General features: G+C 72.8%; 92 protein-coding genes, 1 rRNA gene, 3 pseudogenes and 1 riboswitch (1 of these 97 only partly in view). Of the genes and pseudogenes, 48 read left to right on the top strand and 48 right to left on the bottom strand.

Features of this window, described 5'->3' with window-relative positions:
* Together ACFZB9_RS09785 and ACFZB9_RS09780 are read right to left on the bottom strand one after the other, a co-directional pair.
* Positions 1-82, bottom strand: the beginning of a protein-coding gene (locus ACFZB9_RS09785) for a hypothetical protein (RefSeq protein WP_391445364.1). Its footprint begins 167 nt before the window's first position; the window shows 82 of its 249 coding nt (coding positions 1-82); its start codon is at positions 80-82; its stop codon lies beyond the left edge, outside the window.
* Between the two features lie 174 nt (positions 83-256).
* A complete protein-coding gene (locus tag ACFZB9_RS09780; RefSeq protein ID WP_391445362.1) occupies positions 257-1,378 on the bottom strand; it encodes a Gfo/Idh/MocA family protein in 1,122 nt (373 codons plus the stop codon).
* 102 nt (positions 1,379-1,480) lie between these two features.
* On the opposite strand from ACFZB9_RS09780, the gene ACFZB9_RS09775 reads away from it, so the two are divergent.
* The gene (locus ACFZB9_RS09775) at positions 1,481-2,116 is read left to right on the top strand and encodes a TetR/AcrR family transcriptional regulator (RefSeq protein ID WP_391445360.1); all 636 of its coding nucleotides are present in this window, start codon (positions 1,481-1,483) and stop codon (positions 2,114-2,116) included.
* 107 nt (positions 2,117-2,223) lie between these two features.
* Here the strand turns inward: ACFZB9_RS09775 and ACFZB9_RS09770 are convergent, their stop codons facing one another.
* From ACFZB9_RS09770 to ACFZB9_RS09755, 4 genes are all read right to left on the bottom strand, one after another.
* Positions 2,224-3,591 (bottom strand): hypothetical protein, encoded by a 1,368-nt coding sequence (locus ACFZB9_RS09770; protein WP_391445358.1) that lies wholly within the window; start codon positions 3,589-3,591, stop codon positions 2,224-2,226.
* Positions 3,592-3,738: 147 nt separating this feature from the next.
* Positions 3,739-4,146 carry a DUF4259 domain-containing protein gene (locus ACFZB9_RS09765; RefSeq protein ID WP_391445356.1) on the bottom strand — a complete coding sequence of 136 codons (408 nt, stop codon included), beginning with the start codon at positions 4,144-4,146 and terminating at the stop codon, positions 3,739-3,741.
* 157 nt (positions 4,147-4,303) lie between these two features.
* Positions 4,304-5,518 (bottom strand): saccharopine dehydrogenase family protein, encoded by a 1,215-nt coding sequence (locus tag ACFZB9_RS09760; RefSeq protein ID WP_391445354.1) that lies wholly within the window; start codon positions 5,516-5,518, stop codon positions 4,304-4,306.
* 92 nt (positions 5,519-5,610) lie between these two features.
* The gene (locus tag ACFZB9_RS09755) at positions 5,611-6,624 is read right to left on the bottom strand and encodes a PHP domain-containing protein (protein WP_391445352.1); all 1,014 of its coding nucleotides are present in this window, start codon (positions 6,622-6,624) and stop codon (positions 5,611-5,613) included.
* Between the two features lie 82 nt (positions 6,625-6,706).
* Here ACFZB9_RS09755 and ligD (ACFZB9_RS09750) point away from each other — a divergent pair, with 82 nt between their 5' ends.
* Complete coding sequence (gene ligD / locus ACFZB9_RS09750; protein ID WP_391445350.1) at positions 6,707-7,609, top strand: non-homologous end-joining DNA ligase; 903 nt, start codon at positions 6,707-6,709, stop codon at positions 7,607-7,609.
* A gap of 24 nt (positions 7,610-7,633) precedes the next feature.
* Here the strand turns inward: ligD (ACFZB9_RS09750) and ACFZB9_RS09745 are convergent, their stop codons facing one another.
* The gene (locus tag ACFZB9_RS09745; protein WP_391445349.1) at positions 7,634-8,668 is read right to left on the bottom strand and encodes a Ku protein; all 1,035 of its coding nucleotides are present in this window, start codon (positions 8,666-8,668) and stop codon (positions 7,634-7,636) included.
* 128 nt (positions 8,669-8,796) lie between these two features.
* On the opposite strand from ACFZB9_RS09745, the gene ACFZB9_RS09740 reads away from it, so the two are divergent.
* Positions 8,797-9,801, top strand: coding sequence for an acyltransferase domain-containing protein (locus ACFZB9_RS09740; RefSeq protein WP_391445347.1), 1,005 nt, complete (start codon positions 8,797-8,799; stop codon positions 9,799-9,801).
* 210 nt (positions 9,802-10,011) lie between these two features.
* Here ACFZB9_RS09740 and ACFZB9_RS09735 read toward each other — a convergent pair whose 3' ends face one another.
* Positions 10,012-10,869, bottom strand: coding sequence for an iron-sulfur protein (locus tag ACFZB9_RS09735; protein WP_391445345.1), 858 nt, complete (start codon positions 10,867-10,869; stop codon positions 10,012-10,014).
* Positions 10,870-11,036: 167 nt separating this feature from the next.
* On the opposite strand from ACFZB9_RS09735, the gene ACFZB9_RS09730 reads away from it, so the two are divergent.
* From ACFZB9_RS09730 to ACFZB9_RS09680, 11 genes and pseudogenes are all read left to right on the top strand, one after another.
* Positions 11,037-12,008, top strand: a complete 972-nt coding sequence (locus ACFZB9_RS09730) for a FecCD family ABC transporter permease (RefSeq protein WP_391445915.1) — start codon at positions 11,037-11,039, stop codon at positions 12,006-12,008.
* Complete coding sequence (locus ACFZB9_RS09725; RefSeq protein ID WP_391445343.1) at positions 12,005-13,060, top strand: FecCD family ABC transporter permease; 1,056 nt, start codon at positions 12,005-12,007, stop codon at positions 13,058-13,060. Before ACFZB9_RS09730 ends, ACFZB9_RS09725 begins: the two co-directional genes overlap by 4 nt.
* The gene (locus tag ACFZB9_RS09720) at positions 13,057-13,884 is read left to right on the top strand and encodes an ABC transporter ATP-binding protein (RefSeq protein ID WP_391445342.1); all 828 of its coding nucleotides are present in this window, start codon (positions 13,057-13,059) and stop codon (positions 13,882-13,884) included. Before ACFZB9_RS09725 ends, ACFZB9_RS09720 begins: the two co-directional genes overlap by 4 nt.
* Before the next feature lie 49 nt (positions 13,885-13,933).
* Positions 13,934-14,944, top strand: coding sequence for an ABC transporter substrate-binding protein (locus ACFZB9_RS09715; RefSeq protein ID WP_391445341.1), 1,011 nt, complete (start codon positions 13,934-13,936; stop codon positions 14,942-14,944).
* 114 nt (positions 14,945-15,058) lie between these two features.
* Positions 15,059-16,270 carry an acetyl-CoA carboxylase biotin carboxylase subunit family protein gene (locus ACFZB9_RS09710; protein WP_391445339.1) on the top strand — a complete coding sequence of 404 codons (1,212 nt, stop codon included), beginning with the start codon at positions 15,059-15,061 and terminating at the stop codon, positions 16,268-16,270.
* Positions 16,267-18,009: an IucA/IucC family protein gene (locus ACFZB9_RS09705; RefSeq protein WP_391445337.1), complete on the top strand. Its 1,743-nt coding sequence runs from the start codon at positions 16,267-16,269 to the stop codon at positions 18,007-18,009. Before ACFZB9_RS09710 ends, ACFZB9_RS09705 begins: the two co-directional genes overlap by 4 nt.
* Positions 18,006-19,232, top strand: a complete 1,227-nt coding sequence (locus ACFZB9_RS09700; protein ID WP_391445335.1) for an MFS transporter — start codon at positions 18,006-18,008, stop codon at positions 19,230-19,232. The genes ACFZB9_RS09705 and ACFZB9_RS09700 overlap by 4 nt, the downstream gene beginning before the upstream one ends.
* Positions 19,232-20,992, top strand: a complete 1,761-nt coding sequence (locus ACFZB9_RS09695) for an IucA/IucC family protein (protein ID WP_391445333.1) — start codon at positions 19,232-19,234, stop codon at positions 20,990-20,992. Before ACFZB9_RS09700 ends, ACFZB9_RS09695 begins: the two co-directional genes overlap by 1 nt.
* Positions 20,989-22,230: an alanine racemase gene (locus tag ACFZB9_RS09690; RefSeq protein ID WP_391445331.1), complete on the top strand. Its 1,242-nt coding sequence runs from the start codon at positions 20,989-20,991 to the stop codon at positions 22,228-22,230. The genes ACFZB9_RS09695 and ACFZB9_RS09690 overlap by 4 nt, the downstream gene beginning before the upstream one ends.
* Before the next feature lie 94 nt (positions 22,231-22,324).
* Positions 22,325-22,846, top strand: coding sequence for a hypothetical protein (locus ACFZB9_RS09685; RefSeq protein ID WP_391445329.1), 522 nt, complete (start codon positions 22,325-22,327; stop codon positions 22,844-22,846).
* 154 nt (positions 22,847-23,000) lie between these two features.
* Positions 23,001-23,096, top strand: a pseudogene (locus ACFZB9_RS09680) (CGNR zinc finger domain-containing protein); the annotation flags it as partial.
* Here ACFZB9_RS09680 and ACFZB9_RS09675 read toward each other — a convergent pair.
* Positions 23,087-23,440 (bottom strand): SHOCT domain-containing protein, encoded by a 354-nt coding sequence (locus ACFZB9_RS09675; RefSeq protein WP_391445327.1) that lies wholly within the window; start codon positions 23,438-23,440, stop codon positions 23,087-23,089. The pseudogene ACFZB9_RS09680 and the gene ACFZB9_RS09675 sit on opposite strands and share 10 nt — an antisense overlap.
* Before the next feature lie 269 nt (positions 23,441-23,709).
* On the opposite strand from ACFZB9_RS09675, the gene ACFZB9_RS09670 reads away from it, so the two are divergent.
* Positions 23,710-26,388 (top strand): TIM-barrel domain-containing protein, encoded by a 2,679-nt coding sequence (locus ACFZB9_RS09670; protein ID WP_391445325.1) that lies wholly within the window; start codon positions 23,710-23,712, stop codon positions 26,386-26,388.
* A 152-nt stretch (positions 26,389-26,540) separates the two neighbouring features.
* A complete protein-coding gene (locus tag ACFZB9_RS09665; protein WP_391445323.1) occupies positions 26,541-28,373 on the top strand; it encodes a SpoIIE family protein phosphatase in 1,833 nt (610 codons plus the stop codon).
* Between the two features lie 54 nt (positions 28,374-28,427).
* Here ACFZB9_RS09665 and ACFZB9_RS09660 read toward each other — a convergent pair whose 3' ends face one another.
* From ACFZB9_RS09660 to ACFZB9_RS09645, 4 genes are all read right to left on the bottom strand, one after another.
* Entirely contained in the window at positions 28,428-28,658 is a 231-nt protein-coding gene (locus ACFZB9_RS09660) for a hypothetical protein (RefSeq protein WP_391445322.1), read from the bottom strand.
* An 81-nt stretch (positions 28,659-28,739) separates the two neighbouring features.
* Entirely contained in the window at positions 28,740-29,717 is a 978-nt protein-coding gene (locus ACFZB9_RS09655) for an ABC transporter substrate-binding protein (protein ID WP_391445320.1), read from the bottom strand.
* A 22-nt stretch (positions 29,718-29,739) separates the two neighbouring features.
* A complete protein-coding gene (locus ACFZB9_RS09650; protein WP_391445318.1) occupies positions 29,740-30,768 on the bottom strand; it encodes an ABC transporter permease in 1,029 nt (342 codons plus the stop codon).
* Positions 30,765-31,535, bottom strand: coding sequence for an ATP-binding cassette domain-containing protein (locus tag ACFZB9_RS09645; RefSeq protein WP_391445316.1), 771 nt, complete (start codon positions 31,533-31,535; stop codon positions 30,765-30,767). Before ACFZB9_RS09645 ends, ACFZB9_RS09650 begins: the two co-directional genes overlap by 4 nt.
* Positions 31,536-31,744: 209 nt before the next feature.
* On the opposite strand from ACFZB9_RS09645, the gene ACFZB9_RS09640 reads away from it, so the two are divergent.
* Complete coding sequence (locus tag ACFZB9_RS09640; protein ID WP_391445314.1) at positions 31,745-32,782, top strand: LacI family DNA-binding transcriptional regulator; 1,038 nt, start codon at positions 31,745-31,747, stop codon at positions 32,780-32,782.
* A 20-nt stretch (positions 32,783-32,802) separates the two neighbouring features.
* On the opposite strand, the gene ACFZB9_RS09635 is transcribed toward ACFZB9_RS09640, so the two are convergent.
* Positions 32,803-33,312, bottom strand: a complete 510-nt coding sequence (locus ACFZB9_RS09635; RefSeq protein WP_391445312.1) for a histidine kinase — start codon at positions 33,310-33,312, stop codon at positions 32,803-32,805.
* Between the two features lie 127 nt (positions 33,313-33,439).
* Between ACFZB9_RS09635 and lnt the strand changes: the two genes are divergently transcribed.
* Complete coding sequence (lnt, locus tag ACFZB9_RS09630; RefSeq protein WP_391445310.1) at positions 33,440-34,996, top strand: apolipoprotein N-acyltransferase; 1,557 nt, start codon at positions 33,440-33,442, stop codon at positions 34,994-34,996.
* Between the two features lie 45 nt (positions 34,997-35,041).
* On the opposite strand, the gene ligD (ACFZB9_RS09625) is transcribed toward lnt, so the two are convergent.
* On the bottom strand, positions 35,042-36,049 hold the full coding sequence (ligD, locus tag ACFZB9_RS09625) for a non-homologous end-joining DNA ligase (RefSeq protein ID WP_391445308.1): 1,008 nt from the start codon (positions 36,047-36,049) through the stop codon (positions 35,042-35,044).
* A 58-nt stretch (positions 36,050-36,107) separates the two neighbouring features.
* Between ligD (ACFZB9_RS09625) and ACFZB9_RS09620 the strand changes: the two genes are divergently transcribed.
* From ACFZB9_RS09620 to ACFZB9_RS09595, 6 genes are all read left to right on the top strand, one after another.
* Positions 36,108-37,196: an ATP-dependent DNA ligase gene (locus ACFZB9_RS09620; RefSeq protein ID WP_391445307.1), complete on the top strand. Its 1,089-nt coding sequence runs from the start codon at positions 36,108-36,110 to the stop codon at positions 37,194-37,196.
* Positions 37,197-37,250: 54 nt separating this feature from the next.
* Entirely contained in the window at positions 37,251-37,484 is a 234-nt protein-coding gene (locus ACFZB9_RS09615) for a DUF3040 domain-containing protein (protein ID WP_391445305.1), read from the top strand.
* A gap of 196 nt (positions 37,485-37,680) precedes the next feature.
* Positions 37,681-38,175 carry a hemerythrin domain-containing protein gene (locus tag ACFZB9_RS09610; protein ID WP_391445303.1) on the top strand — a complete coding sequence of 165 codons (495 nt, stop codon included), beginning with the start codon at positions 37,681-37,683 and terminating at the stop codon, positions 38,173-38,175.
* Positions 38,176-38,243: 68 nt separating this feature from the next.
* Complete coding sequence (locus ACFZB9_RS09605; protein WP_391445301.1) at positions 38,244-38,525, top strand: DUF6158 family protein; 282 nt, start codon at positions 38,244-38,246, stop codon at positions 38,523-38,525.
* Between the two features lie 26 nt (positions 38,526-38,551).
* Positions 38,552-39,208 carry a TIGR03086 family metal-binding protein gene (locus ACFZB9_RS09600; protein WP_391445300.1) on the top strand — a complete coding sequence of 219 codons (657 nt, stop codon included), beginning with the start codon at positions 38,552-38,554 and terminating at the stop codon, positions 39,206-39,208.
* A 330-nt stretch (positions 39,209-39,538) separates the two neighbouring features.
* The gene (locus ACFZB9_RS09595; protein ID WP_391445298.1) at positions 39,539-40,483 is read left to right on the top strand and encodes a hypothetical protein; all 945 of its coding nucleotides are present in this window, start codon (positions 39,539-39,541) and stop codon (positions 40,481-40,483) included.
* A 79-nt stretch (positions 40,484-40,562) separates the two neighbouring features.
* Here ACFZB9_RS09595 and ACFZB9_RS09590 read toward each other — a convergent pair whose 3' ends face one another.
* Positions 40,563-40,790, bottom strand: a complete 228-nt coding sequence (locus ACFZB9_RS09590; protein WP_391445296.1) for a DUF2277 domain-containing protein — start codon at positions 40,788-40,790, stop codon at positions 40,563-40,565.
* A gap of 120 nt (positions 40,791-40,910) precedes the next feature.
* Between ACFZB9_RS09590 and ACFZB9_RS09585 the strand changes: the two genes are divergently transcribed.
* From ACFZB9_RS09585 to ACFZB9_RS09575, 3 genes are all read left to right on the top strand, one after another.
* Entirely contained in the window at positions 40,911-42,455 is a 1,545-nt protein-coding gene (locus ACFZB9_RS09585) for an ATP-dependent DNA ligase (RefSeq protein ID WP_391445294.1), read from the top strand.
* Between the two features lie 88 nt (positions 42,456-42,543).
* Positions 42,544-43,194, top strand: a complete 651-nt coding sequence (locus ACFZB9_RS09580; protein ID WP_391445292.1) for an NAD(P)-dependent oxidoreductase — start codon at positions 42,544-42,546, stop codon at positions 43,192-43,194.
* Between the two features lie 149 nt (positions 43,195-43,343).
* Positions 43,344-43,838 carry a MarR family winged helix-turn-helix transcriptional regulator gene (locus ACFZB9_RS09575; protein ID WP_391445291.1) on the top strand — a complete coding sequence of 165 codons (495 nt, stop codon included), beginning with the start codon at positions 43,344-43,346 and terminating at the stop codon, positions 43,836-43,838.
* Between the two features lie 117 nt (positions 43,839-43,955).
* Here ACFZB9_RS09575 and ACFZB9_RS09570 read toward each other — a convergent pair whose 3' ends face one another.
* The 3 genes from ACFZB9_RS09570 to ACFZB9_RS09560 all read right to left on the bottom strand — a co-directional run bounded on the left by ACFZB9_RS09570 (position 43,956) and on the right by ACFZB9_RS09560 (position 46,591).
* A complete protein-coding gene (locus ACFZB9_RS09570; protein WP_391445290.1) occupies positions 43,956-44,660 on the bottom strand; it encodes a hypothetical protein in 705 nt (234 codons plus the stop codon).
* 103 nt (positions 44,661-44,763) lie between these two features.
* Complete coding sequence (locus tag ACFZB9_RS09565) at positions 44,764-45,528, bottom strand: VOC family protein (RefSeq protein WP_391445289.1); 765 nt, start codon at positions 45,526-45,528, stop codon at positions 44,764-44,766.
* 91 nt (positions 45,529-45,619) lie between these two features.
* Positions 45,620-46,591 carry a helix-turn-helix transcriptional regulator gene (locus ACFZB9_RS09560; protein WP_391445288.1) on the bottom strand — a complete coding sequence of 324 codons (972 nt, stop codon included), beginning with the start codon at positions 46,589-46,591 and terminating at the stop codon, positions 45,620-45,622.
* Positions 46,592-46,710: 119 nt separating this feature from the next.
* On the opposite strand from ACFZB9_RS09560, the gene ACFZB9_RS09555 reads away from it, so the two are divergent.
* A complete protein-coding gene (locus tag ACFZB9_RS09555) occupies positions 46,711-48,228 on the top strand; it encodes an MFS transporter (RefSeq protein WP_391445286.1) in 1,518 nt (505 codons plus the stop codon).
* Between the two features lie 138 nt (positions 48,229-48,366).
* Here ACFZB9_RS09555 and ACFZB9_RS09550 read toward each other — a convergent pair whose 3' ends face one another.
* Both ACFZB9_RS09550 and ACFZB9_RS09545 read right to left on the bottom strand, forming a co-directional pair.
* Positions 48,367-48,852, bottom strand: coding sequence for a universal stress protein (locus ACFZB9_RS09550; RefSeq protein WP_391445284.1), 486 nt, complete (start codon positions 48,850-48,852; stop codon positions 48,367-48,369).
* Between the two features lie 123 nt (positions 48,853-48,975).
* The gene (locus tag ACFZB9_RS09545) at positions 48,976-50,652 is read right to left on the bottom strand and encodes a SpoIIE family protein phosphatase (RefSeq protein WP_391445283.1); all 1,677 of its coding nucleotides are present in this window, start codon (positions 50,650-50,652) and stop codon (positions 48,976-48,978) included.
* Between the two features lie 77 nt (positions 50,653-50,729).
* Here ACFZB9_RS09545 and ACFZB9_RS09540 point away from each other — a divergent pair, with 77 nt between their 5' ends.
* Positions 50,730-52,232 (top strand): MFS transporter, encoded by a 1,503-nt coding sequence (locus ACFZB9_RS09540; protein WP_391445281.1) that lies wholly within the window; start codon positions 50,730-50,732, stop codon positions 52,230-52,232.
* A gap of 7 nt (positions 52,233-52,239) precedes the next feature.
* On the opposite strand, the gene purB is transcribed toward ACFZB9_RS09540, so the two are convergent.
* From purB to ACFZB9_RS09520, 4 genes are all read right to left on the bottom strand, one after another.
* Entirely contained in the window at positions 52,240-53,679 is a 1,440-nt protein-coding gene (gene purB / locus ACFZB9_RS09535) for an adenylosuccinate lyase (RefSeq protein ID WP_391445279.1), read from the bottom strand.
* Positions 53,680-53,776: 97 nt separating this feature from the next.
* Entirely contained in the window at positions 53,777-54,208 is a 432-nt protein-coding gene (locus ACFZB9_RS09530; RefSeq protein WP_391445277.1) for a MarR family winged helix-turn-helix transcriptional regulator, read from the bottom strand.
* Between the two features lie 80 nt (positions 54,209-54,288).
* Positions 54,289-54,684 carry a DUF3037 domain-containing protein gene (locus ACFZB9_RS09525; protein ID WP_391445275.1) on the bottom strand — a complete coding sequence of 132 codons (396 nt, stop codon included), beginning with the start codon at positions 54,682-54,684 and terminating at the stop codon, positions 54,289-54,291.
* Positions 54,684-55,460, bottom strand: coding sequence for a HipA family kinase (locus ACFZB9_RS09520; protein ID WP_391445273.1), 777 nt, complete (start codon positions 55,458-55,460; stop codon positions 54,684-54,686). The genes ACFZB9_RS09525 and ACFZB9_RS09520 overlap by 1 nt, the downstream gene beginning before the upstream one ends.
* A gap of 183 nt (positions 55,461-55,643) precedes the next feature.
* Here ACFZB9_RS09520 and ACFZB9_RS09515 point away from each other — a divergent pair, with 183 nt between their 5' ends.
* The gene (locus ACFZB9_RS09515) at positions 55,644-57,002 is read left to right on the top strand and encodes an NAD(P)/FAD-dependent oxidoreductase (protein ID WP_391445272.1); all 1,359 of its coding nucleotides are present in this window, start codon (positions 55,644-55,646) and stop codon (positions 57,000-57,002) included.
* 69 nt (positions 57,003-57,071) lie between these two features.
* Here ACFZB9_RS09515 and ACFZB9_RS09510 read toward each other — a convergent pair whose 3' ends face one another.
* Together ACFZB9_RS09510 and ACFZB9_RS09505 are read right to left on the bottom strand one after the other, a co-directional pair.
* The gene (locus ACFZB9_RS09510; protein ID WP_391445270.1) at positions 57,072-58,250 is read right to left on the bottom strand and encodes a GDSL-type esterase/lipase family protein; all 1,179 of its coding nucleotides are present in this window, start codon (positions 58,248-58,250) and stop codon (positions 57,072-57,074) included.
* A gap of 185 nt (positions 58,251-58,435) precedes the next feature.
* Positions 58,436-59,788 carry an aminotransferase class I/II-fold pyridoxal phosphate-dependent enzyme gene (locus tag ACFZB9_RS09505; RefSeq protein ID WP_391445268.1) on the bottom strand — a complete coding sequence of 451 codons (1,353 nt, stop codon included), beginning with the start codon at positions 59,786-59,788 and terminating at the stop codon, positions 58,436-58,438.
* A 35-nt stretch (positions 59,789-59,823) separates the two neighbouring features.
* Here ACFZB9_RS09505 and ACFZB9_RS09500 point away from each other — a divergent pair, with 35 nt between their 5' ends.
* The 4 genes from ACFZB9_RS09500 to ACFZB9_RS09485 all read left to right on the top strand — a co-directional run bounded on the left by ACFZB9_RS09500 (position 59,824) and on the right by ACFZB9_RS09485 (position 63,499).
* Positions 59,824-60,534: a pyridoxamine 5'-phosphate oxidase family protein gene (locus tag ACFZB9_RS09500; protein ID WP_391445266.1), complete on the top strand. Its 711-nt coding sequence runs from the start codon at positions 59,824-59,826 to the stop codon at positions 60,532-60,534.
* Complete coding sequence (locus ACFZB9_RS09495) at positions 60,528-61,163, top strand: FMN-binding negative transcriptional regulator (RefSeq protein WP_391445264.1); 636 nt, start codon at positions 60,528-60,530, stop codon at positions 61,161-61,163. Before ACFZB9_RS09500 ends, ACFZB9_RS09495 begins: the two co-directional genes overlap by 7 nt.
* A gap of 52 nt (positions 61,164-61,215) precedes the next feature.
* Complete coding sequence (locus tag ACFZB9_RS09490) at positions 61,216-62,670, top strand: sugar porter family MFS transporter (protein ID WP_391445262.1); 1,455 nt, start codon at positions 61,216-61,218, stop codon at positions 62,668-62,670.
* A 127-nt stretch (positions 62,671-62,797) separates the two neighbouring features.
* Positions 62,798-63,499 carry a dienelactone hydrolase family protein gene (locus ACFZB9_RS09485; RefSeq protein ID WP_391445260.1) on the top strand — a complete coding sequence of 234 codons (702 nt, stop codon included), beginning with the start codon at positions 62,798-62,800 and terminating at the stop codon, positions 63,497-63,499.
* Between the two features lie 25 nt (positions 63,500-63,524).
* On the opposite strand, the gene ACFZB9_RS09480 is transcribed toward ACFZB9_RS09485, so the two are convergent.
* Positions 63,525-64,610: a hypothetical protein gene (locus tag ACFZB9_RS09480; RefSeq protein WP_391445258.1), complete on the bottom strand. Its 1,086-nt coding sequence runs from the start codon at positions 64,608-64,610 to the stop codon at positions 63,525-63,527.
* Positions 64,611-64,764: 154 nt separating this feature from the next.
* On the opposite strand from ACFZB9_RS09480, the gene ACFZB9_RS09475 reads away from it, so the two are divergent.
* Entirely contained in the window at positions 64,765-66,111 is a 1,347-nt protein-coding gene (locus tag ACFZB9_RS09475; RefSeq protein ID WP_391445256.1) for an MFS transporter, read from the top strand.
* 47 nt (positions 66,112-66,158) lie between these two features.
* On the opposite strand, the pseudogene ACFZB9_RS09470 reads toward ACFZB9_RS09475, so the two are convergent.
* Positions 66,159-67,388: pseudogene (locus tag ACFZB9_RS09470) on the bottom strand (MFS transporter); the annotation flags it as partial.
* Positions 67,389-67,432: 44 nt separating this feature from the next.
* On the opposite strand from ACFZB9_RS09470, the gene ACFZB9_RS09465 reads away from it, so the two are divergent.
* Together ACFZB9_RS09465 and ACFZB9_RS09460 are read left to right on the top strand one after the other, a co-directional pair.
* Positions 67,433-68,071, top strand: coding sequence for a TetR/AcrR family transcriptional regulator (locus tag ACFZB9_RS09465; protein ID WP_391445254.1), 639 nt, complete (start codon positions 67,433-67,435; stop codon positions 68,069-68,071).
* Positions 68,072-68,158: 87 nt separating this feature from the next.
* Positions 68,159-68,395 (top strand): hypothetical protein, encoded by a 237-nt coding sequence (locus tag ACFZB9_RS09460; RefSeq protein ID WP_391445252.1) that lies wholly within the window; start codon positions 68,159-68,161, stop codon positions 68,393-68,395.
* A 42-nt stretch (positions 68,396-68,437) separates the two neighbouring features.
* On the opposite strand, the gene opgC is transcribed toward ACFZB9_RS09460, so the two are convergent.
* Both opgC and ACFZB9_RS09450 read right to left on the bottom strand, forming a co-directional pair.
* Complete coding sequence (opgC, locus tag ACFZB9_RS09455) at positions 68,438-69,589, bottom strand: OpgC domain-containing protein (protein WP_391445250.1); 1,152 nt, start codon at positions 69,587-69,589, stop codon at positions 68,438-68,440.
* 187 nt (positions 69,590-69,776) lie between these two features.
* The gene (locus ACFZB9_RS09450; protein WP_391445248.1) at positions 69,777-71,009 is read right to left on the bottom strand and encodes a penicillin-binding transpeptidase domain-containing protein; all 1,233 of its coding nucleotides are present in this window, start codon (positions 71,007-71,009) and stop codon (positions 69,777-69,779) included.
* A 338-nt stretch (positions 71,010-71,347) separates the two neighbouring features.
* On the opposite strand from ACFZB9_RS09450, the gene ACFZB9_RS09445 reads away from it, so the two are divergent.
* From ACFZB9_RS09445 to ACFZB9_RS09435, 3 genes are all read left to right on the top strand, one after another.
* Positions 71,348-79,885, top strand: a complete 8,538-nt coding sequence (locus ACFZB9_RS09445; RefSeq protein ID WP_391445246.1) for a ricin-type beta-trefoil lectin domain protein — start codon at positions 71,348-71,350, stop codon at positions 79,883-79,885.
* Between the two features lie 52 nt (positions 79,886-79,937).
* Positions 79,938-80,231: a DUF2695 domain-containing protein gene (locus ACFZB9_RS09440; protein WP_391445245.1), complete on the top strand. Its 294-nt coding sequence runs from the start codon at positions 79,938-79,940 to the stop codon at positions 80,229-80,231.
* A gap of 724 nt (positions 80,232-80,955) precedes the next feature.
* Positions 80,956-82,461 (top strand): hypothetical protein, encoded by a 1,506-nt coding sequence (locus tag ACFZB9_RS09435; protein ID WP_391445243.1) that lies wholly within the window; start codon positions 80,956-80,958, stop codon positions 82,459-82,461.
* Here ACFZB9_RS09435 and ACFZB9_RS09430 read toward each other — a convergent pair.
* Positions 82,397-84,475: a tetratricopeptide repeat protein gene (locus ACFZB9_RS09430; protein WP_391445241.1), complete on the bottom strand. Its 2,079-nt coding sequence runs from the start codon at positions 84,473-84,475 to the stop codon at positions 82,397-82,399. The genes ACFZB9_RS09435 and ACFZB9_RS09430 overlap by 65 nt on opposite strands.
* Positions 84,476-84,960: 485 nt before the next feature.
* Here ACFZB9_RS09430 and ACFZB9_RS09425 point away from each other — a divergent pair.
* Positions 84,961-85,290, top strand: a pseudogene (locus ACFZB9_RS09425) (TauD/TfdA family dioxygenase); the annotation flags it as partial.
* Between the two features lie 991 nt (positions 85,291-86,281).
* Complete coding sequence (locus ACFZB9_RS09420) at positions 86,282-87,964, top strand: hypothetical protein (RefSeq protein ID WP_391445239.1); 1,683 nt, start codon at positions 86,282-86,284, stop codon at positions 87,962-87,964.
* 7 nt (positions 87,965-87,971) lie between these two features.
* Here the strand turns inward: ACFZB9_RS09420 and ACFZB9_RS09415 are convergent, their stop codons facing one another.
* The gene (locus ACFZB9_RS09415; protein WP_391445237.1) at positions 87,972-90,179 is read right to left on the bottom strand and encodes a hypothetical protein; all 2,208 of its coding nucleotides are present in this window, start codon (positions 90,177-90,179) and stop codon (positions 87,972-87,974) included.
* Positions 90,180-90,629: 450 nt separating this feature from the next.
* Between ACFZB9_RS09415 and ACFZB9_RS09410 the strand changes: the two genes are divergently transcribed.
* Positions 90,630-90,821 (top strand): YegP family protein, encoded by a 192-nt coding sequence (locus ACFZB9_RS09410; protein WP_391445235.1) that lies wholly within the window; start codon positions 90,630-90,632, stop codon positions 90,819-90,821.
* Between the two features lie 245 nt (positions 90,822-91,066).
* Positions 91,067-91,996, top strand: a complete 930-nt coding sequence (locus ACFZB9_RS09405) for a PhzF family phenazine biosynthesis protein (RefSeq protein WP_391445233.1) — start codon at positions 91,067-91,069, stop codon at positions 91,994-91,996.
* Here ACFZB9_RS09405 and ACFZB9_RS09400 read toward each other — a convergent pair.
* Positions 91,974-92,777, bottom strand: coding sequence for a type II CAAX endopeptidase family protein (locus tag ACFZB9_RS09400; RefSeq protein WP_327070287.1), 804 nt, complete (start codon positions 92,775-92,777; stop codon positions 91,974-91,976). The genes ACFZB9_RS09405 and ACFZB9_RS09400 overlap by 23 nt on opposite strands.
* 100 nt (positions 92,778-92,877) lie before the next feature.
* A complete protein-coding gene (locus ACFZB9_RS09395; protein ID WP_391445231.1) occupies positions 92,878-94,380 on the bottom strand; it encodes a glutamate-cysteine ligase family protein in 1,503 nt (500 codons plus the stop codon).
* 362 nt (positions 94,381-94,742) lie between these two features.
* On the opposite strand from ACFZB9_RS09395, the gene ACFZB9_RS09390 reads away from it, so the two are divergent.
* Together ACFZB9_RS09390 and ACFZB9_RS09385 are read left to right on the top strand one after the other, a co-directional pair.
* Positions 94,743-95,354, top strand: a complete 612-nt coding sequence (locus ACFZB9_RS09390; RefSeq protein ID WP_391445229.1) for a hypothetical protein — start codon at positions 94,743-94,745, stop codon at positions 95,352-95,354.
* 360 nt (positions 95,355-95,714) lie between these two features.
* Entirely contained in the window at positions 95,715-95,906 is a 192-nt protein-coding gene (locus ACFZB9_RS09385; RefSeq protein WP_327070284.1) for a DUF5999 family protein, read from the top strand.
* Between the two features lie 213 nt (positions 95,907-96,119).
* Here the strand turns inward: ACFZB9_RS09385 and gcvP are convergent, their stop codons facing one another.
* Positions 96,120-99,020: an aminomethyl-transferring glycine dehydrogenase gene (gcvP, locus tag ACFZB9_RS09380; RefSeq protein WP_391445227.1), complete on the bottom strand. Its 2,901-nt coding sequence runs from the start codon at positions 99,018-99,020 to the stop codon at positions 96,120-96,122.
* Positions 99,021-99,252: 232 nt separating this feature from the next.
* Positions 99,253-99,358, bottom strand: a riboswitch (glycine riboswitch).
* A 173-nt stretch (positions 99,359-99,531) separates the two neighbouring features.
* On the opposite strand from gcvP, the gene ACFZB9_RS09375 reads away from it, so the two are divergent.
* Complete coding sequence (locus ACFZB9_RS09375; protein ID WP_391445226.1) at positions 99,532-100,587, top strand: PRC and DUF2382 domain-containing protein; 1,056 nt, start codon at positions 99,532-99,534, stop codon at positions 100,585-100,587.
* Between the two features lie 211 nt (positions 100,588-100,798).
* Positions 100,799-102,298: an MFS transporter gene (locus ACFZB9_RS09370; protein WP_391445224.1), complete on the top strand. Its 1,500-nt coding sequence runs from the start codon at positions 100,799-100,801 to the stop codon at positions 102,296-102,298.
* A 199-nt stretch (positions 102,299-102,497) separates the two neighbouring features.
* Here ACFZB9_RS09370 and ACFZB9_RS09365 read toward each other — a convergent pair whose 3' ends face one another.
* From ACFZB9_RS09365 to rrf, 12 genes are all read right to left on the bottom strand, one after another.
* Positions 102,498-103,916, bottom strand: a complete 1,419-nt coding sequence (locus ACFZB9_RS09365) for a DNA polymerase IV (protein WP_391445223.1) — start codon at positions 103,914-103,916, stop codon at positions 102,498-102,500.
* A 90-nt stretch (positions 103,917-104,006) separates the two neighbouring features.
* Positions 104,007-104,699 carry a vancomycin high temperature exclusion protein gene (locus ACFZB9_RS09360; protein WP_391445222.1) on the bottom strand — a complete coding sequence of 231 codons (693 nt, stop codon included), beginning with the start codon at positions 104,697-104,699 and terminating at the stop codon, positions 104,007-104,009.
* A gap of 108 nt (positions 104,700-104,807) precedes the next feature.
* Positions 104,808-105,491 carry a MerR family transcriptional regulator gene (locus ACFZB9_RS09355; protein WP_391445220.1) on the bottom strand — a complete coding sequence of 228 codons (684 nt, stop codon included), beginning with the start codon at positions 105,489-105,491 and terminating at the stop codon, positions 104,808-104,810.
* Positions 105,492-105,744: 253 nt separating this feature from the next.
* Positions 105,745-106,218, bottom strand: coding sequence for a bifunctional nuclease family protein (locus ACFZB9_RS09350; protein WP_327070278.1), 474 nt, complete (start codon positions 106,216-106,218; stop codon positions 105,745-105,747).
* Positions 106,219-106,308: 90 nt separating this feature from the next.
* A complete protein-coding gene (locus ACFZB9_RS09345) occupies positions 106,309-107,019 on the bottom strand; it encodes a MerR family transcriptional regulator (protein WP_391445913.1) in 711 nt (236 codons plus the stop codon).
* Between the two features lie 157 nt (positions 107,020-107,176).
* Positions 107,177-108,025, bottom strand: coding sequence for an FHA domain-containing protein (locus tag ACFZB9_RS09340; RefSeq protein ID WP_391445217.1), 849 nt, complete (start codon positions 108,023-108,025; stop codon positions 107,177-107,179).
* A 208-nt stretch (positions 108,026-108,233) separates the two neighbouring features.
* The gene (locus ACFZB9_RS09335; RefSeq protein WP_391445215.1) at positions 108,234-109,217 is read right to left on the bottom strand and encodes a DUF881 domain-containing protein; all 984 of its coding nucleotides are present in this window, start codon (positions 109,215-109,217) and stop codon (positions 108,234-108,236) included.
* A gap of 14 nt (positions 109,218-109,231) precedes the next feature.
* Positions 109,232-109,564 (bottom strand): small basic family protein, encoded by a 333-nt coding sequence (locus ACFZB9_RS09330; RefSeq protein ID WP_327070276.1) that lies wholly within the window; start codon positions 109,562-109,564, stop codon positions 109,232-109,234.
* A complete protein-coding gene (locus ACFZB9_RS09325; protein ID WP_391445212.1) occupies positions 109,561-110,493 on the bottom strand; it encodes a DUF881 domain-containing protein in 933 nt (310 codons plus the stop codon). The genes ACFZB9_RS09330 and ACFZB9_RS09325 overlap by 4 nt, the downstream gene beginning before the upstream one ends.
* 150 nt (positions 110,494-110,643) lie before the next feature.
* Positions 110,644-113,139 carry a sugar phosphate nucleotidyltransferase gene (locus ACFZB9_RS09320; protein ID WP_391445210.1) on the bottom strand — a complete coding sequence of 832 codons (2,496 nt, stop codon included), beginning with the start codon at positions 113,137-113,139 and terminating at the stop codon, positions 110,644-110,646.
* Positions 113,140-113,278: 139 nt separating this feature from the next.
* The gene (locus tag ACFZB9_RS09315; RefSeq protein ID WP_391445208.1) at positions 113,279-113,890 is read right to left on the bottom strand and encodes a CDP-alcohol phosphatidyltransferase family protein; all 612 of its coding nucleotides are present in this window, start codon (positions 113,888-113,890) and stop codon (positions 113,279-113,281) included.
* Between the two features lie 109 nt (positions 113,891-113,999).
* Positions 114,000-114,084, bottom strand: a 5S ribosomal RNA gene (rrf, locus tag ACFZB9_RS09310); the annotation flags it as partial.

Below are 114,084 nucleotides of genomic sequence, written 5' to 3'. Positions count from 1 at the left end.
CGTCCAGCTCCACGCCATCCCAGTCACCCGCCGGTCCGACACCGTCCTCGGGCCCCTCGGACGGCGTGTCCGCGTTGCTCATCGACCCACCACCCGTTCTCGGTCCACCGCCGCGGCGGTCTGTCGCTTACAACGCGCGACCGTCCCCGGCAGTGCCCGGGCGGCGGCACCGAGCGGCGGCACCGAGCGGCGGCACCGAGCACCGAGAGAGGCGGCGCCGAGAGGCAGCCGGACAGGCCCGTCGGCCGGACGGACCTCAGGCCACGTGCTGCCTGGTCCCGGTCTCGTCCGAGCGCCGGATCGCGTCCAGCAGCCGGTGCAGGCCCAGCCCGTCCTCGAAGTCCGGCACCGTGTGCCCACCGCCGCGCAGGTCGGCGGCGAGCTGCGCGTACTGCCGCGCCACATGGAAGCCCTGCTGCCCGACCGTCGCCGGGTCGAGCGTGAAGTAGTCTGCGGGGATGGGCAGTTCGGCGAACTCCTGGCCCGGCTCGGTGGCCCCGAGCAGGCGCAGCTCGCCGATCTGCAGGCCCATCGGACCGGCCGGGCCGGCGGTGACCAGGGCCAGATCGCCCCGGGTGCCGGCGAGTTCGATCCGGGTCCGCGGGGTGGCGATCCTCCCCTCCTGGATGTGCGCGGCGAGCAGCGCACCACCGGCCAGCGTGCCGTGCAGCACCAGCTCGTCTGGACTGGTGACGGCGACCTGGGCGCCGGTCTCCGCGACCCGCAGGGTGGACTGCCGCACCGTCATGGTGGCCGAGACCTGCTCGATCCCGCCGACCAACTGCTGCACCGCGTCCAGCGTGTGACCGCCGGCCACCTCCAGCGTCCCGGCCGCCGTGGCGCGGTCCACCGTGTACAGGGCCCACTCGGGCAGCTCCCCGCCCGCCCCCTTGGGCCTGCTCGCGTGGACGGTCACCGCCTTGAGCTCGCCGAGGTAGCCGTCGGCGATCAGCCGGCGGGCGTGCTCGAAGGCGGGCGCCGACCTGGCCTGGAGCCCGAGGGCGGCGTGCACGCCCGCCGCCGCGGCGGCCTTGGCCAGCTGATCGGCCTCCTCGGTGGTGCGGCCGAGCGGCCACTCGCAGTAGACGTGCTTGCCCGCCGCCAGGGCCGCCGAGACCAGCTCCAGGTGAGCGGGCACCCTGACGGTGACCACGACCAGGTCGACCTCGGGGTGCTCGGCCAGCTCGCGCGGATCGGCGAAGGCGTGCCGGACCGCGAAGTGCTCGGCGGCCGCCCGGGCGCTCTCGATCCGACTCGTGCCCACCGCGGTGATCTCGTAGTCGGGCAACGCGCGCAGCGCGGGGATGTGTGCCCGCATCGCCCAGCCCTGCCGCGGATTCACACCGATGATCCCGACCCGGATCGGCTTCGCAGCCATGCCTGTCACTCCCCTTGAACAGTCAAACGGACAGCTCCTGTCCGCTTCCCTGGACTCTAGCTAACCGGACAGATCTGGTCCAGTTATTGCTAGAATCCGGTCATGCCAAGGTCCAGCAGCGCCGTCGAACGCCTGATCGCCGACCCGACGGGCCGTCAGCCCCGCGCCGACGCGCGGCGGAACGTGGAGCGCCTGGTGGTGGCCGCGCGGACGGCGATCGCCGAGATCGGCGCGGACGCCTCCGCGCACGAGATCGCCGCCCGGGCCGGGGTCGGCATCGGCACCTTCTACCGGCGGATACCCTCCCGCGAGGCACTGCTGCTCGCCGTACTGGAGGAGGTGCTCGACTCCATGGCCGAGGCCGGCGACCGGGCACTGGCCGGCTCCGACCCCTGGCGGAGCCTGGCCGACTTCGCCCTCGCCTACGTGGGACTGCGGGCGGAGAGCCGCGGGCTCTGCGAGGCGCTCGGCGGTGCGCGCGCGGAGGAGCTGACCCGGGCGCTGGCGGCGCTGCGCGAACGGTTCCGCCTGCTGGTGGAGCGCGCCCAGGCGGCCGGCGCGATGCGGACGGACATCGCCTGGCAGGACGTTCCGTTCCTGCTCGCCTCGGTGACCGCCGGCGACCGGACGCTGGGCCTGCAGGCGACCGGCGACCAGTGGCGGCGCACCCTGCGGGTCCTGCTCGACGGGCTCCGCACCGGCACGCCCGGCCCGCTGCCGGGCACCGCGCCGAGCTGACGGGCGCCGAGAGCACCCCGACCACCCCGCCGACAGAACGGCCGGGCCGGGCGGCGGAGACCTCCACCGCCCGGCCCGGCCGGGGTTCACACCGCGCCGACGGCGCGTCAGACCTGGCTCTGGCCGTCCCCCCGGCCCATGGCCAGGATGTCGTCGTAGCCGAGGCCGAGCGAGTTGAGCCCGGTGATCTGCTGCGGCGTCCTGCCGGTCTTCGTGGCCAGCTCGGTGACCTGCGCGGGCGTCAGCTCGGCCGCCGGGCTCTTCGGGAAGCCGGGCGGGGTGAGCTTGCCGCCACCCGCCCGGTCCGCGATGCTGCCCATCAGTCCGGTGAACAGCCGGCCCAGGTCCTGCTGGGTGACCTTGCCGGCCTGCGCCGGGGCCTGGATCGCCGGGGCGTTCGGGTCGATGGCGACCTTGAGCGGCAGGTGGGTGTCGGCGGCGGCCTTGTCGTCCAGCTGCGCGAGGTCGAACCGGACGCCGACCAGGGCGCCGTTCTTGATCGACAGGTCGGCCGTGACGTTCTTGTCCGGCACGCTGTTGGGCACGTGGTCGGGCAGCTTGCCGGCCTCCTTCTGCGGCAGCAGCTTCCCGCTCAGCGGCTTGACCGCCTGGAACAGGTCTTCGAGCAGCTTGCGGAACGGGACGGTGGCCTGCACCTGGTCGGCACCGTCCACCGTGCCCTTGCTCGCGAAGGACAGGTCGCTGGACAGTACGGACTTGAGCGAGTTCAGCAGGTCGCTGCGCGTCTTGGGGTCCAGCGAGGGCTTGGCCGAAGGCGCCGGGGCGCCGGCACCGTCCGCCTCGCCGTCGCCCTCGTCGCCGCCCTTGGCGGCGTCGGCGGCGAAGTCCGTCAGGGTCTGCTGGTCGAGGGAGGCCCAGCCACCGCTCAGCGCGTCGTGCAGCGGCCCCTGCTTGCCGATGACGGCCTCCAACGAGTCCCGCAGCTGCGCCGGGTCCTCCCCTGACAGCTTGGCCAGGCCGTTGATGTCACCGTGCACATAGAGCACGTTGTGGAGCTGGCGGATCTCGACCAGCGCGGCGCCGCTGCGGTCGGTCAGCTTGTAGTCGACGCTGAGCTTCGCCATCTCGGCGGCGACCTGGGGATCCTTCGGGTCGCTGCCGGTCTTGAAGCTCTTCAGGTCCTTCAGCGGCTGGTCGGCGTGGAACTCGGCGGAGATGCCCAGGCCCGCGATGGCGTCGGCATCCTTGCGCTGCATCGTCCCGTCGTGGGACTTGACGTAGGCGAACAGCTGGTCGGGCGTGGTGTCCAGGCTCAGCTTGAGGCTCAGGTCCTTGCTCTGGCCGAGCTTGTCGAAGGCGCTGGAGACCTTCTCGGCGGCGGTCAGCTCCTTGACCGTCCCGCAGGCTGCCAGTCCGGCGGTCAGCAGGGCGGCGCCGGTGGCGACGACGACGGTGGCACGAGCCGCGCGGGCTATGGCGGTGTTGATGGTCCTTCTCCTGTTATGTGGGCACATCTCATGTTCTTTACCTGCCCTTGACGATCGACAACCTACCCCAACGCCCCACCGGCACCCGCACCAGGGCCCGCGATGACTGCGTCAGGATCCGGCGCCACGTCAGCCGGCGCCCCATCGGCCGCCGCCCCGTCAGCCACCACCCCGTCAGCCGCCACCCCCGACGAGCACGCCGCGCAGCCGCGCCAGGCACTCGCGCCAGCGCCCCTCCTCGCCGGAGTCCGCCCACAGTTCGGCGAGCTCGCAATCCGGCAGGCCGACCCGGTCCAGCACCCGGACGGCCAGGTCGGCCACCTCCGCACCGACCAGCGGGATCGGCGACTTCGGCCCGTAGGCGGGATCCACCGGCTCGCCGCCCGGACACTGGGCGGCCACCAGGGCCGCGGCGGCCACGGCCTCCGCCGCCTCGTCGCTCTCCAGGTAGTCCATCGTCAACGCCCGCTCCAGGGCTGCGCGCAGCAGACCGGTGCGCCGCTCGGGGACGGCGGCGTCCAGCCGGCCGGCGAAGTCCGCGGCGGTGTCGTTGTCGAACGGACCGGCGTCCCAGGTACCCATGACTGCGCTCCTTGTTCGAGTGTTCGCTCATCAGCCTGGCAGCGACCACTGACAAATCGCGGAGAGCACCGACCGGATACCGGTCAGCCGGGTCCTTCGAGCCCTTCGGGTCCTTCGGGCCTTTCATGTCGGCCCGAAAGGCCCGGCCGGTCGCGGGTCACACCATCCGGCGCGGCGCCGTGCCCGGCGGCTTGGCGAGCGCGGTGAACCTGATCCCGGCCGTACGCAGCCGCTCGATCAGCGCCGTACCCATCGCCGCCGCCGGCGTCACCTGACCCGCCGTGACCGGCAGTTCGTCGAAGGCCAGGCAGAGCGCGGCCTCGGAGAGGATCTTCGCCGTTTCGGTGTAGCCCGGGTCACCCCCGCTGACCTCGGTGTAGACCCGGGCGCCGCCGCTCTCCGCGACGAACCTGACGGTGAACCAGGACTTCGCCCGCTGCGCGACGCCCGGCCCCTGCCCCGGCCTGTGCAGCGCACCCAACGCCTTGCGGGTGAGCGGGAGCTGAGCTGCCGCCAGCACCAGCGCGATGCCCGCGCTGCCGCCGAGCGCGACCAGCACGTGCTTGACGGCGGCGTAGTGGCGGTAGCGGAAATCCGGGCCGTACTCGGCCAGTGCGGCAGCCGAGCGGCCGACGACCTGCGCGTCGATGGTGGGCAGCGGCCAGGCCCAGGCCCGTGCCTCGGGGGACCAGCGCGGCCGGTCCGGCGTGACCCGGATCCGCCGGCCGACCGGGCGATCCTCCACCGCCTGCCGCTCCCGGGCCGCCCGCGCCATGGCGCGCGGACGGGACATCGCGACGAGCGCGGAGGCGAAGGTGCCGCCCGAGAAGCTGCCGCCGGCCCGGACGAAACCGCTCACCGAGACCGGGGCGTGCTCGGTGGCGGTGGGCAGCCGGCCGAGGGTGAAGAGCACACCGAGGTCGTGGGGGACCGAGTCGAACCCGCAGGAGTGCACCAGCCGGGCGCCGGTCGCCCTGGCCCGCTCGTGGTGCAGCAGGTACATCCGGTCCACGAACTCGGACTCGCCGGTCAGGTCGAGGTAGTCGGTGCCGGCGTCGGCGCAGGCGGCGACCAGCGGCTCGCCGTACCGCAGGTAGGGGCCGACGGTGGAGATCACCACCCTGGCCGAGCCGGCCACCTCGCGCAGCGCCGCGCGGTCGGCGGCATCGGCGGTGAGCAGCGGCAGCTCCGCCAACCGGGGGTCGGCGGCGGCGAGTTGGCTCCGCACCGCGCGCAGCTTGGCCGGATCGCGCCCGGCCAGCGCCCAGCGGCAGCCCTCGGGCACCGCTCGGGCGAGGTACTCGGCGGTCAGCCGGCCGGTGAAGCCGGTGGCACCGAAGAGGACGAGATCATAGGGGCGCTCGGAGTCCATGGCTGATCCCTACTGGCCGGTAGTAGAGCGGCTCACGCTAGGGACCGCACCGCTGGAGTGTCAATGCGGCATGCAGGGCGGCGGCTGCCGGCTCACCGGCCGGAGCGCGTCCAGTCGAGCAGCCGGTCCACCGTCCAGGTGGTGATCACCCGCTCGGCGGGCACCTGGGCCTGCGCGGCGCGCACGCACCCGTAGTCCTGCCAGGTCAGCTGGCCGGGGGCGTGCGCGTCGGTGTCCAGCGAGAAGAGGCAGCCCGCCGCCTCGGCCTGGCGCAGCAGGCGCAGCGGCGGATCCAGCCGCTCGGGACGGGAGTTGATCTCGACGGCGGTGCGGTGCTCGGCGCAGGCCGCGAAGACCCGCGCCGCGTCGAACTCCGACTCCGGGCGCTGCTTGTCACCGATCAGCCGCCCGGTGCAGTGGCCGAGCACGTCGACCAACGGGTTGGCGACCGCGGCCAGCAGCCGCCGGGTCATCGGCTCCGCCGCCATCCGCAGCTTGGAGTGGACCGAGGCGACCACCACGTCCAACTCGGCCAGCAGCTCCTCCTCCTGGTCGAGCGAACCGTCGTCCAGGATGTCGCACTCGATCCCGGTGAGCAGCCGGAACGGCGCCAGCTCGCGGTTGACCTCGGCCACCACGTCGAGCTGCCGGCGCAGCCGCTCGGCGCTCAGGCCGTTGGCCACCGTGAGCCGGGGCGAGTGGTCGGTGAGCACCGCCCACGCGTGGCCCAGATCGCGGGCGGTGCGGGCCATCAGCTCGATCGGGCTGCCGCCGTCCGACCAGTCGGAGTGCAGATGGCAGTCGCCGCGCAGGGCGGCGCGCAGGGCGGCCGCCGCGGGGTCCAGATCCGCCAGCGGGGCGGCGGCCCGCTCCTCCAGTTCGGCCAGGTAGTCGGGGGTGCGGCCGTCGCGCGCCTGGCCGACCACGGCGGCGGTGACCGGCCCGAGCCCGGGCAGCGCGGCCAGCCCGGCGGTGGTGCGGGGCAGCTCGGTCCTCGAACGCAGCGCCTGCGCCGCCCGGCGGAAGGCCTGGACCCGGTAGGTGGAGGCCTGCTCGCGTTCCAGCAGGAAGGCGATCCGCTCCAGGGCCGCGATCGGGTCGGTCATCCGCCCATCATCGGGCGGATCCTCCCGCGCGCCGCCGGCGACGCGCCGGGCCGCGCCGGGGCGGGCTGCCACCATCGGTGCCATGCCCGACCCCACCGCCACCGTGACCGAGGTGGCCGGCCGCCGACTGCGGCTGACCCATCTGGACCGTGTGCTCTATCCGCGCACCGGCTACACCAAGGCCGCCGTGCTGCGCTACTACACCCTGGTCGCCCCCGCGATGCTGCCGCAGCTGGCCGGGCGCCCGGCGAGTTTCCTGCGACTGCCGGAGGGGGTCGAGGGGCAGCGGTTCTGGGCCAAGCGGGTCCCGCCGGGCGCGCCGGAGTGGGTGGCGGCGCTCCTGGTGAACCACGGTCACGAGACCCTGCGGCAGACCGTGGTGGACGACCTGCCCACGCTGCTCTGGGCAGCCAATCTGGGGTGCCTGGAGTTCCACGTCCCGCAGTGGCGCGCCGAGCCGCGCAGCCATGACCGGCTGATCATCGACCTGGATCCCGGCGAGGGGACGAGCGTCGTCGAGTGCTGCCAGGTCGCGCTCGCCGCGCGCGAACTCCTCGCGGCGGACGGGCTGCGCTGCTGGCCCAAGACCACCGGGAGCAAGGGCCTGCACCTGAGCGTCCCGCTGCTGCCCACGCCCGCCGAACGGGTGACGCGCTACGCGCGCGACCTGGCTCGGCGCCTGCGCCGGGCGCTGCCGGAGCTGGTGGTCGACCAGATGGCCAAGCAGCTGCGCACCGGCCGGGTCTTCGTCGACTGGTCGCAGAACAACAGCGCGAAGACCACGGTGGCCGCGTACTCGCTGCGCGCCCGCCCCGAACCGACCGTCTCCGCGCCGCTCGAATGGCGCGAGGTGACCGAGTGCCGGCGGGCCGACCAGCTGGTCCTCACCGCCGACCAGGTGGCGAGGCGACTGCGGGAGACGGGTGACCCGCACGCCGGGCTGGCCGACCCGGCCGAGGCCGGTGAGCTGCCGTCGGACGGGTGACAGGGGCACACGGGCACACGGGCCTCAGGAGACCGCGCGGAGCCTGCGCTTCCTGGCGGGCTTGTCCTGCGCGGGCCGGAGGGCTTCGAGCAGTTGGTCACGGGTCATCGAGGAGCGGCCGGCGATGTCGCGCTCGGCCGCCAGGTGGTACAGCTCCGCCTTGCTCAGGCCGTCCAGGTCGCCGTCCGGCTCGTCCGGCTGCTCCTCGTCCTGCTCCTCGTCCTTCGCCTTGGCCTTGCCCTTGGGGGTGGGCGCGGTGACCGGCTCCGGCTCGTCGCCGCCGGCCTGCTGGAGGCTGCGCTCCAGGACCGCCATCAGGTCGACCACATTGGTGGACTCCGGCGCGGGTGCGGCGGTGACCACCTCCTTGCCCGCCAGCTTCGCCTCGACCAGCTCGCGCACCTGCTCGGTGTAATTGTCGTGGTAGTCGGCCGGATTCCAGTCGGCGCTGAGCATCTCGATCAGCTGGCGGGCCGCCGCAAGCTCCTTCTGCGAGGGCTCGGCCGCCGACTCCGGCAGGTTGTCGATCTCCCGGTGCGGATCGCGCACCTCCTCGGCGTAGTGCATGGTCTGCAGCACCAGCACGTCGCCCTCCACCCGCACGGCCGCCAGGTACTGCTTGCCGCGCATCACGAAGGTGGCCAGCCCCGCCCGGTTGGTGTCCGCCAGCGCCCGGTGCAGCAGCCCGTAGACCCGCGCGTACTCCTTGCCGCGCGGCCCGAGGTAGTACGTCTTGTCGAAGTAGATCGGGTCCACCTCGGCCAGGTCCACGAAGCCGCTGATCTCGATCGACTTGGACCGCCCGGGTGAGATCTGCTCCAGTTCGGCGGGCTCCAGCACCACGTACTCGCCCTCGGCCAGCTCGAAGCCCTTGACCACCTCCCGGTACTCGACCTCCTCGCCGGTCCGCTCGTTGACCCGCTGGTTGCGCACCCGGTCGGAGGTCCCGCGCTGGAGCTGGCGGAAGTGCACGGAGTGGTCCTCGGTCGCCGAGTACAGGCCGACCGGTACGGTGACCAACCCAAAACTCAGCGTGCCCGTCCAGATCGGCCTGGCCATCGCCACCACCTCCTCACCAGGCCTTCAAGTATTTCACCGGACCACCGAGCATGCCGCCGAGCGGCTCCGGCCGACGGCCGCGCGCAGTAGCCTGGCGCGATTGCCGGGCCGAGAGGGGAGAACCGCCGATGGGCGCGTTGAGTCAGCTGCTGCGAGCCGACCGGGCCCTGGCCCGGTGGTGGGCCCGGCAGGGACCGCAGGACGCCCGGCCCACCGGGGTGCGACTGCCCGAGGCGTCCCAACTGCCGGGCCGGTTACTGGATCTGACAGTCCCGCACGAGGACATCAACCCGCTGCTGGCGGTCTGCGCACTGACGGCCGCGGAGCCGATCGCCGGTCACCTGGTGGAGCGCTGCGCCGCGAGGCTCGTCCGGGAGATCGGCACGGTGGGGCACCCCGCGCCCCAGCCGCCGCCGCTGCCCCCGCTGCCGGCCGGGCTCGCGGCGTTCGGCCGCTACTTCCCGGTCCTGGTCTATCTGACCGCGCTCCCCCACACCCGCGCCTACCACCGGCAGCGCGGCATCCCCGTGGAGGTCTCCCGGCACACGCTCACCGATCTCGGCCGCACCATGGCCCTGCACCGCCGGCGGTACGGCAGCGGCGGCCTGCTGCACCCGCACTGGTTCGCCCACCACGTGCGCGGGGAGCTGTACCAGCTCGGGCGGCTGCAGTTCGAGCGCACCCGGCTCGGCGGGCGCTGCGGGCAGTCCGTCGCGGCCACCGGGAGGCCCTACGGGCCGGGGACGCCCAGCCTGGCGATCCACATCCCGGACCACCTGGGCCCGTTGACGCCCGCCGCCTGCGAGGACGCGCTGGCGCGGGCCCGCGCGTTCTTCCCCCGGCACTTCCCCGAGCAGCCGCTGACCGTCGTCACCTGCCACTCCTGGCTGCTCGACCCGCAGTTGCGCGGGTACCTGGCGCCCGGCGCCAACCTGCTCCGCTTCCAGGACCGGTTCCACCCGTGCTACGAGCAGACCGAGCCGGACGACACGGCGCCGCTCGTCTACGTCTTCGGCACCCCTGACCTGCCCCTCGACGCGCTGCCCACCGGCACCACCCTGGAGCGGGCCCTGGTCGAGCACCTGCGCGCCGGCGGCCACTGGTACGGCGGCAACGGGTGGCTCGACCTCTGAGCGGCGCCTGCCGCGTCAGGTCTCCAGCCCGTGAGCTCTTCTCCCCCCGTGCTCCGAGGAACCCTCAGGTCTCCAGCTCGTGAGCTTTTCTCCCCCGTGCTCCGAGGAACCCTCAGGTCTCCAGCCCGTGAGCTCTTCTCTCCTCATGCTCCGAGGAACCCTCAGGTCTCCAGCCCGTGAGCTCTTCTCTCCTCATGCTCCGAGGAACCCTCAGGTCTCCAACCTGCGCACCCGCTCCTCGTCACCCGTGCGCGGGCAGGTGATGCAGGTGTCCTCGGGGCGCACCACGTAGTAGAGGCAGCAGCCCAGGCGGGTGCGCGTCAGGTGCTCGGCGCCGCCGCTGCCCGTCAGGCGCCGGAAGTCGGCCGAGCCGACCATGGGCGCCGTGCCGCCGGGCAGCACCTCCTCGGCCCGCGCCACCGCGTCCTCCTCCCGGCCGAGTTCGCGGCCCAGGTACCAGAGGGCGGAGACCAGGTCGTCCGTGACCATCCCCCACAGCGCGCGGCTGCCGCGCTTGGCGACCGGGCGGAAGGCGGCCAGCACGGGCTCGGCGTGCTCCGCCACCGCCGCACGCAGCTCCGCGCGCAGCTCGGACCCGCCCGGCACCACGCGCACACCCACTGGGACAGGCCCTGGGCCCCGGACCGCCGGGTCGCCCGGCAGGCAGGCGAAACCGCCCGGGCGGAAGGCCAGTTCACCGCTGTGCGGCGCGATCCACACCTGATCGGCGCCGAGCACCGGGACCCGGCGCTCCAGGTACCAGGGCCCGACGGCGAGCAGGCAGACCGACCAGAGGTAGTGGTGCAGCAGGCGGGCGGCCGACACGTGCGGGGGCACCGCGCAGCCGTGGGCGGCGCGGATCCGGCGGGCCTCGCCGGCGATCAGCTCGTCCATCCGGTCCGCGAGGTCCCGGGCCGCGACCCAGCCCGCGGGCTTCGCCTCGCCCTCCTCGCACACCCGCACCCGCAGCGCCGGGCAGTCGGCGTTCAGCCGTCGGCAGTCGACGGCGAGCAGCTCGGAGGCCGAACGGGGCGTCACCCCTGGGGGCACCGCCAGTGTTTCGAACATCGCGAAAACTCCCCGTCAGATCGGATTTCCCAGACTAAGGTAAGGCTCACCTTATAGGCGAACTTGACTTACTTAGGTTTGCCTAACCTAATATCGATCTCGTGTTGAGAATCGACCTGCCGGCCCCCGCCGGCCCGGCCCAGCGCTCTTCGGCGCCCCGGCAGACCCTGCTGTTCGCCCTGAGCCTCTGCGTCCTGCTGCTCTGCCTGGCGGCGAGCCTGGCGCTCGGCTCGCGCTCGGTACCGCTGTCCACCGTCCTCGACGCGCTGACCGGCTCGGCCAAGCCGACCGACACCGGCGCCCAGGTGGTGACGGGCCTTCGGGTGCCGCGCACGGTGCTCGGCCTGGTGGTCGGCGCGGCGCTCGGCGCGGCCGGCGCCATCGCGCAGGGCGCCACCCGCAACCCGCTGGCCTCGCCCACCACCCTGGGCATCAACGCCGGCGCGAGCTTCGCGGTGGTCACCGCCATCTACGCGCTCCACCTCGACCAGCCGGTCCAGTACGTCTGGTTCGCCGTGGCGGGCGCGACGGTGGCCGCCCTCGGCGCGCACGCGATGGCCCGGCAGACCGGCGACCTCGACCCGACCAAACTCGCGCTCGGCGGCACCGTGCTGGCCGCGGTGCTGACCTCCTGGACCTCGGCGCTGATGCTGTTCAGCCGCCGCACGCTGGACGAGGCCCGGTTCTGGCTGGTCGGCTCGCTGGACGGGCGCGGGCTGGAGGTGCTCACGCCGGTGCTGCCACTACTGGTCCTCGGACTGGTGCTGGCGATCGCCGTCGCCCCGGCCCTCAACGCGCTCGCGCTCGGCGACGAGAGCGCCCAGGCACTGGGTGTGCCGGTGGCCCGGATCCGCGGCGCCGCCGGACTGAGCGTGGTGCTGCTGGCGGCCGGCGCGGTGGCGGTGGCGGGGCCGATCGCCTTCGTCGGCCTGGCCGCCCCGCACCTGTGCCGCCAGGTGTTCGGCAACGACCACCGGCTGCTGCTGCCCGGCTGCCTGATCGGCGGTCCGATCCTGCTGCTGGCCGCCGACGTGCTCGGCCGGCTGGTGATCCGCCCCTCCGAGCTGGAGGTCGGCATCGTCACCGCCTTCCTCGGCGCCCCGCTACTCGCCCTGCTGGCCCGGCGGGCCGCCCGATGACCACGACACCGACCTCCCCCGCCCCTCGCGCACCGCGCGGCGCCCGGGTCCGGCAGCGCCGGCGCACCCTGCTGATCTGCCTGCTCGCCCTGGCCCTGCTGGTGACGCTCACCACCGTGGGGCTGAGCACCGGCGAGCTGTCGATCCCGCCGCTGACCGCGCTGCGCGCGCTGTTCGGCTTCGGCGACGCCGGCGACGTCCTGGTGGTTCAGCAGTTCCGGGCGCCCCGGGTGCTGGCCGCGCTGATCGCCGGCGCCGGGCTGGCCGTCTCCGGCGCGCTGCTGCAGCGGCTCTTCCGCAACCCGCTGGCCTCGCCCGACGTGGTCGGGGTCACCGGCGGCGCCTCGTTCGGCGCGGTGCTGCTGCTCGCCCTGGGCGCCTCCCAACTCCTCGTTCCGCTGGCTGCGTTGGGCGGCGGGCTGATCGCCGCCGGGCTGCTCGGCGCCTTCGCCTGGCGCTCGCGTGCCGCGGTGGGCCGGCTGGTGCTGGTCGGGCTCGCGGTGCAGTCCGGGCTGGCGGCGGCGGTGAACCTGATGATCGTCCGTTTCCCGGCCGAACTCGCCTCCTCCGCACTGCAGTGGACCACCGGTTCGCTCTACGGGCGGACCTGGACGGAGATCTGGGTCGGCGGCGGCGCGATCACCGTGGCGCTGACCGCGGTCCTGCTGCTGGACCGCCGGGTGGCGGTGCTGGACCTGGGCGACGACTCGGCCGGCGGTCTCGGCCTGCGCCCCGACCGGGCCCGGCTCCAACTGCTGCTGCTCGCCATCACGCTGGCCTCGCTGGCGGCCTCGCTCACCGGCCCGGTCGGGTTCGTGGCGCTGGCGGTGCCGCACCTGGTGCGGTTCCTGGCCGGCCCGCCCACCCCCGCGACGCTCGCGCTGTGCGGGCTGCTCGGCGCCGTCCTGCTGCTCGGCGCCGACCTGACGGTGCTGCACCTGCTGCCCGTGGCCGGCCTGCCGGTCGGCGCGATGACCGCCACGCTCGGCGCCCCCTGGCTCCTGGTCCTGATGATCCGTCAGGGCCGACCGATGAACCGGAGTACCCGATGAGCCCGCTCGCCCCGCCGTCGACGGAGCACCCCAACCAGCTCGCCGCACAGGGCCTGAGCCTGCGCTACGGAGCGCGCACCATCGTCGACGGCCTGGACCTGACGCTGCCCGGCGGCGCGGTGACGGCCGTGGTCGGCCCCAACGCCTGCGGCAAGTCGACCCTGCTGCGCGGCCTGGCCCGACTGCTCGACCCCGCGGGCGGCACCGTCACGCTGGACGGCTCGGACCTGCACCGGATGCCCGCCCGGGCGCTGGCCAAGCGGATGGGCCTGCTGCCCCAGCAGCCGGTCACCCCCGAGGCCATCACCGTCGAGGCACTGGTGCGGCTCGGGCGCTACCCGCACCAGCGGCTGCTCAGCCCCTGGTCGGCCACCGACCAGGCGGCCGTGGAGGCGGCGCTGGAGCGCACCGGGACCGCCGAACTGCGCGACCAGCCGGTCGACCAGCTCTCCGGCGGGCAGCGCCAGCGCGCCTGGATCGCCCTGACCCTGGCCCAGGACACCGAGTTGCTGCTGCTGGACGAGCCCACCACCTTCCTGGACCTGCGCCACCAGCTCGACGTGCTCGACCTGGTCGCCCGCCTGCACGAGGAACTCGGCCGCACCGTGGTCATGGTGCTGCACGACCTGGGCCAGGCCGCCCGCTACGCCGACCACCTGGTCGTCCTGCACGAAGGCCGGCTCGCCGCCGCCGGACCACCCGGCGAGGTGCTCGACGCCGAGCTGGTGGAGCGCGTCTTCCAGGTGCCGTGCCGGGTCATCCCCGACCCCGAGACCGGGACGCCGCTGGTCATCCCGCGTGCCCGGGTCGCCGCCGCCGACTGATCCCCCCAACAACCGACCGCCCGCTCCCCACCACAGAGAAAGCTCTCCCATGTCCCAGCGCACCACCCGCCTCCGCCGTCTGCCCGTCGCCGTCCTGGCCGTCGCGCTCAGCACCACCCTGCTCGCCGGCTGCGGCAACGACAAGAGCACCGCCGACGCCAAGCCCGCCGCCGCGAGCGCCGGCAGTGACACGGCGGCGAGCTTCCCCCGGAGCATCACGCATGCGATGGGGACCACCGAGATCAAGAGCCGGCCCAAGCGCGTCGTGGTGCTCGACAGCGGCGAGTTGGACGACGTCACGCTGCTCGGCATCACCCCGCTGGGCGCGGTCTCCCCGCACCTGAAGACCGAGGGCGGGTTCCCGACCTACCTCAAGGGCGAGATCCAGGGCACCAAGGACGTCGGCCCGATGGCCGAGCCCAACCTGGAGCTGATCGCCTCGCTCAAGCCCGACCTGATCCTCTCCTCCAAGGTCCGCCACGAGAAGATCTACGACAAGCTCAGCGCGATCGCCCCCACCGTCTTCGCCCAGACCACCGGCGTGACCTGGAAGGACAACATCGCGCTGTACGCCAAGGCGCTGGGCAAGGAGGACGAGGCCAAGAAGGCACTGGCCGACTACCAGGCCCGGGCGGCGAAGCTGGGCACCGAGATCAAGGAGAAGAACAACGGCACCATGCCGACCGCCTCGGTGGTGCGCTTCATCGCCGGCCCGACCCGGCTCTACCAGAAGGCGTCGTTCAGCGGCACGGTGCTCCAGGACATCGGCCTGGGCCGGCCGGCCTCGCAGGACGTCGACGGTTCGATGATGGACGTCAGCCCCGAGCAGGTCGACAAGGCGGACGCCGACCTGGTCTTCGTCACCGTCGCCGACGACCCCAACAAGACCCAGCAGAGCCAGGTCGAGTCCACCCCGGTCTGGCAGAACCTCAAGGCCGTCAAGGCCGGCAAGGTCTTCAACGTGCCGGACGAGACCTGGATGTCGGGCATCGGCGTGCAGGCCGCCGACCAGATGCTGAACGACATCGCCAAGGCGACCGGCGTCACTGCGGTCAACTGACCGACCACCGGGGCGGGTTCGGCCACCGCACCCGCCCCGGTCGGGCCACCCCGCCCCCGGCCCCCGCCCTCCCGGCCCCGCCTACCCGCCCCGCCCCGCCAAGACGAGGACTCCATGCGGCTCTACCTGCTCGCGCACAACCCCACCGACTCGGTCTCCCAGGGTTTCCTGCCCGCCGCGGCCAGACTGGGCCTGGCGGTCACCGTGCTGACCGACCACGCCCAGGCGCACCGCCTGGCCTACGCGGAACGCACCGACCTGCCCGCGGACTTGGTGGTACTGCCGTGCGAGGTGGCGGACTTCCGCGAGGTGGTCGGACTGATCTCCCGTCAGTCACCGGAGCCGGCCGCCGTGTTCAGCAACAGCGACCATCTGCAGACCTCGGCCGCGCTGGCCGCCGACTACTTCGGGCTGCCGGCCAAGGACTGGCGGGCCACGCTGCGGGCCAAGAACAAGGCCGAGCTGCGCCGCCACCTGGCCATGAGCGGCCTCGACACCGTGCACAGCGCCGAACTGATGCCCGGCCAGCTGCTGGACGAGCTCGACCTGCCGCCCTTCCCGTGCGTGGTCAAGCCGCGCGAGGGGGTGGCCAGCGAGGACGTGGTCCTGGTCGCCGACCATGCCGAACTGGCCGCCCGCTGCGCGGAGATCCAGCACCGCCGCCCGGCCGCCACCCTGGTGATCGAGGAGTTCCTGACCGGCGAGCTGTACACCCTGGAGACGCTGGGCGACGGGCAGCGCCGCGAGGTGCTGGGCGGGTTCCACACCCGGCTCTCGCCGCCGCCGCACTTCATCGAGGAGGTGCTGACCTTCCTGCCCGCGCACCCGCGCGAGGTGCTCGACCAGGTGCTCGCCCAGCTCGACGCGCTGGGCGTGGGGCTCGGCGCCTGCCACACCGAGTTCGTCGTCCAGCCGGACGGCCGGGCCCGGATCATCGAGGTCAACTACCGTGCCATCGGCGACCAGTGCGACCTGATGCTGGCCCAGCTGCTGGAGATCCCGTACTTCGAGCACGTGCTGCGGGTCCACCTCGGCCTCCCGCTGCCCGCCGAGCTGGGTGCCCGGGACGACCTGCGGGCCCGCAACGAAGTGGTCTGCGCCGACCGCGCCGGCACCCTGACCGCCGCGCCGGGGCCCCGGGACGAGGCGGCCAACGGCGTGCGGCTGAGCTACCGGCCGCTGCGCGAGCTGGGCGAGCGCCACGAGCACTACCGCACCAACCGCGACTACCTGGGCGTGGTCTGGGCGATCGGCCCGGACCAGCAGGCCGTGGACGACGCCGTCGCCCGGTTCGTCGCCGCGAACCGCTGGGAGATCAGCGCATGACCATCGCCGAGACGACCCCCCTGACCAACCCGCCCGGCGCCGCCGACCAGCCGGCCCAGGCGCTCACCCTGCGGGTGCTCAGCGCCCTGCTCCGCGAGGACGTCCTCGGGCTGCGCACCCGCTCCCGCAAGGAGCGGCGCCCGGACGGCGACTGGCTGGTGCACGGCCGGCTGGCGCTGCCGGTGGCCCCCGACGGCTTCCAGTGCGAACTCGCTGCCCGGCTCCCGCTGTTGGAGCAGGAGGGCCGCGCACTCACCGACCTGACCGAGATCCTGGCGGCCCTGCGGGCGCGGGCCGAGGAGACGGACCGCGCGGGCTTCACCGCCTTCGCCGCCGAGTGCGCCCAGACGCTGACCACCATGCGCCTGCACGAGGCGCAGGCGCCGGCCGTGCTGGCCGCACTGTCCCGGTCCTGCGGCACCGACCCGGCCCACTGGACCGGCCCGCGCGCCAGCCTCGGCTTCGACGTGCTGGCCGCCTACCTCGACCACCCGGTCTACCCCACCGCCCGCGGGCGCTCCGGCCTGGACGTCGAACAGCTGCGCCAGTACGCGCCGGAGTGCCACCCCGCCTTCCTGCTGCGCTGGTTGGTGGTCCCGGCCGACGCACTGACGGTGCACGGCCGGGCCCCGCTGCCGTCCTGGTGGCCGACGCCCGCCGCCCTCGGCCTGCCCGAGCTGAGCGAGGGCCATCTCACCTTCCCGGTGCACCCGTTGTCGCTGGGCGAGCCGCTGAGCGAGGCGCTGCGCGACAGCGGCCTGGCCGGGCGGGCACAGCTGGCCGAGCGCCCGTACCTGGAGGTCACCCCGACCCTGTCGATGCGCACCGTGGCGGTCGCGCTGGACCCCACCCTGCACGTCAAACTGCCGCTGGCCACCGCGACCCTGGGCCTGCGCAACCGGCGCACCATCAAGCCGGGCACGCTGGCGGACGGCGCCGCCGGGCAGCGGCTGCTGACCGAGGTGCTGACCCGCGAACCGCGCCTCGCCGAGCGGATCCTGCTCGCCGACGAGCAGTGCTACGCGCACGCCGAGCACGAGCTGCTCGCCGTCCTGCTGCGGCGGCTGCCGGACACCGGGCAGTCCGTCACCGTCTCGCTGGCCGCCCTGCTGGCCACCGCCCCGGACGGGCGCCCGGTGCTGGACTCGCTCGCCGACCGCTTCTACGGCGGCGACGCGCTCGCGCTCTACGACGAGTTGCTCACCCTGCTGCTGGACTGGCAGTGCACGCTCTTCGGGTACGGGATAGCCCTGGAGTCGCACCAGCAGAACACCTCGCTGGTGCTCGACCGGACGGCCGGGCGCACCCGGCTGCGGCTGCTCTACAAGGACAACGACGGACCGCGGATCAACCGCGCCCGCGCCGAGCTGACGTTCCGTCAGGAGCTGCTGGACGCCTTCGACGACGCCCGGGTGTTCGCCGAGGACGACCGCGCGCTGACCGATCTGTTCACCACCATCACCGGCCACCTGTGCACCGCCTCGCTCGCCTTCGGGCTGGCCGAGCGCGGCCGGGCGGAGCTCTCCGTCACCCTGGGTCTGCTGCGCCGGCGACTGGCGCAGGCCGTCGAGCGGCTCGCTGCCGCCGGCGACCCGCTGCGGGCCGCGCTGCTGGACGCCGACCGGCTGCCGGTCAAGGCGATGGTCAGCGCCGGCACGCTGCTCAGCAAGGAGCGCTCGGGCGCCGCGGACATCAACAAGCACTACACCAGCGGGCCGAACTACCTGGCGGACCGGTGAGGACGCAGGCGCCCCAGCCGGCCCGGGCGGCCCGCCCGCAGGCCGCACCGGCCCCCGCCGGGCTGGCCAGGCGCCAGGTGCACGCGGTGGCCGGCTGCTACTTCGTGGCCTCCTTCGCCGCCCTGGGTCTGCCGCCCTACCTCACCTCGATCCTGCCGGGCCTGGGCGACCCGCACGGCCGCTGGGCCGGCCTGCTCTACATCGTCCCCACCGTGTTCAGCGCGCTCGGCGCCCCGCTCTGGGGACACCTGGCCGACCGCTTCGGCCGCAAGCGCCTGCTGCTGCGGGCCCAACTCGGCCTGAGCGTCTCGTTCCTGCTCGCCGGGCTGGCGAACAGCCTGCCGGCCTTCGCGCTGGCGCTGGTGCTCCAGGGGTTCCTCGGCGGCACCTTCGCGGCCACCAACGGCTATCTGGCCGCCGCCCTGGAGGGCCCGGGCCTGTCCCGTGCGCTGACCCTGATGCAGGGTGCCGCGCGGGCCGCGCTGGTGGCCGCGCCGATCCTGGTGGGAGCGCTGTCACCGTGGCTCTCCCCGCACCGCCAGTACGTGGTGATGGCCGTGCTGCCGCTGGCCGCGGCCGCGCTGCTGGCCCGGCTGCCCGAGCCGCGCCGGGCCGAGCCCCTCGACACCGGCGCGGCAGGGGCCGGGGCCGAGCAGCCGGACGAGCGCCCGCCCACCGGCCTGCGAGCGCTCTACCTCTACGAGTTCGCGTTCGTCTTCGCCACCATCATCTCCTTCCCCTATCTGATCGCCCTGGTCGAACAGCGGGTACCGGGCATGAACGGGACGGTGGCCGGCGCACTCTTCGCACTGCCGCACCTGGTCTACCTGCTGACCGCCGCCCGCGTGCACACCGCCGTCCTGGAACGGCCGCAGGCGGCGCTCGCGCTCGGCTTCACGCTGGTCGCCGCGGGCCTGGCCGGACACGGACCCGCGCACTCCACGCTCACCTTCGCGCTGGCCCGCCTGGTCCTGGGCGCCGGCATGACGCTGGGTCTGGTCAGCCTCTCCGTGCTGGCCGCCGACGCCGCCCGCGGCCGCCGGCCGGGCCGGATGTTCGGCACGCTCGAACTCATCTCCAAGGGCGGCGCGGTGGCCGCCGGCGCGATCGCCGCCCTGGTCAACTCGGCCTTCGGCGCGGGCGCCACCGTGCTGGTCGGCACCGCCGCCGCACTGGTCACCGCCGCCGTCTCCGTCCTCTCCCGCACTCGTTGGAGCCACTGATGTCGCCCATCCACACCTCCTCGCCCTCGCTCGCGCCCACCGCCCTGCCCGCGGCGGACGACGTGGTGGCGCACACCCTGGTCAACTGCCTGCTGCGGGAGGTCTCCGGACCCGAGCATCAGACCGCGGTGGACGAGGGCCGACTACTGCTGCGGCTGCCCAGGCGCGGCGCGCTGCTGCGCGTCGCCCTGCGCCGCACCTCGCTGCTCGGCGCACACCGGTTCACCGGCCCCGTCCAGTTGGAGGGGACCGACGGCTGGTCGGACCTCGGCTGGCGGGAGCTGGCCGAGCTGGTGCAGGCCGAGCTGACGCTGCGCACCGGGGTCGCCAACGAGGAGTTCCTGGACCAACTGGCCTCCAGCCACGAGGGCGTGGCCGCCGCGCTGGCCGGGCGCCCGGATGCCGGTTCGGACCGCTACCTGGAGTCCGAGCAGGCCCTGGTCTTCGGCCACCGGTTCCACCCCGCGCCCAAGTCCCGTTCCGCGCAGGGCGCCGACCAGGAGACCTGGGCGGCGTACGCGCCCGAGGCCCGCGCCGCCTTCCCGCTGCGCTACCTGGCGGTGCGCGAACACCTGCTGGCCGAGCAGTGCGTGGACCCGGCGGCGAGCGCGCTGCTGGACGGGCTGCACGACGTCCCGGCCGGCTACCGGCTGCTGCCCGCGCACCCGTGGCAGTACCAGCTGCTCACCGCGAACCCCCTGCTGAAGGCCGCGCTGGCCAACGGCGACGTGCTCGACCTGGGCTGCGGCGGGCCCGAGTTCACCGCCACCGCCTCGGTGCGCACGCTGCACGGCGCCGGCGCCTTCCTCAAGTTCAGCCTGAACGTGCGGATCACCAACTGCCTGCGCAAGAACGCCGCCTACGAGCTGACCGGCGCGGTCGCGCTGACCCGGCTGCTGGACGGCGCGCTGGACGACCTGGCCGAGCGGTTCCCGGACGCCGCGATGCTGCGCGAACCCGCCTACCGCACCCTGGCGCTGCCCGGCCCGGACGGCACCGTGGACACCGAACTCTTCGAGGGCTTCGGCCTGATCGTCCGCGAGGACCTGTCCGCCCGGCTGCGCCCCGGCCTGACCCCGCTGCTGGCCGGCGCGGTGGCCGACGAATACCCCACCAGCTCGGCCCAGTTGGCCCAGCTGGTCGGCGCCGCCGGCCCGGCCGCGCTGCTCGACTGGTGGACCCGCTACCTGCGACTGCTGCTGCCCCCGGTGCTGGCCGCCTACTTCGACCACGGCGTGGTGCTGGAGCCGCACCTGCAGAACGTGCTGATCGCGGTGGACGAGGACGGACTGCCCGCCCAGGTGCTCTTCCGCGACCTGGAGGGCACCAAGCTGGTGCCCGAGCACAACACCGCGCTGCTGGCCGAGTTGCCCGCGCAGGTGGCCGGGCCGATGAGCTACGACGCCCAGCGCGGCTGGGACCGGGTGGTGTACTGCCTGCTGGTCAACCACGTGGCCGAGCTGCTCGCCGTGATCGCCGACCAGGACCCGGCGCTGGAACCGAAGTTGTGGGAGCGGGTGCGTGCGGTGCTGGGCGAGTACGCCGAGGGGCACGGCTGCCCGCCGCGGCTGCGCGCCCTGCTGGCGGGCGTGCCGCTGCCGGCCAAGGCCAACCTGCTCACCCGCTGGCAGCGCAAGGCGGACCGGGAGGCGGGCTACGTGCTGCTGCCCTCCCCACTGGCCGCCTCCGTACTGGCCCAGGCGGCCTGCCCGCCCGACCCCCGGCCGATCGCCGACGAGCTGGTTCGGAGCGCCCGATGACCACTGTGAGCACCATGAGCACCCCCGTCGCCCTGCCGCCCGCGGTCGCCACCCAGGCCGGTGAACTGCCCGCCACGGCGCTGCCCGCCTACCTGTACGACCTGCCCTCCCTGCGCGCACACGCGGCGGCGATCCGGGCCGCGCTGCCCGAGCGGGTGGAGCTGTACTACGCCGCCAAGGCCAACCCCGATCCCGCCCTGCTGCTCGCACTGCGGGACGCGGTCGACGGCTACGAGGTCTCCTCCGGCGGCGAGTTGGCGCACGTGCGGGCCGCCGTCCCCGGCGCGGCCCTGGCCTTCGGCGGCCCGGGCAAGACGGCCGAGGAGCTGGCCGCCGCGCTCGACGCCGGTGTGCACCGCTGGCACGTGGAGAGCGTGGCCGAGCTGCACCGCCTGGCCGAGGCGACCGGGCACCGCACCGGCGCCGACCGGGTCGACCTGCTGCTGCGCGTCAACCTGCCGCTGGGCGCAGGCGCGTTGGACGGGGTGCCGCTGGCCATGGGCGGCCGGCCCACCCCGTTCGGGCTGGACCCGGAGCAGGTGGCGCAGTGCCTGCGGCTGCTGGCCGAGCCGCGCTGCGCCGGCCTGCGGCTGCGCGGCATTCACGCCCACCTGGCCAGCGGGCTCGACGCGGCGGGCCAACTCGCCGTCGCCGAGCAGGTGGTGGCCTGGTCCGTCGAGCTGGCCGACCGGCTGCCGGCGGAGCTCACGGGCGCGATCGAGGAGGTCAACGTCGGCGGCGGGATGGCGGTGGACTATGCCGACCCCACCGCCCGCTTCGACTGGACCGCCTACGGCGAGGGCCTGGCCCGGCTGCTGGCGCGGCACCCGGGACTGCGGCTGCGGATCGAGCCGGGCCGCGCGGTGACCTCCTACTGCGGCTGGTACCTGACCGAGGTGCTGGAGGTCAAGCGCAGCCACGGCGAGGAGTTCGCCGTGGTCCGCGGCGGCACCCACCACCTGCGCACCCCCGCCGCCCGCGGGCACGCCCAGCCGTTCGCGGTACTGCCCGTCGAGGCCTGGCCGCACCCGTGGCCCCGCCCGGCCGTCGCGAGCGGCCGGGTGACGCTGGCCGGGCAGCTCTGCACGCCCAAGGACGTGCTGGCGCACCGAGCTGCCGTGCCGACCCTGCGCGCCGAGGACCGGGTGGCCTTCGCGATGGCCGGCGCGTACGCCTGGAACATCTCCCACCACGCGTTCCTGATGCACCCCCAGCCCGGCTTCCACCTACTGGAATGACCCGCCTCCACCCCTGGGTGGAGGCCGCGGATCAACCCGCGGCCCACCCGGGGGCTGACGCCGCGGGGCCACCCGCCGGGCCAGTCTTACTGGTATGTCCACCACTGAGTACTGCATCCAAATCGCCCTGATCCTGCTGGTCCTGCGGCAGATGCGCGGCGGGAAGCTCGACCTGGCGGGCCTGGTGCTGCCGGTCGTGATGGTCGGCGCCACCGCCGTCTTCTACCTGCGCCCGTTCCCGACGGCCGGTGGCGACCTCACCCTGGAGATCGCCCTCGGCGGCGCCGGGGTGCTGCTCGGCACGCTGGCCGGCCTGGCCACCCGGGTCTGGCGCACGAAGGAGGGCGTCTTCGCCAAGGCCGGCCTGTGGGCGGCGGTCCTGTGGGTCGGCGGCATCGGTGCCCGGATCGCCTTCGTGCTCGCCAGTGAGCACACCGGGTTCGGCGACCAGGTGACCCGGTTCAGCATCGACCAGCACATCAACGGGCAGCAGGCCTGGGTCTGCGCTTTCGTGCTGATGGCGCTGGGCGAGGCCGTCGCCCGCCTGGTGACGATCCGGGTGCGCGCCCTGACGGCCCGCACCGAGTCCCGCCCACTGGCGGCCCGCGCCGCCTGACGCTCGCCCCCGCGGCCCGCTGCCGCCGTCCGGACCCCCGACGGCGTCGCAGCGGGCCGCGGGCGCCGCCAGGCAGATCAGCGCGACCGCCACCGCCCCGGCCACCCGCGCGCCGCACACCCCGGCCACCGCCCCCGCCAGCGCCGGACCGGCCAACCTCACCCAGGGCAGCGGGCCCACCCGCCGCTACTGCTCACGCCGCTGCGCGACCCGCGAGCGCGTCGCGGCCCACCGCCGCGGTCACCCCTGAGCGTCCCCGGCCCCGCCCCCGGCTCCGCCGCCGTCCCCGCCGCCGGGCGCGCGCAGCGTGCTCAGCCGTCGCCGGTACTCCTCCTCGTCGATCTCGCCCCGCGCGTACCGCTCCCCCAGGATGCGCTCCGCCTCGCCGCCACCCGCCCCGGCCGGCCAGTGACCGGCGGCCGCGGCGCCCGCCCCGGCACCGGACACGGGGTGATGACGGGTCGCGAGGACCCGGTACAGCATCACGATGAGCACGACGAGCAGCGCCAGCAGCACGAACCCGCCGATCGAGAAGACCCAGAGACCGGCGTGCCAGCCGCCGATCCCGCCATGGTGATAGCGGTGGAAGAACATCACGCGCCACCTCTCCGACCTCGGTTCCGAGGCCGTCCGCGCCGCACCCCCCGATGGTCGAAACGCTTCCAGTGTGCTCCTGCTCCATGAGATTCCCTCTCAGAAAGCTGCGCGTTTCTGCTCACTACGCCATTGAGTGCGCAGAAACGCACTGCTAGGGTCAGCCCACGGCTGGTGGCCCGCCCAGCACACCGCCCTCGTCCGTGTCATGGCCGCGCCACCTGGCTCCCCGCACCAGCGCCCATCCCTCCACTCCTCTGGACGGCTGTATGCGATCGCGCCGAACACCCCACCGCACCCCTCTCCGCAGAGTCCGCCGAGCCCGCACCGCCTCCCTGGCCGCCGTCCTCGGCGTGCTCTGCGCACTGCTCGGCGGCCAGGTCGCCGCCCACGCGGACGGCACCTCCGGCGGCACCCTCGCCCTGAGCGGCTCGCACACCCTCAGCTGGCAGAGCCCGGTCTTCGCCAAAGGCTCCGTCGCCGACCCGGCACACTGCCCGAGCCAGGCGCAGGACCCGCAGGGCCTGACCTGCGGCCGCTACGACCTGACCGTCGACGTCCCGGCCTCCTACTGGTCCGGCAACCCGGACGGCGGCGTACCGCTCTCCGTCCAATGGCCCGACCAGAACAACGACTTCGACCTCTACGTCTACGACTCCACCGGCCACGAGGTCGCCGAGAGCGCCAGCTCCGCCGACCCGGAGGCGACGGTGATCCCGAACGCCTCCGGCACCTACCACGTGCTGGTGGTGCCGTACGCGGTGACCAACTCCGGCTTCACGCTGACCGCGAGCATCCCGCAGGCCACCACGGTCGGCGCCGCCACCGCCGTGAAGCGCGACGGCAACGGCTACCTCATCCAGGCCGGCGCCGCCCGCGCCCGGGTGGACTTCACCGCCGAGGACGTCTTCCGCCTCCAGCTGGCCCCGGACGGCACCTTCACCGACCCGCCGGGCAAGGAGATGGTCCCCGACCCGCCGTCCGCCATCGCCGGCACCCACGAGTTCGACGCGGGCGCCTACTGGGGGATCGCCTCCAAGGACCTGGTGCTGCGGGCCTACAAGAGCCCGCTGCGCTTCGCCCTCTACAAGTCCGACAACCGCACCGTCGTCTGGCAGGAGACCCGCGGCCTGACCTGGACCCAGGACGCGATGCAGCAGACCCTGGCCCGCGGCCCGCAGGAGCAGTTCTACGGCGCCGGCGAGCAGAACGGCAGCTTCTCGCACCGCGACCAGCAGGTGCACGTGGCCAACAGCTTCAACTGGAACGAGGGCGGCTACAACAACTCCCAGCCGTTCTACCTCTCCTCCGCCGGCTACGGCGTCTTCCGCGACACCTTCGCCCCGGGCCTGTACAACTTCGCCGACCCGGTGACCACCTCCGCCCAGGAGCGCCGCTTCGACGGCTACTTCTTCTACAGCCCGGACCTCAAGAAGATCATCGGCCAGTACACCGACCTGGTCGGCAAGCCCTTCATGCCCCCGGTCTACGGCCTGGAGTCGGGCGACTCGGACTGCTACCTGCACAACGCCAACCGGGGCGAGCGGCACACCCTGGACGCGCTCAAGGTCGCCGACGGCTACACCCAGAACCAGACCCCGCTCGGCTGGATGCTGGTCAACGACGGCTACGGCTGCGGCTACGAGGACCTCACCCAGACCGGCCAGGGCCTGCGCGACCACAACATGCAGCTGGGCCTGTGGACCTCCACCGGCCTGCCCAACCAGGGCGAGGAGGTGAAGGCGGGCGTCCGGGTCCGCAAACTGGACGTCGGCTGGGTCGGCCCCGGCTACCAGTTCGCGCTGGACGGCTGCCAGAGCGCCAAGGACGGGATCGAGCAGAACAGCGACGCACGCGGCTTCGTCTGGCTGCCGGTCTCCTGGGCGGGCGTACAGCGCTGCGGCGTGGTCTGGAGCGGTGACCAGACCGGCACCAACGACTACCTGAAGTGGCAGATCCCCACCTACGCGGGCGCCACCATGTCCGGCATCGCCTACGACACCGGCGACGTGGGCGGCATCTTCGGCAGCGATCCGCAGGTCGAGACCCGCGACCTGGAGTGGAAGACCTTCATCCCGACCATCATGACCATGGACGGCTGGGCCACCAGCGACAAGCAGCCCTGGCGGTTCGGCGCTCCGTACACCGCGATCAACAACCGCTACCTGCAGCTCAAGGAGCGCCTGCTGCCGTACTTCTACACGCTGTCCGCCCAGGCGCACCAGAGCGGGGTGGGCGCGGTGCGCCCGCTGGTGCTCGACTACCCGAACGACCCGAACACCTGGGGCGACGCGGCCAAGTACGAGTTCCTGTCGGGCGACGACTTCCTGGTCGCGCCGGTCTACGACGGCTCGCAGACCCGCAGCGGGATCTACCTGCCCAAGGGCACCTGGGTGGACTACTGGTCCGGCAAGACCTACCAGGGACCGACCACGATCAACAACTACCAGGCGCCGCTGGACACCCTGCCGCTCTTCGTCAAGGGCGGTTCCATCGTGCCGATGTGGCCGCAGGGCACGCTCTCCTGGCAGACCCGGGACACCGGCAAGCTGGGCTACGACATCTACGCCCAGGGGCAGGCCGACTACACCCTCTACGAGGACGACGGCACCACCCGGGCCTACCAGCAGGGCGCCAGCGCCACCCAGCACGTCACGGTCCACGCGCTGGGCCAGGGCCACGGGGTGACCGAGGTGACCGTCGGTCCGAGCGTGGGCAGCTACACCGGCAAGCCCGCGGCCCGCTCGTACGACTTCACCGTGCACGTGGGCGCCGAGCCCGCAGTGGTGCTGCTGGACGGCCGTCCGCTGGCCCGCTCCGGCGCGGCCGACGGCAGTGGCTGGAGCTACGACGCGAAGGCGGGCGTGGTGCACGTGACCACGCCGAAGGAGTCCACCAGCGGCTCGTTCTCGCTGCTGCTGGCGGGCGCCGGAGGCATGGCCGGCTGACCCCGGGAACGCTGCTCGTGTGCCGCCGGGTACCACCACCACACGTGGTGCCCGGCGGCACCCTGGTATCGATGGGATGATCGGGTAGAGGAACGTCCCAGACCTGGCAGCCACACCCGGCGCGCCCGCGCCGCCGAGCCGGCAGGAGGACCATGGCCGAGCGCCAGCCACGCTCCTTCGACCGGCCCCACCACGCCGGACCCGACCCCCTGCTCGCCTTCCTGGACGACGACCAGGCGCGGCGGCTGCTGGCCGAACTGGCCTGCGGGTGCGACGGCCACCGCCAGGAGTTCGACCTCCTGCTCACCGACTACCACCTCGCCCGCCAGATCCTGGACGGGGCCATGGTGGGCATCGCCGTCTTCGACACCCAGCTGCGCTACCGCTACGTCAACCGGACCCTGGCCGCGATCAACGGGGTCCGCCCCGAGGAGCACACCGGGCGCCGGATCGCCGAGGTGATCCCGGGGATCAACGTCGAGGCCGCCGAGAGCGCGCTCTCGGCGGTCCTGGCCGACGGCGAACCGCGCACCCACATCGTGGAGGGCACCACCCCCGCGGGTCCGCCCACCGAGCAACGCTGGTGGCACAACGCTTACCACCGCCTGGACAGCGAGGCCGGAGTGCCGCTGGGCGCGGTGGCGATGGTGCTGGAGATCACCGAGGACCGCCGGATCCGCCAGGCGCTGGACCGGGCCCGCACCCGGCTGGCGCTGCTGGACGAGGCCGCCACCCGGATCGGCACCACCCTCGACGTCGAACAGGCCTCCAAGGAGCTCACCCGGCTGCTGGTACCGCAGCTGGCGGACGTCGCGCTGGTCGACGTCCTGGAGCCCGGCCGCCACCTCGCCGATCACCCGGCCCCCGGCGCGCTGACCATGCGGCGGCTCGCGCTGAGCAGCACGCCCGCGCTGGTCGGCACCGGCGCCTCGGTCGGCGGTGCGGGCGCGCTGATCGAGCCCCAGGCAGGCTCGGCGGCCGCCCGCTGCGTGCTCGAACGGACCCCGGTCGTGCTCAACTTCCCGTCCGACGAAGAGATCCGCACCTCCGCCACCAACGCCGAACGAGTCGCCCTCTACCGGCGCCTGGGCCTGCACTCGGCGGTCTACGTGCCGCTCACGGCGAGCGGCACGGTGATCGGCCTGGTGCTGCTGGCCCGCGCCGGCAGCTCGCCCGGCTTCAGCCCGGACGAGGTCGCGCTGATGGTCGAACTGGCCAGCAGGGCCGGTTCCAGCATCAGCAACGCCCAGCGCTACTCGCACGAGCACGCCTCCACGCTGGCCCTGCAACGCGCGCTGCTGGCCGAGCCGATGCGCCCGCACGCCGACGTGCAGAGCTGCGGCCGCTACCTGCCGGCCGGCGCCAGCGCCGAGGTGGGCGGCGACTGGTACGACACGGTGGCGCTGCCGGGCGGGCGGACCCTGCTGGTGGTCGGCGACGTGATGGGCCACGGCCTGGACGCCGCCGCGACCATGAGCGAGTACCGCACCCTGGTGCGCGCGCTGGCACTGCAGCGCCGCTCACCGGCCGGGATCCTGCGGGAGGCCGAACGCATCGTCGGGGCGCAGGGACAGGAGCGGGTGGCGACCTGCGTGCTGGCGCTGCTCGACCCGGCCGCGCGGTCCTGCACCTACGCCAGCGCCGGCCACCTGCCGCCGCTGCTGCTGGCTCCGGGCAGCCCGCCCCGGCTGCTGCGGCTGCCGGTCGCCCCGCCGCTGGGCGCGGGCGTGGGCGGCCACCAGCAGCTCATCCTGCCGTTCGCGCCAGGTGCCACGCTGCTGCTGTACACCGACGGCCTGGTGGAACGGCGCGAGCGCGACATCGAGCAGTCCCTCGACGCGCTGGCCGCGCTCGCCTTCGACCCGACCGCGCCGCTGGAGCACCTGATCGACACCGCGCTGACCGGGCTGGGCGCCGGGCACGGCGAGGACGACGTGGCGGTGCTTGCCGCCCGGGTGGCGGGCGGCCGGCCGACGGGCGGGTGACTGGCGGGCAGGCGACTGGCGGGCGGCCGGCCCGATTCGAGCCGCTGACCGGGTTCAGGCCTCGCCCGGGTGCCAGTTCGGCCACTCCCACGGGTGGTCCTGCCACTCCACCTGCTCGGAATCCTCCAGATCCACGCCCGGGAAGAGCCGGGCCGCCTCCGCTCGGAACTCCTGCCGGTCGACCGGTTCCCAGCCGTGGCCCTTGAACCGGACCAGGCGGTAGCGGCTGTCGCTGCCGAGCGCGGCGACCTCCACCAGCGGGTCGTTGCTTCCGTGTGTGTTCATATGACCAGCGTGCGACAGCGGTCGCGGTTCGTCCTGGTGGGGGCGTCCTGGTGGCGGCCCCGCCGCCACCAGGACGGGTGATCACGAGCTGCAGTCGCTCTTGTAGAGGAACCGGGCCACGGCGGGGTCGCCCACGTTGTCCCGGGTGATGCTGGCCAGGTCGGTCTGGATCGAGGGGTTCACCGGCTTCTTGGTGAGCGCGTCGACCAGCTGGTCGACCGCCTGCTGGCCGATCCCGTAGGGGTCCTGCGAGATCAGGGCGTCCACCGCGCCGCTCTTGAGCGCCGCCACCTGCTGCGGGCCGGCGTCGAAGGAGACCACCTTGACACCGCCCTGCTTGCCCGCGTTCTTCAGGCCGGTCCCGACCCCCTCACCGGTCTGCGAGTTGGCGGTGAAGATGCCCACCAGGTTCGGGTGGGCGGAGAGTTCGTCGCCCACCGCCGAGGCGGCGCCCTGCGCGGTGTCGCCCACCTGCCGGACGTCGTCGATCTTCAACCCGGGGTACTTGGAGCTGAGTTCCTGCTTGAAGCCCTGAATCCGGGCGTTGGTGGTGGTCGTGGTCAGGTCGGGGGTGAGCACCACCACCTCACCGGTGCCGTTGACCAGTTGGGCCATGGTGTCGGCGGCCTTCTGACCGCCCTGGAGGTTGTTGGAGGAGATCCGGGTGACACCGATCGAGCCGTCGGTCAGGGTGGTGTCGACGATCGCCACCTTGGCCCCGTTGTTCTGCAGGGTCCGGATCGGGCCCTGCAGCGAGTTCGGGTCCACCGGCGAGATCAGCACCCCGGCCGGGCGGTTGGCGGTCACACTGGTCACCGTGCTGACCTGCTCCGGCACGCTCCACTGGGCCGAACCGGTCGCGGTGAACTTCTCGCCGAGCTTGCCCGCCTCCGCCTGGGCACCGCATTTCATGGTGATGTAGAACGGGTCGCCGGTGTTGCCCGCCACGAAGGTGATGTTCTTCGCCCCCGCGCTCCCGCCGGAGCCGCCCGAGCTGCCACAGCCCGCCGCCAGTGCCAGCAGGGTGACCGCGCCTACCGCCAGAATCCTTCTCTGCACCGTGAGTTCCACCTCTCTGGGATCATCGGTTGCTGCGTCTGCGCCGGCGCAACTGGTCGAAGTAGACGGCCAGGATCAGCACCGCACCGACCGCCACGGTCTGCCAGAAGGACTGCACCTGGAGAATGGTGAAGCCGCTCTGCAGCACCGCGGGGATGAAGACGCCGATGACGGTGCCGATCACCGTGCCGACACCGCCGAACAGGCTGGTACCGCCGAGCACCACGGCGGCGATGGCGTTCAGGTTGTCCTGGGCGCCGCTGGTCAGCGTGGTGCTGCTGTAGTGCGCGAGGTTGAGCACCCCGGCCAGCCCGGAGAGCAGGCCGGACAGCGCGTAGACCTTGATCAGGTGCCGGTCCACCCGGATGCCGACCCGGGCGGCCGCCTCCTCGTTGGAGCCCACCGCGCGGGTGTAGCGGCCGAACCGGGTGATGTTCAGCGCCAGCGTGGCCAGCGCGACCACCAGCACCGCCACCACGATCAGCCAGGGGATGCCGAACACGCTGCCGCTGCCCACCGAATTGGCCAGCGAGGCGGGCACGTTGCCGACGTCCACGCCGTGCGTGAGGATCTGCGCCAGCCCCAGTGCGATGCCCAGGGTGCCCAGCGTGACGATCAGCGGCGGGACCTTCGCCTTGGCCACCCAGAAGCCGTTGAAGACCCCCCAGACCAGCCCGGCGAGCATCCCGGCGGCCACACCGGCCAGCACAACTCCGATACCCGGATCCGGACTTGAATCCAGCCCGTTCATCGTCCGGACCGCGACCACACCGGAGAAGATGAGCACCGAGCCGACCGACAGGTCGATCCCGGAGGTGACGATCACAAAGGTCTGGCCGACCGCGAGCACCACCAGGATGGCCGACTCGACGGCGATCGACTTGAACTCGAAGGTGGTGGCGAAGGCGTTCGGGCGCAGCGCCGAGAACACCGCCACCAGGACGAGCAGCACCAGAAAGGTCCACAGGGTGTTCTGGCCGCGCGCCCGCTGCCAGAGCAGCGCTCGGACAGACCCCGGGCCCCGGTCCACCGGCGCCGGGCCTTTGCTCATGTCTCCTCCTCCGCCTCGGTCGCCAGCGCCCCGGTCATCGCGGCCACCAGCTCCTCCAGCGTGGTGTCCGCCGCCCGGAAGCGCGCCACCCGCCGCCCCAGCCGCAGCACTTCGACCCGGTCGGCGACCGAGAGCACCTCGGGCATGTTGTGGCTGATCAGCACCGTGGACACACCCCGGTCGCGGACCCGCCGGATCAGGTCGAGCACCCGGCCGCGCTGGAGCACGCCGAGGGCGGCGGTCGGCTCGTCCATGAAGACCACCCGGGAGGCCCAGGCCACCGAGCGGGCGATCGCCACACTCTGCCGCTGGCCGCCCGAGAGGGTGGCCACCGGCGCGTCGATGTCCTTGAGCTCGACGCCGAGTTCGGCGAAGGCGGCCACCGAGTGCTCGCGCATCCCGCGCTTGTCCAGCACCCCGAACGCACCGAGCAACCCGGGGCGCAGACGCTCGCGGCCGAGGAAGAGGTTGGCGGCGGCGTCCAGGTCGGCGGCCAGCGCCAGATCCTGGTAGACCGTCTCGATGCCCAGGCGCTGGGCATCGCGCGGACCGGCGAAGGAGACCGGGCGGCCGTCCAGCAGGATCTCGCCCTCGTCCGGACCCACCGCGCCCACCAGGGTCTTGACCAGGGTGGACTTGCCCGCGCCGTTGTCTCCGATGAGCGCGACCACCTCGCCCGGGTACACGGTGAAACCGGCTCCGCGCAGTGCTTCCACCTGGCCGTAGGTCTTCCACAGGCCCCGTGCGTCGAGTAGCGGTTCGGCCATCTCTACCTCCGCCCTGACAACGTTGTCGCCTCTGGCATGAACTCATGGCGGTCGATCACCGTCAAGACCGCGAACCGAAGAAACGGGCGTCAATATCGCTTCGTAACATGCGAGTTCAGCAACTGACAGTCCGTCCGGGTGCCGCCTATACTGCGCTGGCAACGTTGTCAGAGCCGTCATGCCCACCGCACCCGGAAGGCGGCAGCCCGATGCCCGCACCTCAGGCGCGCCCCGCCGCGGAGCCGACCGGGCGGTCCACCATGAAGGACGTCGCCGCTGTGGCGGGGGTGGGCATCAAAACCGTCTCCCGGGTGGTGAACGAGGAGTCCGGAGTGACCGCGGCCACCGCCTCCCGGGTCCGCGAGGCCATCGAGGCGCTCGGCTACCGGCGCAACGACGGCGCCCGGCTGCTGCGCCAGGGGCTGCGCACCGGCAGCGTCGGCCTGATCCTGGAGGACCTCGCCGACCCGTTCTACCCGCCGCTGTGCCGGGCGGTGGAGGAAGTCGCCCGCCGGCACGGCTCGTTGCTCTTCTCCGGTTCCTCCGTCCAGCAGCCGCAGCGCGAACGCGACCTCGCGCTGGCCTTCTGCGCCCGACGGGTGGACGGGCTGATCCTGGTGCCGACCGGCACCGACCAGGGCTACCTGCTGCCCGAACAGGCGGCCGGCACCCCGATCGTCTGCGTCGACCGCCCGGCCTGCGGCCTGGTGGCCGACACGGTCCTGAGCGACAACGCCCGCGGCGCCCGCGAGGGCGTCGAGCACCTACTGCGCCAGGGCCACCGCCGGATCGGCTTCCTGGGTGACGCGCCCGAGATCCACACCGCCGCCGAACGGCTGCGCGGCTACCGCGCGGCGCTGACCGCGGCCGCGCTGCCGGCCCGCGAGAGCTGGGTGTCGATGAGCGCGCCCGAGCCGGCCCGGCTCCGGCTGGCGCTCCAGCGGATGCTCGCGGGCCGCTGGCCGGTCAGCGCCCTGCTGTGCGGCAACAACCGGATCACCGTCGCCGTGCTGCGCGAACTGGCCGCGCTGCCGCACCGGCCCGCCCTGGTCGGCTTCGACGACTTCGAGCTCGCCGACCTGCTCGCCGTGCCGGTCACCGTGGTGGCCCAGGACCCGGCCCGACTCGGCCGCACCGCGGCCGAGTTGCTCTTCGCCCGGCTGGCCGGCGAGCACGGCCCGGCGCAGCGGATCGAACTGCCGACCCGGCTGATCCCGCGCGGCTCCGGCGAGCTGCCGGCCCGCTAGGCACCTTCGGACCCGCTCGGTCAGTTCTCCCCGCCCCGCGCCTCGTCCGCCGCCCGCTCGGCGGCCCGCACCTCGGCCGCCACCTCCTCGGCCGGCCGGCGCACCAGCTGCCCGCCGTGCCGCTCGGCCAGCTCGTCGGCGGGCCGGTGGTCGTGCTCGTGCAGCTCCACGATCAGCATCGCGTGTCCCTCGGCCAGATCGCGGCTGTAGACCAGCAGGCCCTCGGCGCCGTCCTGGAACTGCTTCAGCTCGGCGGCCCCGCCCAGCACGGTGCCGGCCGTCCAGCCGAGCAGCACCCCGACCGGCCCGCCCAGCAGGCCGAGCAGTCCGCCGACGATCCCGGTGGCGACCGTCGGCGTCCCGGCCCCGCGCACCCAGCTCTCCGGCGTGTCGAGCAGTCCCTCGGCCGATCGCCGCAGCACGGCGGCCTGCCGTGCCCCGGGCAGTTCCTTCGCCTCGGCGAAGGCGGCCAACGCGGCGGCCGGGTCGGCGAAGGTGACGAAGAGCATGGTGTGGGCGTCGTCCGACATGGGTCTTCCTCTCCGGAGCTGTACGGTGCACGCTAAGCGCCACGCCCGAACGGGAGGCGGTGCGACACGCGCGACTCAAGGGGCCGCCGTGGTAGTGCCGACGGGTGCGCACGCGGACAATCAGCGCATGTCGCTCCGTGCCGCGCTCAGCGTCCCCGCCCGCTACGGCTGCCTCGTCGCGGGCATGCTCCCGGTGCTCGCCTTCCCCTCCCTCGATCTGGAGCCGCTGGCCTGGGTCGCCCTGGTACCCGGCCTGCTCCTGCTGCGCGCCGCGCCGAGCGCCCGGGAGGCGGCGGTGCGCGGCTGGTGGTTCGGCACCGGCTTCGTGCTGGCCGCGATGTACTGGCTGCTGCCCAGCGTCGGCCCGGCGCTGCCGCTGATCGCGGTGGTCTTCGGCGTCCTGCAGAGCGGCTTCGGCGTGGCCGCCCGGGCGCTGCTGCGACCGGCGCTGACGGCGCGTCGAGCGCTGGCCGCGCTGGTTCTGCTACCCGCCGTCTGGGTGGTTGCGGAGTTCGCCCGCTCCTGGCAGGCGCTCGGCGGCCCCTGGGCGCTGCTCGGCGCCACCCAGTGGCAGCACCCCACCGTGCTGGCCCTGGCCTCGATCGGCGGCGTCTGGCTGGTCAGCGCCGCGGTGGTGGCGGTCAACACCGCCGTGCTGCTGGTGCTGGTGGCCGAGCGCACGGCGCTGCGCGCGCTGGGCGCCGGCGCGGCGGTGGCCCTGCTGCTGGCCGGCCCCGCCGCCTTCGCGCTCACCCCGGCCCCGGTGGCGGTGCGCACCGCCACCCTGGCGCTGGTCCAGCCGGGCCTGACCCCCGACGGCGCCTCCCGGCTGGCCGCCTCGGCCGCCCTCACCAGCGCCCTCGGCGACCATCCCGACCTGGTGGTCTGGGGCGAGAGCAGCGTCACCACCGACCTGTCCCGGGACGCCGTCGCGCTCTCCCGGCTGCGCTCGCTGGCGGCGGCCGGCGACACCGAGCTGCTGGTCAACGAGGACGCCCGGAAGGCCGACGGGCACATCTCCAAGGACGCCGTGCTGCTGGACTCGGCCGGCATCCAGGCCCGGTACGCCAAGATGCGGCTGGTCCCGTTCGGCGAGTACATCCCGTTCCGCGCAGCCCTCGGCTGGCTGACCGGGATCAGCAAGGCGGCCGCCGAGAACCGCACCCCCGGCCACAGCTTCCACCTCTTCGAACCCGTCGACCGCACCGGGCGCCCGTTGCCCACCGGGGTGCTGATCTGCTTCGAGTCGGCCTTCCCCGACCTGTCCAGGACCGCCACCCTGCAGGGCGCGCAGCTGCTGGTCTACCAGTCGGCGACCTCCACCTTCCAGCACACCTGGGCCCCTGAGCAGCACGCCTCGCTGGCCGCGCTGCGCGCCGCCGAGACCGGCCGCCCAGTGGTGCAGGCCGCGCTCACCGGCGTGTCGGTGGCCTTCGACCCGCAGGGCCGCGAGCTGGCCAGGTACGGCACGGGGCAGCGCGGCGTACTCACCGTCCAGCTCGGCCTGCCCGACCCACGGGTGCGGACCTGGTACGACCGGATCGGCGACGTGGTGCCCTGGTCGGCGGTGGCGCTCAGCCTCGGCGCGGCCGGTTACGCCCTGCGCCCGGGCCGTCGGCGCCGCGCCACCACCTCACCGGCGGCCGAAGGCGCCGAGCAGCCCGCCACCGCGGGCCATTCATAAATGACCGTGCATAAACGACGTTTATGCACGGTCATTTATGAACCCTCACTCCCGCCGTGCCCGGCTCGGCTGCACCCTCGGCGGCTCGCCCGGCGCCTTCGGGTGATCGGGCGGGTAGGGCAGCTCCCCCAGCCCCTCGTCCCGTTCCTGACGCTCCGCCAGCGCCAGCACCGCCTCCAGCCCGAAGGCGTGCTCGTGCAGTTCGGCGTACGGGTCGCCCAGCTCGGCCAGCCGCGCGGGCACCGTGCGCAGGGTGAAGTCGCCGGGCGCCGCCGCGTCCAGCTCCTCCCAGTGCAGCGGGGTCGAGACGGTCGCCTCGGGCCTGGGGCGCAACGAGTAGGGCGAGGCGATGGTGCGGTCGCGGGCCATCTGGTTGTAGTCGACGAAGACCCGCTCGCCCCGCTCCTCCTTCCACCAGTGCGTGGTGACCTGGTCCGGCATCCGCCGCTCCAGCGCCCGGCCGAGCGCGATGGCGCAGCGCCGCACCTCGGTGAAGGTCCACTCGGGGCGGATCGGCACGTACACGTGCAGGCCGCGCCCGCCGGAGGTCTTGGGCCACCCGGTCAGCCCGCACTCCGCCAGCACCTCGCGCAGCTGGTGCGCGGCGCGCACCGCGTCCGTGAAGTCGGTGCCGGGCTGCGGGTCGAGGTCCAGGCGCAGCTCGTCGGGCCGTTCGGTGTCCGGGCGGCGCACCGGCCAGGGGTGGAAGGTCAGGCAGCCGAGGTTGGCCGCCCAGAGCACGGCGGCCGGCTCGCCCGGGCAGATCTCGTCGGCGAACCGCCCACTGGGGAAGGCGATCCGCGCCGTGGGGAGCCAGTCGGGCGTGTTCTTCGGGGCCCGCTTCTGGTAGAAGAACTCGCCCTCCACCCCGTCCGGGAACCGCTGCAGCGTGGTCGGCCGGTCCCGCAACCCGCGCAGCACCGCCTCGGCGACCGCCTGGTAGTACTGCGCGACGTCCAGCTTGGTGTACCCGGGGCCCGGGTAGTAGACCTTGCCGGGGTTGGACAGTTTGACGCTCCGCCCCCCGACCTCCAGCTGCACCGATTCGCCCATGTCCACCACGCTAGGCCCCTGCGCTGCGGGGCGCGCGGGGGTGACGCACGATCAGTGCATGGACCTTCCCGTGATGCCGCCCGTCCAGCCGATGCTGGCCAAGGCGGTCGACGAGATCCCCCCTGGGATGCACTACGAGGCCAAGTGGGACGGCTTCCGGGCGATCGTCTTCCGGGACGGCGCCGAGGTGGAGGTGGCCAGCCGCACCGGCAAGTCGCTGGCCCGGTACTTCCCCGAGCTGCTGGAGGCCTGCCGCGCCGAGCTGCCGGGCCGCTGCGTGGTCGACGGCGAGATCGTGCTGGCCCACGACGGCCGGCTGCACTTCGAGGAGCTGCAGGAGCGGATCCACCCGGCGGCCTCCCGGGTGCGCAAGCTGGCCGCCGAGCACCCGGTCAGCTTCATCGCCTTCGACCTGCTGGCGCTGGACGACCAGGCGCTGACCGAGCAGCCGCTGTCCGTCCGCCGCCCCGCGCTGGTGCGCGCCCTCGCCGACGCCGGCCCCTGGCTGCACGTCGCACCGGCCACCCGGGACCGGGAGCTGGCCGGCGACTGGTTCACCCGCTTCGAGGGCGCGGGGCTGGACGGCATCGTGGCCAAGCCGCTGGACCAGCCGTACCGCCCGGGGGTCCGCTCGATGTTCAAGATCAAGCACGGCCGCACCGCCGACTGCGTGGTGGCCGGCTACCGCGAGCACAAGGACGGCCAGGGCGTCGGTTCGCTGCTGCTGGGCCTGTACGACGCGGCGGGCACGCTCCAGCACGTCGGCGTCTGCGCCTCCTTCACCGCCGCCCGCCGCCGCGAGCTGGCCGCCGAACTGGCTCCGCTGCGGCTGACCGACCCCGCCGAACACCCCTGGGCCGCCTGGACCGAGGCGAGCGCGCACGAGGCGGGCCGGATGCCCGGCGCCCCCAGCCGGTGGAGCGGCGGCAAGGCCGCCAAGGAGACCGCGTGGGTCGCGCTCCGCCCTGAGCGCGTCTGCGAGGTCGCGTACGATCACATGGAAGGGACCCGGTTCCGGCACACCACCCGCTTTCAGCGCTGGCGCCCCGACCGGACCCCGCGAAGCTGCGACTACGGCCAGCTGGAGGAGCCGGTCGGCTACCACCTGGCGCAGCTGCTGGACGACGGCAGGTCGCCGGACCGGTGACGCGCGAGGACGTGGCCACCGGCGCGGCACCCGAAGGGACAGCAGGTGAGGATCATGGTCCTGTCACGGCACGAGGCTCGGGAGAGCCGACGGATCGAGGCCAGGCTGACGGCCGAGGATCCACAGCTGGCCCGCCGCTTCGAACAGTGGCGCCGCAGCCGCGAGCGAGTCGCCGAAGCCGCCATGCTGGCCACCGGGCGTGGCGTGGAGAACCCGCTGGACGACTCCGCCACCCGCCTGCGGCGCCTGTGGCACGAGCTGCTGCGCGGCCGGATCCCGCTGCCCTAGGACCCCGTATGGAACCAGGACCCCCGCACGGAGGAGCCAGGCCCTCGCACGGACCCGCCCCCGGCGCCCACGGTTCTCCCCCGGGCTGGACCGGATCCCCCGATCGGGCGCACCCGCGCGGCCGCGCCACCCGGCGGACCGTTCGTTTTGGCACCATCGACTCAGGGGACACGCGAGGCCGAGAAGGTGAGAGCGGATGTCCAGCGACGCGATCGTGCTGCTGAAGCAGGAACACAAGGAGCTGCAGCGGCTCTTCAAGGAGTACCGCGCACTCGGCGCCGACCGGACCGAGGCCCGCGGTGATCTCGCGCTGCACATCGTGCACGACCTCACCGTGCACTCCTACCTGGTCGACGAGGTGCTGTATCCGCAGGTCAGCGCGGTGCTGCGGGATCCGGCCCACGAGGCGCTGCGCGGCTACCGGGACCACCGGGTGATCGACCGGCTGTGCGAGGAGGTCGCGGCGCGCTCCCCAACCGAGCCGGGCTTCACCGGCCAGGTGGACGCCCTGTTGTCGGCCGCCACCCAGCAGATGAGCCAGGAGGAGCGCGAGTGGTTCCCGCAGCTGCGGGCCGCGCTGCGCCGCACGGACCTGCAGCAGATCGGCACCCGGCTGCTGGCCGTACGCGAGACCGCGCCACGCCACCGGCCGGGACCGGTTTCCGGCACCCCCTCGGGGGCACCGGGCTAGACGGGGGCGTGAAGAGCACGGGGGCACCGAGCACCATCAGCCAGCACGACAGCCAGGAGGCACCCGCTATGCAACCGACCGCCACCCCGGACGGCGACCCTGGGGGCGTCGCCGCCCGCAGCCTGCTCGACGACCGGCTGCTGCACGAGCTGGAACAGCTCCACCGGACCAGGCACGAGACCTTCCTCTACGGATCCGACGACGCGCTGCGGCACCACGACGAACGCACCGCCGCGCTGGAGGCGGAGTATCTGCGGCGCTTCCCGAACCGCCTGGTCACCGCGGGGCGCACCCGCTCCGGTGCCCGGGCCAGGGAGACGGCCGCACACATCGAGGCCACCCCGCAGTGACCCGACCCAGCGCCACGGAGACCGCCGTGGCACCGCGCAGCGAGGAGGGCCCGATGAGCCAGGAGGGCGCCGACCGGCGCCGGCGCGAGGTGCTGCGCCTGTACGCCGAGGCGCTGGCCTCGGTGGGGCGCCGGGTGCAGGGCGTGGCCGCCAACCAGTGGCGGACGCCGAGCCCCTGCTCGGCGCAGTCGGTCCGCGAACTGGTCAACCATCTGACGGTCGAGCAGCTCTGGGTGCCCGAGCTGCTGCGCGGCGCCACCCCCTGCCAGGTGGGCGGTCGGTTCGCGGGGGACGTGCTGGGCGCCGACCCGGCCGCGACCTGGTGCGCCGCGGCCGCCGCCGCCCAGGCGGCGTTCGGCGAACCGGGGGCGCTGGGGCTGGCGGTCCGGCTGTCCACCGGCGAGCGGCCGGCGCTGGAGTACTGCGCGCAGCTGACCGTCGACCTGACCGTGCACACCTGGGACCTGGCCAGAGCCACCGGTCAGGACCCGCACCTGGCACCCGAGCTGGTGGAGTTCGCGTTGCACGAGCTCGCGCCACGCCCGGGGCCACCGGTCGCGGTCGGGTGCTTCGCGCCCGCGGTGCCGGCCGCCTCGCAGGCCGATCCGCAGAGCAGGATGCTCGGCCTGGTCGGCCGTCGGGCCGCACCGCAGCCACCGTTCGACCCCGAACTCACCGACTGAAAAGATCATCCGGCAAACCGGTCGAACTCGCCCGCCTCGCCCGCGCCTGAACGCGCGTCACGCCGGCCCGACGATCGGTCAGACGCAGATCCGCCCTGGTCATCGACCTGGGCGGATCGTCCGGTATCGTCCCGCTCTCAAGACGCAATGCCCCCGGCCGGCCGCCAGGGCGCGTCTCATAGGTCGCGCCCGGCGGGAACTATGAGACACGCCCCAGGTCCGCCGGGGCGGTGCGCTCTCACCACTGTGCGCCTACGTTCTCAGGGAGCAATCTCAGTGCACCACCCTCTGCGCCGGACTCTTCCGGCTCTGGCGGCGCTCGGCATAGCCGTGACCGCCCCCCTCCTCGTCGCCGGGCCCGCCCAGGCCCACGACGGCGCGCGCTGTGACGACGCAGGTCTCAGCTACTCGACCGACGGCACGAACTGGGTCACCAGCGGCGGCCTGTCGGGCACGACCGGCAGCGTGCAGGTCAAGGTCGACGGGGCCAGCAAGGGCTGCTCGTACCAGGTCTCGCTGGCCTCCTACAGCACCCAGGGGCCCACCTGGGCCAGCTCCGGCGCCCAGACCTTCCTCGGCTGGGCGACCACGACGCTGACCAGCACGACGCCGCAGGCCACGCTGGACATCAGCGCCCACCTGCCGCAGTGCTACGGCCAGATCGACCTGTACAGCGGTTCGGTCAAGCACGACGGGGTCAGCGCCCCGGCGCCGCACTACCCGACCGGCGTCTACAACGGCAACCTGATCAGCGCCTGGAACGGCGGCGCGGCGTGCCAGACCCCGACGCCCACCCCGACGCCCAGCGTCCCGGTGCCGACCCCGTCGGCCGGCGCGAGCGTCCCCGGCGTCCCGTCGCCCTCGGCGTCGGCCGCCACCTCGCCGAGCCCCTCGGCCGGCGTGCCGGCGCCCAGCGCCTCGGCCCCCACGGGCACGCCCAGCGCCTCGCACTCGGCCTCGCCGAGCGCGTCGACCTCGACGGGCCCGAGCACCAAGCCGAGCGCCTCGGCCACAGTGCGGCCCACCGGCTCCGCTTCGGCCTCCGCGGTCGCCGTGGCGAGCCCGTCCTCGCCCGCGCCCACCGCGTCGGCCGACGCCACCGGTGAGCCGGTCGGCACGCCGTCGGTGAAGCCGGTCTCGGCCACGCCCACCGGCCTGGCCTTCACCGGCACCAACGGCACCCAGCTGACCGCCTTCGCGGGCGGCGGCGCGGCGCTGCTGGTGATCGGTGCCGGCGCGGTGTACTTCACCCGCCGCCGCAGCGCCCAGCGCTGACCCACCCGCGCCCGTGTCACCGGCCCACCTCGGCCGGTGACACGGGCGTTTCACGGCCCGGCCCCTACTGGCGGACCCTCTAGCTGTCGGCGGCCCGGGCCGCGCCCCGTACCTCCAGGCCGGCCAGCAACTCCGCGGTGGCCGCGGCGATGTCCGCGACGGCCTGGTCGAAGACCACCCGGTTGTGCGCGGCCGGCGCCCGGAACCCGGAGACCTTGCGGACGTACTGCAGCGCCGCCGCGTGGATGTCGGCCTCGGTGACCTCGGGCGAGACGGGCGGACGGAGGGTCTTGATGCTTCGGCACATGCCTCCAGTCTGCTCCTCGCACCCCGGCCCCCGGCCCCCCGGAACCCCCCGCGCCCCCGCACCCGGCTGCCCCCACGGCCAGAAGTAGCGCCTCCCGCGGCACCGGGCGAGCATGAGGGCATGCTGCTGGCCGACCTCGCCCGGACCTCGCAGGAGGTCGCGGCCACCTCGGCCCGCTCCCGCAAGACCGCGCTGCTGGCCGAGCTGTTCCGGGCCAGCGAACCGGCCGAGGCACCCACCGTGATCACCTACCTGGCCGGACGCCTGCCGCAGGGCCGGCTCGGGGTGGGCTGGAAGCTCCTCGCCGAGCCCGTTCCCCCGGCCACGGAACCGGCCTTGACGGTTCCTCAGGTCGCTGCCGCGCTGGACCGGCTCGCCGCCGTGCACGGCACCGGTGCCCAGGCCGAGCGGCGCCGCCTGCTGGTCGGGCTGCTGGCCGCCGCCACCGTGCCCGAGCAGGAGTTCCTGATCCGGCTGATCGGCGGCGAGGTGCGCCAAGGCGCCCTGGACGCACTGGCGGTGGAGGCGCTCGCAGCGGCGGCCGGCGCGCCCGCCGAGCAGGTGCGCCGGGCGGTGATGCTCGGCGGCACGCTGGGCGCGGTGGCCGAACGGCTGCTGGCCGACGGCCCGGTGGCACTGGCGGACTTCCGGCTGACCGTCGGCCGCCCGGTGCTGCCGATGCTGGCGCAGAGCGCGAAGAGCGTCACCGAGGCACTGGAGCGGCTCGGCCCGTGCGCGGTGGAGGAGAAGCTGGACGGCATCCGGATCCAGGTGCACCGCGACGGGCAGGCAGTGCACGTCTACACCAGGACGCTGGAGGAGATCACCGACCGGCTCCCCGAGGTGGTGGCCGCGGCACTGGCGCTGCCCGTGGCGCGCGCGGTGCTGGACGGCGAGGTGATCGCGCTGGACGCCCGGGGCCGGCCGCGCCCGTTCCAGCAGATCGCGGGCCGGGTCGGCTCCCGGCTGGACGTCGCCGGCGCCACCGAGTCGGTACCGCTCTCGCCCGCCTTCTTCGACCTGCTGGCACTGGACGGCCGGGACCTGCTGGACCTGCCCGCCGAACGGCGGCACGCCGAGCTCGCCCGCCTGGTACCGGAGCCGCTGCGGGTGCGCCGCCTGGTGGCGGCGGACCCGACGGACCCGGCCACCAGGCAGGCGGCCGAGGCCTTCGCCACCGCCGCACTGGCCGGCGGGCAGGAGGGGGTGGTGGTCAAGGCACTGGACGCCCCGTACACGGCGGGCCGCCGCCAGGCGTCCTGGCTGAAGGTGAAGCCGGTGCACACGCTGGACCTGGTGGTGCTGGCCGCCGAATGGGGGCACGGACGCCGGGCCGGGCGGCTGTCCAATCTGCACCTGGGCGCGCGGCGGGCGGACGGCTCCTTCGCCATGCTCGGCAAGACCTTCAAAGGGCTGACCGACGCGCTGCTCGACTGGCAGACCGGGCAACTGGACCGGCTCGCGGTGGAGCGGCCGGCCTGGGGCGTGCGGGTGCGCCCCGAGCTGGTGGTGGAGATCGCCTTCGACGGCGTGCAGCGCTCGTCCCGCTACCCCGAGGGGGTCACACTGCGCTTCGCCCGGGTGCTGCGCTATCGGGAGGACAAGCCGGCGGCGCAGGCGGACACCGTCGAGGCGGTGCGGGCGCTGCTTCCGGAAGAACGTTGAGAAATCCTGGCCGGCGGGAAATATCTGACTAGTCAGTTACTGTTCGATCAGATGACAGCCCGTACCGCCAGCTCGAGGAGAGCCACCCATGTCCAAGATCACCGTCTTCGGCGCCAACGGCACCATCGGCAGCCGCATCGTCCGTGAGGCGCTGAACCGCGGCCACCAGGTCACCGCCGTGGTCCGCGACCCCGCCAAGATCACCGAGACGCACCCGGCACTGACCGTCACCAAGGGCGACGTGCTCGACCCGGCCTCGGTCAGCGCCGTCGCGGCCGGCCAGGACGTGCTGGTCAGCGCCGTGGGCGGCGGGGACGGCCCGGGCCACCTGGCCACCATCGAGCCCTCCTCGAAGTCCCTGGTGGCCGGCCTGCGGGCGCTGGGCGACGGCGCGCCGCGGCTGATCGCGGTCGGCGGCGCCGGCTCGCTGCGCACCCCCGACGGCAAGCAGGTCTGGGACAAGGAGGGCCTGCCCGGGTTCCTGCTGCAGATCATGCACGCACACGGCGACGCGCTGGACTTCTACCGCACCGTCAGCGACGTGGCCTGGACCAGCCTCAGCCCGGCCGCGCTGATCGAGCCCGGCGAGCGGACCGGTGCCTACCGCACCGGCCTGGAGGACCTGCTGCTCGGCGCGGACGGCACCAGCCGGATCTCCACCGAGGACTACGCCCTCGCGCTGGTCGACGAGATCGAGCAGCCGGCGCACCTGGGCGAGCGCTTCACCGTCGGCTACTGAGAGCGACCACCCAGGGCCGGTCCGGGGCCGCCGGTCGCTCGCTGGACCAGCGGCCCTGCTCCGGCGACGATGGGGCACCGGTCGGCGCGGCCCGTGGTGCCCTGTCGGTCGGATCCCGAAGACCGAACAGGACCACAGGAGTGCCACCCGTGCCGGATCCCGATCCGCAGCCCCGCACCGCCGCGCAGGTCGCCGCCGACCCGCGGATCCAGGCGATCGGCGTGCTCTTCAACACCTCCGCGCTGATGGAACGGCTGCTGGGCGGTGCGATCCAGCGGGCGGCGGGCATCAGCCACTCGATGTTCGAGGTGCTGCTGATCCTGGCCGCCCACTGCGAGGGCACCCCGATGAGCCGCCTCTCCGGTGGCCTGGTGCTCACCAGCGGCGGCGCCACCCGGCTGATCGACCGCATGGTGGAGGCCGGCCTGGTCACCAGGTCACCCTCCCCCGCCGACCGGCGGGTCCAGTTGGTGAGCATGACCGAACAGGGCGAGCGGACCCTGGTGGCCGCCGCCGCGGCCCACACGCGCGAGGCCGAGCGGCTGATGCACGGCGCGCTGTCGCCCGGCGAGGCGACCGGCCTGGTGGCGGCGCTGGACCGGCTGGGCACCCACGCCCGCGCCGAGCTGCCACCCCTGGGCTGACTCCCCGGCCGGACACAACCCGCCGGGCACGGGGCCGTCAGGACCCGGTGCGGTCAGGACCCGGTGCAGTCAGGACGAGGTGCCGTCAGGGCGAGGTGCTGTCAGGGCGAGGTGCTGTCAGGGCGAGGTGCTGTCAGGGTGGCCGTCCAGCCGCCCCGACCAGTGCGGCTCCACCGCCGCCCAGCCGCTGGCCCAGCGCCGCCCGCTGCGGCACTCGATCACCCGTCGGCGCACCGCGTAGCCGATCAGCACGGCCGCGCTGGCCAGCAGCCAGACGCCGGTGCCCGTCCCCACCGCCAGCAGGGACAGGCCCAGCCGGGAGGGCGGCGGGTCGGCGAGGGCGCCGTCGTCGGTCACCCAGAGCGGCACCCTGCCGCCCTCGACGGCCGACTGCGGCAGGTCGATCCGGCCGGTCACCAGATGGCCCGCCGGATAGGTCCAGGTCACGATCACCCCGTCGCCGCCCTTGAAGCGATGGCCGGGCGAGGTGGCGTCAGGCAGGGCCGCGCCGGTCAGCACCGCCTCGATCCGGTGCAGACGGGCGGTGCGGTCGGCGGCCCGGGCATCCGCGCCGAGCACGCCATGGGCGGCCGGCAGGGCACCGAGCAGCAGCGCGGCCAGCAGCCCGAGGACGAGCAGCAGCAGCGCCCGGCTGCGGGCGCGGTCCACCGGGCGACAGAGCGGGCCGAGGTCACCGCCCAGTGCGCACCGCAGGTGCTGCCAGGCCGCATTGGGTGTTCGACGCCCGGACAGGACCCGCCGGTTCGGCTGCTCGGGCCGTTCCGGCGGTGGGTGGGAACCAGGGTTGCGCCGCACGGTCATCCCTCCCCTCCCGTGCCGCACCGATAATCTGACGATAACTCAGCCATAGGCCCCAACGGCAAGGGTCAGGACGGGGCGGATCCGCGCCATCGCGGTGGGCGGATCACCCGTCGGTGCCGGCCGGACAGACACCGAAGGCGGCACCCTGAGGGTCGCCCAGCACGGCGATCCGGCGACCTCCCGCCAGGTCCATCGGCCCCATCAGCGCCCGGCTGCCGAGCCCCTCGGCCCGCCGCACCGTGGCGTCCACGTCCGCCACCGCGAAGTAGGGCAGCCAGTGCGAGGGGACCTCGGGCCCGAACTCCTCGCCCAGGGCCGTCATACCGCCGAAGTCCGCCCCGTCGATCCCCCACTGCGAGTAGCCCGTACCGGCGTTGAGGCTCCAGCCGAAGACCTCGCGGTAGAAGGCGGTGGCCGCCGGCACGTCGCGGGTGTGCAGCTCGACCCAGCCGAGCGAGACGGCCTCGTTGATCACCGCCGCCCCGTGGAAGGCCCGCGCCTGCCAGAGCGCGAAGACCGCGCCCGTGGGGTCGGCGGCCACCGCGAAGCGGCCCGCGTCGAGGACGTCCACCGGCTCCACCACCAGCCGACCGCCCGCCCGGCTCACCGCCGCCACGGCGGCGTCGGTGTCGGGCACCGCGAACGAGACGCCCCAGGCGGTGGGCTGTCCGGGGGCGTAGAGCGGACTGAGCGCGGCCACCGGCTCCTCGCCGCGCAGCAGCATGGTGTAGCCGCCGGCCTCCGGCCGAGGGTCGGTCTCGGCACGCCAGCCGAAGAGCCCGCGGTAGAACTCCTTGGCGGCCACCGGATCGGCCGTCCCCAGCTCCACCCAGCACGGCCCGCCGGTGACCACCTTGTCGTACTTCACCCTGGTTTCTCCCTCGGACAGGCTCTGGCCGGGACTCTAGCGGCCGCCGTCCGACCCGCCCGGGCAGCGCGCCACGGCCGGACGATGGATTTCACCCTCCCTCCGGGACGCCCTCGGTGGCGCGCGTGATCCGGCCGCCCAGCTCGCGCAGGTGGTCGATGAGTTCGGCCGGCTCCTCCACCTCGAAGTCGCAGCCGAGGGTGAGCAGCCGGAAGGCCAGCCACTCCAGGGTGTCCGCGCCGCTGTGCAGCCGGCAGCTCCGCTCGTCCAGCTCCTCCACCTCCACCGGCGCCCCGCCGAGCCGGCGGGCCGCCTCGGCCGCCGACAGCCGCAGCACCACCACCGCCCGGTAGGTCTGGGCCCGCACACGCAGCTTGGCCGCGACGTAGGCGGCCGCGTCCGGCGCGGGCAGCTCGCGCGGCGCGCACCGCACGCCGGTCGGCTCCGCCGCCGTGATCCGGTCCACCCGGAAGATCCGCCAGTCGTCCCGGTCGTTGTCGAAGGCGACCAGGTACCAGCGGTGCCCGGTGGCGACCAGCCGGTGCGGCTCCACCTGGCGCCGGCTCTCGGCGCCGTCCGCGGCCCGGTAGCCGAAGCGCAGCCGCTGCGGCCCCGCCACCGCGCCGGCCAGCACCGCGAGCAGCTCGGGATCGATCGCGGGGCCGCCGCCGGGCAGTGGGACGGTGGCCGCGTTGAGCGCGGTGACCCGGTGCCGCAGCCGGGTGGGGAGCACCTGGGCCAGCTTGGCCAGCGCCCGCACCGAGGCCTCCTCTATCCCGCTGACCGCGCTGCCGGCCGCCGTCCGCAGCCCGACCGCGATCGCCACCGCCTCCTCGTCGTCCAGCAGCAGCGGCGGCATCGCCTTGCCGGCGGCCAGCCGGTAGCCGCCGACCGCGCCGAGGCTGGCCTGGACGGGGTAGCCCAGCTCCCGCAGCCGCTCCACGTCGCGGCGGATGGTGCGCGAGCTGACCCCCAGCCGTTCGGCCAGTTCGCTGCCCGGCCACTCGCGCGGGGTCTGCAGCAGGGAGAGCAGCTTGAGCAGGCGGGCCGGTGTGTCGGTCATGACGCCAACGATGCCAGTCATCTGGGACAGGAACTGGCCTAGATGGGGTCTACTCTCCCTTTTCGTCGACCCCACGCACGACCACGCACGACCACGCACGCCAGGAAGGCATTCACCTGATGACCAGCGCACCCCCGACAGCAGCCGACCAGTTGTCGGCCGTCCACGATCGGCGGCGCTGGATCGCGCTGGCGATCGTGATGATGGCCTCGTTCATGGACCTGGTCGACGTGACCATCGTCAACGTCGCGATCCCGAGCATCCAGGACCACCTGGGCGCCTCGTTCAGCGCCATCCAGTGGGTGACCGCGGGGTACGCGCTGGCCTTCGCGATCGGCCTGATCACCGGCGGGCGGCTGGGCGACATCTACGGCCGCAAGCGGGTCTTCCTGATCGGCATCGGCGGCTTCACCGTCGCCTCCGCGCTCTGCGGCCTGGCCGTCGACCCCGGGATGCTGGTGGCCACCCGGATCCTGCAGGGCGCCACGGCCGCGCTGATGGTGCCCCAGGTGCTGTCGATCATCCACACCAGCTTCCCGGCCCACGAGCGCGGCAAGGTCTTCGGGATGTTCGGCGCGATGGTGGGCCTGGGCGCGGTCAGCGGCCCGCTGCTCGGCGCGCTGCTGACCGAGTGGAACCTGGGCGGCCTCGAATGGCGCCCGATCTTCCTGATCAACCTGCCGGTCGGCGTGGCGGGCCTGCTGCTGGGCCGGCGCTTCATCGACGAGTCGCGCGCGGCCAGGAGTCTGCGCCTGGACCTGGTGGGCATGGCGCTGGCCGCCCTGGGCCTGCTGATGCTGCTCTACCCGCTCACCCAGGGGCGGGACTCCGGCTGGCCGCTGTGGGGCTTCGTCTCGATGGGCCTGAGCCTGCCGACGCTGGCGCTGTTCGTCCGCTACGAGCGGTTCAAGGCCCGCAAGGACGGCTCACCGCTGGTCGAGCTGTCGCTCTTCAAGGTGCGCAGCTTCGCCGGCGGCATCGGGGTGCAGCTGGTCTTCGGGGTGACCTGCGGCATCTTCTTCCTGGTCTGGACGCTGTGGATGCAGATCGGCCTCGGCTGGAGCCCGCTGCGGGCCGGCACCACCGGCGTCCCGTTCTCGATCGCGGTCTCGGCGGCGGCCGGGATCTCGGTCCAGCAGCTGGTGCCGCGCTTCGGCCGCAAGGTGCTGCAGGCCGGCGCCCTGGTGATGGCCACCGGCGTACTGCTCTACCTCTGGGAGGCCCACCGCTACGGCACGGCCATCCACTCGTGGCAGATGGCGCTGCCGCTGGTGGTGATGGGCCTGGGCATGGGGCTGATCGTCGCGCCGCTGACCGACGCGGTGCTCGCCGAGGTGCCGCGCGAGCACGCCGGGTCCGCCTCCGGCCTGATCAACACCACCCAGCAACTGGGCAACGCGCTGGGTCTCGGCCTGGTCTCGGTGGCCTTCTTCGGTGTGGTGGACGGTGCGGCGCCCGGCCGGACGGTGGGCGCCGTTTTCACCCAGGCCTTCAGCCACTCGCTCTGGTGGCTGGTCGGCTGCCTGCTGATGGTCTTCCTGCTGATGTTCGCGCTGCCGAACCGGAGGCCGGCCACGGCCGAGCCGATCGAGGAGGGCAAGGCCGAGGCCGATCGCGAGCCGCTGCCGGTCGGCTGACCCCCCGCCCCCGGCAGCCGGCCACCGCCGCAGCCGGACCACGGACCGCGCCGGACCACAGACCGCGCCGGGCCGCTGACCAGCCGTCAGCAGCCCGGCGCGATGGCGCTCAGCCCACAGTGGTCTGCCCCGCGGCGTTCAGCCCAGCCGGGCCGGCGTGGGCCAGGACCAGCCGTGCACCGCGTGCTCCAGATCGGCCAGCAGGTCGCTCGCCGGCACCACGAGCACCTCGCAGCGCGCGTGCGCGTGGCAGTGCCGGGCCACCGAGCCGTGCCGCAGCCGGGCCACCCGGCCCGGGCGGCCCGCGCCCACCACCAGCAGGTCGTCCGGTCGGTCGGCGGCCGCCACCAGGGCCGCACCGGCCTCGGCCCGCACCACCCGTGGCCGCAGCAGCACCCCGGCGGGGTAGCCGCCGAAGGCCTGCTCGAAGATCACGTCCAGCCGGCGCCGCGCCGCGTGCTCCAGCTCGGACAGCGGGCGCAACGGGTCGTCCGTGGGCAGCCAGGCGGCCACCGGCACCAGTTCCGCATCCCGGTACCGGGCCTCCCGCACCGCGCGATGGACGGCCGCCAGCGAACTCACCGAACCGCTGACCCCGACGATGACCCGTCCCTGGTCAACCATGGCGACCGCATCCTCTCCGTGGGCCGGCCGTCCACGCCGACCGCATTCGACGCGCCCGGGACCCGGCTCCCCATCCATTGGAGACCAGAAGCCCTGCTCGGGGAGCCTGCCTTGACGCGCGCCCTACGCCGCGGGCCCGCTCCTTGACGGTTCCTGTACGTCCGGCGCAGTGGCCGCGCGGTGCAGGAGCAGCAGCGCGGCGTCGTCCTCGGCGTCCAGCCGCTCGCCGAGGGTGTCGCGCACGTGGTCGGCGAGCGCGGGCAGCTCCGCCGGGCCGCTCCCGAACACCTGGGCCAGCCGCGCCAGCCCGACCTCCAGGTCCTCGCCGGGCCGCTCGACCAGGCCGTCGGTGTAGAGCACCAGGGTGTCGCCGGGGGCGAGCTGGAAGTCGGTGTGCGGGTAGCCGGCCGGGGCCCAGTCGACGGGCAGGCCCAGTGGCAGCCCGGTGGCCACCTCGATCCGGGTCACCGTGCCGTCGGCGTGCCGCACCAGCGGCGGCAGGTGTCCCGCGTTGGCCGCCCGCACCCAGCCGGTGGCGAGCGCGACCTGCGCGTACAGGCAGGTGGCGAACCGGTCGGCGTGCAGCTCGGCGAGGAACGCCGAGGCCCGGGCCAGGACGGCGCCGCTGCTGTGCCCCTCGGCGGCGTAGGCGGTCATCGCGATCCGCAGCTGCCCCATGATCGCGGCGGCCTCGGTGTCGTGGCCCTGCACGTCACCGATCGCCACCCCGACCACGTCCTCGGCCAGCGCCACCGCGTCGTACCAGTCCCCGCCGATCCAGACGCCCTCGCGCGCGGTGCGGTAGCGCACCGTCAGAGCGCCGCCGACCAGCACCGGCAGCCGGCGCGGCAGCATCGCGTTCTGCAGGCCGGCGGCGATCTCCCGGGACTGGTCGACCAGCATGGCCCGCTGCAGCGACTGCGCGATCGCGCTGGCCAGCGTGGTGAGCAGGGTCCGGTCCTGGCTGCTGAAGCTGCGCTTGCCCTCGTAGACGAGCGCGAGCGCGCCGATCGGGCGGCCCTGGGCGGTCAACGGCAGGAAGGCCGCGGCGGTGGCCAGGCTGTCGGTCAGCTGGTCGGCCAGGTCCGGGTAGCGGCGCACGAAGGCGTCGCGCGAGGTGAAGAAGGCGGCCTCCCCGGTGCGCACCACGTCGTTGAGCGGGCGCGGCTCGGTCAGCCGGGCCCGGTGCAGCTCGCGCAGCCGCACGTTCACCCCGCCCACCGCGCCGACCAGCTTGATCCGGCCCTGGTCCACCACCCCGAGGGTGATCCCCTGGGCGCCGAGCCGGCGCATGCTCTGGTCCCCCGTCAGCACGGCCACCACGTCGTCCACGCTGAACGCCTCGCCGAGCGCCCGGGCCACCTCGCGCAGCGCGGCCTCCTGGCGCTGGCGGTCGTCCTCGGCCATCAGCCGCAGCGCCGAGTGGGCCAGCTCCTGGGTGGCGTCGCGGACCACCCCCACCACCCGCAGGCCCGGGTCACGGATCGCCTGGCCCTGGGTGTGGGCCCAGTGCACCGAACCGTCCCGATGGCGGATCCGGAAGTAGCTGCTGTACGAGTCGGTGCGCCCGGTGCGGATCTCCTGCACCAGGGTGACCAGCCGCAGCACCTCCTCCACCGGGATCCGCCGGGACAGGCCGGCCACCATGCCGCTGTACTCCTCGGGCCGCAGGTCGAAGACGGCCAGGCCCCCCTCGTCCAGGGTGAAGCGGCCGGTGGCGGGGTCCCACTCGAAACAGCCGAGCCCGGTGGCGGCGATCGCCTCCACCGGGTCGACGTGCGGGTGCGGTCGCTCGGTCATCGTCTGCCAGCCTTTCCCGGCAACTGAGGCACCGCCACCGGGAGGCCGCCGGGCGGCCGGTGCGGCAGGATCGAGGGGTGACGACGACACCTCAGGACGGCGGGCTGCGGCTCAGCAGCCGCCAGGGCCGCTGGGTGGTGCTGGCGGCCGCGCTCGGCTCGGGCATGGCGATGCTGGACGGCACCGTGGTGAACGTGGCGCTGCCGACCATCGGCCGCGATCTCGGGGCGAACCTGGCCGCGCTGCAGTGGACGGTCAACGCCTACCTGCTCACGCTGGCCGGCCTGATCCTGCTCGGCGGCGCGCTCGGCGACCGCTACGGGCGGCGGCGGGTCTTCGTGATCGGCGTGTGCTGGTTCGCCGCCGCCTCCGGGGTGTGCGCGGTGGCCCCCGACGTCGACGTGCTGATCGCCGCCCGGGCGCTGCAGGGGATCGGCGGCGCGCTGCTGACACCCGGTTCGCTCGCGCTGCTGCAGGCCACCTTCCACCCGGACGACCGCTCGGCGGCGGTCGGCGCCTGGTCGGGCCTGGGCGGGGTGGCCACGGCGGTGGGCCCCTTCCTGGGCGGCTGGCTGGTGAGCGGCCCGGGCTGGCGCTGGATCTTCGTGATCAACCTGCCGATCGCCGTCGTGGTGGCCGTGCTGACCCTGCGCCACGTACCGGAGAGCCGGGACGAGCGGGCGACGGGCCGCTTCGACGTCCCCGGCGCGGCGCTCGCGGCGCTCGCCCTGGGCGGGGTCACCTACGCGCTGACGGCGGCGGCGGGCGCGGTGACGCCCGCGGTCTGGGTCGCGGCCTGCGCCGGGGTGCTGCTGGGGGTCGCTTTCGTGGTCGTCGAGCGGCGCAGCCCGCGGCCGATGCTGCCGCTGGAGCTGTTCGACTCACGGCTGTTCAGCGTGATCAACGTGGTCACCCTCGCGGTCTACGGCGCGCTGAGCGGGGTGTTCTTCTTCCTGCAGGTCCAGTTGCAGACGGTGTCCGGTTTCGAGCCGCTGGTCTCCGGGGTGGCCTTCGCGCCCGTCACGCTGCTGATGCTGCTCTTCTCCGCCCGGGCGGGACGGCTGGCGGGCCGGATCGGCCCCCGGCTGCCGCTGACCCTGGGGCCGCTGATCAGCGCGGGCGGCGTGCTGCTGATGCTCCGGATCGGCCGGCACGCCTCCTACTGGACGGACGTGCTGCCGGCCGCCGTGGTCTTCGGGGTCGGGCTGACCCTGCTGGTGGCACCGCTGACCTCGACGGTGCTGGCGGCGGTGGAGGTGCGCCGGGCCGGTATCGCCAGCGGGGTGAACAATGCGGCCGCGCGCGCCGCGGGCCTGCTGGCGGTGGCGGCGCTGCCGCTGCTGACCGGCCTGAGCGGGGACCAGTACCGGGTGCCGGACGCGGTGGACTCGGCGTTTCGCACCGCCATGCTGATCTGCGCCGGCCTGCTCGCGGGCGCGGGCCTGGTGGCGCTGGCCACCGTGCCGGGGCGCGCCCCGGCCGCCCCGGCCGGCACCGCCGAGCCGGACAGCACCTGGTACTGCTCCACCACGGCCCCGCCGGTGGACCCGGGGCACCAATGCCCGGGGTCCACCACCTGACACCTGCCTAGAGGATGTCGCCGGGCGCGTACTTGGCGGCCGCCGGGTAGCCGGCGGCGACGGCCTCGATCCGGCGCACCATCTCGGCCACCTGGGCCCCGGCGGCACCGGTGAAGGAGAGCCGGTCGGCCAGCAGCGCGTCGAGCGCGGCCCGGTCCAGCGGGATCCGCTCGTCGGCGGCGAGCCGGTCGAGCAGCTCGTTCTCCCGCGCGCCGGCCCGCATCGCCAGGGCGGAGGCGACCGCGTGCTCCTTGATCACCTCGTGGCCGACCTCGCGGCCCACGCCCGCGCGCACCGCGCCCATCAGCACCTTGGTGGTGGCCAGGAACGGCAGGTAACGGTCCAGCTCGGCCTCGATCACGGCCGGGAAGGCGCCGAACTCGTCCAGCACCGTCAGGAACGTCTCCAGCAGGCCGTCGAAGGCGAAGAACGCGTCCGGCAGGGCCACCCGGCGCACCACCGAGCAGGAGACGTCGCCCTCGTTCCACTGGTCGCCGCCCAGCTCGGCGGTCATCGAGGCGTAGCCGCGCAGGATCACGGCCAGGCCGTTGACCCGCTCGCAGGAGCGGGTGTTCATCTTGTGCGGCATCGCCGAGGAGCCGACCTGGCCCTCCTTGAAGCCCTCGGTCACCAGCTCGTGCCCGGCCATCAGGCGGATCGTCTTGGCCAGGCTGGAGGGCCCGGCGGAGAGCTGGACCAGCGCGCTGAGCACCTCGAAGTCGAGCGAGCGCGGGTAGACCTGGCCGACGCTGGTCAGCACGTTGTCGAAGCCGAGGTGGCCGGCCACCCGCAGCTCCAGCTCGGCGAGCCTGGCTGTTCCCTGACTGCCCCCTCCCAGCAGGTCGAGCATGTCCTGCGCGGTGCCGACCGGGCCCTTGATCCCGCGCAGCGGGTAACGGGCGATCAGCTCCTCCAGGCGGACGAAGGCGACCAGCACCTCGTCGGCCACAGTGGCGAAGCGCTTGCCGAGCGTGGTGGCCTGGGCCGCCACGTTGTGCGAGCGGCCGGCCATCACCAGCTCGGCGTGCTGGGCGGCGAGGCGGCCCAGGCGGACCAGCACGGCGACCACGCGGTCGCGCACGTGCTCCAGCGACTGACGGATCTGCAGCTGCTCGACGTTCTCGGTCAGGTCCCGGGAGGTCATCCCCTTGTGGATCTGCTCGTGGCCCGCGAGCTCGCTGAACTCCTCGATCCGGGCCTTCACGTCATGCCGGGTGACCCGCTCGCGGGCGGCGATCGAGGCCAGGTCGACGTTGTCGACGACCCGCTCGTAGTCGGCGACGGCGGTCTCGGGCACATCGATGCCCAGATCCCGCTGGGCCTTGAGGACGGCGAGCCACAGGTGGCGTTCGAGAACCACCTTGTGCTCGGGGGACCACAGCTGGGCCAGGGTCGCCGAGGCGTACCGGGCGGCCAGGACATTGGGGATCTGGGGCTTGGCGCTCACGCTTCGCAAGCCTAACAGTGGAGGTCAGCGGGGCCGGACGACGGGGCGGCGGCAACGGGTGCGACCGCCCGGCGACCCCCGGGAGCCGTCGCCCCGCTCAGCTCGCCAGCAGCGGCAGCAGCTGCTCGCACATGCCCAGCAGCGCGGTCCGCTGGTCGGCGCTGAGCGAGTCCAGCGCCCGGTGCGCCCGGGTCATGTCGGCGCGGATCTTCAGCAGGGTCTCGCGACCCTCCTCGGTGATGGTCACGATCTTCACCCGGCGGTCGGTGGCGGCCGCCTCGCGGCGGGCCAGGCCCAGCGACTCCAGCCGGTCCACGATGCCGGTGACATTGGAGGCGTCGCAGCCCAGGCGGCCGGCCAGGGCGCGCATCGGCACCGGCTCCAGCACCACGCCCAGCGCCTTGGCCTGGGAGGAGCTGAGCCCGTGCCGGCCCGCCGCGCCGGCGAAGTCCTGGAAGTAGGCGGCGCTCACGGCTGCCACCGCCTCCATCAGGGCGGCGGTGGTGACAGATGGTGCGGCGGTCGTCATGGACACCATGAGATCACAGGAAGCATAAAAGTTTCATTCGCTTGAGCTTTGAGTCGCTCAAGCGACGGCCCCCGTGCCACTCAGGCCACCAGCTGCTCGAACAGCCGTGCCAGCTCCTGCTCCGCGTCGCCGGTCAGCCCGGTGTGCACCGGGCCGGGCTGGACGACGGCGCTGCGCGGCGCGGTGAGCCAGCGGAACCGCTGCCCAGGAGTGTCCCCGGCCGCCGGACCCGCCGCCGGACCACCGGCACAGACGCCCTCGATCCCGCGCAGCGCCCGCGCCACCCCGGCCAGGTCGACCGTCGGATCCAGCGCCAGCAGCTTCGCCTCGGGCAGCAGGGTACGGGCCAGCAGCCGCTCCTGCCCGCGGCAGTAGAGCAGCACCCCGAGGTTGACGCACTCGCCGCGCTCCACCCGGGGCACGGCGCGGATCACCGCGTACTCGTAGTCGTGGAAGTCGACGTCATGACGGTCCATCAGGCACTCACCTCGGACAGGACGGGCAGCCAGTCGCGCGGCCCGGCCAGCCGCGCCGACAGCTGGGCGACATAGGCGGCCCGGACGGCCTCGGGGTCCTCGAAGCCGGGCTCGTCGAGCAGGAACTCCGCCGGGATCGCCGCCACCGCCCGGGCCAGCAACTCGGGCGTGGCCGCGGCGGCGAGCGCACGGTCCGCCGCCGCCAGCTCGCCCGGGTCGGCGCAGAACCGCCGCAGCGCGTGATCGCCGGCGTCGTACGGGCGCCGGATCCAGCCGGCCGCGCCGGGCCAGTGGTGGTGGAAGATCAGGCTGGCGCCGTGGTCGATCAGCTGCAGCCGCCCCCCGGCCACCAGCAGGTTGGGGTTGCGCCAGGACCGGTCGACGTTGCCGATCAGTGCGTCGAACCAGAGCACCCGGGCGGCCTCGTCCGCGGCCACCTCGAAGCAGAGCGGGTCGAAGTTCAGCGCGCCGCTGAGGAAGGCCAGGCCCACGTTCACCCCGCCGCTGGCCCGCATCTGCTCCTGGATCTGCTGTTCCGGCTCGCTGCGGGCGAGCACCGGGTCGAGGTCGATCCGGACCAGCTCCGGCACCGGCAGACCGAGCCCGCGCGCCAGCTCACCGGCCAGCACCTCGGCCACCAGCGCCTTGCGCCCCTGCGCCGCACCGCTCCACTTCAGCGCGTACAGCCGGTGGTCGTCGGCCTCCACCAGGCCCGGCATCGAGCCGCCTTCTCGCAGTGGCGTCACATAGCGGACCGCCGTCACCTCACGAAGCACGCGCCAACCCTACCCATCCGCCCGGTTGCGGTGGCGCGCCCCCAGGGGCCGTGCGAGGGTGGCCAGGATGTGGCGCCCCGTCACCCGGGCCCACCGACCCCGTCACGGCGAAGGCCGCGGTGGGGGTGGACGACGAAGGTCCGGCGTAGGAATCCAACCTAGGAACCCAGCGAAGGAAATCAGATGGAACGTCCTCGGATCCTGGTGGTGGGCGGCGGCTTCGCCGGACTGGAGTGCGCCCGTCGACTGGAGCGCAAGCTCGCCGCGACGGAGGCCCGGATCACCCTCGTCGCACCGTTCAGCTACCAGCTCTACCTGCCCCTGCTGCCGCACGTGGCGGCCGGTGTGCTCACCCCGTCGTCGGTCGCGGTCTCGCTGCGCCGCTCGCTGCACCGCACCGACATCATCCCGGGCGGCGCCATCGGGGTGGACCCGCAGGCCAAGGTCTGCATCATCCGGAAGATCACCGACCAGGTGATCGCCGAGCCCTACGACTACCTGGTGCTGGCACCCGGCAGCGTCACCCGCACCTTCGACATCCCGGGCCTGACCGACCACGCGCGCGGGATGAAGACCCTTGCCGAGGCCGCCTACGTGCGCGACCACGTGATCTCCCAGCTCGACCTGGCCGCGGCCACCCTGGACCAGGAGGAGCGCGCCTCCCGGCTGCAGTTCGTGGTGGTCGGCGGCGGCTACGCCGGCACCGAGACGGCCGCCTGCCTGCAGCGGCTGACCACCGCCGCGCTCGACCGCTACCCGCGGCTGGACCCGCAGCTGATCAAGTGGCATCTGATCGACATCGCGCCCAAGCTGATGCCCGAGCTGGGCGAGCACCTGGGCACCCGGGCGATGAAGGTGCTGCGCGGGCGGGGCGTGGAGGTCTCGCTCGGCGTCTCGGTGGCCGAGGTCGGCGAGACCAGCGTGACCTTCACCGACGGGCGGGTGATCCCCTCGCGCACCCTGATCTGGACCGCCGGGGTGGCCGCCAGCCCGCTGATCGGCACGCTGGACGCGGAGACGGTGCGCGGCCGGATCGCGGTGACCGCGGAGCTGCGGGTGCCGCAGTTCGAGGGCGTGTTCGCCCTCGGTGACGCGGCGGCGGTGCCCGACCTGGCCAAGGGCGACGGCGCGGTCTGCCCGCCCACCGCCCAGCACTCGGCCCGCCAGGGCCGCAAGGCGGCCGACAACCTGGTCGCCGCGCTGCGCAACCAGCCCCTGGAGCCCTACTACCACAAGGACCTGGGCCTGGTGGTCGACCTGGGCGGCAAGGACGCGGTCTCCAAGCCGCTCGGCGTGGAGATGACCGGCGTGCCGGCCCAGCTGGTGGCCCGCGGCTACCACCTGATGGCGATGCGGACCAACGTGGCGAAGTTCCGGGTGGGCGCCAGCTGGCTGCTGAACGCCACCGCCGGGGACGACTTCGTGCGGCTGGGCTTCCTGTCCCGCCGGCCCGCCACGCTGCGCGACTTCGAGTACACCGACGCGTATCTGACCAAGGAGCAGGTCCGCGAGCACACCCAGGCGCTGCACGCCAAGCACTGACGCCCCGCGCCCGGGCACGCACCGCCGCCGGCCCCGCACCGGGCCGGCGGCGGTGTGCTGCGGGAGGGCTCAGGAGCCGGTCAGGTACATCCCCGAGGCGTCCTGGCCCGGCGTGTTGCGGCAGGCGGCGTTGCCGCCCTGCTGCGCCCGGAGCAGCGACAGGCAGCGGCCGAGCGCGAGCTGGGCGTAGTAGTTCGGGTGCATCGACTCCTGGGTGGTGCCCTGGGCCGCGCTGGTGAAGCCGGAGTCGACGAAGCGGGCCCACTCGCTGGTGGTCGCCGAGGGCGGGCTGTCCAAGGTGGCCTGCTGGGTGGCGGTGGAGCAGACCTCGCGGCCCTGGAGCAGGTCGCGCAGGTCCAGGAACTGCACGCCCTTGGCGGCGGCCACCGCCGCCAGCTGGTCGGAGACCTCGGGGACCATGGTGTCCCTGGCCCAGTCGGAGTCGGCGTTCCAGAACGGACAGCCGCCGGTCGAGGCGCGTGACCAGCCGCTCTCCGGGTAGCGGTTCTCGCTGCTGCGCGGGATCGGCGAGGGGTAGGACTGCAGCACGATCCGGTAGGAGCCGGCGGCGTAGCCGTCGCCCTTCATCACCGCGCGGATCTCGTCGATGGCCTTGCCGACGCCGGCCATCGCGGCGGGCATCTTCGCCTCGATCGCGGACTGCTGGTCGTCGGCGCAGGTCGAGTCCCAGATCAGGTAGTCCTCGGCGCAGGTGGTGATGACGTCCGAGAAGCCGAGGTCGTTGCCACCGATCGACAGGGTGATCAGCTTGACGTCGTTCCGGGCCGCCGCGGTGGCCAACTGGTCGGCCTGCGGGGCCTCGCCCTTGAGGCTCTGGCCGCCGTCCGCGGCCCGGAAGACGTTGGCGGTGGTGGCGCCCGAGCAGGCGAGGTTGATGCTCTGCTGGGCGATCCCGGTGGCGCTGTCGGCCTCGGCCACGTCCGAGCGGTCGCACCCGCTGGCGTAGGTCGTGCCGTAGACCGTGCTCGGGTCGGCGGCGCTGCCGTTCCAGGCGCGGTCGGTGCCGTCGTGGCCACCGGAGGTGGTGTCGCTGTTGCCCATCCAGCGGCCCGCCTCCCCGGAGATGTAGCTGTCGCCCAGCGTGACCACGGCGGTGGGGCCGGCGACGGCCTGCGCCGGGGCGGCCAGCGTGAGCAGGCCGGTGGCGGTGAGCGGGAGGGCGAGCAGGGCGGCCAGCGGCCGGGCGGCTCTGCGGGCGCGCGTGGTTCTGGTCCAGCTTTCGGGCACGGCGGAACTCCTGCGAACGGCGGCTGCCCGAGGTGGGGTCGGGCGCCGCTGCGGGTGAGGGTGGGCCGCCGGCCGGTGGCGTGAGGAATCTGGCATGCCCGCGCCGGTTACCGCTAGGTAGCTGCAGCAACTTTTTCGCCGTGTTACCCGCGAGTTCAGACTCCGCGCCCGGGCGCGCCCGGCGTTCAGATCTGCCGGGCACCCGCCTCCGTGCGGCCCAGGACGGCCGCGAGGTCGGCGGCCAGCCGGGGCGCCTCGGCCGGGTCCAGCTGGGCCACGGTGATCCGGATCCCGGGCGGCGACTGCAGCCGGAACGCCGCCCCCGGGGTGACCGCCCAGCCGCGCTGCAGCAGGCCGACCACGACCGCGGTCTCCTCCGGCACCGCCACCCAGACGTTCACCCCGCTGGTGCCGTGCGCGGCGATGCCGTGCCCGGCCAGCGCCGTGAGCAGGGCCTGCCGGCGCCGGCCGTACGCCTGCGCGACGCCGGTGGGGCCCGCGCCGTGGGTGCGCCACAGCTCGGCCACGGCACGCTGGAGCAGGTGGCTGACCCAGCCGGTGTCCAGCCGCTGGCGGCCCAGCAGCCGGCCGACGGTGTCCTGGTCGCCCATCAGGACGGCCAGCCGCAGGTCGGGGCCGAACGCCTTGGCCGCCGAGCGGACCACCGCCCAGCGCGAGCAGAGCGGCCGTCGGTCCGGCCCGCAGACCAGGGTGGCGAAGGGCAGGTCGGTGATGCCGTGCCCGTGGTCGTCCTCCAGCAGCAGCACCTCGGGATGCCCGGCCAGCACCGCGCGCAGCGCGGCGGCGCGGGCGGTGGTGACGGCGGCGCCGGTGGGGTTCTGCGCCCGGCTGGTGACGACCAGCGCGCGGGCGCCGGCCGCGAGCGCCGCGGCCACCGACTCGGGGCGCGGGCCCTGGTCGTCCAGCGCGACCGGCAGGGTGCGCAGGCCGTGGGCGGGCAGCAGGTCGAGCAGGCTGCCCCAGCCCGGGTCCTCCACCGCGACCGCGTCACCGGGGCGCAGGCAGGCGGCGAGCACCCGGTCGATCGCGTCCAGCGCACCCGCGGTGACCGCGAAGGCGGCCTGCGGCACCCCGTCGGCCAGGAAGCCCGCCGTGGCGAGCTCGACCAGTTCGGGTTCGGCGGCGGGGTGACCGTAGAGCACCGGGGCCCGGTCGGCCGCGGCGGCGGCCACCGCGAGCGCGGGGCCGAGGTCGGGCAGCAGGCGGGGGTCGGGGTTGCCGGCCGCCAGGTTCCGCACGCCGGCGGGGATGTCCACCCGGACCTGGTCGCGGTAGCTGGTGACCGGGCGGGGGCGGATCCGGCTGCCCCGACGACCGGCGGTCTCGATCACCCCGCGGTCGCGCAGCAGGCGGTAGGCCGCGGCCACCGTGTTGGAGTTGACGCCCAGCTCCTCGGCCAGCTCGCGCAACGGGGGCAGCGCCTGGCCCGGCTCCAGCTCCCCGGAGCCGACCGCGCGTTCGACGTCGGCCGCGATCTCCGTGGCGCGCCGTCCCTGAATCCGATAGTCTCCTAGCACAAAGATCATTATGCACTAGTACATAGGGGGCTGTCATGTCGGACCCGCAGGCGCAGCGGACCGAGCAGAGCGAGGAGCAGGGCACGTCCTACGCCCGCACCGAGCGGACCACACCCACCCGCTACAAGGACCGCGCCAGCTGGGAACGGGCCGAGATCCACGCCATCCTGGACACCGCCTGGGTCTGCCACCTGGGCTTCGTCGCGGCCGGCGGCCCGGTCGTGCTGCCCACGATCTTCGCCCGGGTGGACGACCGGCTCTACCTGCACGGCTCCACCGGCAGCCGCCCGCTGCGCGCCGCCGGTGGCGAGGAGGGGCTGCCGGTCTGCGTCACGGTCACCCAGCTGGACGCCCTGGTGCTGACCAAGTCCGCCTTCAACCACTCCGTCAACTTCCGCTCGGTGGTGGCGCACGGCATCGCCGAGCAGGTCACCGACCCCGAGGAGCTGGCGCTGGCGCTGGACGCGCTGGTCGACCACGCGATCCCGGGGCGCTCGCAGGACTGCCGGCCGGCCAACCCCAAGGAGCTGGCCAAGACGGCGGTGATCCGCCTGGTGCTCGACGAGGTCTCGGCCAAGTCCCGCGAGGACGGCGCCCACGACGACCCCGAGGACGCGGACCTGCCGTACTGGTCCGGCGTCGTCCCCATCGGCACCCGCTACGGCGCGCCCGTCCCGCACCCGGGCACCGAGCGCGCGCTGCCCGGGTACCTGCGCGACTTCCAGCCGCCGGGTGCGCCGTGCTGATCCGTTCCTGGGACCGGGGCGAGCCGGCCGAGTGGCGCCAGTGGCTGGCCGGCCGCGACTTCGGCCTGCTGGCGGCCAACGGCGCCGGCGGGAGCGGCCCGGTGCTGGTCCCCACCCACTTCCTGCTGGACGCCGACCAGGGCGAGATCCTGCTGCACCTGGGCAAGCCCAACCCGCTCTTCGCGGCGATCGGCGCCGACCCGCAGGTGACGCTCGCGGTGACCGACGACTACACCTTCGTGCCCGGCTACTGGCGGCCCAGCCAGGTGCCCACCAGCTACTACGCCTCGGTGCAGTTCGACTGCCTGGCCGAGCCGGTGGACGACGCGGCGGGCAAGGCCGAGATCCTCAACCGGCAGCTGGCGCACTTCCAGCCGGAGGCACCGCAGGTGCGGGTGGTCCCGGGCGCCGAGCCGTACGGGCCGCAGCTGTCGGGCATCCGCGGGCTGCGGCTGACGGTGCGCCAGGTGCGGGCGAAGTTCAAGTACGACGACAAGGTGCCGGTCGAGCAGCAGGCCGCGATGGCCGAACGGCTCGCCGAGCGCGCCGGCCCCGGGGACGCGGGCGCCCGGGCGCAGCTGCTGCGGCGCAACGCGCAGCGCGGCGGCTGCCCGCTCGGACAGCCCTAGGGGGTGGACATACCGGGCTCATTACGGGGCAGACGGGCACCCAGCTGATCTGATGGAACAGATCGCCTCCGCCGCACCCCGGGAGCCCGCCCTGTCCAGGACCGCCTCGGCACACCCCGCCCCCGAGCTCGCCCCGCTGGGCCGTGTCGTCTTCATCTCGGCGGCGGCTGCCATGGGCGGCTTCCTGTTCGGCTACGACAGCGCGGTCATCAACGGCGCCGTCACCGGCATCCAGAAGCACTTCCACGTGGGCAACGGCGAGACCGCGTTCGTGGTGGCCATCGCGCTGCTCGGCTCGGCCGCGGGCGCGGTCGCGGCCGGCTGGCTGGCCGACCACTTCGGCCGGGTGCGGACCATGGTGCTGGCCGCCGTGCTCTTCGCGATCAGCGGCGTGGGCTCAATGTTCCCGCCGAACATCCAACTGCTGGCCACCTGGCGGGTGCTGGGCGGCATCGCGATCGGCATCGCCTCGGTGATCGCGCCCACCTACATCGCCGAGGTGGCGCCCGCCGCCTACCGAGGGCGACTGGCCTCCTTCCAGCAGATGGCGATCGTGCTCGGCATCACCATCTCCCAACTGGCCAACTACGCGCTCAACCAGGCGGCCGGCGGGGAGTCCACCGGACACCTGGGCGGGATCCAGGCCTGGCAGTGGATGCTCGGGGTGGAGACGGTGCCGGCCCTGGTCTACGGGCTGATGGCGCTCAGCATCCCCGAGTCGCCGCGTCACCTGATCGCCACCGGCCGCGAGGAGAAGGCCCGTCAGGTGCTGCGCGAGGTCGAGGGGCCCGGGGTGGACCTGGACAGCCGGGTGGCGGAGATCCGCACGGTGCTGCACAGCGAGCACAAGCCCCGGCTCGCGGATCTGACCAGCGGCCGCTTCGGCCTGCTGCCGATCGTCTGGGTGGGCATCGGCGCCTCGGTCTTCCAGCAGTTCGTCGGCATCAACGTGATCTTCTACTACTCCTCGCTGCTCTGGCAGTCCGTCGGGATCAACGAGAGCAACTCGCTGCTGATCAGCCTCTCCACCTCGATCGTCAACGTCATCGGCACGGTGATCGCGATGCTGCTGGTGGACCGGATCGGCCGCAAGCCGCTGGCGCTGGCCGGCTCGATCGGCATGGCGGCCTCGCTGGCCACCGCCGCCTGGGCCTTCTCCTACCGCCACGGCACCGGTACCGGCGCCACCCTGCCGAGCGCCCAGGGCACCGTGGCGCTGGTCGCCGCCCATCTCTTCGTGCTCTGCTTCGCCTTCTCCTGGGGCGTGGTGGTCTGGGTGCTGCTCGGCGAGATGTTCCCGAACAAGATCCGCGCGCTGGCCCTCTCGGTGGCCGCCTCGGCCCAGTGGATCGCCAACTGGGCGATCACCGTCAGTTTCCCCGACCTCGCCGACTGGAACCTGTCGGCCACCTACGTGATCTACGCCTGCTTCGCGCTGCTCTCCATCCCGTTCGTGGCCTTCTGCATCAAGGAGACCCGCGGCAAGACGCTGGAGGAGATGGGCTGAGGCCCGGCCGCCAGTACGCGACACGCCGATCATGGGCTTGGAACTGACTCCCGCTCGGCTCCCGGCCCGCATACCATCATCCCCGCGGGCCACCCGGCCCGGTCCGCGGCTCACCAGGAGATGCCCGATGGCCGACCCCACCTCTGGAGCGCAGAACGTCACCTTCCCCAGCGGCGGGGAGCAGGCACACGGCTACCTCGCGCTGCCGCCGACCGGCCGCGGGCCCGGGCTGCTGGTGATCCAGGAGTGGTGGGGGCTGACCACGCACATGACCTCGATGGTCGACCGGTTCGCCGCCGAGGGTTTCCTGGCGCTGGCCCCGGACCTGTACGGCGGCGCGACCACCCACGACCGCGCCGAGGCCGCCGAGCTGCTCGCCCGGCTCCCCACCGAGCGCGCGGTGTGGGACCTGCGCGGCTCCATCGACTTCCTGCTCGAACACCCCGCGCTGGTCGGCGACGCGGTCGCCGTGGTCGGCTTCTGCATGGGCGGCGGCTTCGCGCTGCGGCTGGCCGCGCAGGAGGGCGACAAGGTGGCCGCCGTGGTCCCGTTCTACGGGCTGCCGCGCGAGCCGGGCTACGACTACCGGGGCCTGACCGCACACGTGCTGGGCCACTTCGCCGAGTACGACAAGGGGCTGCCCGCCGAGGTGGTGGACGAGGCGGCGATCCTGATCGGCGAGGCCACCGACCGCCGTCCGGAGATCCACTTCTACCCGGCCGGGCACGCGTTCATGAACGACGAGAACCTGCTGGGCACCTACGACCCGCTGCAGGCCAAGGTCGCCTGGCGGCGAACCCTCAGCTTCCTGCGCGGCCACCTGGGCTGAGAGGGGCTGCCAGGACGCCGGCCCCCTACCAGGGCCTGTCGGTTTCGAAGGCGGGGTAGCCGGGCAGCGGTGGGGTGTTCCAGTCCGCTGCCACCGTGGTGCACAGCCGCTCCATCGTCTCACCCAGCGCCGGCAGGCCGGGCAGTGCGGCTGCCATCGCCCAGCGGTGGCTCAGCAGCTGACGCCGGGTGGGCACCGGGCGCCGGGTGCGGTGCATCGGGGCGTCCTCGGGCAGCGCGCGTGGCAGCAGGGAGACCGTCAGGTCCACGGTCCACACCGCGAGCGCCTCGGCCATGCCCTGCTGCCAGCAGGCCTCCTCGGCCAGTTCGGGGTAGCTCGCCACCACCTCGGCGCGGAAGGTCCGTTCGACCTCGGCCGCCAGGTCCGCCGGTAGCCGGAAGACGCACCAGCAGGTGGCGAACGGCATCCGGCAGTACGCGGCGGTCATGAAGACCGACAGGAAGCAGGCCGCCTCGAAGTCGATCAGCCGCAGCCCCTCGGCGGTCAGCAGGTTGTTGTCCGGGCAGGTGTCACCGGGGGTGAAGCCGGGGTAGCGCTCGCCGCCGGCCGTGCCGATCCGGGCCAGCTCCGCCGCCAGTCCAGGTGCCGGCTCGACACCGGCCGCCGCGAGCACGCCGGGCAGTTCGGCGGCGTTGCGGGTGATCCACGGCTCGTGCTCCCAGGACGGCAGGCCCTGGTCGTAGCGCGCCCACAGCTGCTCGAACTCCGCGCGCCGGGTGGCCCCGGCGGCGGACAGCCGGCCCAGGCCGCGCGCCCACTCCAGCAGGCCGCGCTCGGCGGCCTTCGGGTCGGTGCCGAGCAGCAGGTCGGCCAGGGTCGGCGCGGTGCCCAGGTCCTCCATCACCAGCAGCGGGAAGTCCCGGTCCACCGCCAGCAGTTCGGGGCCGCCCAGGTCCAGGGCGAGACCGGCCGCCTCGGCGGTGAAGGCCCGGCGCGACTCGGCCGCGTCGGTGAAGGCCTTGACGATCACCGTGCCGCCCGCAGCCGTGCGGCAGCGCAGGACGCTGCTGCGGCTGCTGCCGCCCAGATCCACCGGATCGGTCAGCTGACGGCCCAGCAGGGCGCTCGCGGCTCGGAGGATCTGGTCCATCGGGGCATCGTGCCAGCACCCAGGCCTTCAGCGCAGTTGATTTTCGATCAGTGTCGAGTTGTTTTCGATCGGCATCTGCCGGGTAACTCCCCCAACCTGTCCGTACCTGTCCGTAGCGTGGACAGGCCTCCATGCCACCGTCATAGTCAGGCGAATGCCGAATCGAACCAAGGGCCACCCCCGTCCGCCTGCCTGGGCCGGGCGCGAGTACCTGATCCAGACCGGCGCGACCGTGGTGAGCGGCCTCGGCAATGCCGGCGCACCGATCGCCACCGCCTTCGCACTGCTGCGGATGGGCGGCGGCGCCGCCGCGATCGGCTATGTCACCGGCGCACGGCTGGCCGCCATCGTGCTCTTCCTGCTGATCGGCGGCGCGGTGGCCGACCGGCTGCCGCGGCACCGGGTGATGGTCGCCGCCAACATCGGCAACGCGCTCTCCCAGGCGGCACTGGCGGCGCTGGTGCTGACCGGGTCGGCCCGGCTCTGGCAGGTGGTCCTGCTGGCCGCGGCGAACGGGATCGGCCAGGCCTTCTACGCCCCCGCAGCCGAGGGCATGATCATGGAGTCGGTCGACCAGGAGCAGGCTCCACGGGCTTTCGCGCTCTTCCGCACCGCGCTGAACACCGCGCAGATCGGCGGCGCCGCGCTCGGCGGCGCGCTGGTCGCGGCGGTCGGGCCCGGCTGGGTGCTGGCCCTGGACGCCACCACGCTGGCGGCGGCCGGCGCGCTGCGGCTCTGCCTGCGCGGGCCCGCGCCGACCGGGCCCGCGGCGGGCGCCACGGCCGAGCGTGAGGCCGGGCCCGGGATGCTCGCCGATCTGCGCGAAGGCTGGCGGGAGTTCACCTCCCGGCGCTGGCTGTGGGCGGTGGTGGTGCAGTACGGGGTGGTGAACGCCTGCCTGATCGCCGCCGAGTCGGTGCTCGGCCCGCTCGTCGCCGACCAGCGGCTCGGCGGTCCCCGGCCATGGGGCCTGGTCAACGCGGCGATGGGCGCCGGGCTGGTGGCCGGCGGCCTGCTGATGGTCCGTTGGCAACCGCGCCGGCTGCTGCTGGCCGGCACCGCGGGCGTGCTGCTCTTCGCCCTGCCCGCCGCCACCCTGGCGGCCGGCGCGCCGCTGGCCGTGCTGGGCGGCGCGATGTTCGCCTCCGGGGTCGGCGGCACGGTCTACGGGGTCTGCTGGATGATCGCGCTGCAACAGGAGATCCCGGCCGCCAGCTTCTCCCGGGTCGCCGCCTACGACTGGTGCGGCTCGGTGGCACTGGCCCCGGTCGGCACGATGGCGGCCGCGCCGCTGGCCGGCGGGCTCGGCCTGAACGGGGCGCTGTGGGCCTGCGCGGGCGGGATGACGCTGCTGTCGCTGCTGGTGCTGGCGGTCCCCGAGGTACGGCAGCTGTCCCGGATGACGGCGGACCCGCCACCGGCCGTGCTGCGTCCACCGGCGCCCGCCCCGGCCGCGGCCCGCTCGGAGGCCGTCCCCACCGCGGCGGAGGCCGCGGCCTGACCCGTCCTCAGCACCCGGAACACCAGCGGCGCGACCAGCACGGTCAGCACCGCGCCCACCAGGAACGGGGCGCGCAGCCCGTAACCGTGGGCCAGGACCCCGGCCAGCGCCGCGCCGACCGCGATGCCACCGTTGGCCACCATCTGGTAGGCCATGCCGACCCGGCCCAGCAACTGCTCCGGCACCAGATCCTGGCGCAGCGAGACCGCCAGCACGCCCCAGGCCATGCTCAGCGCCCCGTAGCCGACCGTGGCGCACCCCACCGTCGGCCAGCTGTGGGCCAGAGCGGCGACGGTCAGTGCCAGCCCCGAACCGAGCATGGTGACCAGCAGCGTCCAGCGCATGCCCAGCCGCCCGCCGATCCAGGGCGCGGCCAGCGAGCCGAGCACTCCGCCGACCGCGAAGGCCACGCTCAGCAGGCCGTAGCCGAGCGGGCCCAGGTGCAGGATCCGGCGCGCGTAGAGCACCAGCACCGCGATCACGCCGCCGAAGACCAGGTTGGAGGTGGCCGCGGTCAGGCAGAGCGTGCGCAGCAGCCGGTGCCGGGCCAGCCAGCGCGCGCCCTGGACCGCCTCGGTGAACAGGCCGGCCGGCGCCTGACGGCCCGTCGGCCGTTCGGGCCGCTCGGGCTGCTCGGGCCGCTCGGGCCGCTCAGAGCGCTCAGACCCCGCAGGCCGTTCGGCCCGCAGGCTGCCCGGCAGCAGGAAGACCAGCAGGGCCGCCAATGCGAAGGAGACCGCGTCCACCGCGAACGGCGCCAGCGCAGCGAGCCCGAAGCAGACGGTGCCCAGCGGCGCGCCGAGCAGCGAGTCCGTCACCAGCGCACCGGCCTGCAGCCGTCCGTTGGCCCGGGGCCGGTCGGCCGGCCGGACCACGGCCGGGACCACCCCCGCCCAGCCGGCGTTGTAGAGCGTCTGCCCGCAGCCCAGCAGAAATCCGACCAGCGCGATCAGCAAGATCCCGACGACCCCGAAGGCCACCGCGGCGGCGAAGCCGGCGACCAGCACCGCCCGGCAGGCGTCCACCGTCCAGAGCAGGCGCCGCCGGTCCACCCGGTCGGCCAGCGCCCCAGCCGGCAGGCTGAACAGCAGCCAGGGCAGTTGCTCGGCAACGGTCACCAGGGCCAGGTCGCGCGGGTCGCCGGAGATCCGGGCGGCCAGCAACGGCAGTGCGACGAACCGCATCCCGTCGCCGAGCGAGGAGACGGTGACCGAGGTCCAGAGCAGACGAAAACGAGATCCCAGCGGCTCGGCAGCCGCTCCCCCAGCGGAAAACATGAACTAGACTCTGGTTCAGCTTTGAGGCCCTGTCAAGGAGCACAATGACCGAGAACGTCCCCCCGCCGCCCGCCGGCATCCTGCGCGAGCCGCAGCAGCAACGCAGCCGGGAGAAGGTCGCCCGCATCCTGGCGGCCACCACCCGTCTGCTGGAGGAGCGTTCGTACGAGGAGATCGGCACCAAGCTGATCGCCGCCGAGGCCGGCGTCTCGATCGGGGTGCTGTACCGCTTCTTCCCGGACAAGCATGCGATCGCGAGCACGCTGACCCTGCGCTGGCTCGACGAGTTCCTGGAGCTGACCGACCGCGCCCTGGCCCACCCGCGCCCCGCGACGGCCGGCGAACTGACCGACCGGGTACTCGACGCGCACGTGCGCTTCCGCCGCGAGCAACCGGGCTTTCGGGGGCTGTGGTTCAACGGTCCCCCGCTGCCGGCCCTGCTCGACCACGACGAGGAGAACGACGCCCGGCTGGCCGCCGCGATCCGCACCGTCCTGGTGAGCGACTACGGCTACCCCGACACCCCCGCCTTCGCCCGGCGCGCCGGCCTCGCCGTCTCCGCCGCGGGCAAACTGCTCAACACCGCCTTCCGCGACCGGCCCGAGGGCGACGAGGCGATCCTCGCCGAGATCAGGCTGATGCTGACCGGCTGGCTGCTCGACCGAACTCTCCCGTCCGGCTGAACTCGCCGACGCGGCACAACCTTTCACGCCCGGCGGCGGTCTCACTCGGCAACGCTCGATGAGTCCGCCGCCCGGGAGGGAGACCCGTTGCCACGGCCGCCGCAGCTCGTCATCTCCGACCTGCCGTCCACCCGGCCGGCCGACCGCTGCTGGCTGGTCGAGCTGGCCGGTGCGGACGGCTGCCGGTACGCCTACCGGGTCTACGCCTCCGAACACGCGCTCCCGGGCGACCTGTTCTGGTCCGCGCTGCACCACCACGACGAGGGACCGCTGCCGCGCGCCCTCGACCTCTTCGACAGCGCGCTGATCCGCCTGCTCGGCTGACCCGCCGCGTCGCCCGCGCCCCGTCGGAGCGCGGGCGGACCGCTACCGGGGGATCAGGAAGGTCAGGAAGCGGGCGCGCACCGCGACATAGATCACCGCGATCACCGAGACGTCGAAGAGGGTGTTGCCCCAGAACCCGCGCGGACCGACCACGAACGGGATCAGGAAGACGAAGAAGCTCTGCGCGACATAGACGTACAGCGAGCTCCGGCCGAACGGCAGCAACACCCTGCCGACGGTCCGCGCGATCGGCTCCTCGAACCTGCGGACCAGCAGGAAGGTGCCCGCGAAGCTGATCGGGGCCGCGAACGGCCGCAGCAGGCCGAGCCGGTTGTTCTGGAACAGGTGGTTGTAGGCGGCCGGGTCGACGATCAGCTCGGGATGGAAGAGCAGGATCATGCCGATCACATAGAGCGCGACGGTCGCCACGATCAGCACGGTGCTCAGCACCCGCCGCGCCGTGGGCGACAGCCGGGCCACCAACCGCCGCAGATCGTCCCAGTGGTAGCCGGCGATGGTGCCGAGGAAGAAGTACACGCCCCACTGCAGGAAGGGGCTGAAGAACTTGGTGTCGTAGTGCGAGGGCAGCAGGAAACCGGCGTAGGCCAGCAGCACGACCACCGGCGCCAGGCGGCGGGAGAGCAGCCACACCATCAACGGCGCGAGCAGGAACATCGGCACGTAGAAGGTCAGGAAGTCCGCCCAGCCGTAGGTGTAGCGCAGGGTCAGCGTGTTGGCGACCAGGCCCAGCGGCGAGGAGTCGCTGTCGAGGCCGTCCTTGACGTTCGAGATGCCGTGCGCCACCGCGAGCCGGCCGATGACGGTGAACAGCAGGGTGAGGGTGACCGCGAGCACATACAGCTGGCCGGCCCGTTTCCAGGTGTTGCGCGCCATCCGCATCGGGCCGTGCTGCTCCAGGTCGCGGCGGCGGAGCATGCCCACCAGCAGACCGGAGATCAGGAAGAAGTTCTCGGCCTCGGAGACCAGCAGCGAGCCGCGACCGTCGAAGAGGCCCAGCAGCGAGGGGACGTAGTCCAGGTGGACCGCGGCGAGCACTCCCACGTAGTACCCGCGCATCAGATCGAGCGTCACGAGGCGGGGCCGTCTCACGACGGCCCCGCCGGGCCCGGTCAGACCGGTCGCGCGCGCGGTGACCTTGGCCGGGGCCAGGGCAGGCAGATGCAGGAACGTCATGCGCCCATTCCGCCAGGCAAGTCTTTGACGCGGGTGAGAAGAACGGTCACCTGGGCTCAACTATCAGGATCTTCTCAGGTTCCCCCGATCACCCCTTGACCCCCTCTTCGTCGACCGTACGTCCGGACGTGTTCGAACGAGCCTTGCGGGCACGCCCCTCGCCCCCGCCCCTCGCCGGGGCGTGGCGCTACCCGTTGCCGATCGCCGGCACCTGCGCCACCGCACTCCCCGCCGCGCCCGCGCCGTGGCCGCCGCCCTCCACCTCGGCGGCCACCGCGAGGTTGCCCCGGTAGGCGGTGAACCAGCTGTTGGGGGCCGGGGCGCCGTCCACGTCCGCGGTGCCGGTCTTGGCGCCGACCTCGCCCCCCAGTCCCGCCATCGCCTGCTGGGCGGTGCCGGAGGCCGCGGTCCGGGCCATCATCGCGCGCAGGCCCTTGGCCACCGAGGCCGGCAGCGGCTGGGCGGCCGTCACCTGCTGCTGACCGGGCAACAGGATCGGCTGCCGGAAGGTGCCGTTCTGCACGGTCGCGGCGACCGAGGCCATGGTCAGCGCGTTGGCCTGGATCGTGCCCTGCCCGATCGCCTCGGCCGCCGCCCGGTCGGAGGCGCCCGGGTCGCTCGGCACCGGGATCTTGGCGTCGAAGCTCCGCACGCCCGGGGCCGTCGACCAGCTGAGGCCGCTGCCGAACTGGTCCCGCGCCACCGTGGTCAGCGTGCCGGAGGGCAGCTTGGCGCTCTCGTTGATGAAGGCCGTGTTGCAGGACTGGGCGAAGTCGTCGGCCAGCGTGCAGCCCGGGAACGAACCCGGCTCGCCGTTGTGCCAGAGCCGGGGCGAGTTGGCGCTCTCGGGACAGGCCACCGGGGTGCTCGGGGTGTCGCCGGCCTCCAGCAGGGCCGCCGCGGTGATCACCTTCATCGTCGAGCCGGGCGCGATACCGGCCAGGAAGGCCTCGTTGAAGCCGCCCGCGGGCGCGTTGGCGACGGCCAGGATGTCGCCGGTGCTCGGCTCCACCGCGACCAGCCCGGCCGCATCGCTGCCCGCCTGGGCCTGCAGCGCCTGCTCGGCCGCCCGCTGCACGTCGGCGTCCAGGGTCAGCCGCACCTGACGCCCGGCGGACGGCTGGGTCACCACGAAGAGCTGCTGGGCCGGGTTCGCGCCCGAGTCGTCCAGGAGCACCACGGCCCGACCGTTCCCGGCAGCCGGGTCGCCGTCACCGTCGGACGGGGCAGCGGACGAGCCGCCGACCGTCAGCAGGCCGGCGAAGACCAGCCCGCAGGCGATCCGCACCGTTGTGCGGCTGGGGGTACGGCGGGCAGCGGGCGGGGCGTCCTCCTCGTAGCCCGCGTCGTGGCCCTTGTCGTAGCCCTCGCCGTGGCCCATGTCGTACTCGGCTTCGTGCTGCTCGTGCTCGGGTTCCATCTCCGTACTCCCCCTGGTCGTCGGCCGTGCCCGCGCTTGCGCGATCCCTCTGACGGGCGGACACCAGCGGTCCGCGCTCCGTGAGTCCGACGCTCCGACTCCGGAAGATGTTGCGGCGGCTTCGATGAATATTGGCGGCGGGCCGACGCTGCCATGGGGTCATATCGGACCAATGGGGCACTTTCTGACGGCAACCTGCCGGGCGTTGCCACTTCGATATCAGATCGAGACGGCACCGAACTACTTGACGACGATTTTGCCACTTCTTGGGTGAGAGATTGATGTCAATCTTTACCGGATCAATACCTTTTCTTTGATGAACCATGAGGACAGGCTCGATGCTTCGACCGTTCCAGGCCTCGCCGGTGCCAGCCGGCGGGGCCTTCACACTGCGCCGGGTGCGCCGGATAGCCGGGGTGCTGACCCTGAGCCTGGCCCTGGAGGCCGGCGTCACGCTCAGCGCGCTGCCGCTCCCGAAAGCCACGGCGGCACCGGCACCGGCGGCGGCACCGGCCACCCCGGCCAACGAAGCACCTGATGAATCATCAGCTCTGCTCTCGGCCCGGCTCCAGAACCACCGGGTGGAGGTCACCGGGGAACGCACCGAGACCGTCACGGTCTGGGCCAACCCGAACGGGACGCTGACCGCCGAACGCGCCACCGGCCCGATCCGGATGCGGGTCGGCCAGGCCTGGGTGCCGGTGGACACCACGCTGGTGGAGCGCCCGGACGGGAAGATCGCCCCGAAGGCGCACCCCGAGGGCCTGGTCTTCGAGGCCGGCGACGCGACCGTGAAGGCCGGGGACCCGGTGGCCGCCCCCGGCACCGCCCCCTCGCCCGCCGCCGGTGCCACCCGCGCCGCCCGGGCGCTGGCCCGCCCGCTCCTGGCCACTGACGTCCCGCCATCGAGTGGCCCGCCGACGCCCGGGGCCACCGCCACCGCCACCGCCACTCCCCCGGCGAGCCAGGCGCCGGCCCAAGCACCGACCGAGACACCAACCCAAGCGCCGACCCAAGCACCGACCGAGACACCAACCCAGGCACCGACCCAAGCCCCGGCCCAAGCCCCGCCCCAGGCACCGGCTCGTCCGGCCGAGGGCGCGCTGGTCCAGCTCGGCGACGACAGCCACCGGATCGAACTCGGCTGGCTGGGCAAGCTCCCCAAGCCGAAGCTCGACGGCAGCACCGCCACCTACGTGGACGCCCGCCCAGGGGTGGACCTGGTGCTCCAGGCCACCCGTACCGGCTTCGAGCAGTTCCTGGTGATCAAGGACCGCGCCGCGGTCGACCAGGCGGGCACCATCGTGATCCCGCTGGACACCAAGGGACTTGAGGTCGACCGCAAGGGCGACGGCTCGATCGAGCTGATCGACCGGTCGGCCGGAAAGGCCGTCGGGCGGATCCCGGCCCCGGTGATGTGGGACGCCACCGTCGACCCGCTCTCCGACGAGCACCTGCACCGCGGCCCGGTCACGATGGAGCTGCGCGGCCAAGGCGCCGACGCCGAACTGGTCTTCACGCCCGATGCCGGCTTCCTGACCGACCCGAGGACCAGCTTCCCGGTCACCGTCGACCCGGTGGTGGACCTCGGCACCAGCTTCGACACCTTCGTCCAGAGCGACACCGGCTCCGACCAGTCCACCGCCACCGAACTCAAGCTCGGTACGTACAACGGCGGTTCGGTCAAGGCCCGGTCGTTCCTGCACTTCCCCGGCGCCGCCTTCAACGGCAAGCACGTGCTCGGCGCCAGCCTCAACCTGTGGAACTTCCACTCCTCGTACTGCCTGCCGAAGCAGTGGGAGGTCTGGTCCGCCCAGTACGCCGACAGCAACAGCCGCTGGGGCAACCAGCCCGGCCTGGGCAAGCGCTACGCCGTCTCCGACGAGACCCGGGACATCGACACCGCCGACACCCACCAGTGCGCCAACCCGGACGGCAGCGCCTGGGTCAAGGCCGACGTCACCCAACTGGTCCGGGAATGGTCCGGGATGAACGCCGGGCAGTACGCGCTCGGGATCAAGGCGGCGGACGAGAACGACTCCTACACCTGGAAGAAGTTCAGCTCCGCCGAGGGCAACGCCCCGCCGTTCCTCTCGGTGACGTACAACACCGTGCCGGCCACCCCCGCCGGCGTGGACGTGCTCCCCTCCCAGCAGGGCAACCCGCGCTACACCAACTCGGCCACCCCGACCTTCTCGGTGCTCGCCAGCGACCCGGACGGCGGCCAGGTCGGCGCCAACATCGACCTGTGGCGCAACGGCACCTTCGTCAAGAGCGTCTACCGCGAGGGCCCGAACGGCAGCTACCTCAAGGCCACCCCCGCCGACTTCGGGATCGCCCGGCTGGACGAGGGCGTCTCCTACGCGGTCTTCGCCCGGCTCTGGGACGGCACCGACTACTCCGGCTGGAGCCAGGCCACCACGGTCGTCGCGGACACCGTCAAGCCCGGCGCACCGTTCGTGACCTCGGCCGCCTACCCGGCCGACGGCCTGTGGCACGGCGCGGCCGGCCAGGGCGGCGCGTTCAGCTTCACCCCCGCCGGTGACAGCGCCGATCTGGTCGGCTTCGTCTACACCCTGGACGGTGGCGCGGCGGTCACCGTGAACGCGACCGCGGCCACCTCGGTCACCGTCACCCCGCCGACCGACGGTCACCGGGTGCTGAAGGTGCAGGCCAAGGACCGGGCCGGCAACCTCTCCGAGCCGACCGTCCACGCCTTCCAGGTCGGCCGGGCCGGCCTCAGCTCGCCGGTCGACGGCAGCCAGACGGCCAAGCGGGTCAAGCTCTCGGTGGACGCCCAGACCGACTTCAAGCGGGTGGTCTACCAGTACCGTCGCGGCCCCGGCGCGGCCGAGTACAACGTGCCGCTCGCCAACCTCGCCAAGGCCGACAACACCCCGGTCACCGACGGCAAACCGCGTCTCTCGGAGCTCGGCGGCTTCGCCAACTGGACGGTGATCGACACCCTCGGCCAGGTCGGCGGCGTGGTCCAGGTCCGGGCGGTGCTCTTCCCCGAGGACGGCTCCGGCAGCGGCTACCCGACCGCCTGGAACACCTTGACGGTGGACCGCAACGCGGACGGCGCGGCCGGCACCACCATCGGCCCCGGCTCGGTCAACCTGCTCACCGGTGACTTCTCGACGGATGTCACCGACGCCAACGAGGCCGGCCTGTCGGTCTCCCGCAGCGCCTCCTCGCGCGGTACCGACCGGGGCTGGCAGCCGCAGGGCGAGCGTCTGACGGCCAACCAGCGCCAGGTCTCCACCGACCTCGGCGGCTTCACGGCCGGCCAGGCCACGCTGAGCCGGTCCACCGCGCGCGGGCACGACAACTCCACCGACTCACTGCTGGTCACCCCGGCCGCGAGCGGCTGGGACTCCTACGCGGCGCTCGGCCCCGAGTACACCCTGGCCCAGGGCATGAAGCCCGGGCGCACCTACCGCCTGACCGGCTGGATCTACGTCCCGGCCGCCACCGGCCTGGACACCAGCGCGCTGCCGAACCGCGGCCTGAAGCTGGTCGGCGTCCACAAGTCCGGTGGCGTCTACGGCGAGGTCGCTTCGGCCAAGGCCGGCTTCACCGACGCCTGGCAGCAGCTCTCGGTCGACCTGACCGTCCCCAAGGACGCCACCGAGGCCTGGTTCCGCCTCTACAACGGCTTCCCCGGCGGCTCCAACAAGGAGGTCCACTTCGACGACCTCTCGCTCAAGGAGCTCGTCGCCCCGTTCGGTCCGCAGTGGGCCGGCGGCCCGGACGCGGGGACCGGATCGGACTACCGCTCGCTCTCCTTCCCGCAGTCCGACCTGGCCGAGATCAAGCTGAACGACGACTCGGTGGTCACCTTCGCCAAGGGCACCGACGGCTCCTTCTTCCCCGAGCCGGGTGCCGAGCACCTGGCGCTGAAGGCCAACCCGGCCGGCGCCGGCCGGATCAGCATCGCCGTCGGCGGCCGCTGCCTGGACGTCAACGGCGCGAACAACACCAACGGCACCGCGATCCAGACCTGGGACTGCAACCCCTCGGGGGCCCAGCAGTGGACCCGCGGTGACAACGACAGCCTGATGGCGCTGGGCAAGTGCCTGGACGCGCCGAAGCAGGACAACTACACCAAGGTCTGGCTCTGGGACTGCTGGGGCGGCCCGAACCAGAAGTGGGAGCTGCGCCCCGACGGCAGCTACTACAACGCCTGGTCGGACCGGTGCCTGGACAGCCCCGACAACGGCGGCCAGGGCACCCAGCTGACCATCCACTGGTGCCACGGCGGCGCGAACCAGCGCTGGGTCCCGGAAACCCCGGGCACCACCTACACGCTGTCCGAGCTGGACGGCAGCAGCACCGAGTTCACCCGGGCCACCGGCTCCAGCATCTTCCAGGTCTCCAGCGAGACCGGCCCGGAGGCGGCCTCCAGCACTCGCTACCTCTACGACGCGGCGGACGGCCGCGCCCTGGTCAAGCGGGTGATCGCCCCGGTCGAGCCGGGCATCGACGACACCAACCACTGCTCGGTCGACCCGCTGCCCCGCGGCTGCGACGTGCTCGACTACGACTACGCGACCGCCACCACAGCCGTTCCCGGCGCCCCCGGTGACTTCACCGACCGGGTCCGGTCGGTGAAGGTCTGGTCGTGGAACCCCGACACCAACAAGCAGGAGGCCGTCGAGGTCACCCACTACGCATACGACGACCGCGGCCGCCTGGCCGAGGTCTGGGACCCGCGTGCGGCCGCCCCGATGAAGATCGGCTACAGCTACGACGACGCCGGCCGGGTCACCCGGATCAGCTCCAAGGGTGAGCTGCCCTGGGACTTCGACTTCGGCAAGGCGGCCGCCGACCAGGACCCGGGACGGCTGCTGAAGGTCCGCCGGGGCACGCTGGCGCCCGGCAGCAAGGACCAGGTCAACGGCGAGATCGCGACCAAGCTGGTCTACGAGGTGCCACTGACCCGCGGCGGGGGCGGTCCGTACGAGCTGTCCGGCGCCGAGGTCGCCAGGTGGGCGCAGACCGACGCGCCGACCGACGCCACCGCGGTCTTCGGCCCCGAGGACGAGCCCGGCACCGCCACCGCGAGCCAGGCGAAGCCCGGCGCGGACGGCTACCGGCCGGCCACCGTCCACTACCTCAACGCCTCCGGCAACGAGGTCAACACCGCCACGCCGTCCATCACCCCGGGCGGTGACATCGACACCAAGGAGTACGACCGCTTCGGCCACGCCGTGCGGACGCTGGAGGCCACCGAGCGCGCCATCGCGCTCGGCACCCATCCGGAGGCCGACCGGTTCGTCGCCGAACTCGGCCTGCCCGCCGACTCCGCCGCCCGGGCCCGCCTGCTGGACTCCCGCACCGGCTACTCGGCGGACGGTCTGGACGTCACCGAGACGCTCGGCCCGCTCTACCGGGCCACCCTCTCCGAAGCGGTGTCCGGGGGCAGCACCCCGGCCCAGGTGGTCGCCGAGGGCGAGGCGCTGCCCCAGCTCGGCTCCACCGCACTGCTCAACATCCAGCGCGGCGACACCAGTTGGGTCGGCAACGGCGGCTGGTCCGGCGGCGCGCAGATCATGCTGGTGGGCAAGAAGGCCGGTGACAACGCCACCTTCAGGATCACCGTGCCGGAAGAGGGCGACTACCTGCTCTCGGCCCAGCTGACCCGGGCCGGCGACTACGGCATCGTCAAGTTCGCCGTGGACGGCACCGACCTGGTCGGCAGCTTCGACGGCTACAACAGCAGTGTCACCACGGCCCCCTGGGCAGCCGGCCAGCCGATCGGGCTGGCCCGCGGCGACCACCAGCTGACCATGACGGTGACCGGCAGCAACCCGTCGGCCGCCGCACCGTACTTCCAGGCCGGTATCGACGCGCTGACGCTGACCAAGACCACCGTCAACCCGTCGCTGGCAGCCGGCACCTCGGTGCTCGCCCGCGACCACAACAGCAACACCTACGACGAGGGCAAGCCGGACGGCCGGGCCTACCACCTGATCACCACCGCCACCGACGGCGCCCGGATCGACGGCTACGCCGACGACGTCGAGCAGCGGGTCACTCGCACCGGCTACGACACCCCGATCGGCGGCACCTCGGGCTGGACGCTGAAGACGCCCACCTCGGTGACCACCGACGCGCTCGGGGCCAAGCTGACCTCGACCATCCGGTACGACGCGTCGAGCCGCGCGCAGGAGTCCCGCAAGCCGGGCTCGAACGGCGCCGACGCGGGCACCGTGAAGTCCGTCTTCTACACCGCCGGGGCCAACCCCGACGACGCGGCCTGCGGCAACCGGCCCGAGTGGGCCGGCAGTCCGTGCGCCACCCTGCCCGGCGGCGCGGTCACCGGCGCGGACGCCTCCCGGATGACCACCACACTGCCGGTCAAGCGGGTCACCCGCTACTCCCGATTCAACGAGCCGGAGGAGACCACCGAGACCAACGCCGGCAAGAGCCGCAAGACCGTCACCAGCTACGACGGCCTCGACCGGATCACCTCCACCGAGATCACCTCGGACGAGGGCCTGGCGCTGCCGAAGGTCACCACCGAGTACGACCCGGCCACCGGGGACGCGCTGAAGACCACGGCCGGCGGCAAGACGCTCTCCCGCACCACGGACCTGCTCGGCAGGCTGATCTCCTACACGGACGCCGACGGCGGGACCACCAGCACCGAGTTCGACACGTTCGGCAAACCGGTCAAGGTCACCGACCCCACCGGCTCCACCAGCTACACCTACGACCGGGCCAAGGAGCCCCGAGGTCTCGTCACCTCCGTCAACGACAGCCTCGCGGGCGAGTTCACCGCCAAGTACGGCCCCGACGGACAACTGACCGAGCAGACCTACCCCGGTGGAATCGTCCGCAAGGACACCGCCAACGCGGTCGGCGAGGCCACCAGCCGGACCTACACCCGCACCTCGGACAACAAGGTGATCTGGGCCCAGACCACCGACATCTCCACCCAGGGCCAGGTGGCCAAGGACACCAGCTCCACCGCCACCCGCTCCTACCAGTACGACCGGCTGGGCCGGCTGACCAAGGCCGAGCAGCGCACGACCGCGAGTGGCTGCATCACCCGCCGGTACAGCTTCGACGCGCACTCCAACCGGCTCGCCAAGTCGACCTCCCCGCAGGCCGCCGACGGCTCCTGCGGCACTGCGGACGGCACCAGCGAGAGCCACGGCTACGACAGCGCCGACCGGCTGACCGACCCGGGCTTCGCCTACGACGCCTTCGGACGCACCGTCAGAACCGCCACCGGTGCCACCAACACCTACTGGGCCAACGACAAGGTCGCCGCCCAGGAGAAGGGAGACACCAAGCAGGAGTGGGCCGTTGACGCCGCCCACCGCCTGACCGCCTTCACCACGGCCAAGAAGCAGGCCGACGGCTCCTGGGCGAACGCCACCAGCAGGCTGAACCACTACGGCGACGACTCGGACGAGGTCCGCTGGACCATCGAGGACACCACCCAGGGCACCCTGACCCGCAACGTCTCGGGGCCCGACGCCGACCTGGTGGCCACCACCAGCCGCACCGGTGACGTCCAGCTGCAACTCACCAACCTGCAGGGCTCGGTGGTGGTCACCACCGACACCGCCCTGACCAAGCCGGTCGTCCTCGACTTCGACGAGTTCGGCATCCCGCAGGAGGGCCAGGCCCAGGTCCGCTACGGCTGGCTCGGCGGCAAGGAGCGCTCGGCCGAGGCGCAGGACGGCGACATCCTGATGGGTGCCCGCCTCTACAGCCCGGTCCTCGGCCGCTTCCTGCAGATCGACCCGGTCCCCGGTGGCAACGCCAGTGCCTACGACTACTGCACCGGCGACCCGGTCAACTGCACCGACCTCGACGGCAACTGGGGCATGCCCAAGTGGCTGAAGAAGACGGTCCAGGTGGTCGCCAAGGTCGCCGAGGTCGCCTCCTACATCCCCGGCCCGATCGGCGCCGCGGCCGCAGCCGTCTCCTCCGTCTCCTACGCGGCCACCGGCAACTGGGGCAAGGCCGCGGAGATGGCGGTCACCGCGGCCGCCGGCCTCGTCGGCGCCAACACCGCGGTGAAGGCGGCCAGTGCGACGGTGACGGCCACCAGAGCGGCGGCCCGAGCGAACCGGGTCGCCTCCCGGGCCCGGACGTCCTTCCGCCAGGCCGCGGCCAGTTGCGTACTGCCCAACTCGTTCATCCCCGGCACACCGGTGCTCCTGGCCGACGGCAGCTACGCGGCCATCGAATCGCTGCAGCCCGGCGACCTGGTCACCGCCACGGACCCCACCACGGGTGAGACCACGGCCGAACCCGTCCTGGACGTCATCGTCGGCTACGGCGCCAAGCACCTGGTCGGCATCTCCACGGGCGACTCGCCGGGGACGCCCCTGGTGGCCACCGCTCAGCATCCGCTCTGGGTGGCCGGCCGCGGTTGGACCGACGCCGCCGCCGTACAGGTCGGGGACGCGCTGGTCACCTCGCAGGGCGTTGCCCGTGAGGTCTCGGCGGTCTTCGATGCCGGGTTCGTCGAGAACCAGCTGGTGTACAACCTCAGCGTCGGCGACCTGCACACCTTCACCGTGCTGGACGACGGGGGCGAGGTCCTCGTCCACAACTCCTGCGGGCGCGGTGGCAAGCAGGACCGGCTCAAGGCCCTGCTGAACGACCCCAGCCAGCCGCGCCACGTCCGCGGCTGGGTCAAGCAGGAAATGAACAGCATCAAGAGCAAGAGCAAGAACAAGCGCGGGAACCCCCGGAAGACCGTTCGTGTCCCTCCGGGCTATGAACTCGCCCATCTGCGCGGGAAAGAAGCCCACAAGGGATTCGACTACAGCCACTCCGTACCGAACACCACCGTGCTGCACAAGCTCCAGCACAAGCACGACAACTACGGGCGCGGGCGTCGGAGATGATCCCGACCCCATTGCTAGGATCGATAACCCGATCGAGATTCGGAGACAGCGGATGACCAGCTCGGAGAAGGACCGCAGGAAGGCTCTGCGCGATTCCTACAAGGCCCAGCAGAAGCAGGACGAATGGGAGAGCCTGGGGCTCGACCGGGACCAGCTGGACGCATTGCTGGAGCACCTGGAGGACCGGCTCTCCGACCAGGACTGCGACCACAGCCTGCGCCATACCCAGGCCTGGGTGAATTCCACGGGCCTGGATTGGGACACCGTCAAATCGGGCCTCGCATCGGCCGGTGGCTACTGCGACTGCGAAGTCCTGGCGAACGTCGATCCCGACGACAAGGTATGACGCACCGACAGTCCACCACCGACCGAGGAGAAGCCGTCCAGGCGACAGCCCGGGCATCGCGACGCCGGCCCCCTGCCGGCGGACCCTGCGAGAGAAGGCGACCCTGCCGGCCTTCGGCTGATGGGATCACGCCTTGACCGTGATTCAGTCACCGGGTTCGGACGGCTGAGCATCCCAGCAGGTTGACCCTGTGGTCCCGAGCGCGATTCGCTCGGGACCACAGTGCGCAGCGAGTGGCGATCGCCTGCGACATGAGGAACAGGTAGGTTGCTCTGAACCGCGCGGCACTCCGAAGCAAGGCGCCGTCGGTGGGGCGCTGCAGCCTCGGGCACAGGCCGGACGTCGTCAGGCGGCCCCAGATGAGAGTTGGCGAAGGAGTGCCACGATGGGCGAGCGGTCGGACGGTTGGATCCGTGTTCCGGTCGGCGATGACTCGTACAGATGGGCTACTCGCGGGCGATGCAAGCGAGTTCTGCTGGTCGTGCACAATGTGACGGCAGCGACGCGCCTACTCGATGTCATCCCGCTCTTCCGCGACGACCTGCGCGTCCAGCTCCTCGCCAGTTGCCCTGGATCGTCGCCGTTCCAGTCAGGCGTCACGGAGTTGCTCGCGTCGGTCGGTACACCAGTCCTCCCTTGGGCACAGGCCACCCAGCTCCCGGTCGACTTGGCAATCTCAGCCAGCTTCGGCGGTCAACTCGAGTCTGTTAACGGAAAGTTGGCAGTGCTCTCGCACGGCGTCGGCTACAATAAAAGGCTGGCGACGCCGGACGCCGGACGCCGGACGCCGGACGCCGGACGCCGGACGCCGGACGCCGGACGCCGGACGCCGGACGCCGGACGCCGGACGCCGGACGCCCCGGTCTTCGGCCTCGCCCCCGAGTGGCTCCTCGCCAACGGCGCTCCGATCGCGGACGCGATGGTGCTCTCCCACCCCGAGCAGCTCGACCGACTGCGCGAAGCGTGCCCCGAGGCGGTAGCTACGGCGGTGCTGGGCGGGGATCCGTGCTTCGACCGCATCCTGGCCGCCCGTCGCTACCGTGAGCGCTATCGGCGCGCGCTGAGTGTCCGGCCCGGACAGCGCCTCGTGCTCCTCAACTCCACCTGGAACCCGACCTCGCTGTTCGGTGACGGCGGCAAGGAGGACGTACTCCCGCTGCTGCTCCCCCGGTTGACCGAGGAGCTGCCCCTCGACGACTACCGCCTCGCCGCCGTCCTGCACCCGAACATCTGGCAGGGCCACGGCGCCGGCCAGATCCGGCTGTGGCTGGACCGGGCACGCCGGGCCGGCCTGACCCTCGTCGACCCGTTGGACGGCTGGCGCCAGGCACTCATCGCCTCCGACCTCGTACTCGGCGACTTCGGCTCGGTCTCTTACTACGCCGCGGCCCTGGGCACCCCCGTACTGCTCGGTGCGGCGTCACTGGACGTACTCGGTCCCACTTCCCCAGTGGCCGACTTCGTGCGGCAAGCGCCCCAGCTGGACCCTTTCGCACAGCTCCTCCCGCAGATCGACCGCGCCATCCACGAACACCAACCGCTGCCCGGCCCGGCAGAACTGACCAGCTCGGCGGCCGGACAGTCCGCCCGGCTGCTGCGCGAACTCTTCTACCGCCTGATCGGCGCCGCGCAGCCCGCCGGGCCGGCCGTGCTGGACCCGCTCCCCCTGCCATCCCACGAACCCGCGCCGAGCAACGCACCGCTGCGCGTGCTGACCCAGGTACGCAAGGGCTCCTGCGGCCCCGAGATCACCCTGCACCGATACGCCGACCCGCGCTACGAGCCCCAGGGCCCCGGCGAAGCTCATCTCGCTGTTCCCGAGGACACCCTTGATCCGGGCGTGCTCGCGACGGCCGACGTCATCTTCCGCCACGGGCCGGCCCACGATCCGCGCCTGGGCCGCCCGGAGGAGTGGGCAGCCGAGGTCCTGGAGCAGTACCACTCCTGCACCCTCGCGGCCTACCTCACCGAGCCGAACGCCTGCACGGCACTGCATCGCGACGGCACACTGTTCCACCTGACCGCCGACCCGGCCGGCGCCGACCCGGCCGCGCACGCTTCCGCGCTGCTCGCCTGGCTGAGCTCCGGCCGGACCGTGGCGCCCGGCCTGGAGCTGACCGTACGCACGGGTGCCGGCGTCGACCGGGTGCGGGTCACCGCTGTGACTACCGGCAGCGCTGACGCAGCGCTTCGAGGTGGACCAGATGGCTCTCCGCCTTCTCCTTGGTGAGGATCGCGGCTGCCTCGTCGATCAGGACCAGCGCCTCGGCGAGCCGACCGGCCAACACGTGGGTCTCGGCGAGGTCGGTCAGCGTCCGGGCGGCGTTGTACTGTTCGACGCCGTCGCCGTTGCGGAAGAACTCCAGTGCACCGGTGAGCAGTTCCTCGGCCTGTGTCAGGTCTCCGAGTCCGCGCCGGGCCCGGCCGCGGTGGCGTTCGAGCAAGGCGCGGGCGCGCGGCAACTCCTCGACGTCTTGATCGTCCCCGGCGACTGTGTCGAGTACCCGACCGGCTTCGTCGAAGCAGGACAGTGCGGCCTGAAACCTCCACTGCCGTAGGCGCAACAGGCCCAGCGACTCGACGGCCGTGGCCTGTCCCAGCAGTCGGCCACTGGCCCGGGCGGCGTCGGCGGCCGCGCGCAGCTGGGTCTCGGCCTCCTCGTAGAGCTGGGATTCCATCAGACCGTGGGCGAGCTGAGTGTGCATCCGCGCGACCATCCGGGAGTCGAGACGGCTCAGCAAGCCTGCCGCCCGGACACCGGCCCGCAGCGCGGGAAGCAGAACATCGACGTGCCCGACCTTCAACTGCCAGGCCCAGAGCGCCTCGACCAGTTGGCAGACAGTGTCCGGATCCCCGAGCTCCTCTGCGGCACGCACCGCTTCGAGGAGGTTGCCCAGCTCCTCGCCCAGCGCTACGAGGGCCTCACCCTCGTCTTCGTAAGGTCCTTGGCCCAGTTGCTCGAAGAGGGGACTGACATGCCACCGCTTCGGCAGTGCCTTGTAGTCCGCCCGGACGGCGAAGTGCAGGTAGCGCTCGACCGCCGCAGCGGTCGCCGCGGTCGCGGCCGCGGCACCCTCCGTCCGCAGGGCCTCCTCCTCGGCGTGCCTTCGCGCTGCCGGGCGGTAGCGGTACCGGCCGGCGGTCGTCTCCTCCAGCAGGCCCAGTTCGGTGAGCTCGGCGAGCATCCGCACCGCCTGCGCGTGCGGGACACCGGCGGCCGCGGCCGCGCCGGCGGCGCTGATGGACGGCCAGGGGCGAAGTGCGTTGCGCCGGTAGAAGACGGCGAGCTGGGGACCGAACTCCCGGTATCGGTCCTCGATCACGATGCGCACGGGATCCGCGCCAGGAATGCCGTTGTTCTGGTGCGGTAGCGCTGTCGTCAGGTGCTGTGCTGCCGCACGCAGCGCGAATGGGGAGCCGGCGCAGCGTGCCAGGACCGAGGGCAGGGTGGCACGCGCCGCTGCGACAGCCTGCTTGCCGGCCACGTCGATGAGCAGTCGCTTCGCATCCCGCTCGGGCAGCGGCCCGACCTCGATCGGCACCGCGTCCAGACCCACCAGGGGGCGACGGGCGATCACCAGGATGAAGACCCCTGGAGCGGTGGTGATCAGCGGTTTGACCTGGCCGACGGACTGGGCGTGGTCGAGCACCACCAGGAGGTGCCGATCGGCCAGCAGGGTGCGGTACAGATCGACCCGGTCCTCCAGCGTGGGCGGGATCTGCGTGTCCGGCACCCCCAGTCGGCTCAGGAAGTACCGCAGAACGACTGTCGGTTCGGGCGAGGAGCCCAGCGAGCCGCCACGCAGGTCCGCGTACAGCTGGCCGTCGGGGAAGCGCTCGATCTCCCGGTGGCCGAAGTGGACGGCCAGTGCCGTGGTCCCGATGAGCTCCGGCCCGACCAGCATCGCCAACCGGATCCGTCCGTCGGGCTTGCGGGCCACCTCGCGTTGCAGGGCGGCCAGTTGCCTGGCTCGGTCGGTGAAGAAGCGGGCCGACGGCGGAAGCAGCGCCGGCGCGCCGTGGCCGGGAGAGCGCCCCGTCGCTCCCGCGGCCCCCATCCACTGCGCCAACGCCTGGGCCTGCTCCGGTTCCTGCCGGAGCCGCTCCACGATCAGCGCGGCCAGCGCCGCCCGCTCCTTGGCCCCACGAGGAGCCGGAACCTCACGGCCGAACGCCCGCCGGACAACCCCACCGAAGGACTCGTAGACCGTCTTGCCCGCCTCCGTGGCCATACTCGCGCTCATCGCGCTCAGGACTCCCGTGACCGCCGTGACCGACAGCGGATCCACCACGCCCCACCCCCTGCTCCGTCGGCATGGCCGACCAGCACTGCTCCACTCCTACGTCATCCCAACCGTAGCCTTCCGGGATCCCTTTGTCCGGCACCCGCGACGGGTCGCCCCGCCGCACCAGCGAATGATCGACGGAATTCCCTCCACCGTCACCGCGACGGCTTCGTCGCCCGTCCCCAGGCACCGCCTTCGTGACTGTTTGTCACTGGACGCCTCCGCCGTGTTGCGCTGCACTGGATACGGAGCGAGGGAGACCCTACGAACGACCCGGACAGCCCACGAAGGAAGGTACGAACAGATGACATCGGGGGAAGCGGTGCTCTCGGACTGCTGGACGAGCGGAGACCAGCCGGTTGACGGGGCGGCAGTGAGAGACCGGCTCGCCGCCCGCGGCCTGGCACTCTTCACAGGCACCACAGCGAGGTCGACCCTCATCGACTTGGCACGGTCCCTCGGAGAGGTGCAAGCCCACCCGCACGCCGCTGTGCCGGCCGAACGCGGTCACCTACGGCCGACGCCGCGTGCACACCGGCGCCGTGTTCGAGCGTGTCAGCGACGGCACGCTGCGGATACGTTTGTGGCCACCGGAGTTGGCGCGCTTCTCGCCGGCTGCCGAAGACGCGCTCGCGGCACTTCACCGATCGATCAGTTCTCACAGCGAAGTGGTTGCTCTGAATGCGGGCCAAGGATACGTGATTGACAATCACCGCTGGCTTCATGGGCGACGCGCCTTCGCCGGCTCCCGGACCATGCTGCGTATGGCGTGACACCACACCACTCATCACCATGACCAAGCGCTGACCATGGAACAGCAGATCGATGCCCATTTCGCCGAAGACGAACCGAGGCCATCCATGCCCGAAAAGAACGACCTTCTCGCGCAGACCATCGGCGGCCCTTCCACGCTACCCGAGAACCGACCGACGTTCGCATCCATGCCTTGGTACACATCTCGCGGCAGGCAGGTTCTACGCACCGGCGACCTGGCCCGGATCCTGCGCTACTACCGGCAGTTCCACCGGATGAGCCAGGAGGAGCTGGCCGCACAGATGATGTGCAGCAGGTCGTACATATCCCGGACACCGCTGTCTGCGCATCTGCCACGCGGCGCTCGATCGGAACCGCACGGACACCGGCTTCTTTCTGAACGCTTTCAGTCTTCGCGAGGTCGAACTGCGGGGATTTCTGCTGACCCACCGCCCGGGTCGTGCGGCGTCCGTCGCACAGCAAGTGGTTGACCGTACCCTGGCACCTCCACAATGGGATGTCATAGAACGAGTCACGATGGGCCAGTTCCATCTCGAGTACGGCGACAGGGAAGCCGCAGCCGTTGGCTTGTACTCGGCTGTCGACGCGGCCAGGTCCCACCAGCTCCCCCATCAGATCCAGCGAGTCATCCGGCTGGCGGGTGCGGCGGGCCTCGACGGGGTTGCTCAGGCGGGATCCGCTGCCTTGCAGTGTTTGGCCTTCCCACCGCCCGCCGGCGGGACTCCCTCAACCGGCGGGGAGCAGCTGACAGCCTAAAATGGATCCACGATGCCGGCTCCGAGTGATGAGGCGGCCGGCCATGGGTGCCCGCTTCGTCTACTCGGAGAATCGAGGTTCAGGGATTGCCTCACAGCCATCCATGCGGTAACGGTGGCCGCGAGCCGCGAGCCGCGAGCCGCGAGCCGCGAGCCGCGAGCCGCGAGCCGCGAGCCGCGAGCCGCGAGCCGCGAGCTGTAGAGATCAGGGTTGAGCCAATGGTGCGGGGCGAGCGTGGACGGTAAGGCGAGTCTGCGGGCCCCGGTCGGCCCGGACGCCTGGCGCTGGCGTACCTTCCAGAGCGTGCGGACCCTCGTGGTCCCGGCCCGCACCGTCACCTCCACGGTGCGGGTCCTCGAAGTCCTTCCCGACCTGCTGCGCGGCGACGACCGGGTCGGTGTCGTGTTCGCCCACGATCCGACCTCCGCATTCAGCGACGGGGTCCTGGATCTGCTACGCAGCGCGGATTGCCGCTCTGTCCCGTGGGATCACCTGTCCGATGTCGCGCCGGACCTCATCCTGTCGGCCAGCGAGAACATCGACCTGCCGGACAGTGACTGCCCGGTACTCGTGCTCCCGCACGGCGTCGGTTTCCAGAAGCTCGTACCCGACTCCCGGAGCACCGGCAGCCGGCTGTCCGGCATGGTGTCCGAGAGGCTGCTGAAAAGGGCCCGGCTCGCCGTGTCCCACCCGGACCAGGCGGCCCAACTGCTGGCAGCGCACCCGGAGACCGAGGGGCGCACCGTCCTCATCGGCGATCCTTGCTACGACCGGCTGGTGGCCAGTGTGCCGCAGCGCGACACGTATCTGCGGGCGCTGCGCTTGGAGCCCGGCCAGCGGCTGGTGGTGGTCAGCTCGACCTGGGGACCGACCTCGTTGATCGCCCGGGTACCGGATCTCCCTGCCCGCCTGCTGGCCGAGCTCCCGCTCGACGAGTACCGGGTCGCGGTCGTCCTGCATCCCAATATCTGGTCGACGCACGGGGCCTGGCAGATCCGCACTCTCCAGGCCGCCGCGCTGGAGGCCGGGCTGCTGATCATCCCGCCCACCCGTGGCTGGCAGGCGAGCGTGGTCGCCGCCGCCGCGGTCGTGGGCGATCACGGCTCGGTGACGCTGTACAGCGCGTCGCTGGGGCGGCCCGTGCTGCTCGCGGCCTTCGGCGACGACGCGGTGCCGGGGACCGCCGGGGCCGAGCTCGGTCGACGCGCTCCTCGGCTCGATCTCCAGGCCCCCTTGCGTGCCCAGGTCGAGCAGGCCATGGCCGGTCAGGAACCCGACCGGTGGGCCGACATCGCACAGCAGGCCTTTGACCAGCCGGGCCAGGCCATGGAGCGACTGCGCTCCACCGTCTACGACTTGATCGGACTGCCGGAGCCGAACGGTCCAACACCCGTGCGCGCGTTCCCGGTACCGCAGATCCAACCGAGCCCGGTCACCGCGGCGGTGGTCTCGCTGCGCCTCGCCGCGGACGCCGACGGCTGGTCACTGAGCGTGGAACGGTATCCCGCTTCGGTCGCCCGCCGGGCCGACGAGGGCCCCGGCGAGTTCCGCTACCTGGCCTGCGACCTGGAGGAGCCCGATCCGAAGCAGACGCTCAACGCGTCGGTGCTGATCGAACGGACACGACTCGACGCGACCGCGACCGTGCACCGGATCGCCGAGATCCTCGGTGCCTACCCGGGAAGCCGCGCGGCGGCCGCGGCGCTGGAGGCCGCCGGCGAACACCTCGTCGGGCTGCGGGACCGCCGCCTGATCCAGGTGACCGCCGCCGACGGGGTGGCGGACCCCGGTCTCGCAGCAGCCGCCGTCTATGCCTGCCTCCGTGCGGACATCCCTCTTGCCGGAGCCCGGCTGACCGTGCGGATCGGTTCCGCGCGGACACACGTGGTGGAGCTGCGTCAGCTCCGGAGAGGTTGAGGTGGTCCTACTGCTCCTGAGGACCGTCCCCCTCAGGACCGTCCCCCTCCGCCAGCCGACGCCGGAGGCCCTCCGCTTCCGGGCTTCCTCCCGCCTCGAAGATCTCCAGGGCGCGGGCACGATGACGCCGGGCTCCGGCCCGGTCCGCCACCGTCTGCTCGATCAGGTCGGCCAGTGCCATGCGGGCGCGGGCCTCGTAGTGCGTGGCGTCCGCGTTGCGCAGGGCTTCTGCTGCCCGCTCAAGGTCGTCCCGGGCTCCCTCGACATCGCCCAGGTGCACCCGAGCCAGACCGAGGGCAGCCAGCGCCCGGGCCGCCATTCTGCGATCCGGCCGGCTGAGGCTGTCGAACTCCTCGATGACCCGCCGCAACGTGACGCAAGCCGCCTCGGGGCTGCCCGCGGCATCCTGCGCGCAGCCGAGGAAGTAGCTGGCGACGGCTACCCCTCGCGGATCCTCGGCCTCACGGTTGAGCTGAAGCGACAGCTCGAAGACCGTGACCGCCCGGGCCGGGTCGTGCCGCTCCCAGTAGCGGCCGAGGAACTCCTGGACCGAGGCACGAAGCAGGAGACACCCCGACTCGTCCGCACGCACCACGGCCGTCTCGAGTTCGGCACTGGCCCGGTCGTCCTCCCCGAGATCGAGAAGGGGGCGGGAAAGCAGACTGCGCAGCCGTGCCTCGGCCGCCACAGCCGAGTCGGCGATCGCGGCGTCCACGCCGAGTTGGAGGGAGTCGCACCAGTCCCCCAGGTGCCGGTGATGCAGGAAGAGCGCGGTGAAAGCCTCGGCGAGCTGCCAAGCCTGCCGGTCCAGAGCCTGCCGACGGGCGGCACGCAACACCGCGAGGATGTTGCCCCGCTCGGCTTCCAGCCAGGCCAGCGCCAGTTGGCCGGCGTCCTGGCCGGCCTGTGAGAAGGGGTCCGGAGCGTTCCGGAGCAGGTCTTCCAGCCTGGCGATCCGCAGCCGGTCGGCCTGGATGGCCCGGTCCGCCAGCGCGGTGAGGGCCAGGTAGTGCGTCACCAGGCCGGACAGGGCCGTGACCTGCTCCGCCTCAGGGGTCTCCAACTCGGCGCAGTGACGTGCGTGCAGGCGCACCAGGTCATTCAGGTGATAGCGACCGTCGACCGTCGCCTCCAGCAGGCTCGCCCGGACCAGTTGTGCCATCAGCCGCTGGACGGCAACCGTTTCGAGACCGCCGGCCGCGGCCACCGCGCCGGCGTCGAAGCTGGGGGTGGGCAGGATCCCCAGCAGGCGGTAGAGCCAGGCCTGCTCCGGTGTCAGGGATCGATAGGCGAGATCGAAGGCGCCGGACACACTGCGCTCCCCTCCGGGGGTCTGTAGCGTCATCACCGACAGTCGAGCCGAGTCGTCCTCAAGTTCGCCTGCCACCGCCGTCAGTGTGAGGTGCGGCTGCATCGACAGTCGGGCCGCCACCAGGTGCAGGGCGACGGGAAGCCCGCCGCACAGGGCCACGACACGACGCGCAGCCGTCGGGTCGGCTCGGACCGGCTCCGGCTCGCACAGGGCGGTCAGCAGCTCCAGGCCGGCCGACTCGTCCAGCGGGTCCAGCTTCATCAGCCGCACGCCGTCGAGCCTCAACTCACCCAGCAGGATGTCGCTGGTGGCCAGGAGCGCGCTGCCCGTCCCTTTGGGGGTCAGCATCTGGACCTGGGCCGGCTCGGTCACATTGTCGAGCACCACCAGCAGGCGGCGTGCGCCCGACAGCCGACGGTACTCGCGCAGCCGATCGTCAACACTGTTCGGCAGATACTCCTCCGCCTGCCCAAGGGCTTTGAGGCAGATCGCCAGCGCCTCGGCGATGCTCCCGCCCACACCGCCGTCCGATGCCGCGAAGTCGACGTAGAGCTGTCCGCCGGGGAAGCGCTGCCTGCAGTCGTACGCGAGTCGGCGGACCGTCGCACGCCGGCCGACCCCCGGCAGTCCGCTCACCACCGCCGAGGCGACAGCGTCGGCCGCGTCGTCATCCAGCCAGGAGCTCAGTGTGCCCAGTTCCCTGACCCGGTTGATGAACCGGGACAGGTGCTGCGGCACGTCGTCAGGCCTGCTGCCGGTCCTGGAGGGCGTAGCCATGGACACGTTGACGGTGATACCGCCGTGGACCCGACCGATCTGTAACGCGTTGCCGTGGACCGTACCGTCCAGGACATTGCGGACGAAGGTCCGCTCGGCCGGTTCCTCGAAGCGGTCGTGGTCCATCCACTCTCCTGTCCTGGAGCCAGCCTGACAGGCCATCACGTTACCGGAGCACCGTCTCCATCACCGCTGGCTTCCCGGTTTCCGACACCCCGCTTCGAACCGCCCCGGCGGAAGCGGTGGTCATCTCCGTCCCGCCCGAGAAGGCGGCGTCGGCGCCAGGCCGGGCGAAGCTTCCGAGCCGCCGGCGCCGGCGCCGGCAAGTCCGCCCGCCAGGCGCCACCCAACGACCGACCGCGGTGATCCGCATCGGCAGGCGCGCGGAAGTTCGCGCACCTGCCCGAGCACGCGCTGCTGAGCGTCGTGGCCTCTTCGCTCTCAAAGGGCTGATGAACGCTGCCATCCACCACTCCCCGGCACCCGCCCCTGACGGGCCATCCGGCATGCGTCCCCGCCACCGACCGCCTACGGTGCGTCAGGAGGGGGTGACCCAACCCGAGAGGTGAATTCTCCATGGCAGGGAAGTTCGAACTGTTCACCGACGAGAGCGGCATGCACCGGTTCCGGCTCAAGGCGAGCAACGGCTCGGTCGTCGTGGTCGGCGACGCGCACGAGACCAAGGAATCGCTGCTGCAGAACATCGAGTCGCTCCGCAAGCTCGCGCCGTACGCGGAGGTCCGCGAGGCGAGCGGGAGCGTGGCGTAGCAGGTCTCGACGAAGCGGCGGGGGGGGGGCCCGGGGGGCGCCCCCCCCCCCCGGGGCCCCCCCCCCCCCGCCCCCCCCCCCCGGGGGGGCCCGGGGGGGGGGGCGGGGGGGGGGGGGGGGGGCCCCCCCGCGGGGGGGGGGGGGGGCGCGGGCGCCCCCCCCCCGCCGCTTTGCCCAGCTCGACCAGGCCGGACCCGCCGGATTGGCCCTGTCGACGGTTCATGATCTACCCGTACGCTCGGGGAATGCGCATCTTGATCATCGACGCCTTCACCGACCGACCGTTCGCCGGCAATCCGGCGGGCGTCTGTCTGCTGGAGACGGACAGCTGGCCGGACGAGCAGTGGATGCGCCAGGTGGCCCGCGAGCTGAACCTCTCCGAGACCGCCTTCGTCCGCCCGCCGAGCCAGGCGGATGACGCCACGGGCATGGGCGCCGAGGGCGAAGTCGACTGGCTGCTGCGCTGGTTCACCCCGATGACCGAGGTCCCGCTGTGCGGCCACGCCACCCTGGCCGCCACCCACGCGCTGCGCACCCAGGGCCTGACCGACGGCCGCCCGATCCGGTTCGGCTCGCTGAGCGGGGTGCTGACCGCGACCCCTCAGGCCGACGGGACGATCAGCCTGGACTTCCCGGCCGCGCGGCCTCAGCCGACCGAGGTGCCGGACGGCCTGGCGCAGGCGCTCGGCCGCCCGGTGGTCGGCTGCTGGACCACCGGGGAGCTCGACGTCCTGCTCGTCGAGCTGCGCAGCGAGCACTCCGTCCGGGGCCTGGCGCCGGACCTTGCGGCCGTCACCCGCCAGCAGGCCCGCGGCGTGGCGGTCACCGCGCTCGCCGAGCACCCGGCCGACGGCTACGACTTCGTCTCGCGCTACTTCGCCCCGGCCGCCGGGGTGCCCGAGGACCCGGTCACCGGCAGCGCGCACACCGCGCTGGCGCCGTTCTGGGCCGAGCGGCTGGGGCGCACCGTGCTCACGGGCTACCAGGCCTCGGCCCGCGGCGGCCTGGTCCACTGCGAACTGCGCACCGCACCGCGCTCCCCAGCCGAAACGAGCCCAACCGGCACGAGCCCGGCCGACAACGCCCCGACCGGCGCCGGCTGGGACCGGGTGCTGCTCTCCGGCCGGGCCGTCACCGTGCTGGACGGCCGGCTCACCCTGTCGGCAGCCAGCTGACGTGACCGGCCAGCAGCGCGTACCCGACGAAGGCCGTCGTGTCGATCAGCGCGTGTGCCATGGCCATCGGCATCACCCGGCCCCAGCGCCGGTAGAGCAGGCAGAAGATCGCACCCATCACCATGTTGCCGACCAGCCCGCCGACGCCCTGGTAGAGGTGGTACGAGCCGCGCACCAGCGAGCTGGTCAGCACCACGGCCGGCCAGCCCCAGCCACGTTGTTCGAGGCGGCGGATCAGGTAGCCGAGCACCACCACCTCCTCCAGCACGGCGTTCTGGCAGGCGGAGCCGATCAGCACCGGAATCCGCCACCAGACGTCGGGCAGCCCCGAGGGCACCACGGTGAGGTTGGCGCCGGCCGCCCGCGAACCCAGGTAGAGGGCCAGGCCGCTACCGCCGATCACGGCGGCCACCGCCGCGCCGCGCCCGAGGTCGGCGAGCTTGTGGCGCAGGTCGAAGCCGAGCACCCGCAGGCTGGTGCCCTCGCGGATCAGCAGGTAGCCGACCAGCACCACCGGCATCAGGCCGCGGCCGATGTAGTAGAGCTGGTAGGCCAGGTCGATCCAGGGCCGCCCCGGAGCGGCGGAGGAGTTCAGCGGCGCGACCTGCTGGCTGAGCGCGGCGTGCTGGGTGAGCGAGTCGGCGAAGCTGATCGCCGCGTAGATCCCGCTGGCGCCCAGGGACAGGCCCAGGACGATCAGCAGCTCGGCGCCGAGCAACCGCCGCCCGGGAGAACCGGGCGGCAGGATGTTCTCCGGGGAGGCGGGCGGTGCGATCGTCATGGCCGATCATCCTGTCACACCGCCATGAGCGCACCCTTCACGCTTTCACACGCCCGTCTCACGCCCTCCACGGAGCCGCCCTCCCCCGCGGATCCGCCCTTCACCCCACCGGCCAGGTGTGCACCGGCTCCCCGACGCGCATCAGCTCCATGTAGCGCCTGGTCATCGTGGCCAGCGCAGTCGCCTGGTCCATCCCGTAGCGCTCGCGCAGCTGGTGGACGGTGGCGGCCTGCCAGGCGGCACCGTTGGTCCGGCGCAGGCAGCGCTGCTCGATGATGCCCAGGTAGCGGTCCCGGTCGGCCGGCTGCACGCCCCACTCGTCCAGACCCTGGTGGGCCAGCGGCAGCAGTTCGCCGAGCACCAGGTCGACCACCGGCACCTCGGCGAGCGCGCCGCGTGCCCCGCGTCCCTGGCGCGGCCAGTACACGGCGGTGTCGATCCCGTAGCGTGCCGCGGTGTGGAAGTTCAGGTCGGCCCGGGCGAACGGCAGCCGGGTCCAGATCGGCCGGCTCTGCTCGGCCAGGACCCGGACCAGTCCGTAGTAGAAGGCCGCGTTGGCCAGGGTGTCGGCGACCGTGGGGCCGGCCGGCAGGCAGCGGTTCTCCACCCGCAGGTGCGGCACGCCGTCGGTCACGTCGTAGACCGGCCGGTTCCACCGATAGATGGTGCCGTTGTGCAGCCGCATCTCGGCGAGCCTTGGGATGCCGCCGCAGGAGAGCACCTTGGCCGGGTCCTCGTCGTCGCAGATCGGCAGCAGCGCGGGGAAGTACCGCAGGTTCTCGGCGAACAGCTCCGCCGCCGAGTCCACCCAGCGCTCGCCGAACCAGGTGATCGGGCGCACCCCCTGGGCCTTGAGTTCGGCCGAGCGGGTGTCGCAGGCCTGTTGGAAGAGGACCGGACGGGTCTCCCGCCACAGCTCGCGCCCGAACAGGAAGGGGGAGTTGGCCCCCAGCGCCACCTGGACGGCGGCGATCGCCTGGGCCGCGTTCCAGACCGGGGCGAAGCGGTCCGGGGTGACCTGCAGGTGCAGTTGCAGCGAGGTCGCCGCCGCCTCCGCCACCATGGTCACCGAGTCCAGCACCAGGTGCTCGACCCCCTCGATGTCCAGCGCGATGTCCTCACCACGGGCCGCCATGATCTGGTCGCTGAGCAGCGTGTAACGGTTGTTGTGCGACATCGAGTCCAGACCGGTGTGCTCGACCCCCAGGGTCGGCAGCACGCCGACCATGATGATCCGGGCACCGGCCTCGGCGGCCCGGCGGTCGGCATAGCGCAGACCGGTGTCGATCTCCTCGCGCAACTCCTCGAAGACATGGCCGCTGAGCCGGTGCGGGGCGATGTTGACCTCGATGTTGAACTTGCCCAGCTCGGTCTGGAAGTCGGCGGAGCCGATTGCCGCGAGCACCTGCTCGTTGTGCATCAGCGGCAGGCCCTGCTCGTCCGCCAGGTTCAGCTCGATCTCCAGGCCCAGGACGGCCCTGGGCCGGTCGAACCGGCCCTCGCGCAGCATCCGGTCCAGCGCCTCCTGACAGGACTGCAGTTTGCGTCGGTACTGCTGTCGGTCCGCCAGGTCGGCCCGGGTCGCGATGACCTTCTCCCCCACGGATACCCCCTTCGGCCGGTGTCACCGTGCCCAGCATCATGGTGCCCAGCATCATGCCCAGCCGGAAGATCGATACCCGATGCGCCTCTATGCCTTGCACCACAAGGGAACTGACGATTCCTCACCTGTTTCTCGACTTGCCGGTCACGACAGAAGGTGATAAACAGGTCACCCTGCGCACTTGTTCGAGTAGGCTTCGCGCTGCACGCCGCACCGGCCCCGGGCCGAAGCGGCTCTCTCGCTTGCCGCGTGGCCCTCTCGCGCGCTCAGCCCCGCGATCACGCCCAACCGGACCCGGCCCACTCGCGCCACGCCGGTATGCCGCTTTCGCACGCCGATCTCGCACGGAGAGGCGACCCGCCATGACCTTGCAAACGCCCCAGCCCCCGCCAAGTGCCCTGCGCGCCGTCCTGGCCGCCCTGAACTCCCATGCCGCCCTGCGGCAGGCCGGGGCCGCCGCGCTGCGCAGTCCCACCGGGCCGCTGCAGCCCTCCCATCCCCTGGCGGTCCACCAGCTGCCGCCCGGGACGGCGACGGCGCGCGCGCTGGCCGAGGCTCCGCGCACGGGTTGGCGGTTCCTGATCGAACACGGCGGCCAGGTGGTGGCGGCGGCCGAGGTGGTGAAGTCCACCGAGGGCCACAGCTTCGCGCACTTCGCGGCCGGGCCCTATCTCGACTCCACCATGCGGGCACTGGCCCAGGCCCGGCACCTGGTGCAGTCGCTGCGCACCAGCCATCAGGCGCGGCTGCTCTCGATGCCCGGGCACTACGCCACGGCGCTGTGGCTGCACGGCATCGACGCCGCACCGGAGGACGACCTGCTGATCCCGCTAGCCCCGGCCCCGCTGGGCGTGGCCGCGCACCGTGCCCATCCGGCGGGCGACCTGCTCGCGCTGCTCGCCCGCCCGGCCGCCGCGGCGCCGGTGCGGCCGGCCGCACCCGCTCCGTTGGCCGCGGCGGTGCCCGCGCTCTGAGTCGACCCGAACAGCCCACCCGAACGGACTACCCGAACGGACTACCTCGCAGCCACCCGGTCGAGTCATGGCCGGGTGGCCCGTTTTTGCGCCGCCGCCTGGTTTGGCCATCTGAATGGGTGATCTCTGCCCCGGAGTTGTGGCGCATGTCACCAAACAGCTGCGGGACGGCCTCCGGATGCCGACACTGGGAACTGCGTGGAAGGACCACCTGTCCTACCCACAGAAGCGCTGACTCACACCTGAGCCGGCGGGACAGGATCCGACCACCGTCAACGGCGTTCCGGGGCTCGTGGGGCCGCAGGGCTCAGGCCGGTGCCGCTGAGGGGGGCGGGATCGTTAGCGAAGCGGGGTACAACGATGTGCCAGCACCGACCTGAGTGTCCTTCGGCCGAGTCGGCCGACCGTGAGGCGGCCGTTCCGGTCGCCCGTCACCCCGAGCAGGGCTGGAGCCTGCTCTGCAACGGGGTCCTGCTGTTCGAGGACACCGGTGAGCTGCTGCCGGACGGCCGGGTGATCGCGCCGCACCGCTCGCGACTGGTCGCCGCCTGACAGCTCATCCGAGCCGGGTCATGGCCCCGCGCCACCAAGGCGCGGACATGACGAGGTCCCCTGCGGAATCTGCCGCAGGGGATCTCGTCATTCGCGCGGTCGATCAGTCCCGCAGTCGATCATTCGCGCGGCCGACGGCAGTCACGCAGCCGACGGCACCTCGCGCGGCCGACGGCCGCCCACCGGGGCGGCCGTCGGCTCACGCCGTCCGGCTCAGGAGCCGTACTCGTCCAGCGGCGGGCAGGAGCAGACCAGGTTCCGGTCGCCGTAGGCGCCGTCGATCCGGCTCACCGGCGGCCAGTACTTGTCCGCCGGGTTCACGCCCGCCGGGAAGACCGCCTCGTGCCGGCTGTAGCCGTGCGCCCAGTCGTCCGCCAGCGTGGCGGCGGTGTGCGGGGCGTTGCGCAGCGGGTTGTCGTCCGCGGCCCACGTGCCCGAACCGACCTTGTCGATCTCGGCCCGGATCTCGATCATCGCGGCGCAGAACCGGTCGATCTCGTGCAGGTCCTCGGACTCGGTGGGCTCGATCATCAGCGTGCCGGCCACCGGGAAGGACATGGTCGGGGCGTGGAAGCCGTAGTCGATCAGGCGCTTGGCGATGTCGTCCACGCTCACCCCCGTCTCCTTGGTGATCGGGCGCAGGTCGATGATGCACTCGTGGGCGACCAGGCCGCCGGGGCCGGTGTAGAGCACCGGGAAGTGCGGGGCCAGCCGCTTGGCGATGTAGTTGGCGTTCAGCACCGCGACCTGGGTGGCGCGCTTGAGGCCCTCGCCGCCCATCAGCCGCACGTACGCCCAGGAGATCGGCAGGATCGCCGCCGAGCCCCACGGCGCGGCCGAGATCGGGCCGACACCGGTGGCCGGACCGGCCTCGCTCTGCAGCGGGTGGTTGGGCAGGTACGGCGCCAGGTGCGCGCGCACCGCGACCGGGCCGACGCCCGGGCCGCCACCGCCGTGCGGGATGCAGAAGGTCTTGTGCAGGTTCAGGTGCGAGACGTCCGCGCCGAACTTGCCCGGCTTGGCCAGGCCGACCAGCGCGTTGAGGTTGGCACCGTCCACGTAGACCTGGCCGCCGGCCTCGTGCACCAGGGCGCAGATGTCGGTGATCTGGGTCTCGAAGACGCCGTGGGTGGAGGGGTAGGTGACCATCAGCACGGCGAGCTGCTCGCGGTGCTGCTCGATCTTGGCCTTCAGGTCCTCGACGTCCACGTCGCCGTCGGTCAGCGTCTTGACGACGACCACCCGCATGCCGGCCATCACGGCGGAGGCGGCGTTGGTGCCGTGCGCCGAGGCCGGGATCAGGCAGACCTCGCGCTGGGTGTCGCCGTTCGCCTGGTGGTAGGCGCGCACCGCGAGCAGACCGGCCAGCTCGCCCTGGGAGCCGGCGTTCGGCTGGATCGAGACGGCGTCGTAGCCGGTGACCTCGACCAGCTGCTGCTCGAGCTGGCGGATCAGGGTCAGGTAGCCCTGGGCCTGGTCGATCGGGGCGAAGGGGTGCAGCTGGCCGAACTCCGGCCAGGTGACCGCCTCCATCTCGGTGGTGGCGTTGAGCTTCATGGTGCAGGAGCCGAGCGGGATCATGCCGCGGTCCAGCGCGTAGTCCCGGTCCGAGAGGCGGCGCAGGTAGCGCAGCATCGCGGTCTCCGAGCGGTGGCTGTGGAAGACCGGGTGGGTGAGGTACTCGTCCTCGCGCAGCAGGCCGGCCGGCAGCGTCTCGGCGACCGAGTCCGCGTCCACGCCCGCGACGCCGAAGGAGGCCCAGACGGCGGCCAGGTGCTCGCGGGTGGTGGTCTCGTCGCAGGAGATCGAGACGGTGTCGGCGTCCACCTGGTAGAGGTTGATGCCCGCCTCGCGAGCGGTGGCGAGAACGGCGGCGGCCCGGCCCGGGACCTTCGCGGTGACGGTGTCGAAGAACGCCTCGTGGGCGAGCTCGACGCCGCCGGCCCGCAGGCCCGCGGCCAGCGCGGCGGCGTAGCGGTGGGTGCGGCGGGCGATGTCGGCCAGGCCGTCGGGGCCGTGGTAGACGGCGTACATCGAGGCCATCACGGCGAGCAGCACCTGGGCGGTACAGATGTTGCTGGTGGCCTTCTCACGGCGGATGTGCTGCTCACGGGTCTGCAGCGCCAGCCGGTAGGCGCGCTGGCCGTCGGCGTCCACCGAGACGCCGACCAGGCGGCCGGGCAGCGAGCGGGCGTACTCGGCACGCACCGACAGGTAGCCGGCGTGCGGGCCGCCGAAGCCCATCGGGACGCCGAAGCGCTGCGAGGTGCCGCAGGCGATGTCGGCGCCGAGCGAGCCGGGCGACTTGAGCAGGGTGAGCGCCAGCAGGTCGGCGGCGACCGCGACGATCGCGCCGAGCCCGTGCGCCTGCTCGATCACCGCGGCCAGGTCGCGCACCGCGCCGGAGGCGCCGGGGTACTGCAGCAGCACGCCGAAGACGCCGCCCTCGGCGATGTCGGCCGGGATGCCCTCGGACAGATCGGCGACGACCACCTCGACGCCGGTGGGCAGCGCGCGGGTCCGGATCACCGCGACGGTCTGCGGCAGGGTGTCGGCGTCGACCAGGAAGACACCGCCCTTGACCTTGGTGACCCGGCGGGCCAGCGCCATCGCCTCGGCCGCCGCGGTGCCCTCGTCGAGCAGCGAGGAGCCGGAGGTGGGCAGGCCGGTCAGGTCGGAGACCAGGGTCTGGAAGTTGAGCAGCGCCTCCAGGCGGCCCTGCGAGATCTCCGGCTGGTACGGGGTGTAGGCGGTGTACCAGGCCGGGTTCTCCATGACGTTGCGCAGGATCACCGGCGGGGTGAAGGTGCCGTAGTAGCCCAGCCCGATCATCGGGGTGAGCACCTGGTTCTGCCGGGCCAGCTCGCGCAGTTCGGCCAGCACCTGGGCTTCGCTGCGGCCGGCCGGCAGGTCCAGTCCGGTGATGCTGCGGATCGCCTCGGGGACGGCGGCGGCGGAGAGTTCGTCCAGCGAGCCGTAGCCGACCTGGGCCAGCATCTTCTCCTGGGCGGCGGCGTCGGGGCCGATGTGGCGGGACTCGAAGGGGCTGGCGGTTTCCAGCTCGGCGAGGGTGGCGGAGCTGCGGGGGCGACCGGCGGTCGGCTGGGCAGTCATGGTGGTCGAGGCCTCCTGGTCACGGACCGGCGGGGGCACGCACGCCGCGGGCCCGCGCCGCTGTGGAGAGCGGATGGACCTGGACGGGCGAGCCCGACAGGCCTCCCCCTCTGTCATCGGGACCTGAGAGCTTCGCCCGCGCGGGGCTGACGCCCCGCCGGCTTGCACCGTCGGTGAGGGTGGTGCCCGCCGGCTCCCTCGCCCGCGGCCCTGCCCTGCTTTCCAGAGTGACCTATCCCACACGGTACGGATGCCTGAGAGATTCCGGGGAGGGTTTGCTCCTTCGGCGCCCCAGTCCCCTCTGTTTCGAAGGGTGAGGACTCTCCCGAGCGGGTTCGGCGGTCGCGCCCAGGGTACCAGCGCGGACCTCTCGGACGACCGTGCAGGTGAGCGAATGTGCTCCCCCACTTGGCGCAGCCCGCGCACGGACGGCGGCGCTTGGCTCGCCGTCATCCGATCCGTGCCTTTTGGTGTGAATCGCAGGCAGCAGCCACAGGAGGATGAGGAAAGCGTGCAGACCGACATCGATCCCCGAGACCTGATCGGGCACAAGGCCGTCGACCGCAACGGCGACAAGATCGGCACGGTGGACGAGGTCTACCTCGACGACGCTACGGGTGAGCCCGAGTGGGCCGCCGTGCGCACCGGAATCTTCGGCCGGGACGCGTTCGTCCCGCTGACCACGAGCGAGTTCTCCGGTGAGGAGCTGCGCGTGCCGTACGACAAGTCACTGATCAAGGAGTCGCCGGACTTCGGCGTCGGCCAGCACCTCTCCCCCGCCCAGGAGCTCCAGCTCTACCGCTACTACGGCCTCGACTCCCCCGGCGCCGGCCGTACGGGTGAGCGGAACACCACCGCGAACGGTTCGCCCGGCTCGACGGACCTGGACTTCGGGGTGGCCGCCGGCGCCCCCGTGGCGGCCGCGGCGACCACCATGACGCGCAGCAACGGCTCGGCCGAGTCGGGCACCACCCAGCAGACCACCCAGCTGCCCCGGGCCCAGGGCGTCGCACCGTCGGCCCCGCCCACCATCGGGCTGGACAAGCCGGTCGAGCCGCCGCCGAGCCCCACCCCCGATCCGGTGCACACCGCGCCCAAGACCGGTGCCGACCACGGCCCGGCCACCAACGCCCCGCCCGGACCGGTGGAGCTGACGCTGCGCGAGGAGCGCCTGGAGATCGTCAACGAGTGGCACGTGCTGGGCACCGCCAAGCTGCGCAAGTACGTGGTGACCGAGCCGGTGGAGCGCCGGGTGCAGGTGGTGCGCGAACGGGTCCGGGTGGAGCGGGTGCCGGTCAGCGAGGCGGAGCGGGCCACCCTCACCGCGCAGGAGATCGCCGAGGCGGTCGAGGAGGTGACGCTGCGCGAGGAGCGCCCGGCGGTGCGCAAGTACGTGGCTCCGCTCGAACGGGTGCGCCTGGTGGTCGAGCGGTACACCGAGGAGAAGGTGATCCGCGACGAGCTGCGCCGTGAGCAGGTGGAGATCCACGACAGCACGGCGCCCGCCGCCCACACCCCGATGCCCGCCCCGCAGCAGGCGGGCGCCCCCACCGGCCGCGTCGGCTGACCCCTGACGGCCCGGCCGATCCGGGCCCGACCGCGGCCCGATCGGACGGCCCGGATCCGCGCGAGCGGGTCCGGGCCGTCGGCCTCGACAAAGCTTCAGCGCTAGATATTTGACAGAGTGAAGCACTTTCGGCATGGTTACTTCAGTTCATTGACTATCGCTGGCTTGAAGCAGCTGGAAAGCCGCTCAGCCCGTTTCTGAAGGAGCCACCGTGAGTGAGGCAGTCAAGCCCACCGCCTCGGCCGCGAAACCGAGCAGTGCCCGGGTGCTGCCCGCCCTGATCCTGGCGATGCTGGCCTACAGCGTCATCCAGACCGCGGTCGTGCCGATCCTGCCGTCGCTGGCCCTGGAGCTGAAGGTCTCCGGTTCCAACATCACCTGGCTGATGACCGCCAACCTGCTCTCGGCGGCCGTCCTGACCCCGCTGCTGGGCCGCTTCGGCGACCTGCGGGGCCGCAAGCCGATGCTGCTGATCTCGCTGGGCGGGCTGGTGCTCGGCTCCGGGCTCGCGGTGGCCACCCACTCCTTCAGCCTGCTGATCATCGCCCGCGTGCTGCAGGGCGCCGGCGGTGGCGTGCTGCCGCTGGCGATCAGCATCGTCCGCGACGAGCTGCCGCGCGAGAAGGTCACCGGCGGCGTCGCCGCGATCAGTGCCTCGATGGGTGTCGGCAGCGGCCTCGGCCTGGTCGCCACCGGCCTGCTGCTGGAGCACTGGGACTACAAGTCGATCTTCTGGATGGGCCTGGTCGCCGCGCTGCTCGCCATCGCCCTGGTGGTCGTGCGGGTGCCGAAGGACCCGGTGACCGACAAGAACGGCGGCGCCGACCCGCTGGGCGCCATCACCCTGGCCGGCTGGCTCTCCGCTCTGCTGATCGCGGTCAGCCGCGGCAACGAGTGGGGCTGGACCTCCACCAAGACGCTGGGCCTGTTCGCCGTCGCCGCCGTGGTCGCGCTGATCTGGGGCATCATCGAGGTCAAGGTCAAGCACCCGCTGGTCGACATGAAGATGATGGCCCGCCCGGCCGTCGCCTTCACCAACATCTCCGGCCTGCTCATCGGCTTCGGGATGTACGGCTCCTTCCTGGTGATCAGCAACTTCACCCAGACCCCCGAGAAGCTCGCGCACTACGGCTTCACCGCCAGCGTGCTGCACGCCGGGGTGCTGCTGCTGCCCTCCGCGGCCGGCTCGATGATCGCCGCCCCGGTCGGCGCGATGATGATCGGCCGCAGCGGCCCGCGCCTGCCGCTGGTGCTCGGCGGCCTGTTCGGTGCCGTCTCGATGGCCTACCTGGCCCTGCGGCACAGCGCCGAGGGTGACATCTACTTCGCCGCCGGTCTCTTCGGTCTCGGCGTCGGCCTGGCCTACGCGGCCATGCCCGCCTTCATCAACGGCGCCGTCCCGGCCGAGCAGAGCGGTATCGCCAACGGCATGAACGCGGTGCTGCGCACCGTGGGTGGTGCGATCGGCACCGCCGTGCTGGGCGCGGTCCTGACCGGCGACACCATGAAGTTCCCGCCGCAGATCGCCGCGATGATCAAGGTCCAGCTCCCGACCCTGGACGCCTACAAGCACGCCTACTGGATCACCGCCGTGATCTGCCTGATCGCCGCCGTGGTGCCGTTCGCGATCCGGACGGTCCGGACGGCCGCTCCCGCGGCCCCGGCCGGCGAGTCGGCCAACGCGCCGCAGCCCACCAAGACCAGCGCCTGACGCGCTGGGGCTCCCGCGGTGCACGACCGCAGGGAGCCCGCCCGGCACCGTCCAGGGATCGGCGGCGCCGGACCGTCGAACGCCCCACCCGAGCACCTCGGGTGGGGCGTTCGGCATTCCCCGACCCGGCCTGCCCCGACCCGGCATTCCCCGGCCCCGTGCCGGCCGGACCGGCCGGCAGCGGTGTCCGCCCGCCCGGCTACTCCGGCAGCGGACGCAGCGGCAGCGGCTCGGCCGGACTCAACGCCGGGTCGTCCACCAGGAGGGTGCGCACCCGGCCCGGCGGCGAATCGGGCGTCTCGAAGCGCACCGTCACCCGGCCGACCCCGCTGCCCTGCACCCAGCCGGCGCCGAACTCCTCGTGCCGCACGTCCTGGCCCGGCATCCAGATCCGGGTGCCCAGCGGCTGGTTCGCCCCCGCGGTCGGGGTCGGCGCGTCGGCGGGCTCGGCCGACTCGACCTCGACCGCCGCCTGCGCCGCGGCCTCCTGCGCCGCCTCGGCTGCCTCGGCTTCCTCGGCCGCCGCCTGGGCGAAGAGGTCCTCCTGGGTGAACTCCGCCAGCTGGGAGACGCCGACGCCGAGCAGCCGGATCCCGCCCGTCAGGTTGACCTGGGCGGCCAGCCGTCGGGCCGTGGCGGCGATCACCCGCTCGTCGTCGGTGGGCCCGCGCAGCGTCTCCGAGCGGGTCAGCGTGCTGAAGTCGAACCGGCGCACCTTGATCACCACCGTCCGCCCGGACCGCCCGGCCGCCCGCAGCCGGCGAACGCAGCGCGCGGCCAGCACGTCCAGTTCGTGCAGCACCTGGTCGCGATCGGCCAGGTCGACCTCGTAGGTGTCCTCCACGGAGACCGACTTGGCATCCCGGTCCGGGACCACGGCCCGGTCGTCCAGCCCGCGCGCCATCAGCGACACGCCGGCCCCATGGGCCTTCCCGAGCAGCCGGACCAGCTCGTCCTCGGACTGGTCCGCGACCTCGGCCACGGTCAGCAGCCCGGCCCGGCGCAACGCCTGCTCGGTGGCGGGGCCCACCCCCGGCAGCGCCCGCACCGACATCGGACCGAGCACCGCCCGCTCCTGGCCGGGCGCCACCAGCACCAGGCCGTCCGGCTTGGCCTGCTCGGAGGCGATCTTGGCCATCAGCTTCGAGCCGGCGGCCCCGATCGAGGCGGTCAGCCCGGTGCGGCGTTGGATGTCGGCCCGCAGGTCCTGGGCGATCGCCTCGACCAACGCGCTGCCCTCGGTGGGCGGCACCGCGGCCAGCGCCGCGCCGTAGGGGCCGGCGGTCAGATCCACATAGGCCTCATCCACACTCAACTGCTCGACCAGGGGCGACAGTTCACGCATCATCGCCATCACCTGCTCGCTGATCTCCCGGTAGGCGACGAACCGCGGCCACAGGTAGGCGGCGTTCGGGCACAGCCGGCGGGCCACCGCCATCGCCATCGCGGAGTGCACCCCGAACACCCGCGCCTCGTAGGAGGCGGTGGAGACCACGCCGCGGCCGCCCAGGCCGCCGACGACCACCGGCTTGCCGCGCAGGCTCGGCTTGGCCGCCTGCTCCACCGAGGCGAAGAAGGCGTCCATGTCGAGGTGGAGGATGCTCGGCACTGTCCGCACAAGTCGATCATCGCGCAGCGGTCTGACAAAGCAGCGCTCCGACGGAGCGGGAGCCCTGGAGGGCCGGAGGGCCGGACCGGACGGGCGCGCTCAGCCCGCCGGGTGCGCCGCGTCCGCCAGCGCCCGCGCCACGCCCTGGTCCCTGGGGCCGAGATCCGTCGGGTCCGGGTGGAAGAGCGCACTGAGCGCCGCCTTCTCCGCCCCCGGCAGCTCCCGCAGCCCGCCGTAGTACCAGGTGGTGTCCCGAGTCTCGGGCACTCCCACAGCGTAGGAGTCGATGCCCGCCGCCCGGCAGAGCGCCAGCGCCCGGCGCACGTGGTAGTCCTGGCTGACCAGCACCGCGTGGTCGACGCCGAAGATCCGCCGGGCCCGGGCGCAGGAGTCCCAGGTGTCGAAGCCCGCGTAGTCGCGCACCACCCGCACCGGCGGCACCCCGCGCGCGACCAGGTAGTCGTACATCGTGCCGGGCTCGTTGTAGTCGGGCCGGCTGTTGTCGCCGGTGACCAGGATCGCCTGGACCTTGTGCGCCTGGTAGAGCTGCAGGGCGGCGTCCAGCCGGTGCGCCAGGTAGTCGGAGGGCTGCCCGTTCACCACCCCGGCGCCGAAGACCACCGCGACCGGCTCGGCCGGCACGTCCGCCACGGTGCGGATCCGGGAGTCCTCCGTGCCGAACAGCCAGGCGCTGGGCAGCAGCGCGACCGCGCTGAGCAGCACCAGGCTCTGGAAGACCCGCCGCTGCCGCCGGCGCCCCCGCAGCAGCCCGCTCACCCGTATGCCACGCACGATCCGTCCGCCCCTGGTCGACCAAGATCCATCACCAGGGCGGACGACCGGCCGGACCCGGACGGTTCCGCGCCGGGCCGACCGGTGTCACGGCCGCCGCTGTACGGGTCAGACCGCGCGGTTGCGCCGCTGGGCCAGCTCGTCGGCCGGATCGTGCCCGAGCAGCGTCTCGCCGGTGTCGGTGCGCTCGGCGTGCAGCCGGGAGAGAGTGCCCTCCAGCTCCTGCGCCACCGCGCCCACCGCGATGCCGAACATCCCCTGACCACCCTTCAGCAGGTCGACCACCTGCTGCGGCGAGGTGCACTCGTAGACCGTCGCCCCGTCACTCATCAGGGTCAATCCGGAGAGCGCGGCCACCTCGGCGGACTGCAGATGGGTGACGGCCACTCGGATGTTCTGCAGCGATACGCCGGCGTCCAGCAACCGCTTGACGATCTTGAGGATCAGGATGTCCCGGAAGCTGTAGAGCCGCTGCGCACCCGTCGGGTACGAGGCCCGCACGCTCGGCTCCAGCAGGCCGGTCCTGGCCCAGTAGTCGAGCTGGCGGTAGGTGATGCCCGCCGCCGAGCAGGCCGTCGGCCCGCGATAGGCCAGCGGCCCCGGGGCCGGGGCGATCCGCTCGACGGCCGGCTGGCCGGGCTGGACCGCGGGAAAACGACCGACTCTGGGCAGTTCGGCAACGGTCTCGACCGCCGGGGTCTCCCAGGAGCGGCCGATCATCGTCCGGTTGCCACGTGGCAGGTGGAGGGCGCACGGGCCTCCCACGGCCGCCTCATCGCCGCTGCTGCTCATGCCAACCTCCGTCCACTCGTGCGCCGGGCGCCCGGATCAGGTCATCCCGGCGGCCACCCCTGACGGTAGGCAGTCGTCCAAGACGCGTCAACGATCGCCACGCCGGGTTGGCGAAACCGAATCACTCCGGAGAGTGGTTTCGCGTGCCCCCAGTGTGGGTAGGACCGGACACTTTGGCAAAACAACTGATCGACTTCTGCTCGGGCACCGGACCGCTCGGCCCGCAGCAGACCCCTCGACGGCCGGACCGCGACTACTGCGCGCTGCCGCCGAAGTCCTCCGGCGAGACCTGGTCGAGGAACTCGCGGAACTTCTCGACCTCGTCCTCCTGCTCGTCCGGGATCGCGATGCCGGCCTCGGCCAGCACCTCCTCCGCCCCGAAGATCGGGGTCCCGGTGCGCAACGCCAGTGCTATCGCGTCGGAGGGCCGCGCACTGACCTCGACGCCGCCGGTGAAGACCAACTCGGCGTAGAAGACGCCCTCGCGCAGGTCGGTGATCCGCACCTCGGTGAGCTGCTGACCCAACGCCTCCAGCACGTCCTTGAACAGGTCGTGGGTCAGCGGTCGCACGGGCGTCATGCCCTGCTGGGCGAAGGCGATCGCGGTCGCCTCGCCTGGGCCGATCCAAATCGGCAAGTACCGATCACCCCCCACTTCGCGCAGCAGGACGATCGGCTGGTTGGAGGGCATCTCCACCCGGACACCTACGACGTCGAGCTCATTCACAAGGCAACCCTATGGCCCCGCTCCGAGATATGAAAGCGCGGCCGGTCCCCGCACACGGGCGCGCCGCACCGGGCGGGCCCGCGACCCGCACTACCAGGGCTTGTCCGACAGGCCCTGGGCCCGCAGCCCGGCCTGGACCATGGTGGCGTGCAGCCGCACCGCCAGGGTGGCCAGCTCACGGGCGGTGGTCTCGGCATGCGCCCTGGTCTGCGGGTTGCGGTGGCGGCGCAGCGGGGCGACCACCTGGTCCACCAGCGCGATCTCGCGCTCCGCGGCGGCCTTCACCTGGCGCAGGTGGCGCGGTTCGAGGCCGAACCGGCCCAGCTCCGCCACCAGACGGGCGATCTGCAGGGTGTCGGCGTCATAGCCGCCGTCCGGTCCCGCCAGCACCAGGCCGTAGGACTCCCAGGCGGCCAGGTCCCGCTCCTCGGCCCCGGCGGCGGCCAGCAGCTCGGCCCGGCCCAGCCGCACCCCGGAGGTCGGGCCCGAGGCCGCGACCAGCTCGCGGTCCGCCTCCTCCAACGGCCCGGGGCGGGAGTCCGCCGCCGGCAGGGCCGGCGGGGCCTCCCCACGCTCGATCGCGTCCAGATGCTCGCGGATCACCCGCAACGGCAGGTAGTGGTCGCGCTGCATGCGCAGCACGTAGGCGAGCCGCTCGACGTCGGCCGGGCCGAACTTGCGGTAGCCCGAGGGCGTGCGCTGCGGCTCGACCAGGCCCTCCGCCTCCAGGAAGCGGATCTTGGAGATGGTGACTTCCGGGAAGTCCTCGCGCAGGAAGGCGAGCACCGCGCCGATGCTCAGCAGCTCACCGCCACGCGGTTCGGCCGCCCGGGGCACGAGGCCGCCGGGTCGACGCTGGGGGGTCACGGTCTGATTCGAGGTCACTCGCGCTCTCCTGCCGCCGTCGTGGTGCCGAATCCCCCCGCCGTCCGCCCGTGCCCCGTGCCCTGCCGGTGTCTCAGTACCGCTGAGGTCCCGCGAAGAAGACCAGTCGGTACTTGCCGATCTGCACCTCGTCACCGTTGTTCAGACCGACCTCGTCGATCCGCTCCCGGTTGACGTACGTCCCGTTCAGGCTGCCGACGTCCGCGACGGTGAAACCACCCGGGCGGCGGCGGAACTCCACGTGCCGGCGCGAGACGGTGACGTCGTCGAGGAAGATGTCGCCCTGCGGGTGCCGACCGGCGGTGGTGACGTCCGCGTCCAGCAGGAAACGGCTGCCGGAGTTCGGACCGCGCTGGACGATCAGCAGCGCGGAGCCCGGGGGCAGCGCGTCGATCGCGGCCAGCACCTCGGCCGAGAGCGCCGGGGTGGCCCCGGTGCCGGTGGCCGTGGGGTCGTAGGACTCCAGGCCGGAGATCGAGATGGTCGAGGTGGTCTCGGCCGGCATCTCCGGCGCACCGCCGCGCAGCGGGCTGCCGCAGTTGTTGCAGAACCTGGCGGTGGCCGGGTTCTGGTTGCCGCACCGAGGGCAGACGATCGGGCCGGTCATGTTCGCAGCCTCCTGGCGCGGTACTCCCCCTGGGACATGCCCGGCATAGGACTCCGGGGCAAACCCTCCACCAGAGGTTGAGGGTCCTGACGGGAAACCTATGCGCGGGGCGCCCGAAGGGTCAACCGACGCGCCGTAGCCCGAGTCGCGGAAGAGCGGGCGCTCACCGGCCGGCTGGTAGCCCTCCTGCGGGGCGCCGCGCATCCCGGGGACCTGGCCCGCCTCGTCCTCCTCGCGCCGATGGCGCGCGGTGGGCATTTCCACCGCCGCGCGACGGCGGTTGGAGCGGCCGAACAGCTTCGAGAAAAAACTCACGGGCGAATCCCCTTGCGTGAAACAGACCCGCCCGCGGGGCAGGGTGAGAACCTCGGACAGGCGGCGAGCCCGGCGTCCGGCCGGGGCTGCGGGAGTGGTACTGAACAGTCTGACCGACGCCGTTCCGGTGGTCTGCACCGGGGGGCGCTCAGCCGCGCAGGTGGGAAGTGGTCCAGCCGACGGGGCGTCAGACGGATCGGATGGTTCCTCACTTCGCCGCCGGCTTGGCGAACTGCGCCGATCCGGGCACGGCCAGCGCGTCCACCGTCACCTTCTGCTGCTCCGAGATGTTGGTGCCCACTTGCTCCTTCTCCAAAGTACGGACGATGCCACCCGGAATGTTCAGAGCGGGCGTCAGATCCTGCGGATTGCCGATCACCGTGAAGCGGTACGGCTGCGCGACCTTCTTCCCGTCGATCGCCACCCCGCCCGAGGGCAGGTCGGTGAAGTAGGTGTGCGCCACCACTCGGACCTCGTTGATCTGAATCGCCTCCGCCCCCGCAGCTCGGAGTTCCTGCAGGGTGTCCAGCAGCATATCCGCCTTGACCTGCCCCTGGGGGTCATCGACAGTCAGTACGATCCCCGGCCCGCTGGCCTTGACGGTGCCGGCCAGCACACCCAGCTCCAGCGCCTTCTGCCGGGTCTGCTCCTGAGCCTCCTTGGCCTGGTTCGAGCTGTTCTCCAACTGGGTCAGGGACTGGTCCAGTTGGGCCTTCTCCTGTTGCAGACGCTGCTGGCGGCTGTCCAGTTCGTCCAGGATCCGGACCAGGTCCTCCTGGCGGGCACCGCGCAGCGCGCTGTGGTCGTTGGTGCTGCGTACCTGGATCGCCAGGCCCAGGCCCAGCGCGAAGAGCAGCAGGGCCACCACCAGCTGACCGCGGGACAGGCGCGGCGGCCAGAGCGCCTTGCGCAGGCGCCCGCGGCCGTCGAGCGGCGGCCGCGCGGAGGCGGGCGGCTCGGCCGTCTCGTTCTCGGCGGGCTCGTCCTCGACGGGAGCCTCCGCGACCGGGGCCTGCTCCTCGGCGGGCTCGTCCGTGGCGGGTTCGCTCGCGGTGGGTTCGTCGGCGACCGGCTCGTCGGTGTCGGGTCCGCCGGTGTCAGGTTCGTCGATCGCGGGCCTGCCGCTCTCGGGCGCCGTCGCGTCGCCCTCCCCCGGCTCGCGCGGTTCGTCCGGTGTCCCGTCCTGTGTCACGTCTCGCCCCGGCCTCAGGCGCGGAACACATGGCGCCGGATGGCAGCCGCGTTCGAGAAGATCCGGATGCCCAGCACCACGACCACACCGGTGGACAGCTGCGACCCCACGCCCAGCTGGTCCCCGAGGAAGACGATCAGCGCGGCCACCACCACGTTGGACAGGAAGGAGACCACGAAGACCTTGTCGTCGAAGATCCCGTCCAGCATCGCCCGCACCCCGCCGAAGACGGCGTCCAGCGCGGCCACCACCGCGATCGGCAGATACGGGACGACGGCGGCCGGCACCGAGGGCTGCACGAAGAGTCCGGCGACGACCCCGGCCACCAGGCCCAGTACGGCGATCACGGCTTGGATGCTCCTGTCGTTGAAGGCGAGGGGCCTATGGAGGCTATGGAAGAAGGCGTAGCGGAACCGGGTGCCGGGCTGGTGGAGGGCGCCGGTGTGGGCCCGGCCGTCGGACCCTCGTCGGGCGTGGCCAGCCGCAGCGTGAAGCCGACCGCTCCCGGCAGGTCCAACGAGTGCTGCGGGCCGGCGGTCGCTTTGATCCCGTAGCTGTCCTCCAAAAGCCGGAGGTACTGGCCGCCCATGCTGTCCTGGAAGGCGCCCGGCAGCCGCTTCTCGTCCCCCACCGCCAACACCGTGTACGGCGGCACCAGCGGCCGGTTGTCGACCAGGATCGCGTCACCGGCGGCACGGATCGCCGAGAGCGCGGTGAGCCGCTGTCCGTTCACCGCGATCGCCTCCGCGCCGGCCTGCCAGAGACCGTTGACGATCAGTTGCAGGTCACGGTCGTGCAGCCGCTCGCCGCTGAAGTTGTCGGCGGTGCGCGGGTCGACCCCGCCGCCTCCCGTATCGGAGGCGTCGTCGAGGACCAGCTTGAAACCGGGGCCCTTGACCGCGCCCGTGCCCACCGCGGAGGTCAGCGCGGCGAGGGCGGCGTCGTCGCCGTTCTCCTTCAGGGCACGCCGCTGCTCCTGGTCGACCTGGGCCCGGGTCGCCTCGACCTGCGCCTGCAGCTTGTCGTCGGCCGTGGTGCCGTCGGTGACCCGCTGGACCAGCGCGTCGTGCTGCTTGGCCAGCGCGGGCTCGGCCTCGTGGGCGTTGACCCCACTGACCGTCACCACGACGGCCGCCAGGGCCAGGCCGACCGCGAGCACCAGACGGCCCCTGGCGGTGGTGGGCAGCCGACGGCGACCCACCTCGCCCCGCGCCCGGGCGGCGGCCGCGTAGCCCTCGTCCAGGCTCTGGTCCATCACGGTGGTCAGCAACGTCATCGAGGCGTCAGGGCGGGAGAACCGCCCGTTTCCCCTGCTCGGTGGCCGCGTCACTGACATGCGGGACATCGTCCCACGACCCCGCGGCCCGCCACGACCAGCCCCCGACGTCAGGGACCGGCCGCGACGGGCCGCGCGGTCAGGCCTGGCTCAGCGTCCGGCGCCGTCCACCACCGCTGCCCACTCCTCCAGCAGGCTCTGGGTCGCCTCGTCGTCGGGACCCTCGGCCCACAGGTGGGTGACCGCCTCCGCCGGGTCGGGCAGCACCAGGGTCCAGCGGCCGTCGGGCTCGACCACCCGAACACCGTCGGTGGTGTCCAGCAGCCGGTTGCCCGCCGCCTCCACCACCGAGCGCATCACCATGCCCTTGGCCGCCCACGGGGTGGCCACGTCACGGCGCTGCATGTGGGCCTGCGGAATCCGCGCGTCGATCTGACTGAGTGTCAGCTGGGTGCGGGCCACCAGGCCGACCAGCCGGACGAAGGCCGCCGCCCCATCGAGCACCCCGCTGAACTCGGGGACCACGAAGCCGCCCCGGCCGTCCCCGCCGAAGATCGTGCCCTCGGCGGCGGCCGCCTTGGCGAGGTCGTCCGGCGAGGTGCTGGTCCAGGTGACCTGGGTGCCGTGGTACGCCGCGACCTGCTCGGCGATCCGCGTGGTGGTCACCGGCAGCGCGGCCTGGCCGCTGCGCCGCTCGGCGGCGACCAGGTCGAGCAGGACCAGCAGCGCCCGGTCGTCCTCGATCACCCGGCCCAGCTCGTCCACGAAGGAGACCCGCTCGCCCACCGGGTCGAACCGCACCCCGAAGGCCGCACGGGAGGAGGCCACCAGGGCGCCGAGCCGGGCCAGGCCCGCCCGCCGCTCCTCGGCGTCCTCGGTGGGCCTGGCCTCGTCCAGACCGCTGCTGACAGTCAGCGCCTCGACCCCGAGCCGGCCCAGGATGCTGGGCAGGACCAGGCCGGCGCTGCCGTGCGCGGTGTCCACCACCACCTTGAGCCCGGCCTCGCGCACACCCGTGGTGTCGATCGCCCGCAGCAGGTTGCCCGCGTAGGAGTCGAAGACGCTGGACGGGAAGGTCAGGTCACCGATCTCGCCCGGGAACGCCCGGCGGTACTCCTGGCGGGCGTAGACCCGGTCCAGCTTGCGCTGGCCGGCCTGCGAGAGATCGGCGCCGCGCTCGTCGAAGAAGAGGATGTCGAGCGAGTCCGACACACCGGGCGTGGTGCGCAGGAAGATCCCGCCGGCACTGCCACGCGCGGTGTGCTGACGGGCCACCGGCAGCGGCACGTTCTCCAGGTCCCGGACGTCGATGGCACTGGTCTGCAGGGCCGAGATCATCGCCCGTTTGAGCGCACGGGCACCACGCGAGTGGTCACGCGCGATGGTGACGGTCGCCCCCTTCTTCAGGGTGGTCGCGTACGCGCCGGCCAGCCGCACGGCCAGCTCCGGGGTGATCTCGACGTTGAGGATGCCGGAGACGCCGCGCGCCCCGAACAGGTGCTCCTGGCCGCGCGACTCCCAGATCACCGAGGTGTTGACGAAGGCGCCGGCCTCGATGGTCTTGAACGGGTAGACCCGCACCCCGCCGGCGATGATCGACTCCTCGCCGATCAGGCACTCGTCGCCGATGACCGCGCCGTCCTCGATCCGGGCCGCGCGCATCACATCGGTGTTCTTGCCAACCACACAGCCGCGCAGGTTGGTCTGCGGCCCGATGTAGACGTTGTCGTGGATCACGGCCTTGTGCAGGAACGCGCCGCGTTTGACCACGACGTTGCTGCCGAGCACCGTGTGCTCGCGCAGCTCCACACCGGCCTCCACCTTGGCGTAGTCGCCGATGTAGAGCGGACCGCGCAGGATCGCCTCCGGATCCACCTCGGCGCCCTCGGCGACCCAGACGCCCGGCGAGATCTCGAAGCCGTCCAGCTCGACGTCGACCTTGCCCTCCAGGACGTCGGCCTGCGCCTTGCCGTAGCTCTCGTGCGTGCCGACGTCCTCCCAGTAGCCCTCGGCCACGTACCCGTAGACCGGCTTGCCCTCCTTGAGCAACTGGGGGAAGACGTCACTCGACCAGTCCACCGACTGCCCCGCCGCGACGTAGTCGAAGACCTCGGGCTCCATGACGTAGATCCCGGTGTTCACGGTGTCCGAGAAGACCTGCCCCCAGGTGGGCTTCTCCAGGAAGCGCTCGACCCGGCCCTCGTCGTCGACGATCGTGATTCCGAATTCCAGCGGGTCGGGAACCCGGGTGAGGCAGACCGTGACCAGAGCTCCCTTGCTCCGGTGAAAAGCGATCAACTCGGAAAGATCAAAATCGGTGAGGGCGTCTCCGGAGATCACCAGAAAGGAGTCGTCGCGTAGTGCGTCCTCGGCGTTCTTGACACTGCCCGCGGTGCCGAGCGGAATCTCCTCGTTCGCATAGCTGAGGCTCATACCGAGTTCCTCGCCGTCGCCGAAGTAGTTCTTCACCAGCGACGCAAGGAACTGCACGGTGACGACCGTATCGGTGAGGCCATGCCGCTTGAGCAGCCGAAGCACGTGCTCCATGATCGGGCGATTGGCCACCGGTAGGAGCGGCTTCGGCATACTCGAAGTCATCGGGCGGAGACGAGTTCCCTCGCCTCCTGCCATCACAACGGCTTTCATTGCGGGTGCGTCCTCCTTCGCGGCAATGGACTCGCCGTCCATCAAACCGTTCCAGGACACCTCTACCCGGCAAAAATGATCCGACGCGCGGAAGCACGGGTTAACTACGCCACGATTACGGCGTGTCGGGTACCGCGTCTCATACCGTGGTCACGCCGGCCGCCTTGACGATCTGCCTGGTCTGCACGGCATAGAGGATGCCGGCCCACCAGTACAGCACCGTGCCCCACCAGATGAACGCCCAGCTGACGGCGTTCGCCGTGCTGTGGAACCAGCCCTCCCCCTGCCCGAGCAGCAGGAGCGGGAAGCCGTACATCAGATTGAAGGTGGCCGCCTTCCCCAGAAAGCTGACCTGCAGCGGCCCGTACCCGTGACGGTTGAGAATGGGCAGCAGGGAACTGATGAAGAGGTCGCGGGCCAGCAGGATGCCGGTCAGCCACCACGGCAGGATCCCGCGCCAGGTCAGCCCGAGCAGGGTGGAGAGTACGAACAGCCGGTCCGCCAGCGGATCGAGGATCTGCCCGATCCGGCTGATCTGCCCCCATCGGCGAGCCAGCTTGCCGTCCAGGTAGTCGCTGACACCACTGAACATCAGGATCGCCAATGCCCAGCCGTCGTTGTTCGGTCCCCCGAACTCAGGCCAGAGGATGAGCCAGAGGAAGACCGGGACCCCGACCAGCCTCGCCATGCTGAGCAGGTTGGGGATGGTGAGGACGCGGTCGGTCTGGACGCGCGTCTCCTGGACCTCCACCCGGAGCCTCCTGTCGTACGGTGACGTTGCGGGCAAGACTTTACCCGGCACCGCCGCTAAACGCGAAGAAGCCCCCTTCCTGACGGAAGGGGGCTTCTTCTGAATGATTGTTCGGCGGCGTCCTACTCTCCCACAGGGTCCCCCCTGCAGTACCATCGGCGCTATGAGGCTTAGCTTCCGGGTTCGGAATGTAA

The sequence above is a fragment of the Kitasatospora sp. NPDC008050 genome, assembly GCF_042957465.1.
Classification (GTDB): domain Bacteria; phylum Actinomycetota; class Actinomycetes; order Streptomycetales; family Streptomycetaceae; genus Kitasatospora.
Note: the sequence above shows the minus strand (reverse complement) of the source record. Positions and strands in the feature narration are given on the sequence as shown.

What these genes read in the sequence shown, in the direction of transcription:
- ACFZB9_RS09765 (WP_391445356.1), bottom strand. Translation starts at nt 4,146, where the DNA reads ATGGGTACCTGGGACGCCGGTCCGTTCGACAACGACACCGCCGCGGAC.
- ACFZB9_RS09450 (WP_391445248.1), bottom strand. Translation starts at nt 71,009, where the DNA reads ATGGAACCCGAGCACGAGCAGCACGAAGCCGAGTACGACATGGGCCAC.
- ACFZB9_RS09670 (WP_391445325.1), top strand. Translation starts at nt 23,710, where the DNA reads ATGCGATCGCGCCGAACACCCCACCGCACCCCTCTCCGCAGAGTCCGC.
- ACFZB9_RS09645 (WP_391445316.1), bottom strand. Translation starts at nt 31,535, where the DNA reads ATGGCCGAACCGCTACTCGACGCACGGGGCCTGTGGAAGACCTACGGC.
- ACFZB9_RS09660 (WP_391445322.1), bottom strand. Translation starts at nt 28,658, where the DNA reads ATGAACACACACGGAAGCAACGACCCGCTGGTGGAGGTCGCCGCGCTC.
- gcvP (WP_391445227.1), bottom strand. Translation starts at nt 99,020, where the DNA reads ATGACTGCCCAGCCGACCGCCGGTCGCCCCCGCAGCTCCGCCACCCTC.
- ACFZB9_RS09550 (WP_391445284.1), bottom strand. Translation starts at nt 48,852, where the DNA reads ATGGTTGACCAGGGACGGGTCATCGTCGGGGTCAGCGGTTCGGTGAGT.
- ACFZB9_RS09390 (WP_391445229.1), top strand. Translation starts at nt 94,743, where the DNA reads ATGACCTTGCAAACGCCCCAGCCCCCGCCAAGTGCCCTGCGCGCCGTC.
- ACFZB9_RS09675 (WP_391445327.1), bottom strand. Translation starts at nt 23,440, where the DNA reads ATGTTCTTCCACCGCTATCACCATGGCGGGATCGGCGGCTGGCACGCC.
- ACFZB9_RS09530 (WP_391445277.1), bottom strand. Translation starts at nt 54,208, where the DNA reads ATGACGACCGCCGCACCATCTGTCACCACCGCCGCCCTGATGGAGGCG.
- ACFZB9_RS09500 (WP_391445266.1), top strand. Translation starts at nt 59,824, where the DNA reads ATGTCGGACCCGCAGGCGCAGCGGACCGAGCAGAGCGAGGAGCAGGGC.
- ACFZB9_RS09715 (WP_391445341.1), top strand. Translation starts at nt 13,934, where the DNA reads ATGTCCCAGCGCACCACCCGCCTCCGCCGTCTGCCCGTCGCCGTCCTG.
- ACFZB9_RS09445 (WP_391445246.1), top strand. Translation starts at nt 71,348, where the DNA reads ATGCTTCGACCGTTCCAGGCCTCGCCGGTGCCAGCCGGCGGGGCCTTC.
- ligD (WP_391445308.1), bottom strand. Translation starts at nt 36,049, where the DNA reads ATGGGCGAATCGGTGCAGCTGGAGGTCGGGGGGCGGAGCGTCAAACTG.
- ACFZB9_RS09405 (WP_391445233.1), top strand. Translation starts at nt 91,067, where the DNA reads ATGCGCATCTTGATCATCGACGCCTTCACCGACCGACCGTTCGCCGGC.
- ACFZB9_RS09415 (WP_391445237.1), bottom strand. Translation starts at nt 90,179, where the DNA reads ATGGACCACGACCGCTTCGAGGAACCGGCCGAGCGGACCTTCGTCCGC.
- ACFZB9_RS09555 (WP_391445286.1), top strand. Translation starts at nt 46,711, where the DNA reads ATGACCAGCGCACCCCCGACAGCAGCCGACCAGTTGTCGGCCGTCCAC.
- ACFZB9_RS09695 (WP_391445333.1), top strand. Translation starts at nt 19,232, where the DNA reads ATGTCGCCCATCCACACCTCCTCGCCCTCGCTCGCGCCCACCGCCCTG.
- lnt (WP_391445310.1), top strand. Translation starts at nt 33,440, where the DNA reads ATGTCGCTCCGTGCCGCGCTCAGCGTCCCCGCCCGCTACGGCTGCCTC.
- ACFZB9_RS09605 (WP_391445301.1), top strand. Translation starts at nt 38,244, where the DNA reads ATGCAACCGACCGCCACCCCGGACGGCGACCCTGGGGGCGTCGCCGCC.
- ACFZB9_RS09780 (WP_391445362.1), bottom strand. Translation starts at nt 1,378, where the DNA reads ATGGCTGCGAAGCCGATCCGGGTCGGGATCATCGGTGTGAATCCGCGG.
- ACFZB9_RS09615 (WP_391445305.1), top strand. Translation starts at nt 37,251, where the DNA reads ATGGTCCTGTCACGGCACGAGGCTCGGGAGAGCCGACGGATCGAGGCC.
- ACFZB9_RS09770 (WP_391445358.1), bottom strand. Translation starts at nt 3,591, where the DNA reads ATGTGCCCACATAACAGGAGAAGGACCATCAACACCGCCATAGCCCGC.
- ACFZB9_RS09585 (WP_391445294.1), top strand. Translation starts at nt 40,911, where the DNA reads ATGCTGCTGGCCGACCTCGCCCGGACCTCGCAGGAGGTCGCGGCCACC.
- ACFZB9_RS09430 (WP_391445241.1), bottom strand. Translation starts at nt 84,475, where the DNA reads ATGAGCGCGAGTATGGCCACGGAGGCGGGCAAGACGGTCTACGAGTCC.
- ACFZB9_RS09580 (WP_391445292.1), top strand. Translation starts at nt 42,544, where the DNA reads ATGTCCAAGATCACCGTCTTCGGCGCCAACGGCACCATCGGCAGCCGC.
- ACFZB9_RS09515 (WP_391445272.1), top strand. Translation starts at nt 55,644, where the DNA reads ATGGAACGTCCTCGGATCCTGGTGGTGGGCGGCGGCTTCGCCGGACTG.
- ACFZB9_RS09490 (WP_391445262.1), top strand. Translation starts at nt 61,216, where the DNA reads ATGGAACAGATCGCCTCCGCCGCACCCCGGGAGCCCGCCCTGTCCAGG.
- ACFZB9_RS09590 (WP_391445296.1), bottom strand. Translation starts at nt 40,790, where the DNA reads ATGTGCCGAAGCATCAAGACCCTCCGTCCGCCCGTCTCGCCCGAGGTC.
- ACFZB9_RS09710 (WP_391445339.1), top strand. Translation starts at nt 15,059, where the DNA reads ATGCGGCTCTACCTGCTCGCGCACAACCCCACCGACTCGGTCTCCCAG.
- ACFZB9_RS09400 (WP_327070287.1), bottom strand. Translation starts at nt 92,777, where the DNA reads ATGACGATCGCACCGCCCGCCTCCCCGGAGAACATCCTGCCGCCCGGT.
- ACFZB9_RS09480 (WP_391445258.1), bottom strand. Translation starts at nt 64,610, where the DNA reads ATGGACCAGATCCTCCGAGCCGCGAGCGCCCTGCTGGGCCGTCAGCTG.
- ACFZB9_RS09355 (WP_391445220.1), bottom strand. Translation starts at nt 105,491, where the DNA reads ATGAGCAGCAGCGGCGATGAGGCGGCCGTGGGAGGCCCGTGCGCCCTC.
- ACFZB9_RS09545 (WP_391445283.1), bottom strand. Translation starts at nt 50,652, where the DNA reads ATGACCGAGCGACCGCACCCGCACGTCGACCCGGTGGAGGCGATCGCC.
- ACFZB9_RS09705 (WP_391445337.1), top strand. Translation starts at nt 16,267, where the DNA reads ATGACCATCGCCGAGACGACCCCCCTGACCAACCCGCCCGGCGCCGCC.
- ACFZB9_RS09725 (WP_391445343.1), top strand. Translation starts at nt 12,005, where the DNA reads ATGACCACGACACCGACCTCCCCCGCCCCTCGCGCACCGCGCGGCGCC.
- ACFZB9_RS09775 (WP_391445360.1), top strand. Translation starts at nt 1,481, where the DNA reads ATGCCAAGGTCCAGCAGCGCCGTCGAACGCCTGATCGCCGACCCGACG.
- ligD (WP_391445350.1), top strand. Translation starts at nt 6,707, where the DNA reads ATGCCCGACCCCACCGCCACCGTGACCGAGGTGGCCGGCCGCCGACTG.
- ACFZB9_RS09440 (WP_391445245.1), top strand. Translation starts at nt 79,938, where the DNA reads ATGACCAGCTCGGAGAAGGACCGCAGGAAGGCTCTGCGCGATTCCTAC.
- ACFZB9_RS09620 (WP_391445307.1), top strand. Translation starts at nt 36,108, where the DNA reads ATGGACCTTCCCGTGATGCCGCCCGTCCAGCCGATGCTGGCCAAGGCG.
- ACFZB9_RS09745 (WP_391445349.1), bottom strand. Translation starts at nt 8,668, where the DNA reads ATGGCCAGGCCGATCTGGACGGGCACGCTGAGTTTTGGGTTGGTCACC.
- ACFZB9_RS09685 (WP_391445329.1), top strand. Translation starts at nt 22,325, where the DNA reads ATGTCCACCACTGAGTACTGCATCCAAATCGCCCTGATCCTGCTGGTC.
- ACFZB9_RS09635 (WP_391445312.1), bottom strand. Translation starts at nt 33,312, where the DNA reads ATGTCGGACGACGCCCACACCATGCTCTTCGTCACCTTCGCCGACCCG.
- ACFZB9_RS09640 (WP_391445314.1), top strand. Translation starts at nt 31,745, where the DNA reads ATGCCCGCACCTCAGGCGCGCCCCGCCGCGGAGCCGACCGGGCGGTCC.
- ACFZB9_RS09735 (WP_391445345.1), bottom strand. Translation starts at nt 10,869, where the DNA reads ATGTTCGAAACACTGGCGGTGCCCCCAGGGGTGACGCCCCGTTCGGCC.
- ACFZB9_RS09720 (WP_391445342.1), top strand. Translation starts at nt 13,057, where the DNA reads ATGAGCCCGCTCGCCCCGCCGTCGACGGAGCACCCCAACCAGCTCGCC.
- ACFZB9_RS09740 (WP_391445347.1), top strand. Translation starts at nt 8,797, where the DNA reads ATGGGCGCGTTGAGTCAGCTGCTGCGAGCCGACCGGGCCCTGGCCCGG.
- ACFZB9_RS09665 (WP_391445323.1), top strand. Translation starts at nt 26,541, where the DNA reads ATGGCCGAGCGCCAGCCACGCTCCTTCGACCGGCCCCACCACGCCGGA.
- ACFZB9_RS09525 (WP_391445275.1), bottom strand. Translation starts at nt 54,684, where the DNA reads ATGGACCGTCATGACGTCGACTTCCACGACTACGAGTACGCGGTGATC.
- opgC (WP_391445250.1), bottom strand. Translation starts at nt 69,589, where the DNA reads ATGACGTTCCTGCATCTGCCTGCCCTGGCCCCGGCCAAGGTCACCGCG.
- ACFZB9_RS09325 (WP_391445212.1), bottom strand. Translation starts at nt 110,493, where the DNA reads ATGACGTTGCTGACCACCGTGATGGACCAGAGCCTGGACGAGGGCTAC.
- ACFZB9_RS09610 (WP_391445303.1), top strand. Translation starts at nt 37,681, where the DNA reads ATGTCCAGCGACGCGATCGTGCTGCTGAAGCAGGAACACAAGGAGCTG.
- ACFZB9_RS09560 (WP_391445288.1), bottom strand. Translation starts at nt 46,591, where the DNA reads ATGACCGACACACCGGCCCGCCTGCTCAAGCTGCTCTCCCTGCTGCAG.
- ACFZB9_RS09385 (WP_327070284.1), top strand. Translation starts at nt 95,715, where the DNA reads ATGTGCCAGCACCGACCTGAGTGTCCTTCGGCCGAGTCGGCCGACCGT.
- ACFZB9_RS09755 (WP_391445352.1), bottom strand. Translation starts at nt 6,624, where the DNA reads ATGACCGACCCGATCGCGGCCCTGGAGCGGATCGCCTTCCTGCTGGAA.
- ACFZB9_RS09485 (WP_391445260.1), top strand. Translation starts at nt 62,798, where the DNA reads ATGGCCGACCCCACCTCTGGAGCGCAGAACGTCACCTTCCCCAGCGGC.
- ACFZB9_RS09570 (WP_391445290.1), bottom strand. Translation starts at nt 44,660, where the DNA reads ATGACCGTGCGGCGCAACCCTGGTTCCCACCCACCGCCGGAACGGCCC.
- ACFZB9_RS09760 (WP_391445354.1), bottom strand. Translation starts at nt 5,518, where the DNA reads ATGGACTCCGAGCGCCCCTATGATCTCGTCCTCTTCGGTGCCACCGGC.
- ACFZB9_RS09320 (WP_391445210.1), bottom strand. Translation starts at nt 113,139, where the DNA reads ATGAAAGCCGTTGTGATGGCAGGAGGCGAGGGAACTCGTCTCCGCCCG.
- ACFZB9_RS09690 (WP_391445331.1), top strand. Translation starts at nt 20,989, where the DNA reads ATGACCACTGTGAGCACCATGAGCACCCCCGTCGCCCTGCCGCCCGCG.
- ACFZB9_RS09410 (WP_391445235.1), top strand. Translation starts at nt 90,630, where the DNA reads ATGGCAGGGAAGTTCGAACTGTTCACCGACGAGAGCGGCATGCACCGG.
- ACFZB9_RS09465 (WP_391445254.1), top strand. Translation starts at nt 67,433, where the DNA reads ATGACCGAGAACGTCCCCCCGCCGCCCGCCGGCATCCTGCGCGAGCCG.
- ACFZB9_RS09650 (WP_391445318.1), bottom strand. Translation starts at nt 30,768, where the DNA reads ATGAGCAAAGGCCCGGCGCCGGTGGACCGGGGCCCGGGGTCTGTCCGA.
- ACFZB9_RS09475 (WP_391445256.1), top strand. Translation starts at nt 64,765, where the DNA reads ATGCCGAATCGAACCAAGGGCCACCCCCGTCCGCCTGCCTGGGCCGGG.